Source organism: Amycolatopsis sp. NPDC104819 (assembly GCF_055583145.1).
Genome location: NZ_JBVJON010000006.1, coordinates 392469 through 506717 on the forward strand (window position 1 = coordinate 392469; position 114249 = coordinate 506717).

The 114249-nt window shown below is 71.3% G+C and carries 102 protein-coding genes and 1 pseudogene (2 of these 103 running past the window's edge); 42 read left to right on the forward strand and 61 right to left on the reverse strand.

Annotated elements, in window-relative coordinates; translation table 11 throughout:
* The 3 genes in view from ACZ63E_RS21275 to ACZ63E_RS21285 are tightly spaced (at most 35 nt apart) and all read right to left on the reverse strand, a layout consistent with a single transcriptional unit that may run on beyond the window.
* Positions 1–370, reverse strand: the 5' end (the start) of a protein-coding gene (locus tag ACZ63E_RS21275) for a sensor histidine kinase (protein WP_465337864.1). It extends 755 nt beyond the left edge of the window; the window shows 370 of its 1125 coding nt (coding positions 1–370); the start codon lies at positions 368–370; its stop codon lies off the left edge, out of view.
* Positions 367–1047, reverse strand: a complete 681-nt coding sequence (locus tag ACZ63E_RS21280) for a response regulator transcription factor (RefSeq protein WP_465307335.1) — start codon at positions 1045–1047, stop codon at positions 367–369. Before ACZ63E_RS21280 ends, ACZ63E_RS21275 begins: the two co-directional genes overlap by 4 nt.
* Before the next feature lie 35 nt (positions 1048–1082).
* Positions 1083–2597, reverse strand: a complete 1515-nt coding sequence (locus tag ACZ63E_RS21285) for a PucR family transcriptional regulator (protein WP_465337865.1) — start codon at positions 2595–2597, stop codon at positions 1083–1085.
* Between the two features lie 110 nt (positions 2598–2707).
* Between ACZ63E_RS21285 and ACZ63E_RS21290 the strand changes: the two genes are divergently transcribed.
* From ACZ63E_RS21290 to ACZ63E_RS21310, 5 genes are read left to right on the forward strand one after another with little or no spacing between them, the layout of a single operon-like run.
* On the forward strand, positions 2708–4153 hold the full coding sequence (locus tag ACZ63E_RS21290; RefSeq protein ID WP_465337866.1) for a sodium:solute symporter family protein: 1446 nt from the start codon (positions 2708–2710) through the stop codon (positions 4151–4153).
* Entirely contained in the window at positions 4146–5090 is a 945-nt protein-coding gene (gene speB / locus ACZ63E_RS21295; RefSeq protein ID WP_465337867.1) for an agmatinase, read from the forward strand. Before ACZ63E_RS21290 ends, speB begins: the two co-directional genes overlap by 8 nt.
* Positions 5087–6739 carry a thiamine pyrophosphate-binding protein gene (locus tag ACZ63E_RS21300; protein ID WP_465337868.1) on the forward strand — a complete coding sequence of 551 codons (1653 nt, stop codon included), beginning with the start codon at positions 5087–5089 and terminating at the stop codon, positions 6737–6739. The genes speB and ACZ63E_RS21300 overlap by 4 nt, the downstream gene beginning before the upstream one ends.
* The gene (locus ACZ63E_RS21305) at positions 6736–8088 is read left to right on the forward strand and encodes an aminobutyraldehyde dehydrogenase (protein WP_465337869.1); all 1353 of its coding nucleotides are present in this window, start codon (positions 6736–6738) and stop codon (positions 8086–8088) included. The genes ACZ63E_RS21300 and ACZ63E_RS21305 overlap by 4 nt, the downstream gene beginning before the upstream one ends.
* Positions 8085–9539: a purine-cytosine permease family protein gene (locus ACZ63E_RS21310; protein WP_465337870.1), complete on the forward strand. Its 1455-nt coding sequence runs from the start codon at positions 8085–8087 to the stop codon at positions 9537–9539. The genes ACZ63E_RS21305 and ACZ63E_RS21310 overlap by 4 nt, the downstream gene beginning before the upstream one ends.
* A gap of 214 nt (positions 9540–9753) precedes the next feature.
* Here ACZ63E_RS21310 and dxs read toward each other — a convergent pair whose 3' ends face one another.
* The gene (dxs, locus tag ACZ63E_RS21315; protein WP_465337871.1) at positions 9754–11670 is read right to left on the reverse strand and encodes a 1-deoxy-D-xylulose-5-phosphate synthase; all 1917 of its coding nucleotides are present in this window, start codon (positions 11668–11670) and stop codon (positions 9754–9756) included.
* Between the two features lie 186 nt (positions 11671–11856).
* Between dxs and ACZ63E_RS21320 the strand changes: the two genes are divergently transcribed.
* Positions 11857–13326 (forward strand): aldehyde dehydrogenase family protein, encoded by a 1470-nt coding sequence (locus ACZ63E_RS21320; protein ID WP_465337872.1) that lies wholly within the window; start codon positions 11857–11859, stop codon positions 13324–13326.
* A gap of 86 nt (positions 13327–13412) precedes the next feature.
* Positions 13413–13832, forward strand: coding sequence for a hypothetical protein (locus ACZ63E_RS21325; RefSeq protein WP_465337873.1), 420 nt, complete (start codon positions 13413–13415; stop codon positions 13830–13832).
* A gap of 108 nt (positions 13833–13940) precedes the next feature.
* Here ACZ63E_RS21325 and ACZ63E_RS21330 read toward each other — a convergent pair whose 3' ends face one another.
* Positions 13941–15128, reverse strand: a complete 1188-nt coding sequence (locus ACZ63E_RS21330) for a class I SAM-dependent RNA methyltransferase (protein ID WP_465337874.1) — start codon at positions 15126–15128, stop codon at positions 13941–13943.
* Positions 15125–17158, reverse strand: a complete 2034-nt coding sequence (locus ACZ63E_RS21335; RefSeq protein WP_465337875.1) for an APC family permease — start codon at positions 17156–17158, stop codon at positions 15125–15127. The genes ACZ63E_RS21330 and ACZ63E_RS21335 overlap by 4 nt, the downstream gene beginning before the upstream one ends.
* 147 nt (positions 17159–17305) lie before the next feature.
* On the opposite strand from ACZ63E_RS21335, the gene ACZ63E_RS21340 reads away from it, so the two are divergent.
* Positions 17306–17971, forward strand: coding sequence for a potassium channel family protein (locus ACZ63E_RS21340; RefSeq protein WP_465337876.1), 666 nt, complete (start codon positions 17306–17308; stop codon positions 17969–17971).
* Entirely contained in the window at positions 17971–18627 is a 657-nt protein-coding gene (locus ACZ63E_RS21345) for a potassium channel family protein (protein ID WP_465337877.1), read from the forward strand. Before ACZ63E_RS21340 ends, ACZ63E_RS21345 begins: the two co-directional genes overlap by 1 nt.
* Positions 18628–18786: 159 nt before the next feature.
* Here the strand turns inward: ACZ63E_RS21345 and ACZ63E_RS21350 are convergent, their stop codons facing one another.
* Positions 18787–19509 (reverse strand): DUF3159 domain-containing protein, encoded by a 723-nt coding sequence (locus tag ACZ63E_RS21350; RefSeq protein ID WP_465307363.1) that lies wholly within the window; start codon positions 19507–19509, stop codon positions 18787–18789.
* A 9-nt stretch (positions 19510–19518) separates the two neighbouring features.
* A complete protein-coding gene (locus ACZ63E_RS21355) occupies positions 19519–19899 on the reverse strand; it encodes an OB-fold nucleic acid binding domain-containing protein (protein WP_465337878.1) in 381 nt (126 codons plus the stop codon).
* A 136-nt stretch (positions 19900–20035) separates the two neighbouring features.
* Here ACZ63E_RS21355 and ACZ63E_RS21360 point away from each other — a divergent pair, with 136 nt between their 5' ends.
* The gene (locus tag ACZ63E_RS21360) at positions 20036–20725 is read left to right on the forward strand and encodes an alpha/beta hydrolase (protein ID WP_465338097.1); all 690 of its coding nucleotides are present in this window, start codon (positions 20036–20038) and stop codon (positions 20723–20725) included.
* A 134-nt stretch (positions 20726–20859) separates the two neighbouring features.
* Here ACZ63E_RS21360 and ACZ63E_RS21365 read toward each other — a convergent pair whose 3' ends face one another.
* Entirely contained in the window at positions 20860–21522 is a 663-nt protein-coding gene (locus ACZ63E_RS21365; RefSeq protein ID WP_465337879.1) for a DUF3710 domain-containing protein, read from the reverse strand.
* Positions 21522–22025 carry a dUTP diphosphatase gene (gene dut, locus ACZ63E_RS21370; RefSeq protein WP_465337880.1) on the reverse strand — a complete coding sequence of 168 codons (504 nt, stop codon included), beginning with the start codon at positions 22023–22025 and terminating at the stop codon, positions 21522–21524. The genes ACZ63E_RS21365 and dut overlap by 1 nt, the downstream gene beginning before the upstream one ends.
* A gap of 24 nt (positions 22026–22049) precedes the next feature.
* Between dut and ACZ63E_RS21375 the strand changes: the two genes are divergently transcribed.
* Positions 22050–22532 carry a DUF3093 domain-containing protein gene (locus ACZ63E_RS21375; RefSeq protein ID WP_465307371.1) on the forward strand — a complete coding sequence of 161 codons (483 nt, stop codon included), beginning with the start codon at positions 22050–22052 and terminating at the stop codon, positions 22530–22532.
* Positions 22533–22671: 139 nt separating this feature from the next.
* Here ACZ63E_RS21375 and ACZ63E_RS21380 read toward each other — a convergent pair whose 3' ends face one another.
* Positions 22672–22980 (reverse strand): DUF4193 domain-containing protein, encoded by a 309-nt coding sequence (locus ACZ63E_RS21380; RefSeq protein WP_086676737.1) that lies wholly within the window; start codon positions 22978–22980, stop codon positions 22672–22674.
* A 479-nt stretch (positions 22981–23459) separates the two neighbouring features.
* Between ACZ63E_RS21380 and cei the strand changes: the two genes are divergently transcribed.
* The gene (cei, locus tag ACZ63E_RS21385) at positions 23460–24143 is read left to right on the forward strand and encodes an envelope integrity protein Cei (RefSeq protein WP_465337881.1); all 684 of its coding nucleotides are present in this window, start codon (positions 23460–23462) and stop codon (positions 24141–24143) included.
* A gap of 484 nt (positions 24144–24627) precedes the next feature.
* On the opposite strand, the gene ACZ63E_RS21390 is transcribed toward cei, so the two are convergent.
* Positions 24628–25446, reverse strand: a complete 819-nt coding sequence (locus ACZ63E_RS21390; protein ID WP_465337882.1) for an inositol monophosphatase family protein — start codon at positions 25444–25446, stop codon at positions 24628–24630.
* A gap of 64 nt (positions 25447–25510) precedes the next feature.
* Here ACZ63E_RS21390 and ppgK point away from each other — a divergent pair, with 64 nt between their 5' ends.
* Together ppgK and ACZ63E_RS21400 are read left to right on the forward strand one after the other, a co-directional pair.
* Positions 25511–26278, forward strand: a complete 768-nt coding sequence (ppgK, locus tag ACZ63E_RS21395) for a polyphosphate--glucose phosphotransferase (RefSeq protein ID WP_465338098.1) — start codon at positions 25511–25513, stop codon at positions 26276–26278.
* Between the two features lie 195 nt (positions 26279–26473).
* Entirely contained in the window at positions 26474–27883 is a 1410-nt protein-coding gene (locus tag ACZ63E_RS21400) for an RNA polymerase sigma factor (RefSeq protein WP_465337883.1), read from the forward strand.
* A 60-nt stretch (positions 27884–27943) separates the two neighbouring features.
* Here ACZ63E_RS21400 and ACZ63E_RS21405 read toward each other — a convergent pair whose 3' ends face one another.
* Positions 27944–29137, reverse strand: coding sequence for a hypothetical protein (locus ACZ63E_RS21405; RefSeq protein ID WP_465337884.1), 1194 nt, complete (start codon positions 29135–29137; stop codon positions 27944–27946).
* Between the two features lie 40 nt (positions 29138–29177).
* Positions 29178–29570 carry a hypothetical protein gene (locus ACZ63E_RS21410; RefSeq protein ID WP_465337885.1) on the reverse strand — a complete coding sequence of 131 codons (393 nt, stop codon included), beginning with the start codon at positions 29568–29570 and terminating at the stop codon, positions 29178–29180.
* A 254-nt stretch (positions 29571–29824) separates the two neighbouring features.
* Here ACZ63E_RS21410 and ACZ63E_RS21415 point away from each other — a divergent pair, with 254 nt between their 5' ends.
* Positions 29825–30232: a hypothetical protein gene (locus tag ACZ63E_RS21415; protein ID WP_465337886.1), complete on the forward strand. Its 408-nt coding sequence runs from the start codon at positions 29825–29827 to the stop codon at positions 30230–30232.
* 106 nt (positions 30233–30338) lie between these two features.
* On the opposite strand, the gene glgB is transcribed toward ACZ63E_RS21415, so the two are convergent.
* From glgB to ACZ63E_RS21470, 11 genes are all read right to left on the reverse strand, one after another.
* A complete protein-coding gene (gene glgB, locus ACZ63E_RS21420; RefSeq protein WP_465337887.1) occupies positions 30339–32546 on the reverse strand; it encodes a 1,4-alpha-glucan branching protein GlgB in 2208 nt (735 codons plus the stop codon).
* Between the two features lie 4 nt (positions 32547–32550).
* Complete coding sequence (locus tag ACZ63E_RS21425; RefSeq protein ID WP_465337888.1) at positions 32551–33924, reverse strand: maltokinase N-terminal cap-like domain-containing protein; 1374 nt, start codon at positions 33922–33924, stop codon at positions 32551–32553.
* Positions 33925–33929: 5 nt separating this feature from the next.
* Positions 33930–35738, reverse strand: coding sequence for a maltose alpha-D-glucosyltransferase (gene treS, locus ACZ63E_RS21430; RefSeq protein ID WP_465337889.1), 1809 nt, complete (start codon positions 35736–35738; stop codon positions 33930–33932).
* A gap of 37 nt (positions 35739–35775) precedes the next feature.
* Positions 35776–37758: a maltotransferase domain-containing protein gene (locus tag ACZ63E_RS21435; RefSeq protein ID WP_465307390.1), complete on the reverse strand. Its 1983-nt coding sequence runs from the start codon at positions 37756–37758 to the stop codon at positions 35776–35778.
* 353 nt (positions 37759–38111) lie between these two features.
* The gene (gene glgX, locus ACZ63E_RS21440) at positions 38112–40259 is read right to left on the reverse strand and encodes a glycogen debranching protein GlgX (RefSeq protein WP_465337890.1); all 2148 of its coding nucleotides are present in this window, start codon (positions 40257–40259) and stop codon (positions 38112–38114) included.
* Between the two features lie 51 nt (positions 40260–40310).
* Entirely contained in the window at positions 40311–42032 is a 1722-nt protein-coding gene (gene treZ / locus ACZ63E_RS21445) for a malto-oligosyltrehalose trehalohydrolase (protein ID WP_465337891.1), read from the reverse strand.
* A complete protein-coding gene (gene treY, locus ACZ63E_RS21450; RefSeq protein WP_465337892.1) occupies positions 42029–44302 on the reverse strand; it encodes a malto-oligosyltrehalose synthase in 2274 nt (757 codons plus the stop codon). The genes treZ and treY overlap by 4 nt, the downstream gene beginning before the upstream one ends.
* Positions 44299–46431 (reverse strand): glycogen debranching protein GlgX, encoded by a 2133-nt coding sequence (gene glgX / locus ACZ63E_RS21455; protein WP_465337893.1) that lies wholly within the window; start codon positions 46429–46431, stop codon positions 44299–44301. Before glgX (ACZ63E_RS21455) ends, treY begins: the two co-directional genes overlap by 4 nt.
* A 91-nt stretch (positions 46432–46522) precedes the next feature.
* Entirely contained in the window at positions 46523–48490 is a 1968-nt protein-coding gene (malQ, locus tag ACZ63E_RS21460; RefSeq protein WP_465337894.1) for a 4-alpha-glucanotransferase, read from the reverse strand.
* Positions 48491–49160: 670 nt separating this feature from the next.
* Positions 49161–49361 carry a hypothetical protein gene (locus ACZ63E_RS21465; RefSeq protein WP_465307402.1) on the reverse strand — a complete coding sequence of 67 codons (201 nt, stop codon included), beginning with the start codon at positions 49359–49361 and terminating at the stop codon, positions 49161–49163.
* Positions 49358–49942: a hypothetical protein gene (locus tag ACZ63E_RS21470; protein WP_465307404.1), complete on the reverse strand. Its 585-nt coding sequence runs from the start codon at positions 49940–49942 to the stop codon at positions 49358–49360. The genes ACZ63E_RS21465 and ACZ63E_RS21470 overlap by 4 nt, the downstream gene beginning before the upstream one ends.
* 109 nt (positions 49943–50051) lie before the next feature.
* On the opposite strand from ACZ63E_RS21470, the gene ACZ63E_RS21475 reads away from it, so the two are divergent.
* The 3 genes from ACZ63E_RS21475 (at position 50052) to ACZ63E_RS21485 (ending at position 53425) form a co-directional block, all read left to right on the forward strand.
* Complete coding sequence (locus ACZ63E_RS21475) at positions 50052–51224, forward strand: sensor histidine kinase (RefSeq protein ID WP_465337895.1); 1173 nt, start codon at positions 50052–50054, stop codon at positions 51222–51224.
* A 34-nt stretch (positions 51225–51258) separates the two neighbouring features.
* A complete protein-coding gene (locus ACZ63E_RS21480; RefSeq protein ID WP_465337896.1) occupies positions 51259–51912 on the forward strand; it encodes a response regulator in 654 nt (217 codons plus the stop codon).
* A 70-nt stretch (positions 51913–51982) separates the two neighbouring features.
* The gene (locus ACZ63E_RS21485; protein ID WP_465338099.1) at positions 51983–53425 is read left to right on the forward strand and encodes an amino acid permease; all 1443 of its coding nucleotides are present in this window, start codon (positions 51983–51985) and stop codon (positions 53423–53425) included.
* Here the strand turns inward: ACZ63E_RS21485 and ACZ63E_RS21490 are convergent.
* From ACZ63E_RS21490 to ACZ63E_RS21500, 3 genes are all read right to left on the reverse strand, one after another.
* Positions 53403–54185 (reverse strand): DUF6885 family protein, encoded by a 783-nt coding sequence (locus tag ACZ63E_RS21490; protein ID WP_465337897.1) that lies wholly within the window; start codon positions 54183–54185, stop codon positions 53403–53405. The genes ACZ63E_RS21485 and ACZ63E_RS21490 overlap by 23 nt on opposite strands.
* Positions 54186–54193: 8 nt before the next feature.
* On the reverse strand, positions 54194–55546 hold the full coding sequence (locus ACZ63E_RS21495) for a type I glutamate--ammonia ligase (protein ID WP_465337898.1): 1353 nt from the start codon (positions 55544–55546) through the stop codon (positions 54194–54196).
* Between the two features lie 806 nt (positions 55547–56352).
* A complete protein-coding gene (locus ACZ63E_RS21500) occupies positions 56353–57159 on the reverse strand; it encodes an EamA family transporter (protein ID WP_465338100.1) in 807 nt (268 codons plus the stop codon).
* Between the two features lie 342 nt (positions 57160–57501).
* On the opposite strand from ACZ63E_RS21500, the gene ACZ63E_RS21505 reads away from it, so the two are divergent.
* Positions 57502–57678: a DUF7455 domain-containing protein gene (locus ACZ63E_RS21505; protein ID WP_247011850.1), complete on the forward strand. Its 177-nt coding sequence runs from the start codon at positions 57502–57504 to the stop codon at positions 57676–57678.
* A gap of 155 nt (positions 57679–57833) precedes the next feature.
* On the opposite strand, the gene ACZ63E_RS21510 is transcribed toward ACZ63E_RS21505, so the two are convergent.
* From ACZ63E_RS21510 to ACZ63E_RS21535, 6 genes are all read right to left on the reverse strand, one after another.
* Positions 57834–59015, reverse strand: coding sequence for an ROK family protein (locus tag ACZ63E_RS21510; protein ID WP_465337899.1), 1182 nt, complete (start codon positions 59013–59015; stop codon positions 57834–57836).
* An 11-nt stretch (positions 59016–59026) separates the two neighbouring features.
* Positions 59027–60493, reverse strand: coding sequence for a sugar ABC transporter permease (locus tag ACZ63E_RS21515; protein WP_465337900.1), 1467 nt, complete (start codon positions 60491–60493; stop codon positions 59027–59029).
* Between the two features lie 20 nt (positions 60494–60513).
* A complete protein-coding gene (locus ACZ63E_RS21520) occupies positions 60514–61287 on the reverse strand; it encodes an ATP-binding cassette domain-containing protein (RefSeq protein WP_247063508.1) in 774 nt (257 codons plus the stop codon).
* Between the two features lie 90 nt (positions 61288–61377).
* Entirely contained in the window at positions 61378–62517 is a 1140-nt protein-coding gene (locus tag ACZ63E_RS21525) for a sugar ABC transporter substrate-binding protein (protein ID WP_465337901.1), read from the reverse strand.
* Positions 62518–63161: 644 nt separating this feature from the next.
* Entirely contained in the window at positions 63162–63395 is a 234-nt protein-coding gene (locus tag ACZ63E_RS21530) for a hypothetical protein (protein WP_465337902.1), read from the reverse strand.
* 169 nt (positions 63396–63564) lie between these two features.
* Positions 63565–65301 (reverse strand): DEAD/DEAH box helicase, encoded by a 1737-nt coding sequence (locus ACZ63E_RS21535; RefSeq protein WP_465307421.1) that lies wholly within the window; start codon positions 65299–65301, stop codon positions 63565–63567.
* A 224-nt stretch (positions 65302–65525) separates the two neighbouring features.
* On the opposite strand from ACZ63E_RS21535, the gene ACZ63E_RS21540 reads away from it, so the two are divergent.
* Positions 65526–66674, forward strand: coding sequence for a YihY/virulence factor BrkB family protein (locus ACZ63E_RS21540; RefSeq protein WP_465337903.1), 1149 nt, complete (start codon positions 65526–65528; stop codon positions 66672–66674).
* An 88-nt stretch (positions 66675–66762) separates the two neighbouring features.
* The gene (locus ACZ63E_RS21545; RefSeq protein ID WP_465337904.1) at positions 66763–69915 is read left to right on the forward strand and encodes an efflux RND transporter permease subunit; all 3153 of its coding nucleotides are present in this window, start codon (positions 66763–66765) and stop codon (positions 69913–69915) included.
* 54 nt (positions 69916–69969) lie between these two features.
* On the opposite strand, the gene ACZ63E_RS21550 is transcribed toward ACZ63E_RS21545, so the two are convergent.
* On the reverse strand, positions 69970–70806 hold the full coding sequence (locus ACZ63E_RS21550) for a hypothetical protein (protein ID WP_465337905.1): 837 nt from the start codon (positions 70804–70806) through the stop codon (positions 69970–69972).
* Positions 70807–70970: 164 nt separating this feature from the next.
* Positions 70971–71213, reverse strand: coding sequence for a DUF3039 domain-containing protein (locus ACZ63E_RS21555; RefSeq protein ID WP_167379801.1), 243 nt, complete (start codon positions 71211–71213; stop codon positions 70971–70973).
* Positions 71214–71280: 67 nt separating this feature from the next.
* Between ACZ63E_RS21555 and ACZ63E_RS21560 the strand changes: the two genes are divergently transcribed.
* From ACZ63E_RS21560 to ACZ63E_RS21575, 4 genes are read left to right on the forward strand one after another with little or no spacing between them, the layout of a single operon-like run.
* Entirely contained in the window at positions 71281–72069 is a 789-nt protein-coding gene (locus ACZ63E_RS21560) for a sporulation protein (protein ID WP_465337906.1), read from the forward strand.
* Positions 72069–72686 (forward strand): HD domain-containing protein, encoded by a 618-nt coding sequence (locus ACZ63E_RS21565; RefSeq protein WP_465337907.1) that lies wholly within the window; start codon positions 72069–72071, stop codon positions 72684–72686. The genes ACZ63E_RS21560 and ACZ63E_RS21565 overlap by 1 nt, the downstream gene beginning before the upstream one ends.
* Positions 72687–72695: 9 nt before the next feature.
* Positions 72696–73601 (forward strand): pseudouridine-5'-phosphate glycosidase, encoded by a 906-nt coding sequence (locus tag ACZ63E_RS21570; RefSeq protein ID WP_465337908.1) that lies wholly within the window; start codon positions 72696–72698, stop codon positions 73599–73601.
* Positions 73598–74470 (forward strand): carbohydrate kinase family protein, encoded by an 873-nt coding sequence (locus ACZ63E_RS21575; protein WP_465337909.1) that lies wholly within the window; start codon positions 73598–73600, stop codon positions 74468–74470. Before ACZ63E_RS21570 ends, ACZ63E_RS21575 begins: the two co-directional genes overlap by 4 nt.
* 3 nt (positions 74471–74473) lie before the next feature.
* Here the strand turns inward: ACZ63E_RS21575 and ACZ63E_RS21580 are convergent, their stop codons facing one another.
* Complete coding sequence (locus ACZ63E_RS21580; RefSeq protein WP_465337910.1) at positions 74474–74809, reverse strand: DUF3099 domain-containing protein; 336 nt, start codon at positions 74807–74809, stop codon at positions 74474–74476.
* Positions 74810–74826: 17 nt separating this feature from the next.
* Positions 74827–76092, reverse strand: coding sequence for an amidohydrolase (locus ACZ63E_RS21585; protein ID WP_465338101.1), 1266 nt, complete (start codon positions 76090–76092; stop codon positions 74827–74829).
* A gap of 28 nt (positions 76093–76120) precedes the next feature.
* Between ACZ63E_RS21585 and ACZ63E_RS21590 the strand changes: the two genes are divergently transcribed.
* The 4 genes from ACZ63E_RS21590 (at position 76121) to ACZ63E_RS21605 (ending at position 81896) form a co-directional block, all read left to right on the forward strand.
* Positions 76121–77623, forward strand: a complete 1503-nt coding sequence (locus ACZ63E_RS21590) for a DUF7782 domain-containing protein (protein ID WP_465337911.1) — start codon at positions 76121–76123, stop codon at positions 77621–77623.
* Positions 77620–78045, forward strand: coding sequence for a D-aminoacyl-tRNA deacylase (gene dtd / locus ACZ63E_RS21595; protein ID WP_465307441.1), 426 nt, complete (start codon positions 77620–77622; stop codon positions 78043–78045). The genes ACZ63E_RS21590 and dtd overlap by 4 nt, the downstream gene beginning before the upstream one ends.
* A gap of 286 nt (positions 78046–78331) precedes the next feature.
* Positions 78332–79366, forward strand: a complete 1035-nt coding sequence (locus ACZ63E_RS21600; protein ID WP_465307443.1) for a sigma-70 family RNA polymerase sigma factor — start codon at positions 78332–78334, stop codon at positions 79364–79366.
* An 874-nt stretch (positions 79367–80240) separates the two neighbouring features.
* A complete protein-coding gene (locus ACZ63E_RS21605; RefSeq protein WP_465337912.1) occupies positions 80241–81896 on the forward strand; it encodes a fumarate hydratase in 1656 nt (551 codons plus the stop codon).
* A gap of 58 nt (positions 81897–81954) precedes the next feature.
* On the opposite strand, the gene ACZ63E_RS21610 is transcribed toward ACZ63E_RS21605, so the two are convergent.
* The 4 genes from ACZ63E_RS21610 to ACZ63E_RS21625 form a co-directional block, all read right to left on the reverse strand.
* Positions 81955–82638 carry a hypothetical protein gene (locus ACZ63E_RS21610; protein ID WP_465337913.1) on the reverse strand — a complete coding sequence of 228 codons (684 nt, stop codon included), beginning with the start codon at positions 82636–82638 and terminating at the stop codon, positions 81955–81957.
* Positions 82639–82738: 100 nt separating this feature from the next.
* Positions 82739–84106, reverse strand: a complete 1368-nt coding sequence (locus ACZ63E_RS21615; RefSeq protein WP_465337914.1) for an MFS transporter — start codon at positions 84104–84106, stop codon at positions 82739–82741.
* Positions 84107–84216: 110 nt separating this feature from the next.
* Positions 84217–84654, reverse strand: a complete 438-nt coding sequence (locus tag ACZ63E_RS21620; RefSeq protein WP_465307451.1) for an SRPBCC family protein — start codon at positions 84652–84654, stop codon at positions 84217–84219.
* A gap of 14 nt (positions 84655–84668) precedes the next feature.
* Entirely contained in the window at positions 84669–85154 is a 486-nt protein-coding gene (locus tag ACZ63E_RS21625) for a hypothetical protein (protein WP_465338102.1), read from the reverse strand.
* Positions 85155–85310: 156 nt separating this feature from the next.
* On the opposite strand from ACZ63E_RS21625, the gene ACZ63E_RS21630 reads away from it, so the two are divergent.
* Positions 85311–85445 carry a hypothetical protein gene (locus ACZ63E_RS21630; RefSeq protein WP_465338103.1) on the forward strand — a complete coding sequence of 45 codons (135 nt, stop codon included), beginning with the start codon at positions 85311–85313 and terminating at the stop codon, positions 85443–85445.
* Positions 85446–85595: 150 nt separating this feature from the next.
* Here ACZ63E_RS21630 and ACZ63E_RS21635 read toward each other — a convergent pair whose 3' ends face one another.
* From ACZ63E_RS21635 to ACZ63E_RS21670, 8 genes and pseudogenes are all read right to left on the reverse strand, one after another.
* Positions 85596–86093, reverse strand: a complete 498-nt coding sequence (locus ACZ63E_RS21635; protein WP_465337915.1) for a hypothetical protein — start codon at positions 86091–86093, stop codon at positions 85596–85598.
* Between the two features lie 40 nt (positions 86094–86133).
* Entirely contained in the window at positions 86134–86931 is a 798-nt protein-coding gene (locus ACZ63E_RS21640) for an ABC transporter permease (protein ID WP_465337916.1), read from the reverse strand.
* Positions 86909–87766 (reverse strand): 2-aminoethylphosphonate ABC transporter permease subunit, encoded by an 858-nt coding sequence (locus ACZ63E_RS21645; RefSeq protein ID WP_465337917.1) that lies wholly within the window; start codon positions 87764–87766, stop codon positions 86909–86911. The genes ACZ63E_RS21640 and ACZ63E_RS21645 overlap by 23 nt, the downstream gene beginning before the upstream one ends.
* The gene (locus ACZ63E_RS21650) at positions 87763–88812 is read right to left on the reverse strand and encodes an ABC transporter ATP-binding protein (RefSeq protein WP_465337918.1); all 1050 of its coding nucleotides are present in this window, start codon (positions 88810–88812) and stop codon (positions 87763–87765) included. Before ACZ63E_RS21650 ends, ACZ63E_RS21645 begins: the two co-directional genes overlap by 4 nt.
* Positions 88809–89816, reverse strand: coding sequence for a 2-aminoethylphosphonate ABC transporter substrate-binding protein (locus tag ACZ63E_RS21655; RefSeq protein WP_465337919.1), 1008 nt, complete (start codon positions 89814–89816; stop codon positions 88809–88811). Before ACZ63E_RS21655 ends, ACZ63E_RS21650 begins: the two co-directional genes overlap by 4 nt.
* Entirely contained in the window at positions 89813–90487 is a 675-nt protein-coding gene (locus ACZ63E_RS21660; RefSeq protein WP_465337920.1) for a phosphonatase-like hydrolase, read from the reverse strand. The genes ACZ63E_RS21655 and ACZ63E_RS21660 overlap by 4 nt, the downstream gene beginning before the upstream one ends.
* Positions 90484–91602, reverse strand: a complete 1119-nt coding sequence (locus tag ACZ63E_RS21665) for a TIGR03364 family FAD-dependent oxidoreductase (RefSeq protein WP_465337921.1) — start codon at positions 91600–91602, stop codon at positions 90484–90486. Before ACZ63E_RS21665 ends, ACZ63E_RS21660 begins: the two co-directional genes overlap by 4 nt.
* A 498-nt stretch (positions 91603–92100) precedes the next feature.
* A pseudogene (locus ACZ63E_RS21670) lies at positions 92101–92541 on the reverse strand (IS1634 family transposase); the annotation flags it as partial.
* A 123-nt stretch (positions 92542–92664) separates the two neighbouring features.
* Here ACZ63E_RS21670 and ACZ63E_RS21675 point away from each other — a divergent pair.
* Entirely contained in the window at positions 92665–93012 is a 348-nt protein-coding gene (locus ACZ63E_RS21675; protein WP_465337922.1) for a bleomycin resistance protein, read from the forward strand.
* A gap of 158 nt (positions 93013–93170) precedes the next feature.
* On the opposite strand, the gene ACZ63E_RS21680 is transcribed toward ACZ63E_RS21675, so the two are convergent.
* Positions 93171–93947 (reverse strand): GntR family transcriptional regulator, encoded by a 777-nt coding sequence (locus ACZ63E_RS21680; RefSeq protein WP_465337923.1) that lies wholly within the window; start codon positions 93945–93947, stop codon positions 93171–93173.
* Between the two features lie 320 nt (positions 93948–94267).
* On the opposite strand from ACZ63E_RS21680, the gene ACZ63E_RS21685 reads away from it, so the two are divergent.
* On the forward strand, positions 94268–95068 hold the full coding sequence (locus ACZ63E_RS21685; RefSeq protein WP_465337924.1) for a S1 family peptidase: 801 nt from the start codon (positions 94268–94270) through the stop codon (positions 95066–95068).
* A gap of 40 nt (positions 95069–95108) precedes the next feature.
* Here ACZ63E_RS21685 and ACZ63E_RS21690 read toward each other — a convergent pair whose 3' ends face one another.
* Complete coding sequence (locus ACZ63E_RS21690) at positions 95109–96209, reverse strand: NAD(P)H-dependent flavin oxidoreductase (RefSeq protein ID WP_465337925.1); 1101 nt, start codon at positions 96207–96209, stop codon at positions 95109–95111.
* Between the two features lie 14 nt (positions 96210–96223).
* Positions 96224–97840 (reverse strand): acyl-CoA synthetase, encoded by a 1617-nt coding sequence (locus ACZ63E_RS21695; protein ID WP_465337926.1) that lies wholly within the window; start codon positions 97838–97840, stop codon positions 96224–96226.
* A 61-nt stretch (positions 97841–97901) separates the two neighbouring features.
* Here ACZ63E_RS21695 and ACZ63E_RS21700 point away from each other — a divergent pair, with 61 nt between their 5' ends.
* From ACZ63E_RS21700 to ACZ63E_RS21720, 5 genes are all read left to right on the forward strand, one after another.
* The gene (locus ACZ63E_RS21700; RefSeq protein WP_465337927.1) at positions 97902–98690 is read left to right on the forward strand and encodes a crotonase/enoyl-CoA hydratase family protein; all 789 of its coding nucleotides are present in this window, start codon (positions 97902–97904) and stop codon (positions 98688–98690) included.
* A gap of 184 nt (positions 98691–98874) precedes the next feature.
* Positions 98875–99858: a Zn-ribbon domain-containing OB-fold protein gene (locus ACZ63E_RS21705; protein WP_465307477.1), complete on the forward strand. Its 984-nt coding sequence runs from the start codon at positions 98875–98877 to the stop codon at positions 99856–99858.
* A 7-nt stretch (positions 99859–99865) separates the two neighbouring features.
* Complete coding sequence (locus ACZ63E_RS21710; protein WP_465337928.1) at positions 99866–100879, forward strand: thiolase domain-containing protein; 1014 nt, start codon at positions 99866–99868, stop codon at positions 100877–100879.
* Entirely contained in the window at positions 100876–102039 is a 1164-nt protein-coding gene (locus ACZ63E_RS21715; protein WP_465337929.1) for a thiolase domain-containing protein, read from the forward strand. The genes ACZ63E_RS21710 and ACZ63E_RS21715 overlap by 4 nt, the downstream gene beginning before the upstream one ends.
* A 15-nt stretch (positions 102040–102054) precedes the next feature.
* Positions 102055–102711: a TetR/AcrR family transcriptional regulator gene (locus ACZ63E_RS21720; protein ID WP_465337930.1), complete on the forward strand. Its 657-nt coding sequence runs from the start codon at positions 102055–102057 to the stop codon at positions 102709–102711.
* Positions 102712–102741: 30 nt separating this feature from the next.
* Here the strand turns inward: ACZ63E_RS21720 and ACZ63E_RS21725 are convergent, their stop codons facing one another.
* Positions 102742–103761, reverse strand: coding sequence for a YhjD/YihY/BrkB family envelope integrity protein (locus tag ACZ63E_RS21725; RefSeq protein ID WP_465337931.1), 1020 nt, complete (start codon positions 103759–103761; stop codon positions 102742–102744).
* A gap of 67 nt (positions 103762–103828) precedes the next feature.
* The gene (locus tag ACZ63E_RS21730) at positions 103829–104620 is read right to left on the reverse strand and encodes a transglutaminase-like domain-containing protein (RefSeq protein WP_465337932.1); all 792 of its coding nucleotides are present in this window, start codon (positions 104618–104620) and stop codon (positions 103829–103831) included.
* A 22-nt stretch (positions 104621–104642) separates the two neighbouring features.
* On the opposite strand from ACZ63E_RS21730, the gene ACZ63E_RS21735 reads away from it, so the two are divergent.
* Complete coding sequence (locus tag ACZ63E_RS21735) at positions 104643–105224, forward strand: dienelactone hydrolase family protein (RefSeq protein ID WP_465337933.1); 582 nt, start codon at positions 104643–104645, stop codon at positions 105222–105224.
* On the opposite strand, the gene ACZ63E_RS21740 is transcribed toward ACZ63E_RS21735, so the two are convergent.
* Positions 105196–106422 (reverse strand): cytochrome P450, encoded by a 1227-nt coding sequence (locus ACZ63E_RS21740; RefSeq protein ID WP_465337934.1) that lies wholly within the window; start codon positions 106420–106422, stop codon positions 105196–105198. The genes ACZ63E_RS21735 and ACZ63E_RS21740 overlap by 29 nt on opposite strands.
* 232 nt (positions 106423–106654) lie before the next feature.
* Here ACZ63E_RS21740 and ACZ63E_RS21745 point away from each other — a divergent pair, with 232 nt between their 5' ends.
* Complete coding sequence (locus tag ACZ63E_RS21745; RefSeq protein ID WP_465337935.1) at positions 106655–107812, forward strand: steroid 3-ketoacyl-CoA thiolase; 1158 nt, start codon at positions 106655–106657, stop codon at positions 107810–107812.
* Here the strand turns inward: ACZ63E_RS21745 and ACZ63E_RS21750 are convergent.
* Complete coding sequence (locus ACZ63E_RS21750; protein ID WP_465337936.1) at positions 107809–108195, reverse strand: RidA family protein; 387 nt, start codon at positions 108193–108195, stop codon at positions 107809–107811. The genes ACZ63E_RS21745 and ACZ63E_RS21750 overlap by 4 nt on opposite strands.
* Positions 108196–108238: 43 nt before the next feature.
* Between ACZ63E_RS21750 and ACZ63E_RS21755 the strand changes: the two genes are divergently transcribed.
* Positions 108239–109039, forward strand: coding sequence for an alpha/beta fold hydrolase (locus tag ACZ63E_RS21755; RefSeq protein ID WP_465337937.1), 801 nt, complete (start codon positions 108239–108241; stop codon positions 109037–109039).
* Entirely contained in the window at positions 109036–109404 is a 369-nt protein-coding gene (locus ACZ63E_RS21760) for a DUF2255 family protein (RefSeq protein WP_465337938.1), read from the forward strand. Before ACZ63E_RS21755 ends, ACZ63E_RS21760 begins: the two co-directional genes overlap by 4 nt.
* On the opposite strand, the gene ACZ63E_RS21765 is transcribed toward ACZ63E_RS21760, so the two are convergent.
* The 4 genes from ACZ63E_RS21765 to ACZ63E_RS21780 are packed head-to-tail and all read right to left on the reverse strand — an operon-like array spanning position 109401 to position 113411.
* Positions 109401–110603: a metal-dependent hydrolase family protein gene (locus ACZ63E_RS21765; RefSeq protein ID WP_465337939.1), complete on the reverse strand. Its 1203-nt coding sequence runs from the start codon at positions 110601–110603 to the stop codon at positions 109401–109403. The two genes, ACZ63E_RS21760 and ACZ63E_RS21765, sit on opposite strands and share 4 nt — an antisense overlap.
* Complete coding sequence (locus ACZ63E_RS21770) at positions 110600–112015, reverse strand: sodium:solute symporter family protein (protein WP_465337940.1); 1416 nt, start codon at positions 112013–112015, stop codon at positions 110600–110602. Before ACZ63E_RS21770 ends, ACZ63E_RS21765 begins: the two co-directional genes overlap by 4 nt.
* The gene (locus ACZ63E_RS21775) at positions 112012–112221 is read right to left on the reverse strand and encodes a hypothetical protein (protein WP_465337941.1); all 210 of its coding nucleotides are present in this window, start codon (positions 112219–112221) and stop codon (positions 112012–112014) included. Before ACZ63E_RS21775 ends, ACZ63E_RS21770 begins: the two co-directional genes overlap by 4 nt.
* Positions 112218–113411, reverse strand: a complete 1194-nt coding sequence (locus ACZ63E_RS21780) for a M20 metallopeptidase family protein (RefSeq protein WP_465337942.1) — start codon at positions 113409–113411, stop codon at positions 112218–112220. Before ACZ63E_RS21780 ends, ACZ63E_RS21775 begins: the two co-directional genes overlap by 4 nt.
* A 68-nt stretch (positions 113412–113479) precedes the next feature.
* Between ACZ63E_RS21780 and ACZ63E_RS21785 the strand changes: the two genes are divergently transcribed.
* Positions 113480–114249: the 5' portion of an Lrp/AsnC family transcriptional regulator gene (locus ACZ63E_RS21785; RefSeq protein ID WP_465337943.1), read on the forward strand. 295 nt of this gene lie beyond the right edge of the window; 770 of the gene's 1065 nt are visible here — the first part of the coding sequence; the start codon lies at positions 113480–113482; its stop codon lies beyond the right edge, outside the window.

Consider the following 114249-nt stretch of genomic DNA (forward strand, 5'->3'; position numbering starts at 1 on the left):
GCTCCCCCATCGACTCGACCGAGAGCCGCCGGGCCGTGCCGGTGATCTCGCGCAGCGGCAGCAGCACGCGCGAGGTGAACGTCCAGGCGAGGATCGCCGCGGCCGCGACCACCAGCAGGAACGCGATCGAGCCGAACAGCAGCATCCGGTTGCGGGCGTGCACACGCAGGTGTTCGGCGAGCGTGGACGCGTCGACCTGGACGCCGTCGACGACCACCGTGCTGCCCGGCGGCATCTGCGGGACGGCGTCGAGCGAGTCCCGCACCAGCGTCCAGGCCAGCCAGAGCAGCAGCAGGCTGACGGCGGCAACCAGCACGGTCGCCAGCAGGGTGATCCGGGCGCGGAGGCTGCGGGTGCCCGGCAGGTTCACGCGCGCTGCGGCGCGCCGGGCTCCGGCACCCGGTACCCGGAGCCGACCACGGTCTCGATGATCCCCGGCTCGCCGAGCTTCTTGCGCAGTGTCATGACGGTGACCCGGACGGTCGTGGTGAACGGGTCGGCGTTTTCGTCCCACACCCGCTCGAGCAGCTCCTCGCTGCTGACCACCGAACCGGCGGCCGAGAGCAGCACCTCGAGCACGCCGAACTCCTTGCGCGTCAGCTCGACCGGCCCGCTGGCGCGGCGCACGGTGCGCTTCGCCGGGTCGAGCTCGACGTCCCCGGCCGTCAGCAGCGGCGGCGCGGCCGGCGTGGCCCGCCGGCCCAGCGCCCGCACCCGCGCGACCAGCTCGGGAAAGGCGAACGGCTTCGCGAGGTAGTCGTCGGCGCCGAGCGACAGCCCCTCGACCCGGTCCGAGACCGAGCTGCTGGCGGTCAGCATCAGCACCCGGGTCAGCTCCCCGGACGCGACGATCTCCCGGCACAGCTCGTCCCCGGACATCCCGGGCAGGTCTCGGTCCAGCAACACGACGTCGTACCGCGTGACGGCCGCCTTCTCGTGGCCGTCGTCCCCGGTGAGCGCGACGTCCACCGCCATCCCTTCGCGGCGCAGGCCACGGGCGATCGCGTCGGCCAGGGGTTCTTCGTCCTCGACTACCAAAACTCGCACCGCACCACAATCCCATATTTTCCTGAGAGTGCCCTTTAAGGACTGTGTGCGTCAGGTGTGGTCCACCGCAGGGCGAACCACAGCCGCATCCGGACCTCCGGATCCGCCAGATCCACCGCCAGCGCCCGTTCCACCTGCGCGATCCGGTGCCGGACGCTGTTGCGGTGCACGCCCAGCTCGGCCGCCGCCGGTTCCCAGCCGCCGTGGTGGGCCAGCCACGTCCGCAGCGTGCGGACCAGCTCGCGGTCGCCCGCGCGGTCCAGCGCCACCAGCGGTTCCAGCGCCTTCGCCGCGAACTCGCGGGAGGCGTCCGGGGGCACCACCGCGTCGAAGTCCAGGGCCCCGCCGCCGGCGACCACCGGGCGGCCCAGCACCCGGGCCCGCGAAAGCAGCAGCTCCACCTCGGCCAGGCCGTCGGCCAGCCGCTCGGCCTCGACCGGCGAGCCCACCGCCGTCAGCCAGCCGGCCGCGCGCAGGTCCTCCAGCAGCTCGGGGGACGGCGGCGCCCCCGCGATCGCGACGAACGACGGCCCCGGACGGACGTCCACCAGCGGCGTGTCCAGGCGGGCGCGCAGCCAGTCCGGGCGTTGCGCGACCTCGCCGGGACCGCGGCGGTGCGGCGTCCCGGCGACCAGCCGGCCGACCCCCGAGCCGAGCAGGGCCCGGGCCACCCCGCGCGCCGACGTCCGGCCGAGCAGCAGGCCGGTCGCCGCCGCGCCGAGCTCGGCCGTGTCGGAGCCCGCACGGCCGACCAGGCCGAGCAGCGCCGCGCCGACCGCGAGGATCGACCGGTCGGCGCCGTCGAACCGCCGGGCGCGGCCGACCACCACCAGGTGCGACGCCGTCGCCTGCGGATACACCGGCTGCACGACGACGAACCCGCCGTCGACCTCGGTGGTCGCGCTCCGGATCCCGCTGCCCGCGCGGACGGTCGCCACCAGCTCACGCACTTCGGGCGGCAACGGCGACGGCGCGTCGTGCGCCGACGCCAGCACGTCCCCGGCGCCGACGAGCGCGACCCACGACCGCAGCTGGTCCGCCAGTGACGAGGTCAGCGAACCCAGCCCGCCACCGGCCGCGCGGGTCAGCGCCTCGCGCGCCGCGGTGATCCGCCGCTGCTCCCGCTGGCCCGCCTCGGTCAGCGCGACCGACACCGCCCGGTTGACGGCGAGGAACGGCGTCCGCGACGGCACCACCAGCAGCGGCAGCCCGTGCCGCACACACGCCTCGCGCAGGCCGTCCGGCAGCGTCTCGAACACCGTCGGGGTGAGGCCGAACCCCAGCGCCGTCACCCCGGCGTCCCGCAGCCCGCGGACGTAGGTGTCGACCTCGGCCGGCAGGTTCACCCCGGCGGTGAGGATCAGCTCGGCGCCGACCAGGTACGGCGCGGGGTCGCGCAGCTCGCTGACGTGCGCCCAGCGCACCGGCGTGTCCAGCGCGCCCGGCCGCAGGGTTTCGCGGACGACGTCCAGCGCCAGCTCCCGGTTGCCGACGACGGCCCGTAACGGGACAGTCACCTCACTGGCCGGTGGATCCAAGGTCTGGGTCATTTCATCCTCACGAGCCTTGACAATGGGATGCATTGTCCCATCCACACCGGCCCGCGCGCGAACCTACGGTGGCCCGAACACCACCAGCACACAGCAAGAGGAGGTAAGCCGTGACCGGGGACTACACCGTGATCGCGCTCTACATCGCGGGCATGCTCGGGGTCGGCTGGTACGGCCTCCGGCTCGCCAAGACGAAGTCCGACTACCTCGTCGCCGGGCGGCGGCTGGGCTGGTTCATGTACTCCGGCACCATGTCGGCCGTCGTCCTCGGCGGCGCGTCCACGGTCGGCGGCGTGAAGCTCGGCTACACCTACGGCCTCTCCGGGATGTGGCTGGTCGTCAGCATCGGCGTCGGCATCCTGGTGCTGCACGCGCTGTTCGCGCGCCGGCTGGTGAAGCTGAAGGTCTACACCGTCGGCGAGATGCTCGACCTGCGCTACGGCGGCCGCACCAGCGCGGTGTCCGGCGTGGTCATGTGGGGCTACACCCTGATGCTGACGGTGACCTCGACATTGGCGTTCGCGTCGATCTTCAAGGTGCTCTTCAACCTGCCTAACTGGGCCGGGATCGCGATCGGCGGCTCGATCGTGGTGCTCTACTCGGTGCTCGGCGGCATGTGGTCGATCACGCTGACCGACATCGCCCAGTTCGTCATCAAGACCATCGGCATCCTGGCGATCCTGCTGCCGGTCGCGATCAGCTCCGCGGGCGGCTTCGAGGGCATGAGCGAAAAGCTCGACGCGAGCTTCTTCAGCTTCACCTCGATCGGCACCGACACGATCATCACCTACTTCGTCATCTACACCTTCGGCCTGCTGATCGGCCAGGACATCTGGCAGCGCGTGTTCACCGCCCGCACCCCCGCGATCGCGACGTCCGGCGGCATCACCTCCGGCGTCTACTGCCTGGTCTACGGCCTGGCCGGCGCGCTGATCGGCACCGCGGCGCACACGCTGTACCCGGACCTCGCCAGCGCGCAGGACGCGTTCGCGACGATCGTCGAACGCCTGCTGCCGACCGGTGTCCGCGGCCTGGTGCTGGCCGCCGCGCTGTCGGCGATGATGTCGACGGCGAGCGGCGCGCTGATCGCGTGCTCGACGACCACGACGTCGGACCTGCTGACGAAGGTGGGCCTCAAGAAGGGCGGCGAAGTCAGCCGGAACCGCATTGCCACGCTGGTCCTCGGGCTGCTCGCGATCGGCATCGCGATGATCGTCGACGACGTCGTCAACGCGCTCACCATCGCCTACGACATCCTGGTCGGCGGCCTGCTGGTGGCGATCGTCGGCGCGCTGTTCTGGAAGCGCGGCACCCGGCAGGGCGCGTACGCGTCGATGGTCGCCGGCACCGTGTTCGTGGTCGCCTTCATGATCATCGACGGCGTCGACGCCAACACGCCGATCTACTGGGGCCTGGGCGCGAGCCTGGTGGTCTACCTGGCCGTCAGCTTCGCCACGCCCCGCACGGCCGACTCGATCCTCGGTGTCTGGACCCGCCGCCTGGCCGGCGAAGACACCCCGACCCCGACCCGGGAACAGGAGCCCACCAGTGCCTAACATCGGACCCCTCGATTCGTCGCGGGTTCCCCGCTTCGCCGGCTTCGCGACCTTCGCGCGGCTGCCTCGCCTCGACCAGGTCGAGCACGCCGACGTCGCCGTGGTCGGGGTGCCCTTCGACTCCGGGGTCTCCTACCGGCCCGGCGCGCGGTTCGGCCCGGCCGCGGTCCGCGAGGCGAGCCGGCTGCTGCGGCCGTACCACCCCGAGCTGGACGTCTCGCCGTTCGCCGAACGCCAGGTGGTCGACGCCGGCGACGTCGCGGTCAACCCGTTCAACATCGGCGAGGCGATCGAGACGCTCCAGCAGGAAGCCGAAGCGCTGCAGGCGAACGGGACGCGGCTGGTGACCGTCGGCGGGGACCACACGATCGCGCTGCCGCTGCTGCGGGCCGTGGCGAAGCGGCACGGACCCGTTGCCCTGCTGCACTTCGACGCGCACCTCGACACCTGGGACACCTACTTCGGCGAGCCGTACACCCACGGCACCCCGTTCCGGCGCGCGTCGGAGGAAGGGATCCTCGACACGAGCGCGCTTTCGCACGTCGGGACGCGCGGGCCGCTGTACGGCAAGCGGGACCTCGAAGAGGACCGCCGACTCGGCTTCGGCATCGTCACCTCCGGCGACGTCATGCGCCGCGGCGTCACCGAGACCGTCGACGCGCTGCGGCAGCGGATCGGCGACCGGCCGCTGTACGTCTCGGTCGACATCGACGTCCTCGACCCGGCCCACGCGCCGGGCACCGGCACCCCGGAAGCCGGCGGGATGACCAGCCGCGAGCTGCTGGAGATCCTGCGCGGCCTGCGCGACCTGAACCTCGTCGGGGCCGACGTCGTCGAGCTGGCGCCCGCTTACGACCACGCCGAGATCACCGCCATCGCGGCCTCCCACGTCGCCTACGACCTGGTGAGCCTGCTGACCTTGGGGAAGAGCGCATGACGGACACCGAACGCATCGGCGGCGACGTCGTCGTCGAAACCCTGCGCGCCCTGGGCGCCGACACGGTCTTCGGCCTGCCGGGCCAGCACGCGCTGGGTCTGTTCGAGGCGCTGCGGCGCGCCGACGACGTGCGCGTGGTCAGCTCGCGCGTCGAGAACAACCTGGCTTTCGCCGCCGACGGGCACACCCGGGCGCGGCTCGCGGCCAACCCGGACGGACCGGTGCCGGTGACGCCGCTGATCGTCTCCACCGGCCCGGGCGCGCTGCTGACGCTGGCTTCCCTGCAGGAGTCCCGCGCGGCGTCGGTGCCGGTGCTCGGGATCTCGAGCCAGATCCCGGTCGCCGGGCTCGGCGGCGGCCGGCACGGGTACCTGCACGAGCTGCCCGACCAGCAGGCGAGCTTCCGCGACATCGTGAAGTCCGTGCACGTTGTGCGCCGCGCGAGCCAGATCCCTTCCGCGCTGCGCGAAGCGTGGACGTCGGCCGCGACCGCGCCGTACGGCCCGGTGTGGGTCGAGATCCCCCAGGACGTCCTGCTCGGCCCGGCCGGGCTCCCGCCGATCACGTCGGTGTCGGCCGCTCCCCCGGTCTTGGAGCCGCTGCCGGAGCTGGTCACCGAGGCGGCTCAGCTGCTGGGCGCGGCGGCGAACCCGGTCATCCTGGCCGGCGGTGGCGCGCTGCGGTCCGGCGCGCACGCCGAGCTGAAGGCGCTGGCCGAGGCCCTGCGCGCGCCGGTGGTCTCGACCTTCGGCGGCAAGGGTGTCTTCGGCTGGGACCACGAGCTGTCCGGGCGGTCGTGGCTGGAGGACTGGCACACCACGGAGTTCCTGGCGAACGCCGACGTCCTGCTGGTGCTGGGGTCCGGGCTCGGTGAGCTCTCCAGCAACTACCGCGAGTTCGCCCCGCGCGGTCGCGTGATCCAGGTCGAGGCCGACCTCGGCAAGCTGGAGTCGAACTACCCCGGCCTGGGCGTCCACGCCGACGTCCGGCTCACGCTGCAGGCGCTGCTGGAATGGGTGCCGATGCGCCCGTCCGACGGCCGCGCGGAAGCCGCCGTCGCCGGGCTTCTGGACCGGGTCGAGTCGCGGTTGGACGGCCAGGACCTGGCCGTGGAGCGGAAGTTCGTCGACGACGTCCGCGCGGCGGTCCCGCCGGGCACGCACACGTACTGGGACATGACGATCGCCGCGTACTGGGCCTGGTCGGCCTGGAACCCCGAGGGCGCGCCGATCCACACCGCGCAGGGCGCGGGCGGCCTCGGGTACGGCCTGCCCGGCGCGCTCGGCGGCGCGGCGGCCGGCGGCCCGACACTCGCCGTGTCCGGCGACGGCGGCGCGATGTACGGCGTCGCCGAGCTGGCCACCGCGGTGCAGCACAACCTGGACGTCACGTGGCTGATCGTCGACGACGGCGGTTACGGCATCCTGCGCGAGTACCTCACCGACACGTTCGGCCAGTCGACGGCGACCGAGCTGGCGCGCCCCGACTTCGTCGCGCTGGCCGGTTCGTTCGGGGTTCCGGCCACGCTGTCCACTTTGGACACGGTCGGCGCCGACGTCGCCGCCGCGCTGCGCACGCCGGGGCCGTCCGTCGTGGTCCTGCCCGCCCTGCTGAAGATGTTCGCGCCGACCCACCTGGAGAAGGCATGACGCTCGACCTGACCAACCCGGCGACCGGCGAGGTGTTCGGCACCCGCGCGATCGCCTCGCAGTCCGATGTGGACGCGGCGATGCAGGCAGCCGAGAAGGCGTTCCGCGCATGGCGTCGCAGCACTCCGGCCCAGCGGCAGCTCGCGCTGCTGAAGATCGCCGACGCGCTCGAGGCGCGCGCCGGGGAGTTCGCCGACCTGGAAGTCCGCGAGACCGGCAAGATCCGGTCCGTGGTCCTGGACGAGGAGATCCCGGAGTGCGTCAGCGCGCTGCGGTTCTTCGCGGGGGCGGCGCGGCAGCTGGAGGGCACCGCGGCCGGGGAGTACCTGCCCGGCCACACGTCGGTGATCCGCCGCGAGCCGGTCGGCGTCTGCGCGCAGATCGCGCCGTGGAACTACCCGCTGATGATGGCGGTCTGGAAGATCGCGCCGGCCCTGGCCGCGGGGAACACGGTGGTGCTCAAGCCCGCCGAGACCACCCCGTCGACGGCCGTGCTGCTGGCCGAGGTCGCCGCGGAGTTCCTGCCGGCGGGCGCGTTCACGGTCCTGTGCGGCGACCGCGACACCGGCCGCGCCCTGGTCCGCCACCCGATCACCGAGCTCGTCTCGATCACGGGGTCGACCCGCGCGGGCATCGACGTCGCAACGGTCGCGGCGGCCGACCTCAAGCGCACCCACCTGGAACTGGGCGGCAACGCACCACTGCTGGTCTTCCCCGACGTCGACCTGGCGTCGACGGCGGAGGGCATCGTGGGCGCGGCGTTCTACAACGCCGGCCAGGACTGCACGGCGGGCAGCCGGGTCCTGGTCCACCGGTCGATCCACGACGACTTCGTCCGCGAGCTGACCAAGGTGGCGGCGGCCCGGACACCGGCCGTCGACTTCGGCTCGCTCAACAGCGCGGCGCAGTTTTCGCGTGTCCAGGGCCTGATCGAGCGCCTCCCGGCCCACGCGCGCATCGAGACGGGCGGAACCCGGCACGGCGACGCCGGGTTCTACTTCGCCCCCACCGTGGTTTCGGGCCTGCGCCAGGACGACGAGATCGTCCAGGAGGAGATCTTCGGCCCGGTGATCACGGTCCAGTCCTTTTCGGACGAAGACGAAGGTGTCGAGCTGGCCAACGGCGTCCCGTACGGACTGGCGTCGTCGATCTGGACCCGGGACCTCGCGATCGCCGCCCGCGTGTCGGCGGAGCTGGACTTCGGCTGCGTGTGGATCAACACACACGGGCCCCTGGCCGCCGAGATGCCCCACGGCGGCTTCGGCCACTCCGGCCACGGAAAGGACCTTTCGGCGTACGCCTTCGCCGAGTACACGCGTGTCAAGCACGTGATGACGAGGTTCGCATGACCGATCGTGTGACGAAGGTCGAGCACCACGGAATAGCACCGATTCCCCCAGCCGACCAGACCTCCCGCCCCCGCGACCTGTTCCGGCTCGCATTCGGCGGAGCGAACACGTTCGCCACGATCATCCTGGGAACACTCCCGATCGCCTACGGCCTGAGCTTCCGCGACGCGCTCCTGGCAACGGCCCTGGGCGTGGTCGTAGGCGGCCTGGTCCTGGCCCCGATGGCCCTGTTCGGCCCCCGCACAAGGACGAACAACGCGGTCTCGTCCGGCGCGCACTTCGGGGTGGTCGGCCGCTGCGTCGGCTCGTTCCTCTCGCTCCTGACGGCAATAACGTTCTTCGCGATCTCGGTCTGGGTAAGCGGCGACGCGGTGGCAGGAGCAGCCCAGCGCCTGTTCGGCTTCGACGGCGGCGCGGCACTGCGAGCGGTCGCGTACGGCCTGATCGCGCTGGCGACATTGGTGGTCTGCATCTACGGCTACCGTTTCATGCTGCTGGTGAACCGAATAGCGGTGGTCCTCGGCACGGCGATAATGGTGCTGGGAATCCTCGCATACGGCGGCTCGTTCGACCCGGGCTACGCGGGCACGGGCACGTACGCACTGGGCACGTTCTGGCCAACGTTCACATTGGCGGCCCTGACGGCGTTGGCCAACCCGATCTCGTTCGGAGCCTTCCTCGGCGACTGGTCCCGCTACATCCCGAACAGCTACCGAAAGCGCGCCCTGCTGACGGCGCCATTCCTGGCCCAGGTGGCAACGCTCCTCCCGTTCGGCTTCGGCATCGCAACGGCAACCCTGGTAGCCGACCCGGCGGACTACATCACGGGCCTGACGGCGATTTCCCCGCTCTGGTACGCAATCCCCTTGATAGTGGTAGCCCTGATCGGCGGCCTGTCCACGGGAACAACATCGTTGTACGGAACGGGCCTCGACTTCAGCTCGATCTTCCCCCGGCTATCACGGGTACAGGCGACGCTGGTGATCGGCACGCTGAGCGTGGTATTCATCTTCGTCGGCAACTTCGCCCTGGACATGGTGTCGAGCATCAACACGTTCGCAACACTGATCGTGCTGTGCACGTCGCCGTGGATGGTGATCATGATGATCGGCTTCGTCCAGCGCCGGGGATTCTACGACGTAGCGGACTTGCAGGTGTTCAACGAGGGCCGCCAAGGCGGCCGCTACTGGTTCACCCGAGGAGTGAACTGGCGAGCAATGGCAGCCTGGATCCCAGCAACAACACTGGGATTGTTGTGCGCAAACACCCCGATGATCGCAGGACCACTACGAGACATAGCCGGAGGAGTGGACATCAGCCTGCTGGTCACGTTGATAACAGCAGCAGTGGCCTACCCAGCACTGGTAAAGCTGTTCCCAGAACCACCAGAGGTCTTCGCCGAGACACCACGAACAGCCACGGAAGCAGAGGCCCTACCCACCAAGGCCTGAGCTGATGGTCATCCCGTCGCCTGAGGCCCAAGAATCACTTTGAGCCAGGCCCGCAACCCACAACAAAAGGCGAGAGAACAACCCAAGCTTGCGGGCCTGGCTCAAAGTGATAGGCCTCAATCAGGCGACGGGATGACCACCAGCGAGAAGAGAAGGTCATCCCAGAGCCTGCCCGTCCGGCGAGGACAGTCTTTAAAACCACGGCAGAAGCAACTCAGCTACGATTGGAATCCTTTTCCACCGAAGCATTCTCCGAGACAGATCCCAACCGAGAAGCCCACTCCGTAACCCGCCGAGCAACATCCTGAGCCGTCAGCCCAATACGCCCCAAGACCTCGTCCCGGCTCCCCAGATCATGAAAAGCCTGCGGCACAGCCAAATCCCGCAAAGGCACATCACATTCGGCATCCCGGAACATCGCGGCCAGAGCGGAACCGAACCCCCCGTGCCGGCCACTGTCCTCCACAGTCACGACAAGCTTGTGCTGCGAAGCGAGCGCAACCAGTTCGGCCGGCACCGGCAGCACCCACCGCGGGTCGACGACGGTAACCCCGATCCCCTGGTCGGCGAGCCGATCGGCGGCAGCCAGCCCGAGCGTCGCGAACGGGCCCACCGTCACCAGCAGCACATCGGCGCCGTCGACCGGGCGGCGCAGCACATCGACCGTGCCCAGCCGCTCGACAGCGGCGACGTCCGTCCCGACCTTCCCCTTGGAGAACCGCAGCGCAGAAGGCCCATCCGAGATGGCCACAGCCTCCCGCAGCTCCTCCCGCAACGAAGCAGGATCTCGCGGAGCAGCAACCCGCATCCCCGGCACCATGCCCAGCAGCGACAGGTCCCACATTCCGTGGTGGCTCGGCCCGTCCGGCCCGGTAATCCCAGCCCGGTCCAGCACCAACGTCACGGGCAAACGATGCAACGCGACATCCATCAGCACCTGATCAAAAGCCCGGTTGAGAAAGGTCGAATAGATCGCCACAACCGGATGCAACCCACCCATGGCCAACCCGGCAGCCGAAGTCACCGCATGCTGCTCGGCAATACCGACGTCATACCACCGCTCAGGAAAAGCCTCGGCGAACTTGTCCAACCCGGTGGACCGCAACATCGCCGCGGTGATCGCGACGACGTCCTCCCGCTCGGAACCGATCTTCGCCAGCTCGTCACCGAACACCCCGGTCCAGCTCGGCCCCTTCACCGGCGGCAGCCCGGTCTCCGGGTCGATCGGGTCGGTCTGGTGCATCTGGTCGTGCTCGTTGTTGACCGCGGGCGCGTACCCGTGGCCCTTCTCGGTGACGACGTGCACGATCACCGCGCCGCCGAACGTCTTCGCGCTCAGCAGGGCCTTCTCCAGCGCGACCTGGTCGTGGCCGTCGACCGGGCCGAGGTACTTCAGGCCGAGGTCGGAGAACATCGCCTGCGGGCTCAGGGCGTCCTTCAGCCCGGCCTTCGCGGCGTGCAGCGCGGCGTAGATCGGCCGGCCGACGACCGGGGTGTGCCGGAGGATCTCGCGGCCGCCGTCGAGCAGCCGCTCGTACCCGGGCTGCAGGCGCAGCGCCGCGAGGTGGTCGGCCAGGCCGCCGATGGTCGGCGAGTAGGAGCGGCCGTTGTCGTTGATGACGATGACGACCGGGCGGTCACGGTGCGCGGCGATGTTGTTGAGCGCCTCCCAGCACATGCCGCCGGTGAGCGCGCCGTCCCCGACGACGGCGACCGCGTGCCGCTCGCCACCGTCCAGCGCGAACGCCTTCGCCAGACCGTCCACATAGGACAGCGCGGACGAGGCGTGGCTGCTCTCGACCCAGTCGTGCTCGCTTTCGGCGCGCGACGGGTACCCGGTGACCCCGCCGGTCTGGCGCAGCAGGGTGAAGCCGTCGGCGCGGCCGGTGACGATCTTGTGCACGTAGGCCTGGTGCCCGACGTCCCAGACGATCGCGTCGCGTGGCGAGTCGAACACGCGGTGCAGGGCCAGCGTCAGCTCGACCACACCGAGGTTCGGCCCCAGGTGCCCGCCGGCGCGGCGGACCTTGTCGACGAGGAAGTCCCGGATCTCGGCGGCCAGTTCGCCGAGGTCCTCGACACTCATGCGCTTCAGATCCGCCGGTCCGGCGACGGACTTCAGCATCGTCACTCGTCTCCACCTCACTCGTTCGGGCCCGCCCACGTTCCGGCCAGTCTACGGAGACCCGCCAGGGTGGTTCCGCCCGCCGCGTCCGGCGTCACAGGCGGAGCGCGACCACCCGTCATCACGCGGGGTGAACTCCGTCTCCCCGCCGTGGTGTGGCGGTCACGCGGCGTGGCCACGAGAATGGGGCGCATGGCCGACTTCTGCATCGGTGGCGAATGGGTGGACGCACTCGGCGGCGGGCGCCGCGAGATCCGCTGCCCGGCCGACGGCTCCCTGGTCGCGACGGTCGCCGAGGGCACCGCGAAGGACACCGAGGCCGCCATCGCGGCCGCGCGGCGGGCGTTCGACACCGGCCCGTGGCCCGGCACACCCGCGCACCTGCGCGGTGACCTGCTGCTGCGCACCGCGGACCTGCTCGACCGCGACGCGGAGGCGTTCGCCCGCGCCGAGTCGCTCGACACCGGCAAGCGCCTGGTCGAGAGCCGCTACGACATGGCCGACATCGCGGCCTGCCTGCGCTACTTCGGCAAGCTCGCGGCGCAGGACGCCGGCCGCGTCGTCGACACCGGCAACGCGGACGCCTTCAGCCGGATCGTGCACGAGCCGGTCGGCGTCTGCGGGCTGATCACGCCGTGGAACTACCCGCTGTTGCAGACCGTGTGGAAGATCGCACCGGCGCTGGCCGCGGGCAACACGTTCGTGCTCAAGCCGAGCGAGCTGACCCCGCACACGGCGATCCTGTTCCTGAAACTGCTCACCGAGGCGGGCCTGCCGCCGGGCGTCGCGAACCTGGTGCTCGGCGCGGGCGCCGAGGCCGGGGCGCCGCTGGCCGCGCACCCGGACGTCGACCTCGTGTCGTTCACCGGCGGGCTGGCGACCGGGAAGGTGATCGCCGCCTCGGCGGCCGCGACGGTCAAAAAAGTGGCCCTGGAGCTGGGCGGGAAGAACCCGAACGTGGTCTTCGCCGACGCCGACTTCGAGACGGCGGTCGACTACGCGCTGACGGCGGTGTTCCTGCACTCGGGCCAGGTGTGCTCGGCGGGCACGCGGCTGATCGTGCAGCGCGAGTGGCACGACGAGTTCGTCGCCGAGCTGGTGCGCCGGGCCGAGCGGATCCGGCTGGGCGGGCCGTTCGACGAGCGCGCCGAGACCGGGCCGCTGATCTCGGCGGCGCACCGGGCGAAGGTCGAGGACTACGTGGCCACGGCCCTGGCCGAGGGCGCGGTGCTCCGGACGGGCGGCCGCCGCCCGGACGACCCGGCGCTGGCCGACGGTTTCTACTACCTGCCGACCATCCTGGACCAGGTGGAACAGGGGTCGTCGGCGGTGCGCGAGGAGTCGTTCGGGCCGGTCCTGACGGTCGAGACGTTCACCGACGAGGACGACGCCGTCCGCATCGCCAACGACACCCACTACGGCCTGGCCGGAGCGGTGTTCACGAACGACGCTTCTCGTGCGCAGCGGGTGGCCGGCCGGCTGCGCCACGGCACGGTGTGGATCAACGACTTCCACCCGTACCTGCCGCAGGCTGAGTGGGGCGGGTACAAGCAGTCCGGGTTCGGCCGCGAGCTGGGGCCGTCGGGGCTGGCCGAGTACACCGAGACGAAGCACGTCTACCAGAACCTGCGCCCGGGGCCGCAGCACTGGTTCGCCGGCTGAGCGTGTCCCCCGATCGGGATCGACCGAACGGCCCAACGCGGAAAAGGTGATCGGAAAGCCGTTTCCGGCGTCCTATGCTGCCTGGCGTGACGCAGTTTCGGGGGCCGCGGGCGGTGGTGGTGGGTGCGGCCGCGCTCGGGGTGATCGCGGGCCTCACGCTGCGCACGGCCGAGTACCCGGGCGTGCTGCCCCCGGGCACCCCGGACCCGGAGCTGGCGCTGGGCCTGCGCCTGGTCTGCGCGGCGGCGGTCCTGATCGCGGCAACGCTGGCTTACCTGACGTTCGCCCGCCATCAGGACGAGCCGCTGGCGCTGGCGTGTCTGCCGGGCCTGGTGGTGACGGGCGTGGTGCTGCGCCACCTGGTGGTGACGCTCCCAGGGGTGACCCGCCTCCAGCCGGCGGCCCGCATCGTCCCGGGCGCGGGCGCGTGGGTGCTGCTGGTGTCGGGGGTGGCGATGACGGCCACGGGCCTGGCGGCCGCCTTCGCGGCGAAACGGGCCACCTGACGCGGGGCGGGTTGCGGCAGTGCGCGGCGGTCAGGCCTGCGCGAGCACGCCAGCAAGGCATGCTCTGCCGAGGTGCGCAGCAGTCCGACGCACCACCAACAACAAAACTCAGGACAGCAGCGCCACGCACTCCACGTGATGGGTCATCGGGAAGGCGTCGAACGCGCGGAGGTCGGTCAGCGCGTACCCGTGCGCGCCGAAGAACGCCACGTCGCGAGCCAAAGCCGCCGGGTCGCAGGCCACGTACACGATCCGGTCCGGCTGGCCGGCCACGATGGACTCCACCACCGCCTTGCCCGCGCCCTTGCGCGGCGGGTCCAGCACCACGACGTCCACCGGCTTCGCCGCCGACGCCAGCACGTGCTCGACGCGCCCGGCCTGCCACGACACCTGCGGCAGATCCGCCAGGTTCCGCTCGCCGTCGGCGACCGCGCGGCGGCCGGACTCCACCGCCAGGACCCGGCCCGACGGGCCGACCTGCCCGGCCAGCACCGACGCGAACAGCCCGACCCCGGCGTAGAGGTCCCAGGCCGAGCCGCCGGAAGGCGCCTCCGCCCACTTCGCCACGACGGAGGCCAGCGTCGACGCCGCCGCCGGGTGGACCTGCCAGAAGCCGTGTGCGTCGAGGCGCCAGTCGCGGCCCGCCGCGTGCTGCACGGCCACGCCGCCGGCCAGCTGGCGGGCGCGGACCTTGCCGCGCACCGTCGACAGCTCCCGCACGTGGACCCCGCCGTCACCGTCGCTGGTGACCTCCAGCTCGCTGCCCGGTCGCCAGCGCCGCGCGAGGACGTCGTCGAGCTCGCCCGGCACCGCGATCGGGCAGTCCTCCAGCGCCACCACGCGGTGGCTGTGGTGCGCGCGCAGTCCCGCGCGCCCGTCGCCGTCGGCGACCAGGCGGACGCGGCTGCGCCAGTCCAGCGGGCCGCCGTCCAGCTCCTCCACGACGACGTCACGCTCGATGCCGGCCAGCCGCTGGAGCTGCTCCGCCACCACCGACGCCTTCAGCGAACGCTGGTGCGCCGGGGCCGCGTGCTGCCAGTCGCAGCCGCCGCAGCCGCCCGGCACGGCGAGCGGGCACGGCGGCTCCACCCGGAACTCCGAGGCCGACAGCACCTCGATCGCGTCGCCGCGGCAGAACGAACCACCGTTGTCCTCGGTCACCTCGACGCGGACCTGCTCCCCCGGCAGCGCGTGCCGGACGAACACGACCCGGCCCTCGGCGCGGGCCACGCAGTGGCCGCCGTGTGCCACCGCGCCGACCTCCACCTCGAGGACGCGTCCCAGCCAGCTGGTCATTCGGCCGGCTCCTTGGGCTTGGGGGCGGCCACGGACTTCCCGTTGGGCGAGAAGCCCCGGCGGACGTCGCCCGCCGCGGGCCGTTCGTTGCGCACGCGCGCGGCCGCCTTGGCCGAGGACTCCAGCTGCCACGGCACGCTCGCCACGATGACACCCGGCTGGAACAGCAGGCGGCCCTTGAGCCGCAGCGCGCTCTGGTTGTGCAGCACCTGCTCCCACCAGTGCCCGACCACGTACTCCGGGATGAACACCGTCACGACGTTGCGCGGGTTGTCACCACGCACGCGCTTCACGTAGTCCAGGACCGGCTTCGTGATTTCGCGGTAGGGCGACTCGACGACCTTCAGCGGCACCTTGAACTTGTGCGCCTCCCACTCGGCGGTGAGCCGGCGGGTGTCCGCGTCGTCCACATTGACCGTCACGGCCTCGAGGACGTCCGGGCGCATCGCCTTGGCGTAGGCCAGCGCGCGCAGGGTCGGCCGGTGCAGTTTGGACACCAGCACGATCGCGTGGTTGCGCGACGGCAGCACGGTCGGGGTGTCGCCCAGGTCCTTCAGCTCGTCGGCGACGCGGTCGTAGTGCCGCCGGATCGCCGTCATCAGCACGAAGATCGCCACCATCGCCGCGATCGCGATCCACGCGCCGAGCAGGAACTTGGTGATCAGCACGATCACCAGCACGGTGCCGGTCATCGTCAGGCCGATCGCGTTCACCGTCTGGGAGCGCCGCATCCGGCGCCGCACACCGGGGTCGGTTTCCTTGGCCAGCAACCGGTTCCAGTGCCGGATCATGCCGGCCTGGCTCACCGTGAACGACACGAACACACCCACGATGTACAGCTGGATCAGCCGCGTCACCTCGGCGTCGAACGCGAAGATCAGCACCAGCGCGAACGCCGAGAGGAACAGGATCCCGTTGGAGAACGCGAGCCGGTCGCCGCGGGTGTGCAGCTGCCGCGGGAGGTAGCGGTCCTGCGCCAGGATCGAGCCCAGCACCGGGAAGCCGTTGAACGCGGTGTTCGCGGCCAGCAGCAGGATGATGCCGGTGGAGAAGGAGATGTAGTAGAACGCCGGCGGGAAGTCGGCGAACACCGCGTGCGCGATCTGCGCGACGATCGTCTTCTGCTCGTAGCCGGCCGGCGCGCCGACGAGCTGCTTCGCCGGGTCCTCGGCGAACTTCACGTCGGTGATCGTGGCGAGGGTGATGATGCCGACGAGCATGACCACCGCGAGCAGGCCCATCATCAGCAGCGTGGTCGCCGCGTTCTTCGACTTCGGCTTGCGGAACGCCGGGACGCCGTTGCTGATCGCCTCGACCCCGGTCAGCGCCGCGGCGCCGGAGGAGAACGCGCGGAGGATGAGGAACACGAACGCGACGCCGGCGAAGCTGCCCTCGGCGTTGAGCGTGAACCCGGCGCTTTCGGCGCGCAGCTCGGTGCCGGTCGCGGCTTCGAACAGCCCCCAGACGACCATGACCAGAATGCCGATGATGAACCCGTATGTCGGGATCGCGAAGGCCTTCCCCGACTCCCGGATGCCCCGCAGGTTCAACGCGGTCAGCACCGCGACGATCACGATCGCCGCCAGCACCTTGTGCTGGGCCACCCACGGGACCGCGGAGCCGATGTTGGCCACACCGGACGAAGTGGACACCGCGACGGTCAGCACGTAGTCCACGAGCAGCGCGCTGGCCACGGTCAGGCCGAACTTGCCGCCCAGGTTCGTGTTGGCGACTTCGTAGTCACCGCCGCCGCTCGGGTACGCGTGCACGTTCTGCCGGTAGGAAGCGACGACGACCAGCATCACGAGGGCGACGGCGACGCCGATCCACGGCGCCAGTGCGTACGCCGACAGTCCCGCCACGCTCAGCGTCAGGAAGATCTCTTCCGGCGCGTACGCCACGCTCGAGAGCGCGTCGGACGCGAAGATGGGCAGCGCGATGCGCTTCGGCAGGAGCGTGTGAGCGAGCCTGTCACTGCGGAACGGACGTCCGAGGACCAGGCGTTTCAGCACGGTCGGGAACTTCGACACCTCCGGAGGGTACTGCGGAGCGAAGCTTCTCCGTTGAGGGCGGTGGCGGGGAGGACGGTGGAGGTAACCGCCGGGGTGCACGGTAGGTTCGGCGCTGGCATGTCGGGGTAGCAACGGACGGGTAACCGCCGAACGAGGAGGCAGGGCGTGCACGTGGTGATCATGGGGTGCGGCCGGGTAGGCGCGTCCCTGGCCGCTGCGCTGGAGCGGCTCGGCCACGAGGTGGCCGTCATCGACAAGAGCCAGCAGGCGTTCCGCCGGCTCGGCAGCGACTTCCACGGCCAGCAGGTCGTCGGGGTCGGGTTCGACCGCCAGGTGCTCATCGAAGCGGGCATCGAGCGGGCGGGCGCGTTCGCGGCGGTGTCCAGCGGGGACAACTCGAACATCATCTCGGCGCGGGTCGCCCGCGAGAACTTCGGGATCGAGCACGTCGTCGCGCGCATCTACGACCACAAGCGGGCGGCCGTGTACGAGCGGCTGGGCATCCCGACGGTGGCGACCGTGCCGTGGACGACCGACCGGTTCCTGCGGACGCTCCTGCCGGACGGCGTGGCGTCGGCGTGGCGCGACCCGTCGGGCAACGTCGCGCTGCTGCAGCTGCCGCTGCACGAGGGCTGGGTCGGGCACTCCGTGCGGTCCCTGCAGGAGGCCAGCGGCGCGCGGGTGGCGTTCATCATGCGCTTCGGCACGGCAGTGCTGCCCGACACCAAGACCGTGCTCCAGGCCGACGACGGCGTGTGGGTCGCCGCGCGCTCGGGCACCGTCAGCGACGTCACGAGCGTGGCGCAGCGCGAACCGGAGGACGAGGACTGATGCGGGTCGCGATTGCCGGGGCGGGCGCCGTCGGCCGTTCCATCGCCAACGAGCTGATCGACGGGCGGCACCAGGTGATGCTCATCGAGCGGGAGGCCGACCAGTTCGAGCCGCACACCGTCGAGCAGGCCGACTGGGTGCTGGGCGACGCCTGCGAGGTGTCGATCCTGGAGGAGTCCGGGATCGAGCAGTGCGACGTCGTCATCGCCGCCACCGGCGATGACAAGGCGAACCTGGTGGTCTCGCTGCTGGCCAAGACGGAGTTCGCGGTCCGGCGCGTGGTGGCACGGGTGAACAACCCGGCCAACGAGTGGCTGTTCACCGACGCCTGGGGCGTCGACGTCGCCGTCTCGACACCGCGGATGCTCGCGGCGATGGTCGAGGAGGCGGTCAGCGTCGGCGACCTGGTGCGGCTGATGACGTTCCGGCAGAGCAACGCCAACCTCGTCGAGCTGACGCTGCCGGCCGAGACCCCGCTGGCCGGCAAGCCGGTGAGCGCGGTGTCCCTGCCGCGCGACGCCGCACTGGTGACCATCCTGCGCGGCGACCGCGTGATCGTGCCGCAGCCGGAGGACCCCCTGGAGCCGGGCGACGAGTTGCTGTTCGTGGCCACCGCGGACGTCGAGCCGGAGATCCGGACGGCCCTGGGTTACTGAGGTCGCCCGGCTTTCTCGCTTTATCGTGTAGTGAATGACTCATTCATGTCGCCAGACGACATGAATGAGTCATTGACTACGTTCGGGCGACGCTCGGCGAGCGGAACTGTCGGTGCCGTCCGGTAGCGTGGAAAACGGGGGGCGCCCCCGCGCGGGGCCTCAGGCTTCGGGCGCGGCGTACTTCTGGCGCAGCCGGGCTTCGACCTCGGCGTCGGTCTCCGGTTCCGGCTCGTCCTCGGCCATCGCCTTGAGGCGCTTGTCCGACCGGCGCACCGCCCAGACGACCACCAGCAGGCCCAGCGCGTAGAGCGGGTAGCCCATCGCGATCTTCGCGAAGGCCAGCCAGCCGGTGTAGTCCTCCTGGTAGAGCCACCGCTGCACGACGAACCGGGCGGCGAAGATCAGCGCCATCGCCAGCGTGGCGATGTCGTAGCCGTAGCGGGACGGCTTGTCCTTGCGCCACGCCTGGCCGGTGCCGTTGAGCATGTTCCAGACGACACCCGCGATCGGCCAGCGGACCACCACCGACAGCACGAAGACGCCGCAGTAGACCAGGCTGGCGTAGATCCCGAAGAGGAAGAACCCCTTCGCCGACCCCGTGCGGTAGGCGATGAACGCCGCGATCGCGACGCCGAAGAACCCGGAGATCGCCGGCTGCAGCGGCTCCTTGCGGACCACGCGCAGCACGGTGATCGCCACCGCGCTGCCGATCGAGGTCCAGATGGCCGCGGTCAGCCCGAAGAACGAGTTGGCCAGCACGAACACGATCACCGGCAGCGACGAGTAGACCAGGCCGGACACGCCGCCCATCTGCTCCAGCAGGGTCGGCTGCGGCCCTTCTTCGTCGTCGGTCTTCTTCTCGCTCGGGGCGGGATCAGTCACGATAGGTGATCAACTCACTGGGCTCTGGAGCTCGTAATAGGGGTTGTACAGCACCTTCTGGCCGTCACGCTCGGCCATCCGGCCGCGCACCTTGATCGTCCGGCCAGGCTCGATGCCCGGGATCCGGCGGCGGCCGAGCCAGATTAGCGTCACGCCCTGCGTCCCGTCGAACAGCTCCGCCTCCAGGGTGGCGGCCTCGTCGGTCGGGCACAGCTCCACGCTGCGGAGTCTCCCCATCACGGTGACCTCTTCGCCGGACCGGCAGTCACAGGCCCGCTGCGCGCCCTCGGCGCCGGACCTCATCGACATCTCGTCGGCGTCGAGATCCTCGACGTCGCTGGTCAGCTTGCGAACCAACCGGCTGAAGTAGCCGCCGTCTTTGGCGGACATAGGTGCTCCTGTGCTCCGGGGCCCCCGACGTGGTGTTTGCGGCCCGAACGTTTCCAGCGTAGCTGCGGTCCCCGCCAGGAGAACGCCTTTGCGCAAAGATCGCAACGTGACGTCCGCAATCCGAGTTCCCGCCGCGGTGCTGCTGCCCGGCACCGGCTCCGACGAGGTGTTCGTCCGCGCGGTCTTCGGCGGCCCGCTGCGCGCCCTCGGCGTCCCGCTCATCGCGCCGGCGCCACCCCCGGGCGCCGCGCTCGCCGAGGGCTACCTGGCGACCCTGGACGCGCTGGCGGACGAACACGGCGAACTGCTCGTCGGCGGCATTTCGTTCGGGGCGCACCTGGCCGCGGAGTGGGCCGTGCGCAACCGGGGCCGTTGCGGGGGCCTGCTGGCCGCGCTCCCGGCCTGGAACGGCGATCCCGGCTCAGCACCCGCGTCGCTGGCCGCGACGCTGTCCGCGGATCTGGTGGCCGGTTCCGGGGTCGAGGGGGCGCTGGCGCAGACGGCCGGGTCGCCGGACTGGCTGCGGGCCGAGCTGGCCCGGGCCTGGCGCCGCCACGGCACCGGGCTGGCCGACGGCCTGCGCGTCGCGGCCGGCCGTCCGGCGCCGACGCTCGCCGAGCTCGCGGCGCTGGCCGTCCCGGCGGGGGTCGGCACGTGCACCGACGACCCGATCCACCCGACGAAAGTCGCATCGGAGTGGGCCACGGCACTCCCCCGCGCGGCCCTCGGGGAGACGACGCTCACGGCGCTCGGCGCCGATCGCGAGTCCCTCGGCCGGGCGACCGTGCTCGCCTTCCTGAGGGCCCGCCACCGGTGTCGCGAATGACCCATTGGGGACGTCCGGCGTCCGCAATGGGTCATTCGCGGCACATCCTCGGCCGCCGCGCGACCCGGCAGGGCCCCCGCAAAGCCGTGAAGGCCGCCTCGAGGGACTCGAGATGGCCTTCACGAACCCGGGCGTCAGCCCTGCTGCTGCTGGGCGATGTGCTCGGCGACGGCGTCGGGCAGCGTGATGGTCAGCGGCGTGCGGACCGGCATCGGCGCGTCCCCGCGGTCGACGATCGTGCGGCGGACGATCTCCCGCAGCACCTCCACCGCGGCCGCGGCCTCCGACTGCGGCCCGGCGATGACCCCGCGCAGCATCCAGCGCGGCCGGTCGATGCCGACGAAGCGCAGCGAGACGTCCCCGACGATGGCCGAGATCTCCAGGCCCCACACACCGCGGCCGATGTTCACCTTCGCGCCGTCGGCCCGCAGCTGGTCGGCCAGCTCGGTGCTGACCTCCCGCCACAGCCCGCCCGTGCGCGGCGCGGCGTAGGCGCTGACCGTGATCTGACCCTGCTCGGTGACGACGTGCACGGCGCGCACGCCCCCGGTCTCCGGGTCCATCTCGACCTGCACCTGGGAACCGTCCGGCACCGGCACCTTCACCGAGCCGAGGTCGATCCGCGGGACGCCGTCGTCCTCGAAGTCCGCGACGTCGAACGGGCCGTCGGAGACGTCCGACAGCTCGCCGTCCTCGTCCTCGTACGCCTCGCCCTCGATCGTGTCGTCGGTCTCGGGCGCGGTGTGCCGTCCGGCGGGCCCGCCCTCGGTCCGCCGCTTGCGTCCGAAAATCCCCACTACTTCTCCGTTCCTTCCCCAGCCCCGGCGCTCGCGGCGAGCGCGTCTGCTCCCAGTGTGGCGTGTCCGCCCGTGGAGCCGTAGCCGCCGGCGCCCCGTTCGGTGGCGTCGAGCTCGGCGACCTCGACGAACTCGGCGTGCTCGACCCGCTGCACGACCAGCTGGGCGATGCGGTCGCCGCGCACGAGCTTCACCGGGTGCACCGGATCGTGGTTGATCAGGCAGACCTTGATCTCCCCGCGGTACCCCGCGTCGATCGTGCCCGGCGTGTTCACCACCGAGAGGCCGGCCCGGGCCGCGAGGCCCGACCGCGGGTGGACGAACCCCGCGTAGCCCGGGGGGAGCGCGATCGCGACACCGGTGCCGACCACCGCGCGTTTCCCGGGTTCGAGGACGATATCCGAGGTCGTGACGAGATCGGCGCCCGCGTCGCCCGGTCGGGCGTAGGCGGGCAGCGGGACATCCGGGTCGAGCCGGGAGAGGAGTACCTGAACGCTGGACACGGGCGGCGAGATTACTCTCTACCCGTGGGTGAATCAGCGAAGACGGCCGCGAGTGCCGCGGTCCGGCACTCCGAGCGGCTCTACGTCCCCTGGTGGGGCTGGCCGCTGCCGGTGCTGGGCGCGATCCTGCTGGCGGCCGAGATCGACCTCGGGTACCCGGGGATCCGGGCGTGGCTGCCGTACGTGATCGCGTTGCCGGTCGTGGTGGCGCTGCTGCTGTCACTCGGCCGGGCGAAGGTCCGCGTCACCGGCGGTGACGAGCCGGAGCTGTGGGTCGGCGACGCGCACCTGCCGCTGCGTTACGCAGGCGAGGTGGAGATCTTCGACAAGGACGCCAAGCGCAAGGCGCTCGGCCGGGACGGCGACCCCGCCGCCTACGTGCTGCACCGCGGCTGGGTCGGCCCGGTCGTGCGGGTCCGCGTGGCCGACGCGGCCGACCCGACGCCGTACTGGCTGTTCAGCACCCGCCACCCCGAGCGGATCGCCGAGCTGCTCAAGGGCGCCTGAACACCTCAGGACATGTGGAAGGGGGCCGGCCTGCCGGCCGGCCCCCTTGTCCCCAGCGCGCTTCGAGCCCTCCCCTGTCCCTCAGGGCTCTCCGTCGCGTCTGTTCGTCCCCTGAACCCCGGTCCGAGATCCCGCGCGGTCAGGCGCAGTCGCGGCAGATCAGGCGTCCGCCGCTCTCCTCGGCCAGCCGGCTGCGGTGGTGCACCAGGAAGCACACGGAGCAGGTGAACTCGTCAGCCTGCTTCGGCACCACCTTCACGGTCATGTCCTCACCGGAAAGCCCGGAGAGGTCGGCACCCGGCAGCTCGAAGTTCTCGGCGGTCGCGTCCTCGTCGACGTCGACGACGCCGGACTGGTTCTCGTTCCGCCGGGCCTTGAGCTCCTCCAACGAGTCTTCGGCCAGCTCGTCGGCTTCGCTGCGGCGCGGAGCGTCGTAGTCGGTAGCCATGTGTCCCTCACCCCTGCGATCAGCTTGTGTAGTCGTTTTCCCGGACCCCCGGGTGCGCCCGTGAGTCCGCCGTGCCGCTGGTCAACGTTCCAGGGCCGCTGTTTGTGCCCGACGGCCGGAGTGACCGAGGTCTCTCTCGTTTTGGGCCTCGTCCTGCGGCCGGAGCCCGGGAAGGGTAGCTCACGCCCGCGACGGTTCTGCAACGAGTCAGACATTGCCCGGCAATCGTCACCCGACAGGGGGAACCCGCAGGTAAGACGCGTTGTCGTCCATTCGGGTTGCCCCCGGGTGGAGAACTTCACGCGCGGCCCGTGTCCGCTTGCTCCGGCGGTCCCCGCCGTGGTGCGATCGCCGCACGGGGCCACGGGCGGGCACGGGGGTGACCCGGAAGGCCGCGCGGCGGTCGCAGCGCCTAGGCTCATCGGCCACGACGGTGCCGTGCGCACCGGTCGGTTTCGGGTTCGGGAAGGGACGGGCAGGTGGCGTCGGGGAACGGCATCGGGGACCGTGGGGCGCGGCCGTATCGCAAGCACAAGCCGCTGCCGGCGCTGATCGTGATCGGCGTGCTGGCCCTCGGCGCGATCGTCGTGTGGATCAACGCGGCGGTCGGCAAGGGCGACGTCGACGAGGCCGTCCGCTGCGACCCGCCGGCCAGCCCGCCGCCGGGCGTCACGCTGAACACCCTCCCCCACACCGCGCTCGACGACCGTGCCCCGGTGCCGCCGGACAAGGTCGCGGTGAAGGTCCTCAACGCGTCCGGCAGCCGCGGCCAGGGCGGCATCGCCACGACGGCGCTCAAGGAGCTCGGCTTCACGGGCGCGGGCGAACCGGCCAACGACCCGGCGTACGAGGGCCGCGAGGCCAAGTGCCGCGGCCAGATCCGTTTCGGCGAGAACGGCGTCACGGCGGCCCGGACGATCAGCCTGGTGGTGCCGTGCGCCGAGCTGGTCCAGGACAACCGCAAGGACGCGAGCGTCGACCTGGTGACGGGCACGCTCTTCGGCGACCTGCGGCCCCGTGCGGAAGCCCGCCAGATCCTCACCCAGCTCGCCGACTGGTCGAAGGCCCACCAGGGCGGCGGCAGCAACGAGCAGTCGGCCGGCGGGCAGGCCCCGGTGATCGACCAGACCCTGCTGGCCTCGGCCCGCGACGTCGCCTGCTGACCCTAGGTCGCTCGCTGCGCCTTCGGTGACCCGCGGTCGCCTCACTGACCCGCGCTGCTCGCCGACCTGGCGCGTTCTTCTGAACTGCGGTCGCTCACATGGCCCGCGCGGCTCGCCGACCCGCCGTCGCTCGCTGACCCCGTGCTTTCTGCCAACCCGCGGTCGCTCGCCAGCCCGCGCCGACCTGCAGTCGCCCGTTGACCTGGTCTGCTCGCCGCCCCGGCGCCTTCTGCCAGCCCTCAGTCGCTTACCGATCCGCGCCGCTCGCCAACCCGGCGCTGTCCGCCGACCAGCGGTCACTCGCAGACCCGCGCTTTCTGCCAACCCAGTCGCTCGCAGACCCGCGCCACTCGCCGCCCCCGCATCCCCTGCTGACCCACCCGGCCGCGGGGGCGCCCCCGTTTTCCACGCTACCGGCGGGCACCGACAGTCCCGGCCGCCGAGCGTCGCGAATGACCCATTCGCGACCGCCCAGCCGAGCCGCTCAAACCTCCGCAGCCCCGCAGTCGGCCAGCACCTTCCGCAGCGGGTCCGCGATCGCCGGAGACGCCGCATACGTCGCATCCGCACCGAGCTCCGGCGCCGAGCCCGGCAGCCACACCCGCGCGCCCGCCTCCGCCGCGATCAGCGCTCCCGCGGCCCAGTCCCAGCGGTGCAGCCCGTGCTCGACGTACGCGTCCAGCCAGCCCGCCGCCACCGCGCACAGGTCGAGCGACGCCGCCCCGTTGCGGCGGATGTCCCGGACGCGCCCGAGCAGCTCCGCCGCGAACCGTGACTGCCGCCTCCGCCGCTCGGCCGAGTACGCGAACCCCGTCCCGACCAGCGTCAGCTCGAGCCGCGAAGGCGCCGACACCGCCAGCCGGCGGCCGTCCAGGAACGCGCCGTGGCCGCGCGCCGCCGACCACACCCGGCCGCTCGCCGGCTCGACCACCGCGCCGGCCACGGACTCGCCGGCGACCTGGGCCGCCACCGACACCGCGAACCAGGGCAGGCCGTAGAGGAAGTTCACCGTGCCGTCGATCGGGTCGACGACCCAGGTGACGCCGTCGCCGGCCGCGCCGCCGCCCTCCTCGCCCAGCACCGGCTCCCCCGGCCGCAGCTCGGCCAGCCTCGCCCGCACGAGCCGTTCCGACTCGTGGTCCACCGCGGTCACCACGTCGGTGGCCGCGGACTTGGTGTCCACGGCGACCGCGCGACCGCCCGCCATCCCCTCCCAGGCCTCGCGGACCAGCTCGGCGGCTTCCGTCGCGACCTGCTCCGCGACGCTTTTCAGCAACGACTCGTCAACTCCCACGTCCGCCATGTCACCACATCCGGTTAAAGTCTCCGAGGCAGGCTTCTGAATCGTGCGAGAAGGGACCACGTCCGTGGTGGAGGCGACCCGCCGAGGTTTCGGCATCGACATCGGCGGCAGCGGGATCAAGGGCGCCTTGGTCGACCTGGAAAAGGGCCGGCTCATCGGCGACCGGATCCGGATCGAGACGCCGAAGCCGTCCACCCCGTCGGCGGTGGCCGACGTCGTGCACGACATAGTCACGCAGGCGGCGTGGGACGGCCCGGTCGGCGTGACGCTGCCGGCCGTCGTGAAGAAGGGCGTCGCGCACACCGCGGCCAACATCGACAAGCAGTGGATCGGCACCGACGCCGACGCGCTGTTCGCCAAGCGGATCGGCCGGGGCGTCGACCAGATCGCGATGCTGAACGACGCCGACGCGGCCGGCATGGCCGAGATCCGCTTCGGCGACCCGGTCGCGCGCAAGGGCGTCACCGCGCTGCTGACCTTCGGCACCGGGATCGGCAGCGCGGTGTTCCAGGACGGCAAGCTCGTCCCGAACACCGAGTTCGGCCACCTGGAGATCGACGGGCACGACGCGGAGAAGCGCGCGGCCGCCTCGGTGAAGGACAACGAGGGCCTGTCCTACCCCGATTGGGCCAAGCGGGTGCACCGTTATCTGACCGTGCTCGAAAACCTCATCTGGCCCGATCTGTTCATCGTCGGCGGCGGGGTCAGCAAGAAGGCCGAGAAATGGGTGCCGCTGCTGGACATCCGCACTCCGGTGCTGGTCGCGACGCTGCAGAACAACGCCGGGATCGTCGGCGCGGCGGCCGCCGCGGCCGAGGGCATCGAGCACTAGAACGGCCGCCGCCGGCCCGCCCCGGCGGGCCGGAAGGTGATCGCTTCGCGACGCATGCGCGTACCGTCGTTACAATGGAACACGGCCCACGGCTGCGGAGGCCAAAACCGCAGGCCGAGGCGTGATCCCCGAATGTGAGGCAGCAGTGGCCCCGTGCCGTTGCTCGTCATGATCGACCGCTGCGAAAGGGCGTAAGTGGCAGCCGCAAGAACCGCAACCCGAGGCGGGACGAAGACAGCGACCGCAGCCGGCGAGCCGGCCGAAGAGGCAGCCACCGGGACGGCGAAGCCAGCGGCGCGCAAGACCACCACCGCGAAGAAGGCTCCGGCCAAGAAGGCTCCGGCGAAGAAGCCTGCGACCAAGGGCGCCAAGACCGAAGACGGCGAGCCCGACGGTCCGGCCGAGATCGACGAGGCCGAGCTCGACTCGCCCGACCTGTCGGACCTGGAAGAGGTCGAGGTCGACGTCGTCGACGAGACCGTCAACGACGAGCCGGACGCCGGCTCGGCGGATGACGACGACGATGACGACGACGAGTCGGACGAGGAGACCCCGGCGCAGCGCCGTCGCGGCGCGGCCGCGGACAAGGCGGCCGCCGCCAAGAGCTCCGACAACCCGGACTTCGTCTGGGACGAGGAGGAGTCGGAGGCCCTGCGCCAGGCGCGCAAGGACGCCGAGCTCACCGCGTCGGCCGACTCCGTGCGGGCCTACCTCAAGCAGATCGGCAAGGTCGCGCTGCTGAACGCGGAGGAGGAGGTGGAGCTGGCCAAGCGGATCGAGGCCGGGCTCTACGCCGCCGAGCGCGTGCGCACCGCCGAGGAGGAGGGCGAGAAGCTCGTCACCCAGATGCGCCGCGATCTCAAGTGGATCGTGCGCGACGGCGAGCGCGCCAAGAACCACCTGCTCGAGGCGAACCTCCGGCTCGTCGTTTCGCTGGCCAAGCGCTACACCGGCCGCGGCATGGCGTTCCTGGACCTCATCCAGGAGGGCAACCTCGGCCTGATCCGCGCGGTGGAGAAGTTCGACTACACCAAGGGCTACAAGTTCTCGACGTACGCCACGTGGTGGATCCGCCAGGCGATCACCCGCGCGATGGCCGACCAGGCCCGCACCATCCGCATCCCGGTGCACATGGTCGAGGTCATCAACAAGCTCGGCCGTATACAGCGCGAACTCCTGCAGGACCTCGGCCGCGAGCCGACGCCCGAGGAGCTCGCCAAGGAGATGGACATCTCCCCGGAGAAGGTCCTCGAGATCCAGCAGTACGCGCGTGAGCCGATCTCGCTCGACCAGACGATCGGCGACGAGGGCGACTCGCAGCTCGGTGACTTCATCGAGGACTCCGAAGCGGTCGTCGCGGTCGACGCGGTGTCGTTCACGCTGCTGCAGGACCAGCTCCAGTCGGTGCTGCAGACGCTGTCCGAGCGCGAGGCGGGCGTGGTCCGGCTGCGCTTCGGCCTCACCGACGGCCAGCCGCGCACGCTCGACGAGATCGGCCAGGTGTACGGGGTGACCCGTGAGCGCATCCGGCAGATCGAGTCGAAGACGATGTCGAAGCTGCGTCACCCGTCGCGGTCGCAGGTGCTGCGGGACTACCTGGACTGATTTTTTCCTTACGGGACAACGGAGAACCCCGCCACCTCGGGTGGCGGGGTTCTTCCGCGTTCAGGCCCGGCCGGTGAGCGTCGTCCACGGGACGTGCACCGTGACGCGTTCGCGCAGCTGCTCGTTCAGCAGCCACAGCTCACCCGTCGCCGGCCAGTACGAGAGGTTCTGGCTGTTCACCGGCGCCTGCCCGGTCAGCCGCGACGTCGACACGCCGCCGACTCCGCCGTGCAGGCATGACGGGTGGTCGCCCGCCACTCCGGCGTACTCCGGGCAGACGCCGGTCAGCACGAAGTAGCCGTTGCGCGCCACCGCGCCCTGCATCCCCCAGACCGGTGACGAAAACCCTTCCATCGCGTGCACCAGCCCGTCGGACGACGTCACGAGCCGGCCCGAAGCGGCGTCGAACGGCCAGTGCAGGATCCGGCCACCAGCCGCGGCCGGGACGTGCTCGGCCGTCACGAACGTGGAATCGGTGTGGTCGAAGGAAAGGGTCGACAGGCAGGGCCGCGCACCGGTCGCCGTGGTACACGCGCCGCCGCCGGGGTACCAGTAGGCGCCCACCTGCGGCATCGCGTAGTCGTAGTACGCGGCGTGGTACTTGCCGTCGGTGCCGAGGCCGACGGTCGCCGCGCTCGCGTCGACCTTCCAGAAGTGCGTCGTGTCGAAGACGCGGATCAGGCCGCCGGTGGTGGCGACGTAGAGCAGGTTCCCGGACCACGTGATGCCGTGCCCGTGGCCGGCCACCACCGCGAAATCGGTGTCGGAAGTGGGTTCCACGAGCAGGACGTGCCGGTAGCCGAGCCCGTTGGCGTCCACAAAGGACAGCCGGACCATCGTGTCGCCCGGGTTGTGCCACGACGTCACGACGACGCGCTTGCCGCCGGCCGTCCCCGTCGACTGGGCGGCGTCGCCGGAGCCGGTGAGGCCCTGCGGGACCCAGTCGTTGGTCTTGTCGTCGTTCGCGTCCTCCCAGCAGAACCCGGCGGGCTTCAGCGCGGCGGCGAGGTACGTGCCGTGGCACAGCGGGCGGGCCTTGCGGTTGGTGTCACCGAGCAGCGCCGGGAGCGCACGCGGCGGCAGCTTCTTGTCCAGCGCGGTGATCCGGCTGCCGTAGGTGGCGAAAGTGTCCCCCGCGGTGAGCCGATAGCTGTCGACGGCCGCCGCGTCGAGGCGGGGGAAGTTCGCGGCCGCCTGGGCCGTCGACGGCAGCGCGAGCAGCATCAGCACCACAAAACCGAGCACGAATCGCATGCCCGCAGCGTGACCGAGCCGCGTACACGTCCCGTACAACTCAAGGGACGGCCAGGCCGCGCTCCCGCAGCGACTGCTCGACGCGCAGCCGTTCGATCTCGCGGTCCATCCCCTCGGGCAGCTCCTCGAGCCGGTGCGGGACGCCGACCTGGCGGCAGGCCTGGGTGAGGAGCTCGTCGTACGCCTGCCGCGTGCCGAAGCGGCGCGCGGCCGGGGTGCCGGAGGGGTAGCCGGCGAGGAGGCGGTGCACGCGGCGCAGGTCCGCGGCGACCCGTTCGATCGGCGGGCCCTGGGTCTGGGGCTTCACGCGCTTCTCGCGGATCCACCGCAGGATCGCGGGGAACCGCAGCGCGCACCAGAAGAGCACCGTGGGAGCGATGCAGACCACGGCGAACAGGATCAGGTTCGCGAGGACGCCGCCGGCGCCGGCCATGACCTCATGGTAAGGCCGCGAGGCCCGGTTCGGGACCCCTCCCGGGCGGTCGACGGTAGAACCGTTCCACCACGACCGCGGGGAGGGACCGGCTTTGCCGTGCGCGGTGGCGCTCGCCCTCGGCCTGGGCGCGGCGGCCCTGGCCTGGGCCATCTCCGTCCTGGGTGACGGCGCCTGGCTGTTGGGTGTCGCCGCCGCGGTGGCGCTTGTGGCGGGGACGGCCCACGGCCCGGGCCCGCGGAGTGCTACCGCGGGTGCGGCTGGCGCGGGTGCGCCGCCGGCTCCACGCGGCCGGACGTCACCCGGAGCACGTCTACGCCGGGCACGACCGGGGCCGGACCCGGGCGAAGCACCTCGTGTTCCTGGTGCACGAGCCGCGCACCCGCTCGCTCGAGCTGCTGGCCTGGGCGCGCGGCGGGCTCGAGCCACGCTGGCGGGCCCGGCTCGCCGAGATCACCGAGGCCAAGGTCGCCCTCGGCGGCACGAGCGGCCGGTGGACCGACCAGCCCGCCGAGCTGACCCTCCGCCTCGGCGAAGGCGACCCGGTGGTGCTGTGGATCCCGGGTGACCCAGCCAGGCCTCCTGCTCTTCGCCTGGTTCCTCGACGCCCCGGCCCGCCGCCGACGCCGCCGCGCGGCCCGCCGAGCCCGCGAAGCCCGTGATCAGAGCGCCGACTCGCGTGATTGAAGGGTCGACACGATGTCAGCCGCCGTGTCGACCTTCTGATCACGCGTGTCGACCTTCTGATCACGCGTGTCGGCCCTCCGATCACGCGAGTTCGGGGGTCTCCGGGGGTTCTTCGGTGAGCCAGAGGACTCCGGCCGGGGGGAGCTGGAGGACGGCCGAGGCCGGCTGGCCGTGCCACGGGGACTCCACCGCCTCGACCTCGCCCAGGTTGCCGACGCCGGAGCCGCCGTAGGCCTCGGCGTCGGTGTTGACGACCTCGCGCCAGCGGCCCGCGGACGGCAGGCCGACGCGGTAGTCGTGGTGCGGGACCCCGGCGAAGTTGGCCACGCAGGCCAGCTTCGAGCCGTCGACGCCGATGCGCAGGAAGCTCAGCACGTTGCCGCTGGAGTCGTTCGCGTCGATCCAGCGGAAGCCGTCCGGGGAGGTGTCCTGGCTGAACAACGCCGGTGTCGACTTGTACACCGAGTTCAGCGACCGCAGCAGGTCCTGGACGCCGCGGTGCAGCGGCTCCTCCAGCAGGTGCCAGTCCAGCGACCGCTGCTCCGACCACTCGGCCGGCTGCCCGAACTCGCCGCCCATGAACAGCAGCTGCTTGCCCGGGTGCGCCCACATGAACGCCAGCAGCGAGCGCAGCCCGGCCGCCTTGTTCCACGCGTCGCCCGGCATGCGGCCCCACAGGGATCCCTTGCCGTGCACCACTTCGTCGTGCGACAGCGGCAGCACGAAGTTCTCGCTCCACGCGTACACGAGTGAGAACGTCATCTCGTTGTGGTGGTAGGCCCGGTGGATCGGCTCGTGCGACAGGTACCGGAGCGTGTCGTGCATCCAGCCCATGTTCCACTTGAAGCCGAACCCGAGCCCGCCCAGGTGCGTCGGGCGCGTGACACCCGGCCACGCCGTCGACTCCTCGGCCACCATCACGATGCCCGGGTGTCGCTTGTAGACGGTCGCGTTCAGCTCCTGCAGGAACTTCACCGCGTCCAGGTTTTCGCGGCCGCCGTACTGGTTCGGCAGCCACTCCCCCTCGTTGCGGGAGTAATCCAAATACAACATCGACGCGACGGCGTCCACGCGCAGGCCGTCGAGGTGGAACTCCTCGATCCAGTACAGCGCGTTGGCGACCAGGAAGTTGCGGACCTCGTTGCGGCCGAAGTCGAACACGAGCGTGCCCCAGTCGGGCTGCTCGCCGCGGCGCGGGTCCGCGTGCTCGTACAGCGCGGTGCCGTCGAACTTGGCCAGCGCCCAGCTGTCCTTCGGGAAGTGCGCGGGCACCCAGTCGACGAGCACGCCGATCCCCCGCTGGTGCAGGCGGTCCACGAAGTACCGGAAGTCGTCCGGGGAGCCGAAGCGGGACGTCGGCGCGTAGTACGACGTCACCTGGTAGCCCCACGAGCCGCCGAACGGGTGCTCCGACACCGGCAGCAGCTCGACGTGGGTGAAGCCGGTCTCGAGCACGTAGTCGCCGAGCTGGTCGGCCAGCTCGCGGTAGTCCAGGCCGGGCCGCCACGAGCCGAGGTGGACCTCGTAGACGCTCATCGGCGCCGCGGCCCACTGGGTCGCCTCGCGCTGGGCCACCCACTCGTCGTCTTCCCACGCGTGCCCGGAAGTGGTGACGACCGACGCCGTCGCCGGCGGCTGCTCGGTGCCGAACGCCATCGGGTCGGCCTTCTCGCGCCAGTTGCCGTCGGCGCCGAGGATGCGGAACTTGTAACAGGTCCCGGCACCGACGCCGGGGACGAACAGCTCCCAGATCCCGGACGAGCCGAGCGAGCGCATCGCGTGCCCGCGCCCGTCCCAGCCGTTGAAGTCGCCGATCACGCGGATGCCGCGGGCGTTCGGCGCCCACACCGCGAACGACGTGCCCTCGACGTCGCCGTTCGGCGTCTCGTACGACCGGACGTGCGCGCCGAGCGCCTCCCAGAGCCGCTCGTGCCGGCCCTCGCCGATCAGGTGCAGGTCCAGCTCGCCGACCGTGGGCAGCCAGCGGTACGGGTCGTCGGCGGTGACGGTGTGCCCGTCGTACTCGACCTCCAGCCGGTAGTCACCGGGGTGCTCGGGCACGGCGGCGGCGAACAGCGCGTCGATCACCGGCTCCATCGGGTACCGGCGCTCCCCCGCGCGCAGCGTCACGGCCTTGGCGCCGGGCAGCAGCGCGCGAGCCGAGAAGCCCGTGCCGACGGCGTGCACGCCCAGCACCGAGTGCGGGTCGTGGTGGGACCCGGCAAGCAGCCGGTCGATGTCCGCGGCCGGCGGGGCCGCGGCCGGGAAGCCTTCCGGAACCGCGTTCACGGTGTCATCCCTCTCCGCTAGTGATCCGGGCGATCGAAGCGAGCGGCACACCCAGCCAGTCCGGCCGGTTGGCGTGCTCGTAACCCACTTCGTAGACCGCCTTGTCCAGTTCGAAGGCGCGCAGCAGCTCGCCCTGGTCGCGCGGGTCGGCCGCGACCGCGGCGTAGCCCTCGCAGAACGCGGCCCGGTTGCGGTCGGACCACTCCTGGGCCCGTGCGGCCAGCGCCGGCTCGTCCGGCTGCCCGACCAGCAGCTGCTGGGCCGCGTAGTCGAACGACCTCAGCATGCCCGCCACGTCGCGCAACGGCGACCGCAGCGCGTGCCGCTCCTCCACCGGCGCCGCCGGCTCGCCCTCGAAGTCGATCAGCAGCCAGCCGCCGACCGTCCGCAGCACCTGGCCGAGGTGCAGGTCGCCGTGGATGTACTGCATGGTCACCGAGTCCGCGGGCAGGGTGCGCAGCGTCTCGAACGCCGCCCGCAGCCCCGGGGCGTGCTCCGCCAGCTCCGGCACGCGCGCGGCGAGGGTGTCCAGCCGGGCGACCATCGCCTTCATCGTGCGTTCCAGCTCGTCGGCGTCGACCGCCTCGGTGCCGAGCGCCTCGGCCAGGTCCGCGTGCACCTCGGCGACCGCGCGCCCGAGCCGCTCGGCCTCGCCGGCGAAGTCGCCGCCGACCTCTTCGGCGTGCAGCTCCGGCGCGGCCATCAGGTCGCGGACGCTGGTGGTGGCCATCGCCCAGCCGTCGACGGCGTCCGGGACGAACTGCTGCAGCATGCCGACCGTGGTCGGCTCGCCGCCGAGGTCGCCGGTGACCGAGCCGAGCACCTGCGCGATGTGCTTGCTGCCGACGCCCTGCAGCGCCCGGTGCAGCAGCAGGTCCTTGTTCTTGCCCGGGGTGAGCTTGCGGAACAGCTTGAGGATGTACTGGCCGCCGTAGACCAGCGACGTGTTGCTCTGCTCCGACGTGATCGGCCGCGCCCGCAGGCCGGTCTCCAGCTCGACGCCCGGCTCGTGCTCGAACACGAGCGAGCCCACGCGGCCCTCCCGCGCCATCAGGTCCAGCAGGACACCGGTGACGTCGAGGTCGCCGGACGCCTCGTAGGCGTTGAGGTCGCCGCCGGCGCCGATCCAGCTGCCCGAGGAGATCTCCGGCGGGTGCGTCCGCCGGCCCAGGAGCAGCTGGTAGGGCTCCCGCCGGTCGTCCTGGGCGACCTCGATCACCACGTGCAGCAGCTGGGGGTCGCCGGCGACCAGCTCGGTCACGCCGAGCGGCCGGACGGCGGTCACCGGCCGGTCCTTCCCGGCGAACCAGCGCTGCTCGGGCAGCCAGCGCTTCAGGTCACCGGTCAGTTCGTCGACCAGCTCGCGCGGGTCGGACAAGGGACTCACCTCGTTTCGCCTTCGTCTCCCGGGCTCGTCAGCTGGAACCAGTAGAAGCCGTGCCCCGGCAGCGTCAGCAGGTACGACAGGTCCCCGATGCTGGGGAACCGCACGCCACCGGTGAGCTCCACCGGCGTGCACCCGCGGTGCGCGGACAGGTCCAGCTCCACCGGCTGCGGGAACCGGGAGAGGTTGTTCACGCAGAGCACGACGTCTTCGCCGCCGTCCGGGCGCCGCCACTGCCGTTTGTAGGCCAGCACGCTCGGGTTCGACCCGCCGAGGTCGACGAACTCGCCTTCGGCGAACGCGTGGTGCTCCTTGCGCACCTCGATCATCCGCCGGGTCCAGTTCAGCAGCGAGGACGCGTTGTTCGACTGCGCCTCGACGTTCAGGCCCTGGTAGCCGTAGACCGGGTCCATGATCACGGGCAGGTAGATCCGGCCCGGGTCGCACGCCGAGAACCCGGCGTTGCGGTCCGGGGTCCACTGCATGGGGGTGCGCACCGCGTCGCGGTCGCCGAGCCAGATGTTGTCTCCCATGCCGATCTCGTCACCGTAGTACAGAACGGGCGAGCCCGGCAGGGACAACAGCATCGCGGTGAAGAGCTCCTGCTGGTTGCGGTCGTTGTCCAGCAGCGGGGCGAGGCGACGGCGGATGCCGATGTTGGCCTTCATGCGCGGGTCCTTGGCGTACTCCGCGTACATGTAGTCGCGCTCTTCGTCGGTGACCATCTCGAGGGTCAGCTCGTCGTGGTTGCGCAGGAAGATGCCCCACTGGCTGCCGCTGGGGATCTCCGGGGTCTGGGTGAGGATCTCCGAGATCGGGAACCGCGACTCCCGGCGCACCGCCATGAAGATCCGCGGCATCAGCGGGAAGTGGAACGCCATGTGGCACTCGTCGCCGCCGACCGCCGGGTCGCCGAAGTACTCGACGACGTCCGAGGGCCACTGGTTCGCCTCGGCGAGGAGAATGCGTCCCGGGTACTCGTCGTCGACGACCTTGCGGCAGCGCTTGAGGAACTCGTGCGTGCGCGGCAGGTTCTCGCAGTTGGTGCCCTCCTGCTCGAACAGGTATGGCACGGCGTCGAGGCGGAACCCGTCGATGCCCAGGTCGAGCCAGAACCGCAGGGTGTCGATCATCGCGTTCTGGACGTCGACGTTCTCGAAGTTCAGGTCGGGCTGGTGGGAGAAGAACCGGTGCCAGTAGAACTGGCCGCGCACCGGGTCGTAGGTCCAGTTCGACGTCTCGGTGTCGACGAAGATGATCCGCGCGTCGGCGTAGCGGGAGTCGTCGTCGCTCCACACGTAGTAGTCGCCGTACGGGCCGTCCGGGTCCTGGCGGGACTGCTGGAACCACGGGTGCGCGTCGGAGGTGTGGTTCAGCACCAGGTCCGTGATGACGCGGATGCCGCGCCGGTGCGCCTCGTTCAGCAGGAACACGAAGTCCTCGACACTGCCGAACTCCGGCAGCACCGCCCGGAAGTCGCTGATGTCGTACCCGCCGTCGCGCAACGGCGACGCGTAGAACGGCGGCAGCCACAGGCAGTCGATGCCGAGCCACGCCAGGTAGTCCAGCCGGCCGGCCAGGCCGCGCAGGTCGCCGGTGCCGTCGCCGTTCGAGTCGGCGAACGCGCGCACCAGCACTTCGTAGAACACCGCGCCCTTGAACCACTCCGGGTTGCTGGGCGCCTGTTGCGCCGAGCGGAAGTCCCCGGCCTGGGGTTCCACCAGCATGCCATCGGCGGTCATCGCCTCACCGGTGTGCGGGACACCGTCGAGCCCGAGCGCCGCGTCGGGGCGGGCCTCCTCCGCCATGTGCTCCACCTCAGTCCTTCGATCCGTTCCTTCCCTGCTAACCGGCCAGCCGCCGGCGGAGCGACACCACGTGCGCCACGGCCCGCCAGGGCTCGAGCCGCACGAAGTTCGCCGGGCCCCAGTCCCACGTGTCACCGGTGACCTCGTCGTGCGCGATCAGCCGCTCGTGCGCCTCGAACCCGAGCGCGGCCGTGTCGAGCCACAACGTGCCCTCCTGCGGCGCGTACGGGTCGAGGGTGACGACGGTGACCACCGTGTCCCCGGTGGCCGGGTCCTGTTTGGAGTAGGCCAGCAGCGCGTCGTTGTCGACGTGGTGGAAGTGCAGGGTGCGCATCTGCTGCAGCGCGGGGTGCGCGCGGCGGACGGCGTTCAGCTTCGTCAGCCACGGCTCGAGCGAGCGGCCCTCGGCGAGCGCGCGCTCGAAGTCGCGCGGTCGCAGCTGGTACTTCTCGGAGTCGAGGTACTCCTCGCTGCCCTCGCGGACCGGGACGTGCTCGAACAGCTCGTAGCCGGAGTAGACGCCCCACGTCGGCGAGATCGTCGCGGCCAGCGCGGCCCGCAGCGCGAACATGCCGGGCCCGCCGCGCTGCAGCGACTCGTGGAGGATGTCCGGGGTGTTGACGAACAGGTTCGGCCGGCCCTCGTGCCAGTGCTCCCGCAGGTCGATCGCGAAGTCGATCAGCTCCTGCTTGCCGGTGCGCCAGGTGAAGTAGGTGTAGCTCTGCGTGAAGCCGAGCCGCGCGAGCCCCCACAGCCGCGCCGGGCGGGTGAACGCCTCGGCGAGGAAGACGACGTCCGGGTGGGCGTCCTTCACCGACTGGATCAGCCAGGCCCAGAAGTCCGGCGGCTTCGTGTGCGGGTTGTCGACCCGGAAGATCTTGACCCCGTGGTCGACCCAGACCGTGATGACCCGCAGCATCTCTTCGTAGACGCCCTTGGGGTCGTTGTCGAAGTTGATCGGGTAGATGTCCTGGTACTTCTTCGGCGGGTTCTCCGCGTAGGCGATCGAGCCGTCCGGGCGGGTCGTGAAGAACTCCTGGTTCTTCAGCACCCACGGGTGGTCGGGCGCGGCCTGCAGCGCGAAGTCGAGCGCCACCTCCATGCCCAGCTCGGCGGACCGCGCGACGAACGCGTCGAAGTCGTCGAAGGTGCCGAGGTCCGGGTGGATGGCGTCGTGGCCGCCCTCGTCGGAGCCGATGGCCCACGGCGAGCCGACGTCGTCCGGGGACGCGTCGAGCGTGTTGTTGGGGCCCTTGCGGTTGACCCGGCCGATCGGGTGGACCGGCGGCAGGTAGACGACGTCGAAGCCCATCTTGGCGACGCGGTCGAGCGCGGCCGCGGCAGTGGTGAACGTGCCGTGCACCGCCTTGCCCTCGGCGTCGAGCCCGCCGGTGGACCGGGGGAACAGCTCGTACCAGGAACCGTAGGCGGCGCGCGTGCGGTCGACCCACACCTTGTGCGGCTTGCCCTTGGTGATCAGCTCGCGCACCGGGAACTCGCGCATGAGCTGGCGGATCTCGGGCGAGAGCGCGGGCCCGACCCGCTCGGCGAGGCCGCGTTCTTCGTCGCGCAACGCGGTCAGCGCGCCGACGAGGAGCGCTTTCTCCGCGCGGCGGTCCGGGCGGCGGGAGACGCGCTCCAGCAGCCGGGCGCCGTTCTCGAGGTCGTTGGCGAGATCTTCGGGACCCTGCCCGGCGGCGACCTTCACCTCGACGGCGTGCTCCCACGTCGCCCAGGGGTCGCCCCACGCGTCGATGCGGTAGGTCCACATCCCCGTGGTGTCCGGGACGATCACCGCGGCGAACTCGTCCGGATGGTCGGCGCCGCGGGGCGCCATCCGGGTCTGGCGGGTCAGCCGGTCGCCCGGACCGCGCCAGGCGACGGTCGCCGCGACGGCGTCGTGGCCCTCTCGCCAGACGGTCGCGGTGACCGGGATGTGTTCCCCCACAACGGCTTTGGCCGGATACCGGCCGCAGCTCACGCTGGGGGAGACGTCGTCGATGCCGAGCCGGCCGGTCATGGGCAACGCCCCTCGGTGTGTCGGTTGGACGCAGGCGACGCCAGTCTGCCCGACTCGATCAAGCGCCCAGGAGGCAGGGTTCTTTAGTCGAGTACCCAGGCCGGTGCGGCCGAAACGCTTCCGCCGCAACGAATTTCCGGCGCATGTCCGGGAGGTTACGTCCGTGCCGCGCCCCGGCGACGCACCGCGACGACCGACACGCGCACCCGAACGGCCAACACCCGTACCCGAATGGACGACACGCGTACCCCGGCGGACGACACGCGTACGCCGATGGACGACACGGCGAGGACGCCCGCCCGGCCGCCGTGTCGTCCCGCTGGGTACGCGAGTCGTCCGGCTGGGTGCGGGGGTCAGGGGCCTTCCGTCGGGTGGTCGGCGGCCAGGCGGGGGGCGCGGAGCAGGAGGAGGGAGCGGGACTGGAGGGTGACCCGGCTCTTGGGCTCCAGCGCGCCCGGGGTGGCCGGGCTGCCGTCGGCGGTGCTGGTGTCGAGCGTCGGCTTGAACGTCTCGCCGTACTCGCGGCCCGGCAGCACCACCTCGGCCGGCGCGTCGCCGGCGTGCAGCCACAGCAGCCACGAGTGGTCGGGCACCAGCGCGCCCTCGCGGTTGCGGGCCTGGCTGTTCGACCCGTCGATCCACATGCCGAGCGTACGGCGGTCCTCGAACCAGTCGTTCTCGCCGAACTCCTCGCCGTCCGGACGGAACCAGACCAGGTCCGGCTGGCCGGTCGGCGTCGTCCGGCCTTCGAAGAACTCCGGCTGCCGCAGCGCGGGGCTGTTCGCGCGCAGCCGCACGACCCGGCGGGCGAAGGCGAGCATGGCCTCGGCCTCGGGGTCGTCCGGGGTCCAGTCGAACCACGACGTCTCGTCGTCGAGGCAGTACGCGTTGTTGTTGCCGCGCTGGGTCCGCCAGAACTCGTCACCCGCGGTGAGCATCGGGGTGCCGGTCGAGAGCAGCAGGGTGGCGAAGAGGTTGCGCGCCTGCCGCGTCCGCAGCGCCCGGATCGCCGGGTCGGTGGTGTCGCCCTCGGCGCCGTGGTTCCACGAGCGGTTGTCGTTGGTGCCGTCGCGGTTGTCCTCGCCGTTGCCCTCGTTGTGCTTTTCGTTGTAGGACACCAGGTCCCGCAGCGTGAAGCCGTCGTGGGCGGTGACGAAGTTGATCGACTGCCACGGCCGGCGCAGGTTGTGGTCGTAGAGGTCCGACGAACCGGACAGCCGGTAGGCGAGGTCACGCACGCCGGTCGCGCCGCGCCAGAAGTCGCGGATCGTGTCGCGGTAGCGGCCGTTCCACTCCGCCCACTGGGCGCCGAAGCCGCCGACGCGGTACCCCTCGCCGGTCGCGTCCCACGGCTCGGCGATCAGCTTGCAGCGCGAGAGCACCGGGTCGGTGGTGATCGCGGTGAGCAACGTCGAGGCGTCGTCGAACGCGCCGCCGCGCGGCCGGCCGAGCGTGCTGGCCAGGTCGAACCGGAAGCCGTCGACGCCCAGCTCCTGCGTCCAGTAGCGCAGCGAGTCGGTGACCAGCCGCACCACGGTCGGCGAGCCGGCCTCGAGGGTGTTGCCGCAGCCGGTGATGTCGGCCATGTGGCCGCGCTCGGTGTGCAGGTAGTACACCGGCGCGTTCAGCCCGCGGAAGCTCAGCGTCGGCCCGTCCGGCCCGCCCTCGCAGGTGTGGTTGAACACGACGTCGACGATCACTTCGATGCCGGCCGCGTGCAGCGCCGCCACCATCAGCCGGAACTCCTCGACCTCGTGGCCGGGCTCGCTGGCGTAGGCGGCGTGCGGCGCGAAGAAGCCGAGCGGCGAGTACCCCCAGTAGTTGTGCCGCCCCTCCCGGACCAGCGACGGCTCGTCGAGGAAGGAGTGCACCGGCAGCAGCTCCACCGACGTGACGCCGAGCCGGGTCAGGTACTCGATGGCCACCGGGTGGGCCAGGCCGAGGTAGGTGCCGCGCAGCGCCTCGGGGATGAACGGGTGCTGCTTCGTGAAGCCCTTGACGTGCAGCTCGTAGACGACCGCCTCTTCGAACGGCACCTCGGGCTTGGTCCCGGTGTCCGGGCCGCCGGGCGAGGTGACGACCGAGAGCGGCACGCTGCCCAGGGAGTCCACTGTGGACATCGGGCCGCGGTCCGGGTCGCCGGTGAAGCCCTGCGCCGCGCGCAGGTCGGTGAGCCCGCCGGTGATCTGCCGGGCGTAGGGGTCCAGCAGCAGCTTGTTCGGGTTGCAGCGCAGGCCGCGGGCCGGGTCGTACGGGCCGTGCACCCGGTAGCCGTACCGCTGCCCCGGCGTCACCCCGGGCACCAGGCCGTGCCAGACGCCGAAGGTGCGCTCGGTGAGCGCGATCCGGCGTTCGGACCCGTCGGCGTCGATCAGGCACAGCTCGACGGCGTCCGCGACGGCGGACGTGATCGCGAACCGCACGCCGCCGGCCTCCGGGTGGGCGCCGAGCGGAAAGGGGCGGCCGGCGAGGACGTGGTCGGCGGAGGGTCGTGTGGCCATTCCTGAATCGTCCCAGATCGGACGCGGTCCGCGCGCGCTGTGCCTTGCGTGTTACCCGGCTGTCTCCGTTTCGACCAGCACGAAGGTCTCCGGCGGCAGGTGCGCGGCGCCGCCGTGCGCGGTGGCCTCGCCCCAGGACAGGAGCGGCTTCGTGGCGCCGAGCGGGAGCGTCACCTCGCCGGGGCCGAAGTTGCACGCCAGCCGCAGGCCGCCGCGGTGCAGCACGAGCCAGGAGGCGTCCGGGGCGGAGTCGACCCGCAGGTCCGGGAGCCACGGGTCGGCCAGCTCGGGGTGCTCGCGGCGCAGCCGGATCAACGCGCGGTACAGCTCCAGCGTCTCCCGGTGACCGGGCCGCTCGGCCTCCGCCCAGTCGAGCCGCGAACGCTCCACAGTGGCCGGGTCCATCGGGTCGGGGACGTCGGCCTCGCCCCAGCCGTGCCGGGCGAACTCGCGACGGCGGCCCGTGCGCACGGCCTCGGCCAGCTCCGGGTCCGGGAAGGACGCGAAGAACTGCCACGGCGTGCTCGCCGCCCACTCCTCCCCCATGAACACCATCGGCGTGAACGGCGAGCAGAACAGGATCGCCGCGCCGCAGGCCAGCCGGCCCGGCGAGACGGTCGCCGACAGCCGGTCGCCCGTCGCGCGGTTGCCGATCTGGTCGTGGTCCTGCAGGTAGGCGAGGAACCGGTGCCCCGGCACGGTCCGCGTGTCGACCGGGCGGCCGTGGGTCCGCTCCCGGAACGACGACCAGGTCCCGGCGTGGAAGAACACGCCGCGCAGCACCCGTTCGACGGCGTCCTGCGCGGCGAAGTCGGTGTAGTAGCCCGTGTCCTCGCCGGTGAGCTTGACGTGCAGCGCGTGGTGGAAGTCGTCCGACCACTGCGCGTGCAGGCCGTAACCGCCGCGCTCGCGCGGAGTCACCAGCCGGGGGTCGTTGAGGTCGGACTCGGCGATCAGCGTCAGCGGCCGGTTCAGCGCGGTCGAAAGCGTCCCGACCTCGACGGCGAGCTGTTCGAGCAGGTGGACGGCCCGCCGGTCGAGCAGCGCGTGCACCGCGTCCAGGCGCAGCGCGTCGACGTGGAAGTCGCGGAACCAGCCGAGCGCGTTGTCCACGACGTACCGGCGGACCTCGTCCGAGCCGGCGCCGTCGAGGTTGAGGCCCGGCCCCCAGTCGTTCTGCCCGGCGAAGTACGGCCCGAACCGGTCGAGGTAGGCGCCGGAGGGCCCGAGGTGGTTGTAGACGACGTCGAGCACGACGGCCAGGCCGCGCGCGTGGGCCGCGTCGACGAACCGCTTGAAGCCGTCCGGCCCGCCGTAGGGCTCGTGGACCGCGCCCCAGAGGACCCCGTCGTAGCCCCAGCCGGCGGTGCCGTCGAAGGAGTTGACCGGCAGCAGCTCGACGTGCGTGATGCCGAGCTCGACGAGGTGGTCGAGCCGGTCGATGGCCGCGTCGAACGTGCCGCCTTCGGTGAACGTGCCGACGTGCAGCTCGTAGACGACACCGCCGGGCAGCTGACGCCCGTGCCAGGCGTCGTCGGTCCATTCGAACTCCGCGTGGTCGTAAACCCGCGACAGCTGGTGAACGCCGTGCGGCTGCCACCGCGACCTCGGGTCGGGCAGGGCCGCGGTGGCGTCGTCGAGCAGGAAGCCGTAGTTGATGCCCTCGGCCTCGGCGTGCCACCAGCCGCCCGCCCCCGCGGTCATCTCGTGCACACCGGCGTCGACCTCGACGCGGACCCGCTCGGCCGACGGGGCCCACACGCTGAACCTCATGCGTCTCCTCGCACCAGCAACGCGACGGGGTAACGGTCGAACAGGGCGGCCAGCTCCGGAGCCGAGCCGACCTCCCGGCCGGTCAGGACGTCGGTCCAGACGCCCTCGGCCAGCGGGAGCACGGTGTCGCGCCAGCCGCCGGCGGCTTCCAGGCCGACCGGCAGCCGGGTCACCACGACGGCGAGGTCCGCGCTGCGCGTGTATGCGAGAGCGTGCTCGGCCGCGGCCCCTTCGGCCCGCAGCGGCCGGTAGCCGTGGAAGAGCCTGGGGTGCTCCTGACGCAGCTTCAACGCCTTGTGCACCACGAGAAGCTTCGCCGCGCCCGAAGCGTCGAGGTCCGGCAGCTCGCCGTCGGTGACGCGCGCCAGGATCTCGCGCCGGGCCGCGTAGTCGACCGGACGGCGGTTGTCCGGGTCGACCAGGGAGAAGTCCCACAGCTCGGTGCCCTGGTAGACGTCCGGGACGCCGGGCGCGGTCAGCTGCACCAGCTTCTGGCCGAGCGAGTTGCTCCAGCCCGGCCGCTCGATCCGCGTGACGAACTCCGCGACGTCGGCGTCGTTCACGACCGCGTCGGGCCAGGCGGCGACGGCGGCCTCGAATGCCTCGTCGTGCTCGGTCCAGCTGGTGCGGAGCTTGGCTTCCTTCGCTGCCTTGTCGAGGTAGTCCCGCAGCCGGGGTGGCTCGATCGGCCAGGTCGACACCAGCGTCTGCCAGGCCAGGAGGTTCAGCGACGGCTCGTCGATCCCGTGCTTCGCGGACCACCGGCGAACGGCGTCGGCGAACTCGCCGGGCAGCTCCGCGAGCACCGCCATCCGGGCGCGGGTGTCCTCCGAGCGTTTCGTGTCGTGCGTGGTCAGCGTGGTCATCGCGGCCGGGTGCCCGGCTTCGCGCCCGGCGGCCAGCCGGTGGAACTCCTCGACGTCCAGGCCGAAGCGGTCCGGGTTGCCGCCGACCTCGTTCAGCGCGGCGAAGCGGGTGTAGCGGTAGAAGGTCGTGTCCTCGGTGCCCTTGGCCACGACCATGCCGGACGTCTGCTGGAGCCGGGTGGCCAGCTCACCGTCCGGCTCGGCGCGGACCTGCGCGTCGAGGGTGTCCAGCGCGGCGGCCAAATCCGGCCGAGACTGCTTCGCCCCGGCGATCGCGGCGGCCCAGTGCGCCGCGCCTTCGGGCAGGTAGGAGCGGTAGACCGGGAAGGCGACCATCGTCTCGGCCACCGCCTGCCGGGCCTGCTCCGGGTCGACGTCGGGCAGGAGCGCCGCGATCCGGCGGACCTCGGCGACCAGGATGCGGTCGGTGACCAGGCGCCGGGCTTCGGCCTCGACGCGGTGGTAGCCGGTCTTCACGCCCAGCTCGGTCGCCAGCTCCGTGAAGCCGGGCTCGCCCGCCGGGTCGACGAAGACACCGGCGATCTCGCGCAGGGCGTCGTAACCGGTGGTGCCGTCGACCGGCCAGCTCTGCGGCAGCGGCTCCCCCGGGTGCAGGATCTTCTCCGCGACGATCCACGCGCCGGGCGCGTTCTCCCGCAGCCGCCGGAAGTAGCCGCCCGGGTCGGCCAGGCCGTCCGGGTGGTCGACGCGCAGGCCCGTGACGTCACCGTCGGCGACCCAGCGCAGGACCTCCCCGTGCGTCTCGGCGAACACGACCGGGTCTTCGACGCGGACCGCGGCGAGGTTCGTGATGTCGAAGAACCGGCGGTAGGTCAGCTCCGCGTTGCCGCGGCGCCAGCCGACCAGGCGGTAGTGCTGGCGCTCGTGGACCTCCTGCGGCGTCCCGTCTTCCGTGCCGGGGGCGAGCGGGAAGCGGTGGTCGTAGTAGACGAGCTCGTCACCCTCGACGGTCAGCTCGGCGACGGCGTCATCGTCGTCACCGAGGACCGGCAGCAGGATCGGGCCGCGGGCCCAGTCGACGTCGAAGAACGCCGCCGACTCCGCGTCGCGGCCGTGCTTGAGGACGTCCCACCACCAGCGGTTCGCCTTCGGCACCTCGACCGACATGTGGTTCGGCACGATGTCGACGACCAGGCCGAGCCCGGCCTCCTTCAGCTTCTTCACCAGCTCCTGACGGGCGGCCTCGCCCCCCAGCTCGGGACGCGCGCGGGTCGGGTCGACCACGTCGTAACCGTGGGTCGAGCCCGGCGTCGCGTCGAGCACCGGCGACGCGTAGAGCGCGCCGATGCCCAGCTCCCGCAGGTAACCGGCGATCTCCGCCGCGTCGCTGAAGGTGAACTCCGGGCGCAGCTGCACCCGGTAGGTCGACCCCGGCACCGTCATTCGGACTCCGTTTCCGTTCGCTGCAGCACGACCAGGGACCGGGCGGGCAGGGTGAACTGGCCGCCGCCCTCGATCGCCGCCGCGCCGTCCGGTTCGAGCTGGACCTCGCCGGTCGCGGTGTCGACGACGACGGTCCAGGCCTGCCCGTAGCCGTTGCCCGGCAGCTTGGCGTCGATGTCTTCGTAGTGGGCGTTGAAGGCGAGCAGGAACGAGTCGTCCTCGACCGGCATGCCGCGCGCGTCGAGGTCCGGGATCGCCTGCCCGTTGAGGAAGACGACGACCGCCTTGCCGAAGCCGTCGTCCCAGTTCTGCTCGGTCATCTCCTCGCCGGCCGGGGTGAACCAGGCGATGTCACCGAGCTTGTCGCCCTTGCCGACCGGGCCGCCCTGGAAGAACCGGCGACGGCGGAACACCGGGTGCTGGTGCCGGAACGCGCCCAGCCCACCGGTGAACTTGACCAGGTCCGCGTGCGCCTTGGCCAGCTCCCAGTCCATCCAGGACAGTTCGGAGTCCTGGCAGTAGACGTTGTTGTTGCCCTGCTGGGTCCGGCCGAACTCGTCGCCGTGCGCGATCATCGGCACACCCTGCGACAGCAGCATCGTCGCCAGCATGTTGCGCTGCTGGCGGATGCGCAGCTCGTTCACCTCGGGGTCGTCGGTGTCTCCTTCGACCCCGCAGTTCCACGAGCGGTTGTCGTCGGCGCCGTCGCGGCCGTCCTCGCCGTTGGCCTCGTTGTGCTTTTCGTTGTAGGACACCAGGTCCCGCAGCGTGAAGCCGTCGTGCGCGGTGACGAAGTTGATCGACGCGAACGGGCGGCGGCCGTCGTCCTGGTAGAGGTCGGAGGAGCCGGTGACCCGCGAGGCGAACTCCCCCAGCGTCGAGGGCTCGCCGCGCCAGAAGTCGCGGACGGTGTCGCGGTACTGCCCGTTCCACTCCGTCCACAACGGCGGGAAGTTGCCGACCTGGTACCCGCCGGGGCCGACGTCCCACGGCTCGGCGATCAGCTTCACCTGGCTGACGATCGGGTCCTGCTGCACCAGGTCGAAGAACGTGGACAGCCGGTCGACGTCGTAGAACTCCCGGGCCAGCGCCGAAGCGAGGTCGAAGCGGAAGCCGTCGACGTGCATTTCGGTCACCCAGTACCGCAGCGAGTCCATGATCAGCTGCAGCGTGTGCGGGTTGCGCACGTTGAGGGAGTTCCCGGTGCCGGTGTAGTCCATGTAGTACTCCGGCTCCCCCTCGACCAGGCGGTAGTAGGCCTCGTTGTCGATGCCGCGCATCGACAGGGTCGGCCCGAGGTGGTTGCCCTCCGCGGTGTGGTTGTAAACCACGTCGAGGATCACTTCGATGCCGGCCTCGTGGAAGGCCTTGACCATGCCCTTGAACTCCTGGACCTGGCCACCCTCGCCCGGCATCGCGGCGTACGCGTCGTGCGGCGCGAAGTAGCCGATGGTGTTGTAACCCCAGTAGTTCGTCAGCCCCTTCTCTTCCAGGCCGTGGTCGGAGACGAACTGGTGCACCGGCAGCAGCTCCACCGCCGTCACACCGAGCTTCTGGAGGTGCTCGACGACGGCGGGGTGCGCCATCCCGGCGTAGGTGCCCCGCAGCGGCTCGGGCACGAACGGGTGGTTCACCGTCATGCCCTTGACGTGAGCCTCGTAGATGACCGTCTCGTTGTACGGCCGCTTCGGCTGGCGGTCGTTGCCCCAGTCGAAGAACGGGTTCGCCACCAGCGAGTACGGCACGCGCCCGGCGGAGTCGTCGTCGTTGCGCTCCTCCGGGCTGTCGAACTTGTACCCGAAGAGCGACTCGTCCCACTTCACGCCGTGCGAAACAGCCTTCGCGTACGGGTCGATGAGCAGCTTGTTCGGGTTGCAGCGCAGGCCGCGGGCCGGGTCGTACGGGCCGTGCACCCGGAAGCCGTACCGCTGGCCCGGCCCGACGTTGAGCAGGTAACCGTGGTGGACGAAGCCGTCCACCTCTTCGAGCGCGTAGCGGGTCTCGTTGCCGTCGACGTCGAACAGGCACAGTTCGACCCGCTCCGCCACCTCGGAGAACAGGGCGAAGTTCGTCCCGACTCCGTCGTAGGTGGCGCCGAGCGGGTAGGGCGTTCCGGGCCAGGGCCGCACTGGGGTCTCCTCGAGCTTTCACAGGTTGTGCCGGGCGCGTCCGCGCTCGCGGACACGCTTCGCTGGGGGGTCGTGCGCGACCGGGTACCCGTTATCCGGGCAGGGGACGCGCCGCTGCGAGCGGCGCGACCGCGGCGCGCACTCCCTTCGCGGTGAAGAAGCCGTCGACGCTGACGGGAAGGGGAATCCGCCAGTTAGGGTACTGGTCGACCGTCCCGGGCAGATTCGGCTGCCGCACCTGGCCCGCGACGTCGGCCGGCGAGGTCAGCACCAGGCGTGACGCGGCTTTCGCGAGCAGGGTGTGCAGCGCGACGACCGGGTCGCCGGCCGGGATCCCTTCGCGCGCAACGAGTTCGAACAAAGCTTCACGTTCCGCGGCGGCCGCTTCTTCTTCGGCTTCGACGCCGCGGTCGAGCAGGCCCAGCTCGGCGCGGACCCGGACGTGCTCACCCTCGAGCCAGCCGGAGACGGTCGGCAGGTCGTGCGTCGAGATGCTGGCCATGGCCTCGGGGTCCCAGTCGGCCGGGCGGGTGAACGGGTGGCCCTCGGTGTCCCAGTCCCGCTCGAACCACAGCACGGCCGAGCTGAGCATGCCGCGCTCGTGCATGGTCTCGGTGACGACGTCCTCGACGGTGCCGAGGTCCTCCCCCACGACGACCGCGCCGGCCCGGTGCGCTTCGAGCGCGAGCACGCCGACCATCGCTTCGGCGTCGTAGTGGACGTACGTGCCGCGGTGCGCGGGCTCGCCCGGCGGGATCCACCAGAGCCGCCAGAGCCCGGCGATGTGGTCGACGCGAATGCCGTCGGCGTAGCGGAGGACACCCCGGATGACGTCCCGGAACGGCGCGTACCCGGCCTCGGCGAGCTTGTCCGGCCGCCACGGCGGCAGGTTCCAGTCCTGCCCCTGCTGGTTGAAGGCGTCCGGCGGCGCGCCGACCCGCACATCGGCGGCGAAGACGTCCCGGACGGCCCAGGTGTCGGCCCCGCCGGGGTGCACGCCGACCGGCAGGTCGTGCACGATCCCGACGGTCATCCCGGCGTCGCGGGCGTCTTTCCGGGCCGCTTCCAGCTGCGTCCGGCAGAGGTGCTGCAGCCACGCATGGAAGCCGACGCGCTCCTTCAGCTCTTCGCGCGCCTTCTCGACCTCGGGTCCGGCGGGGTCGCGAAGGGCTTCCGGCCACTCTCGCCAGTCCGCGCCGTGCTGCTCGGCGACGGCGCAGAAGAGGGCGAAGCCGTCGAGGTCGGTGTCGTCTCCGGGGAGCTCCTCGACGCGGTGCGGCCAGAGCAGTTCGAGCGCGGCGCGTTTCGCGGTCCAGACGGCGTCGTAGTCGATCAGCTCACCGTCGCGGTCCGGGGCCAGCGAGGTGACGGCCTCCTGCGTGGCGGCGTCGGCGCTCGCGAAGGTCTCGGTCGCGGTGACACGCAGGTAGATCGGGTTGGCGAACCGGCGGCTGGCCGGTGAGTAGGGCGAGCGTTCGACGGGGTGGGCCGGGCTGAAGGCCTGGACGGGGTTGACCAGCAGCACCCCTGCGTCGAGCTCCGAGGCCGAGCGGGCGGCGAAGGTCGCCAGGTCGGCGTAGTCGCCGATGCCCCAGGAGCCGGGTGAGTGCAGGGCGTAGAGCTGGAGCATCCAGCCCCAGGCGGGCGGCACGTCCGGCAGCTTCGCCGGGACGACGGCGAGGGTGACGTCCTGGTCCGCGGTGATCAAGCGGTGCCAGCCGAGCGGCAGGTCCGCGGGCAGCTCCCCCTCGACGTGCCGCCGGGTCCCGTCCTCGAGGAGGACGTCGGCGGCCCCGGGGAGCGCGCGGGTGGCGCCTTCCTTGACGACGATGGTCGGCGGCAGGGCGGCCGGGGCGGCCCGTTCGGCGAGCGCGGCGGCGATGGCGTCATCGCTGGTGGCGTCGACGCCGAACTGCCCCAGGACGGCGACGACCACGTCGTCTTCGACGTCGACCCAGACCTGGTCGGAGTTCTCGTACCGGGTGGCCACGCCGTAGCGGTCGGCGAGCTGGTGCAGGGGGCTGCGGGCGGGGATCTCGTCGGGCACGGGCACCAGCATTCCGGTGCCCGGCCGTTCGCGCCATCCGCGCGGGGTGACGTCACCCGGAGCTTCTCCGGGCGGCGGGGTGAACAGTGTGGCGGCGAGCCGGGGTGCTCCCAGCCTGGCCGCGGTTCGTGCCGGGCCGACCGGCGAGCACGCTGGCACAGCCGCCCCCGGGCCGGACCGAGCCAACCACCGACCACCCCGCCCGGCCGCGGTTCGTGCCGTACCGACCGCGAGCACACTGGCGCAGCCTCCCCGGGCCGGACCGAGCCGACCTCCGACCACCCGGCCCGGCCTCGGCTCACGCCCGGCCGACCAGCGGGCACCCGGCGCGGCCACCCGGCCAGACCAACCCGACCACCCGACCGGCCCGGCCCGGCTTCGGCTCAGGCCCGGCCGACCAGCGGGCACCCGGGCGCAACCACCCCGCCCACCGCCAACCACGCCTCACATCGAGCCGACCAGCGGGCGTCCGATGCAGCAGCCGGGCCGGGCCCGACCACCCCGGACCGGCCCTCGCCTCACACCGAGCACCAGCGCGGCCAACCGCAAGCCGAGCCAACCTCCGGCACCGACCCAGCCTCGGCTCACCGCGCCGACCCCGAGCACCCTGCGCAACCACCGCGGCACCAGACCGAACCAACCCCAACCAACCGGCCCAGCCCGCCCGCCATCCAGCGCAGCATCACCTCGTGCTCTTGCGCGCCCGTCCCGCGAACAGCACCGCCGCCCCGGCGAGCACCATCACCACGCTCGCCGCGATGTGCAACGACGGCGGCAGCACGTGCAGCTGGACGAACCAGCTCGGCGAGTTCGCGCCGAGCAGCCGGTTGAGCAGCCCGCCGCCGCCCTGGACGACCAGCAGGATGCCGAGCAGCTCGGTCATCGGCGCACCTCGCGGGCGGGCTCGCGCTTGCCGAACAGCTCTTCCCAGATCGGCCCGGTCGCCAGCCAGATCGCCGACAGCACCCCCAGCCGCGGGAACCAGTCCCACAGCGGCGCGACCTGCTCCGGCGTGCCGATCGCGTAGATCGCCGCCAGCAGCGCCGCCGCGGCCAGCGCGCAGGCCAGCACGCACTTGCCGAACTCGCGCCACTCGTGGCGCAGCTTCTCGCGCCCGTACCGCTTGGGCGGCGGGGGCGGCCCGCCGGCGAACCGGTGCGCGAACCGCGCGTCGGCCCAGCGCACCATGCTCGGCCCGAACACGACGCTGAAGCCGAGGTAGACGGCGGCGAGACCGTGCGTGAAGTTGGCCTTCGCCCCGCTCGCCAGGTCGATCACAGTCGCCACCAGCACCACGACGTCGACCAGCGGCACCATGGCGAGCAGCACCACCGACGCCCGCCGGGCGTGCAGCGCGTAGCGCACCGCCAGCCCGGCCACGATGAACACCCAGAACCCGATCTCCCCGGCCGCGATGATGGCGGCCATGGGGTTCTCGGAGAGGAACTTCCCGATCTCGTTCACCGTGCCAGCTTCGCCCGGGCGGGCGCCCGGGCGCGTCGTCGGAGAGCACGACGGGCCGTCATCACTTCGTAGGACGCGGACCGGCCACGCGATGTGATCAGATGCTCCTGTGCACTTCCCACGCCTGCGCTCGCTCCCGGTGTGGCAGCAGGACGGCCTGATCGCGCTGACGACGTGGCTGATCGGGTTCCTGGTCTACGCGGCCGGGATCCACCGGCTGCTCGCCGGGTTCGACCACGCCCCGTTGTGGGTGCGGCTGCTGGAGCTGACGGCGCTGTGCGGCCTCGAGCTGCTCCGCCGGTGGGTGCCCGGCGCGCTGCTGCTGGCGACGGTGGTGCTGGCGGTGGACATCGCGCTGAGCCCGTCGCTGCCGGTGATGATCGTCTTCACCGACTTCCTCTACGCGGCCACGCTGTACGGCTCCCAGCGCACCAGCCGGGTGATGATCGGCGTCGCCGCGGTGTCGGTGCTCGTCGTGCTGGCCGCGGTGCTGGTGCTCGCGCAGCAGTGGCGCACGGCGGTGCTGGCCGCCCTGGGTGTGCTGCCGTTCGTGCTGACGCCGGTGTGGTGGGCGGCGAACGTCCGGCAGCAGCGCGACATCGCCGAGACCGAGCGCGCGAACGCCGGGCAGCTGGCCAAGATCGCGCAGCTGGACAGGCGGGCCGCGGTGGCCGCCGAGCGCGGGCGGATGGCGCGCGACCTGCACGACGTCATCGCCGGGCACCTGTCGGCGATCGCGATCCAGTCGGAGGCGGCGCTGTCGATGCCGGATTCGAAGCTGGCGAAGACGGTGCTGGAGTCGGTGCGGGAAAACAGCGTCAGCGCGCTGGAGGAGATGCGGGCGATGATCGGCCTGCTCAAGGCCGAGGGCGGCGACGCGGAGACGACCGCGCCGGCGCGGCTGGCGGACCTGTCCAAGCTGGTGGAGTCGGCGCGGGCGAGCGGGCTGGAGGTGCGCGTCGGGTCCACAGTGGACGAGGTGCCGCTGCCGACGGCGGTCGACCTGACGGCGTACCGGATCGCGCAGGAGGCGCTGACCAACGCGGTGAAACACGCGCCGGGCGGCCGGGTCGACGTCGACGTCCGCTACCTCGACGGCGTCCTGGCGGTGGAGGTCCGCAACGACGTCCACCACCGCCACGCGCCCCCGGCCGAAGGCTCCGGCACGGGGCTGCTGAACATGCGCGAACGCGCGGACGCGGTCGGCGGCACGCTGACCGCGGGCCCGGCCGACAGTGGCTGGCTGGTCCGCGCGGAGCTGCCGGTAGGAGGCACGACGTGAGGGAGACGACGCCGTCTCCGGCGAGGGAGACCCCATGACCGTCAAAGTCCTGGTCGCCGACGACCACAGCGCCATCCGGTCCGGCCTGATCATGATCCTGAACAACGCCGACGGCATCCAGGTGGTCGGCGAGGCCGCCGACGGCGCCGCGGCCGTGCGCCAGGCCCGCGTGCTGCGGCCGGACGTCACGCTGATGGACGTCCGGATGCCGGGCACCGACGGCATCGCCGCCACCCGCGAGCTGGTCGCCGAAGGGCTGACCGAGGTGCTGGTGCTGACGACCTTCGACCTCGACGAGTACGTCCACGCCGCCCTGCGCGCGGGCGCCGCGGGCTTCCTGCTCAAGTCCGTCGCGGCGCCCCGGCTGATCGAAGCGGTGAAGCTCGTCGCGGCCGGCGAGGGCGTGCTGGCCCCGCAGGTCACGCGCCGCCTGATCACGGCGTTCGCGGCGAGCACCCGCGACCCGGCGCCGGCCCCGAGCGGCCTCGACGACCTGACCGAGCGCGAGCGCGAGGTCCTGGGATGCCTGGGCGCGGGCCTGTCGAACGCCCAGATCGGCACCCGCCTGCACATCGGCGAGACCACGGTGAAGACGCACGTCTCGCGGGTGCTGACCAAGCTGGACCTGCGCTCCCGGGTCCAGGCGGCGATCCTCGCCCAGGAGACCGGCCTGGCCGAGGAAAACTGAGCCGGGCCGTTCTGCGAAAACGCTCGTGACCTTCTAACTTCTCCTCATGGGTGTGCGGAGAACGTTGAACGTGGACGAGGTCCTGAAGCGCCAGGACTCCGGCGAGCTCAAGCGGCGGCTGCGCGGGCGCGACCTGGTCGGGTTCGGCGTCGGGATCATCATCGGCACCGGCATCTTCACCCTCGCGGGTGTCGAGGCGAAGACACACGCCGGGCCCGCCGTGACGCTGTCGTTCGTGCTCGGCGCGGTGGTCGCCGGCCTAGCGGCGCTCTGTTACGCGGAGCTGGCCTCCAGCGTGCCGACAGCGGGAAGCGCTTACACCTACGCCTTCGCGACCCTCGGCGAGATCTTCGCCTGGATCATCGGCTGGGACCTGCTGCTGGAGTTCGCGCTCGGCGCCGCCGTGGTGTCGCGCGGCTGGTCCGGCTACCTGGCGAACCTGCTCGGCCTGTCGCCGGAGTGGTTCGGCGAAGACGCGAAGGTCAACGTCGGCGCCGTGCTGATCATCGCCGTGCTGACCGTGGTCGCCGTGCTGGGGATCAAGGAGTCGGCCTGGCTGACCAACCTGCTCGTGTGCGTGAAGGTCGCCGTCTGCGTGCTCGTGCTCGCCGTCGGCCTGTTCTTCGTCAAGGGCGCGAACCTCACGCCGTTCATCCCGCCCGCGAAGGCGCCCGACGGCGGCTCGACCGTGCTGGAGCAGCCGATCGTGCAGGCCGCGCTCGGTCTCGAGCAGTCGGTCTACGGCATCGCCGGGATGATCACCGCCGCGGCCGTGGTCTTCTTCGCCTACACCGGTTTCGAAGCGCTCGCGAACCTCGGCGAGGAGACGCTCAACCCGCGCAAGGACCTCCGCGTCGGCATCCTCGGCGCGCTGGGCGTCTGCGCGCTGCTCTACATCGGCGTGTCGATCGTGCTGACCGGCATGATCCCGTTCACCGACATCGACACGGGCGCGCCGCTGGCGGACGCGTTCGACCGGGTCGGCCAACACTGGGTGGGCGCGCTGATCTCGCTCGGCGCGGTGACCGGGCTGACGTCGGTGATGATGGTCGAGCTGGTGACGATCGGGCGGATCGGCTTCGCGATGGGCCGCGACGGCCTGCTGCCGAAGGCGCTCGGCCGCACCCACCCGAAGTGGGGCACCCCGCACCGGATGACCATCGGCGGCGCCGCGCTGATCGCCGTGCTGGCCGCGTTCATCCCGATCGCCGAGCTGGCCGACATGGTGAGCATCGGCGCGCTGTCGGCCATGATCATCGTGGCGGTGGCGGTCCCGGTGCTGCGCCGCCGCCGTCCCGACCTGGACCGGCCGTTCAAGGTGCCGTTCTCGCCGGTCGTCCCGGTCCTCGCCGCGCTGGCGTGCCTGTACCTGATGCTCAACCTGAACGTGCTGACCTGGATCCGGTTCGCCGCGTGGCTGGTGATCGGCCTGGTGATCTACTTCGCCTACGGCCGCCGCCACTCCCGCTTCGCGCCGGAAAACGCCGAAGTCAGTCCCAAAAAGACGGAGTGAACCCGGCGACGCGGACCGCTTCGCGCGTCACGGCGGCGTGGTCCGCGTCGACGACCACCAGCACCCCGAGCCCGGCGAGCGCCGCCGTCACCCATTCGACCGGCTGGTCGTGGATCCCGTTGTCCCCCAAGGACGCATAGGTGTCCACAACGGACAGCAGGGTGCCTTCGGCGCCGATGCGGACACCCGCCAGGAGCACGAAGTGGCCGCCGGGCGGGCGCCAGCGGGACGTCCACAGTGGCGGGACGCCGGTGTCGAGGTAGTCGAGCAGCGCGCGCTCCGGGGTGTCGGTGGCGCCCAGCTCGGCGCCGTCGATCCGGGCGATCACCGCGACGCGCGGCACGTCCCAGAGCCCGGCCAGGAGGTCGAAGAGCGCTTCGGTGGTCCACTCCCCGGTCGCCGGCACCGCCGTGAGGGCGCCGCGCGAGAGCGACGAGAGGGCCACCGCGAGCCCGGAAACCCGCGTGCCTGCAGCGGCGGGGTCGTCGACCACCGGGACGGGCAGCCGGAAGCCGGCCCGGCCCACCTCCCCCGCCGGGCGCACGACCGGCCCGCGAACGGTGCCGGCGGCCACCGCGACGGCGTCCTGGTCGGGCACGTCGAGCCCGGCCGCCCGCAGCGCCGCGAGCCCGCAGAACGCGGCGGCCAGACCGTCTTTCTGCGGCAGCTCCGCCTGGGCGGTGGCGGCCAGCCGGGCCCCGCCCGGCAGCCACCGCACCCCGGACAGGTCGAGCTGCCCGCCGTCGATCCCCGAAGACATCGGTCCCCTCAGTAGCGCCACAGGTGTGCGGTGACGATTTCCTCGACACTCCGTTCGGCCGCCCACGCCGCGTCGGACGCCCGGACGGCGCGGAAGGCGCCGAGCAGCTCGTCCCCGAGCGCGCCGGCGATCCGGGGCGAGGCCAGCAGCGCGGCGTCCTGCTCGGCGGTGTCCGCGGGCAACCGGCGCACACCGCGCGTCTCCCGCTCCCCCGCCGTCCAGCCGCCCGGGTCCTCGCCGATCGGCTCGGGCAGCGCGGGCGAGTCCTCGATGCCGGCCATCCCGGCGGCGAGCACGACGCCCAGCGCGAGGTACGGGTTGGCCGAGGCGTCGGAGGTCTTGAGCTCGACGTTCGCGTGGTCGGCGCCCAGCAGCGGCGAGCCGGGGACGTACCGCAGCGGCGCTTCCCGGTTCTCGACGCCCCAGAAGGCGTACGCGCCGGCGAAGTAGCCGGGACGCAGCCGCAGGGTCGACGGGACGCTCGGCGCGGTGACGGCGGTCAGCGCCGGCAGGTCGCGCAACAGCCCGGCCAGGTACCCGGCGCCGTCGCCCCCGGGCCGGCCGTCGCCGTCGAGCAGGTTGCGGCCCTTGCGGCGGACGGAGGTGTGCAGGTGCCAGCCGTTCCCGGCCGAGCCGAGCCCGATCAGCGGCGCGAAGCTGACAACGAGGCCATGCGCGTGCGCGGCGGCGTGGATGGTCTGCCGGGCCAGCAGCTGGTCGTCGGCAGCGGAGACGGGATCGGTGGCGGCCAGCGAAAGCTCGAGCTGCGCCAGGCCGTACTCGGCGTGCAGCTGCCCGATCCGGAGACCGTTGGCGGCAAAGTCGTGCAGGAGGGCAGCGACGAAGCCGTCGAGCCCGACCAGCGCGTGCGGGCTGTAGGCGGGCCCGGGATGCCCGGGTTCGCTGACGATGTCGGCGCTGCCCGCGGGCGCGACGGCGAACTCGAGCTCATAACCGGCCCGGAACTCCAGCCCGCGCCGGGCGCCTTCGGCAACCTGCGCCTCGAGGACGGCGCGCTGGCAGTAGGGCCAGGGGTCACCGTTTTGGGTGAGCTGCCGCACGGGCGCCCAGGCGAGGGCGGGCTGCCCGGCAAGCCGCCGCAGCCGATCGAGGACGGGCACGAGCCGAATGTCCCCGGACGGCGTGGCGAGCCCGGCGTGGCCGTAGGTGATGGCGTCATGGCTGTCGAAGACGGCGAAGAGCGAGGTGGCCCCGACGCCCCGGGTGGCGGCATCGGCAAGCCCGCCGACGGGAACGATGCGCGAGCGCGGAATGCCGTTGTTGTCGGCCCAGGCAAGGTGAACCCCACTCACCCCACCGGCAGCGAGATCCTTCGCCGCAGCCGACGCCGCTTTGGTCATGCCCACCACCTCCTCCGCCCCGCAACAGACCCCACCCATCCCGGGGGACGAGCCCCGCTCCAGCGTATCGGGCGGGTCCGACGAACAGGCCGGGAAGAGCGGCCGTCGAGCCGGATTGTCCACATCACGGTGAGGCTGTGGGTAACTCGGTCCTGGTGGGCTGGAGCTGGTCCGGGGAGGCCGCTGTGTTCAGGGAAGAGGCGGAACCGCCCTGCTCGGTGCCTCGCCGCTCCCCGGGTGGCGTGCCGCACACGCCTGGCTTCACCAGGAGGACTGGAGCTGGCCTGCTCGGTGCCTTGCCGCTCCGAAGCCGGCGCCGCACCTCGCCTCGCCGCACCTCGCCTCGCCTCGCCAGGAGGACTGGACTCCGGCCTGGGGCAGCCGGAGGGGCCTGGCCGCCCGCAGCGGGCCGGTGCGCCCGGAGGGTCGGAACCACCAGGGCCGGGGCCTCGCCGCATCACTGAGGCCGGAGCGCGCGCTGTACGTTGCCGCGCCCAGAGGATCGGAGCCATACCGCGGCGTTGGCCGCGCCCGGCGCCTGAGCCCGCCTTGGGTGCGCCACCGGCGCGGCTGCAGGTCAGGGGCCTTCCGCGACCGGTTCGTGCCCGGAGGGTCGGACCCGCCCTGGGGTGGGCCCCAGCGCGCCCGGCTCAGCGCTCATCCGGCTTTGAGCCCGTCGCGGAGGGCGGAACCACGCAGGACATGTCCCGAATGAACCCATTCGGGACATCTGGCGTCCCCAATGGGCCATTCGCGACACTCAAGCCAGCCTGGCAACCGAGACCGGCAACGACTCGTCGAAAACCTCAGCCGGGCGGCTCGGCCACCGGAGCCACCGCATCATCCCGCCCCCGCAACGCCACCCCACCCACAACAGCCAACGTCCCCAAAGCCTCAACCACCGACGGCACCTGCCCCAGCACCACGAACCCCATCACCCCAGCCGTCACCGGCAGCAACGCCAGCAACACCGCAAACCGCCCCTGCCCCACCCGCCGCAGCACAACCTGGTCCAGCGCATAAGGCACCACCGTCGACAGCACCCCGACACCCACCCCCAACAGCAGCATCCGCGGCGAAGACCAAGCCTCCCCCGCCCCGAGAGCCAACGGGGACAGCACCACCGTCGCCGCAGCGAAGCCGATGGCCAGGCTGTCCAGTCCCGATCCCGAGGCCGACGCCACGCGCTTACCCAGCAAGATGTAACCCGCCCAAGCCGCCGCCGCGGCCAAAGCGAACAAAACACCCAAAGCGGACCCCGACAGCTGCACATCCGCGATCGCCACCACGCCGCAGGCCACCAGCAGCACCGCCAGCACGTGGCGCACCGACCGTGAGCCGAACGCCGCCACCACCACCGGGCCGGCGAACTCCAGCGCCACCACCGTGCCCAGCGGGAGCCGCGCGATCGCCTCGTAGAAGAGCACGTTCATGCCCGCCGTCACCACGCCGAAGATGATCGCCAGCACCAGCCGGCGGCCACGCCAGGCCGCCTTTCCGGGGCGGCGCCAGGCCAGCAGGACCAGCGCCGCGCCGAGGCAGCGCAGCCAGGCCACCCCCGCCGGTGTCGCGTGGCCGAAAAGGCCGATCGCGACCGCCGCTCCGGCGTACATCGAAATTCCGCTGAGAACGAACAAGAGCGGAGCGGGTACCGCGGAAAGCCGCCGCGACGCAGTCATCGTGCTCACCTCTCCATGGTGCCTGACCACGGAAAACGTAACTCTCCGGGTATTCGTCTCCTGCATTGCGGGACTCGGCTACGACATCCGGGGTAAATCGACGTGACTCAGGTCCCACCGGCGCGGGAACACTTGCGGGCCGCGAAACGTCTGGAAGAGTGGAAGCACGAACACCGCGGAGCCGGAGGCGATCGCCGCCCCCGGCGTCAGTCCCGAAGTGGGCGTAGCTGGATCGATGGCACTGGGCAACCGGTGCCGGGACGGAGGGAGACCCCCATGACAACGCCGACGCTCACCCGCCCCGAACTGACCGCCGCCGACCGCTGTGACCGGTGCGGGGCCGCAGCTCAGGTACGCGCCGTCCTCAAGGGCGGCGAGCTTCTCTTCTGCGGGCACCACGCCCGCGAGCACGAGGCCAAGCTCAAGGAACTGTCCGCCGACATCCAGCGGTAACGAACCCCGAAACGCCCGAAGGCGGCCGGTGCGCACAGGCACCGGCCGCCTTCGTATTTCCGAACCTTGCACAGTCTGCAACTTGCAAAGTGCGGGGTTAAATCACGGCCCGGCCGCGGAATGCCGTGATTCCGGACACGGGACAAGACAGAAAATCAGACAGAATCCAGCACGACTTCGAACGCGACTTCCGCGGCGCCCAGCAGCTTCACGTCGGCCCCCAGCGCCGAGCTGACGATCCGGGTGCCGCCGACCGCCCGGCTCACCAGGCTGCGCCGCCGCACTTCGGCGCCGACGTGCCGCAGCACCGCCTCGGGCAGCACCGTCAGCAGGTCGCCGAGGATCACCAGCTGCGGCCCCAGCAGGTTGACGACGTTGATCAGCCCCAGCGTCAGCCACTCCGCGAACTCCGCCAGCCTCGACAGCGCCGCGTCCGGGTCCCGGCCGAGCTCACGCAGCTCGAACAGGATCGCCCCGCGCGGGGTGTCCTCGGGCAGCCCGAGGGCCCGGCACAGCGCCGCTTCGCCGACCTCGGTCTCCCAGCAGCCGCTGCTGCCGCAGTAGCAGGGCCTGCCGTCCGGGCGGATGACCATGTGCCCGATCTCGCCGACGTACCCGGCGCCGCCGCGCAGCGCCGAGCCCTCGGCGATGACCCCGCCGCCGACCCCGACGTCCGCCGAGATGTACACCACGTCGGACGCCCCGCGGGCCGCGCCGCGCAGGTGCTCGGCGACCGCGCCGAACTCGGCGTCGTTGCCGACCAGGATCGGGATCTGCAGCACCGCGCCGAGCCGCTCGCCGAGCGCGACGTCGGTCCAGCGCAGGTTCGGGGCCTCGTGCACGTGCCCGTCCGCGCGCCGGACGACGCCGGGCACCGACACCCCGGCCGCCACCGGCGTCACGTCGAGGTCGCCGGCCAGCACGGTCGTCGACTCGATGACGTGGGTGATGACCTCGTCGGGCTGGCCCATCCGGCCCCGCAGGTTCCAGCTGTTGCGGCCCAGGATCTGGCCGCCCAGCCCGACGAGCGCGATCGCGACGTGCTCGACCTGCAGGTCGACCGCGAGCACGACCGCCGCGTGCGGCTGGGGCAGGACCAGGAGCGAGGGGCGGCCCGCCCCTCGTCCCGGCCTCGGCACCTTCTCCTCGACGACACCAGCTTCGGCGAGCCCGTCGACGAGGGTCTTGATCGTGCTCCGGTTGAGCCCCAGCTCGGAAGCCAGGGTCGCCCGGGTGCTCGGCCCGCCGACGTGCAGCAGGCGGAGCAGGGTCGTGCGGTTGTGCCGACGCACCTCGTCCGGTCGTGCGACGGGTGAGCTGGACACGGGCTTGATCATCCCATGCTGGTTCAGCGCGTCGACGCAGCCGCGCGGCGCCGCGACAGCGCGTCCACCGTGGCCGCGAGCAACAGGACCAGGCCGGTGACGATGTTGACCACCGCGGCCGGCTGCTTGAGCAGGCCCAGGCCGTTGATGACCACGGCGATCACCAGGCCACCGACCACGGCGTCGGCCACGCGGCCCTTGCCGCCGAACAGCGACGTGCCACCGATGACGGCCGCGCCGACCGAGTACAGCAGCGTGTTGAGGCCACCGGACTGCGGGCTGACCGAGCCGACCTTCGACGCGGCGACGATGCCGCCGATGGCCGCGACCGCCGAGCCGATGACGAACACGCTCGCCCGGATCTTCGGCACGTCGATACCGGCGCGGCGGGCGGCTTCCTTGTTGCCGCCGACCGCGTAGACGTACCGGCCGTACCTGGTCCGGTTGAGCACGTAGGTCCCGGCCACCAGCAGCACCAGCATGATCGGGATGACGTACGGGATGCCCTCGATCGTGACGACCGCCTTGTTCGGCGAGCGGTTGATCGTCAGCAGCCAGGTGCCCAGCGCCGAGAGCACCACGAGCGCGGTGACCTTGGCGACGACCAGCGCCGTCGGCTGGACGACCAGGCCGCGCTGCAGCCGCCGGAAGTGGCTGAGCAGCGTGATCACCGCGAACCCGCCGGCGGCGACGAGGAAGAAGATCCAGCTGCCGACGACGTTCAGGTTGCCGTTGGCGATCTTGTACAGGACGTCGGAGTTGGTGATGCCGATCGTGCCGCCCTCACCGATGAACTGCAGCAGGACGCCCTGCCACACGATGAACAGCGCCAGCGTCACGACGAAGGACGGCATGCCGATCTTCGAGACCAGGAAGCCGGTGATGCAGCCGATCGCGGTGCCGACGCAGATGGCCAGCAGGATCTCCAGCCAGGCGTTGGCGGGAACGCCGATCGCGACGAGCAGCAGGCCGACCAGCGACAGCGCGGCGCCGGCCCAGATCCGCTGATAGGCCGACAGCAGCATGGCCGCGGCGAGGACCGCGATGAACGTGATGAACACGCCGGAACCCATTGAGCCCAGCAGGTTGCCTGCGTGGACGTAGTGCAGGGCCATCACCGACGCGGCGGTGCCGGAGGCGACACCGGCGGCGAGGTCGATCTCGCCGAGCAGCAGCACGAAGACGATGCCCATCGCGATGATGATCACGCCCGCGCCCTGCGGGAAGACGTTGGCGATGTTGGCCAGCGTGAAGAAGTTGTCCGACAGCGCGCTGAACAGGATGACCAGCACGAGCAGGCCGAACAGCGACGGCAGCGAGCCGAGCTCGCCGGCCCGAAGGCGGGCTACGTAGTCGCGGATGGCTTCACCGGGTGACATCGATGTCGTGTCGATGCCGAAGTCGGTGATGGCCGCGGTGGGGTTCTGGGTCTGCGCGAGCGCTTCCGCGGCCGGCGTGCCGACCTCGGGCTTGGCAGGGGTTTCAGTCATTTCCGGTTCTTTCTTCCCGCTCACAGGACCACGGCTTCGGGCCGGGCCAGGCCGAGGTCACCGGAGCGACCGGCGGTGATCAGCTCCACGATCTGGCCGTGGGAGACGTCCTTCGTGTGCACCTCGGCGACGAGGCGGCCGAGGTAGAGCACCGAGATGCGGTCGGCGACCTCGAACACGTCGGCCATGTTGTGGCTGATCAGCACGACCCCCAGGCCCTGCTCGGCGAGCCGGCGGACCAGGTCGAGCACCTGCCGGGTCTGCGCCACACCGAGGGCGGCGGTCGGCTCGTCGAGGACGACGACCTTGCTGTTCCACAGCACCGACTTGGCGATGGCCACGGTCTGGCGCTGACCACCGGACAGCGAAGAGACCGGGGTGCGGACGGACTTGACCGTCCGGACCGAGAGGGAAGCCAGCGTCTCGCGGGCGGCCTTCTCCATGCTGGCTTCGTCCAGCTTCCACGAGTTGCCGCGTTCACGGCCGAGGAACATGTTCTGGACGATGTCGAGGTTGTCGGCGAGCGCCAGGTCCTGGTACACGACCTCGATGCCGAGGTCGGCCGCGTCCTTGGGACCGCGGATGTGGGCGTCCTGACCGTTGAACCGCACGGCCCCCGAGTCGTACGGGTGGATGCCGGCGATGCACTTGACGAGGGTCGACTTGCCGGCGCCGTTGTCGCCGACGAGTGCGGTCACTTCGCCCGCACGCACGTCGAAGTCCACGTCGTGGAGGACGTGGACGGGGCCGAAGCTCTTGTTCAGGCCCTTGATCTCGAGAATGGGCTCACTCATGGATGGCATTTCTCCTGGGTGGGGACCGGGCCGGGACGCGCCGTCGGGGTGCGCGTCCCGGCCCGGCTGTTCATGGGTACTGCGGAGTGCTCAGGAGATGCCGAGCGAGCTGCACTTGGCGGCGAGGTCGCCACCACAGATCTCGGCGGCCTTCACGTAGCCCTGGGTGACGACGGTCTTGACGTCCTTCTCCAGGATCGTGGTCGGCGTGAGCAGCACCGACTTGATGTCGCGGTTGTTCTTCGGGTCGTGGAGCTTGCCCGTCGCGATCGCGTCGGCGCCCGCGGTGTCACCCTTGGCCAGGGCGGCGGCCAGCTTGGCGGTCGACTCGGCCTCTTCCTTGATCGGCTTGAAGACCGTCATGTACTGCTCGCCGCGCATGACCGCCATCAGGCCGTCGGCGGTGGCGTCCTGGCCGGTGACCGGGACCTTCCCGGCGAGGCCGTTCTTCTTGAGGATGGTGATGACCGCGCCGGCCAGACCGTCGTTCGCCGCGACGACGCCGTCGACCTTGCCGCCGTTGGCGGTGAAGATCTGCTCGAACGTCGTGCCGCCGAGCTGGTTGTCCCAGTCGTTGATCGGCTGCTTCTGGATCCGCTTGAGCGTGCCCGCCGAGAACAGCGGCTCGAGCACGGAGTCCTGGCCCTTGGTGAACAGCGTGGCGTTGTTGTCGGTCGGGGCGCCCTCGATCTGGACGACACCCGCGCCGGCCTTGCTCTTCAGCGCGTCGGCCATGGCCTGGCCCTGCAGCTGGCCGACCTTCTCGTTGTCGAACGAGACGTAGTAGTCGGCGGAGCCGCCGAGGCTCGGGCGGTCGTAGTCGATGACCGGGATGCCCGCGGCCTTCGCCTTGGTCTCGACCGCGGAACCGACGGCCGGGTCACCGGGGGCGATGATCAGGACCTTGACACCGGAGCTGATGAAGCCGTCGGCGAGGGTGGCGAACTTCTGGTTGTCACCCTGGGCGTTCTGGACGTCGACCTCGAAGCCCTGGGCCGACAGCGCGGCCTGCAGCATCGGCTTGTCGAACGCTTCCCAGCGCGCCGAGGTGGCGGTCTCCGGGAGGATGACGCCGACCTTGCCGCTGGCGCCGCCGGCGGCGGCGGGCGCGGACGAGGACGCGGAGCTGCTCCCCGTGCCCCCGCTGTCTGAACTGTTGGCACCACAAGCGGACAGCACCAGGCCGGTGCTCACCGTCGCGGCGAGGAGGGTAAGGGTTCTGCTGCGCATCCTCGTTCCTTCCGGATCCAAGCATTGGTGACGAGCGGCCCTCGGCTTCGCTTCGGGCCTAGCGGGGCGGCGATCCGGAGGGTCCCGGCGCACCGACGCGCATATGTTGTGGGCGACAACATATGCCGCTGAGCGGCTGCGGGGAAGATAGCTGGATCGATTAAATGACACCAATTGGACACGGTTCGGCAACACGAGCTGAACCTCGCCCGGAAAGAGTAGATCCGCTGACGATGTGATCGCCAGCACTCACCCTGTGTTACATCCAGGTTTCTTGACGCCTTGAAGGTACTCCGCCGGTGTACACCGAGTGCGATCCACCGCGAAGTGGTGGTGAACCCACGGCAAACACGCGGGACTGGTCGCCCACTTGCGAACTTCGGACCCGGGATGCCCGAACCGCCACCGGCTGGGGGACGCACGGGCAGCCGGGAGAAGACCGATCGGGCACGCAACGTCACGGAGTTGTGGAAGGTCCGTGGAGGTGGTGGTGGAACGGACGGTGACCGGCGGGTTCAGCCTCCTGGGCGACACCGGTGGCTGGGACAGGCCGGGGAGGTGGGCTCGGCTGGAGTTGGCGGCTAGCCGGGTTGGACGGATCGGCGAGCAAACCGCGCGGACCGGGCAGCGCCGGTGGAGCGGACTCACCGGAACTCGTAGGCCCCAGGTGAGCGGTCGGCGCCGGACCGCGATCCCGCGCCGAGCCGCACGCCCAGGTCAAGGTCAAGGTCAAGGTCAACGGCAACGGCAACGGCAACGGCAACGGCAACGGCAACGGCAACGGCAACGGCAACGGCAACGGCAACGGCAACGGCAACGGCAACGGTGCCACAGTCCAGGTCGGCAGTGCCGAGATCGGACAGCGGTACCGAGGTCAAGGGCGGCCGACCTGACCGGCGCGCGACCACCGTCCTCGGACCGCCCCCGCCGGCTCGACAGCCAGGCCCGATGAAGTGAGTGACTCATTCATGTCACCAGACGCCATGAATGAGTCATTCATGGCGCTTCGGCCCGGCGCTGGGCCAAAGCCGGACCACCGGGCGCAGGTCACCAGGACCGCAGGGTGACGATCCGCTCCTCCAGCTGCTCCACGGTCGCCATCGCGGTAGGCGGCCCACCACACACCCGCCGCAGCTCGTTGTGGATCGCGCCGTGGGGCTTCTTCGTGCGGTGGTGGTACATGCCCACCAGCGCGTTCAGCTCCTTGCGCAACGTTCCCAGCCGCTCGCTCACCGACGCCGGGCGGGCCGCCGGTGGGGGCGCCTCCTCCTTCGCGGGCTTGCGGCGCTTCTCGTCCGCGATCTGCTCTTCCTGCCGCTTGCGCAGCAGCGCGCGGACCTGGTCCGGCTCCAGCAGGCCCGGCAGCCCCAGGTACTCCTGCTCTTCGTCCGAGCCCGAGAACACCGCCGTGCCGAACGAGTTGCCGTCGTAGATGACCTGGTCGAGCTCGGCCGAGGCGCCCAGCGACGTGAACGCCTTCTCCTCCTCGCCCGGCTCGTCCTCGGTGCGGTTGGCCTGGGCGAGGAGCTCGTCCTCCCAGCCCTCCTGCTCGCGGTGCGGCTTGCCCAGCACGTGGTCGCGCTGCGCCTCCAGCTCGCTGGCCAGCTCCAGCAGCACCGGCACCGACGGCAGGAACACGCTCGCCGTCTCGCCCTTCTTGCGGGCTCGCACGTAGCGGCCGATCGCCTGGGCGAAGAACAGCGGGGTCGACGCGCTCGTGGCGTACACCCCCACCGCCAGCCGCGGGACGTCGACGCCTTCCGAGACCATCCGGACCGCCACTATCCAGCGTTCCTTCGTCTCGGAGAACTCCTTGATCCGCCCGGACGCCTTCGGGTCGTCCGAGAGCACCAGCGTCGGCGCCTCCCCCGAGAGGCGCTCCAGGATCTTCGCGTACGCGCGCGCCGTCTCCTGGTCGGTCGCGATGACCAGGCCACCGGCGTCCGGGACGTGCTGGCGGACCTGCGACAACCGCGTGTCGGCCGCCTGCAGCACCGCCGGGATCCACTCGCCCGCCGGGTCGAGGGCGGTGCGCCACGCGCGGGCGTTCTGCTCCGCGGTCAGCGGCTCGCCGAGCCGGGCGGTGAACTCCTCGCCCGCGCTCGTGCGCCAGGAGGCCTCGCCCGAGTACGCGAGGAAGACGACCGGCCGGACCACGCCGTCGGCCAGCGCGTCCGCGTAGCCGTACGAGTGGTCGGCCTTGCTGCGCTGGAAGCCGCCCGCGTCCGGCTCGTAGGTGACGAACGGGATGGCCGAGTCGTCGGACCGGAACGGCGTCCCGGTCAGCGACAGCCGCCGGACGGCCGGGGTGAAGGCCTCGCGGATCGCGTCACCCCAGGACTTCGCGTCGCCGCCGTGGTGGATCTCGTCGAGGATGACCAGCGTCTTGCGGTTCTCGGTGCGCACGCGGTGCAGCGTCGGGTGGGCCGCGACCTGCGCGTACGTCAGCGCGACGCCGTTGTAGTCCGACGACGTCACGCCCGTGGTGTTGCGGAAGTTCGAGTCGATCTGGATGCCGGCCAGCGCCGCCGACGCGGCCCACTGGTGCTTCAGGTGCTCGGTCGGCGTCACGATGGTGACCGCCTCGATCGTGCGGTCGCTCAGCAGCTCCGCCGCGATCCGCAGGCCGAACACCGTCTTGCCGGCCCCGGGCGTCGCCACCGCGAGGAAGTCCTTGGGCCGCGTCGTCAGGTACTTGGTCAGTGCCCGCCGCTGCCACGCCCGCAGCGGGCGCGCGGTCGAGTCCTTCTCCGCGGGAGGCGCCCCGAGCTGCGTCTCCGTCATGCCGGTCCCCCCTCGCTCAAGTGCCTTGACGTGCGCTGTGACGTGCAAAAACCCTCACTGTGGCACCGACTTCGGCGTCGATGGCTGCGGTGAGGGCACTGGAGCGAGTCTACCGGCCGGGTCCGACAGTTCCGGGCACCGGCACGGGTGATGTCACCCGACACGCCCGGCCGCAGGGGGTGTGACGAGCCAAATCCGCACGGATGGACCATGCTGGACACGTCATGGGTGAGGTGCAGCCGTCCGCAGCGACGAAGGTGGCCCGAAGGGGGCCGTGGCGGCTGCTCACGCGCACGCTCGCCAAGGCCTGGGAAGGCAACATCTTCTCCGAGGCCGCCGAGGCCGCCTTCTGGCAGACGCTCTCGCTGCCCCCGCTGCTGCTCGGCCTGCTCGGCAGCCTGGGCTTCATCGGCGAATGGTTCGGCCAGAACGTCGTCTCGGCCGTGCACGACAAGATCATCGGCTTCTGCCGGACCGTGTTCAGCCAGAACGCCGTCCACGACATCATCGAACCCACGGTCAACAGCATCCTCACCGTCGGCAAGGGCGAAATCGTCTCGGTCGGCTTCCTGATCTCGCTGTGGGCGGGTTCGTCGGCGATGTCGTCGTTCGTCGACGCGATCACGGTCGCGCACGACCAGTACGGCGTCCGCAACGACGTCTGGCAGCGGATCTTCGCGCTGCTGCTGTACCTGGGCGGCCTGGTGATCCTGGTGGTCGGCCTGCCGCTGCTGGCGATCGGCCCCGACCTGCTGCCCGAGTTCTTCCCCACGGACTGGCGTCCGACGGTGGCGTCGTGGGTGAACGCGCTCTACTTCCCGACCCTCGCGGTGATGATCACCCTCGCGCTGACCACGCTGTACAAGCTCGCCCTGCCGCGGAAGCTGCCGTGGCACCGCGGGCTGCCGGGCGCGGTGCTCGCCATGGTCGTGTTCCTGCTCTCCTCGGTCGGCCTGCGCATCTACCTGAACTGGATCACCAAGACGGGGTACACCTACGGCGCGCTGGCCGCGCCGATCGCGTTCCTGCTGCTGACGTTCTTCGTCGGGCTCGCCGTGGTCGGCGGGGCGTACTTCAACAGCGCGATCCAGGAGCTGTGGCCGGCGAAGGCGACCCGGCGCCAGCGCCGGAAGTGGCGGCGGCTGGAGATGGAACGCGCCTCCGAGCGGCTGCGCACGGAGGAAGGGCGCAAGCTGTGGGAGCGCACGACCACGCCGCTGCGGCGCCCGCGCGCCGAAGACGTCTCCGCAAACGGCGACGGTGAAGCGTCCGAAGAGGACGAACCGTCACCCAGCGCACCGGAACCGGCACCCAGCGCGGCTCAGGGTCGCGATTCATCCCCGCGGACGACACAAAATCAACCCGCAGACTGAGTCGCTCCTCAGCATCGCCGTGAAAAGCTGCCCCGGTCACTGACGCAGGCGTCGGTCGCCGCGTCGTTCCCGAGGGGGTTCCCAAGTCATGTCCGTGCTGGCCGGATTGAGCCTGCGCAACCGAAGCCTGATCGGCCTGCTCGCGCTCGTCGTCGTCGGTTTCGGGGCTTTCGCGCTGCCGCAGATCAAGCAGCAGCTGTTCCCGTCCCTGCAGTTCCCGCAGGCCCAGATCGTCACCGCGTACACGGGCGCGTCGCCGGACGCGGTCGACAAGCAGGTCACCGAGCCGCTGGAAGGCGCCCTGCAGGGGCTGAAGGGCCTGGAGGACATCAACTCGACGTCCTCGGACGGCGTTTCGCGCGTGGTGACGCAGTTCGCGTTCGGCACCGACCTCGACGCGGCCGTGCAGCAGATCCAGCAGATCGTGAACCAGGTCCAGCCGCGGCTGCCGCAGAACTCCGAGCCGTCGGTGTCCGCGGGCAGCACCGACGACCTGCCGGTCGTGCTGGTCGCCGCGGGCACGGCCGGGGACCCGCAGCAGCTCGCGCCCGCGCTGACCGACCAGGTCGCGCCCGAGCTGCGGAAGATCGACGGCGTCCGCACGGTCACCGTCACCGGCGTGCAGCAGCCGCGCGTCACGATCACCCTCGACTACGCGAAGCTGGCCGCGGCGGGCGTCGACCCGACGTCGGTCGCCACCACGCTGCAGACCGCCGGCGCCGCGGTGCCGGCAGGCACCCTGACCGAGGGTGACAAGACGCTGTCGGTCCAGGTCGGCGGCGGCCAGACCACTGTGGACACGATCCGCAACCTCTACCTGACCCCGGGCGCCGCTTCCGGCGCCACTCGGGGCACGCCGCCGCGCGGGCCGGTGAAGCTCGGTGACGTCGCCGACGTGCAGACCGGGTTCGCGCCGCCGACGTCGATCACGCGCACCAACGGCAAGCCGAGCCTCGGCCTCTCGATCACCATGGTGGACAACGGGAACGCCGTCGCGATCTCCGACGCCGTGCGCGACAAGCTGCCGGAGCTGTCGAAGAAGACCGGCGCCGAGATGAACATCGTGTTCGACCAGGGCACGCCGGTGAAGGACGCGATCAGCGGCCTGACCACCGAAGGCCTGCTGGGCCTGGCGTTCGCGGTCGTCGTCATCCTGCTGTTCCTGCTGTCGGTGCGCTCGACCCTGGTGACGGCGGTGTCGATCCCGCTGTCGGTGGTGGTCGCGCTGCTGGCGCTGTGGACCGGCGACCTGTCGCTCAACCTGCTCACCCTCGGCGCGCTGACGATCGCGATCGGCCGGGTGGTGGACGACTCCATTGTCGTGCTGGAGAACATCAAGCGACATCTGGCTTACGGCGAGGCGAAGGAACGGGCGGTGCTCGACGGCGTCCGCGAGGTGGCCGGCGCGGTGACGTCGTCCACGCTGACGACCGTCGCGGTGTTCCTGCCGATCGCGTTCGTCGGCGGGTTCGTCGGCCAGCTGTTCTCGCCGTTCGCGATCACCGTGACGGTGGCGCTGCTGGCGTCGCTGCTCGTCTCGCTGACCGTGGTTCCCGTACTGGCGTACTGGTTCCTGAAGCAGCCGAAGGTGCCCACGGACGCCATCGAGGCCGAGCGGGCGCGCGAAGCCGCCGTCGAGAAGGAGCGCCGCGGCCTCCTGCAGCGGGCCTACCTGCCGGTGATCCGGTTCGCGACCAAGCGGCGGCTCACCGTCGTCCTGCTGGCGCTGCTGATCTTCGCCGGCACGGTCGGCCTCGCGACGCGGCTGAACACGAACTTCCTCGACCAGTCCGGCGGCACCACGCTGAACATGACGCAGAAGCTGCCCGCCGGCACGAGCGTCGAGGCGAAGGAGAAGGCCGCGACGGCGGTCGAGCAGGCCCTGGCCGCCGAGAGCGCGGTGCAGACGTACCAGGTGAGCGTCGGCGGAGGTGGCGCGTTCGGCGGGTTCGGGGGCGGCGGCACGTCGACGAGCATCTCGGTCACCGTCGCGAAGGACACCGACCTCGACGCGCTGTCGGACCGGCTGCGCGCGAAGCTGACGTCGCGGCCCGAGCTGGGTGAGATCAAGATCGGCGCGGACGCCTCCGGCTTCAACTCCGACCAGGTGTCGGTGACGGTGACCGCGCCGTCGGAGGCCGCGCTGAAGCCCGCGTCCGACCAGGTCGTGCAGGCGCTGGGCGGGGTGTCCGGGCTGACCGAGGTGACCAGCGACCTGGCCGTCGGCTCGCCGCGGGTGCAGGTCGAGGTGGACGACGCCGCGGCCGCCGCGCACGGGCTGTCGGCGAGCACCATCGGCCAGGTCGCCAACCAGGCGATCGCCGGCCGCACGGTGACGCAGCTGCCGGTCGGCGGCCAGCGCACGGACGTCGTGCTGCGCGCGGGCGCCGCGCCGGTGACGGTCGACCAGGTCAAGGGCCTGCCGATCCCGGGCCCGGCCGGTGTCGTCCGGCTCGACGAGGTCGCGAAGGTGTCCACTGTGGACGGACCGGCGTCGGTGCACCGCACCGGCGGCGACCTCTCGACCACGGTCACCGCCAAGAACACCGGTGACAACCTGAGCAAGACCACGGCGGACATCCAGTCCAAGCTGGACGGACTGACGTTCACCGGCGGCGCGTCGTACTCCCTCGGCGGCGTGAGCCAGGACCAGCAGGAGGCGTTCTCCAACCTGTTCCTGGCGCTGCTGGCGGCGATCGCGATCGTGTTCCTGATCATGGTGGCGACGTTCCGCAGCCTGATCCAGCCGCTGATCCTGCTGGTGTCGATCCCGTTCGCGGCGACCGGCGCGATCGGGCTGCTGCTGGCGACGGGCACCGCGCTCGGGCTGCCGGCGCTGATCGGCATGCTGATGCTGGTGGGCATCGTGGTGACGAACGCGATCGTCCTGATCGACCTGATCAACCAGTACCGAGCGGAGGGCATGAGCGTCTCGGACGCGGTCACCGAGGGCGGCCGGCGGCGGCTGCGCCCGATCCTGATGACCGCGGCGGCGACGATCTTCGCGCTGGTCCCGATGGCGCTGGGCATCACCGGCCAGGGCGGGTTCATCGGCCAGCCGCTGGCGATCGTGGTGATCGGCGGCCTGGTCAGCTCGACGCTGCTGACGCTGGTGCTGGTCCCGACGCTGTACACGATGGTCGAGACCCGGAAGGAGCGTCGCCGCGCGCGTCGCGAGGCTCGCCGTCACCCGGCGAAGGCGCCGGAGTCGGAGTCCCTGGACCCGACGCCCGCTGCCTGACCGCAGAACGAAGGCCCGTAGCTTTCACGTGAAAGCTACGGGCCTTCGACGTGTTCACTGCTTGAAGCGGTAGGTCATGCTGTCGAAGAGGATGCAGATGCTCGGCGACATCACGATCACGCGCAGGGTGTTGTCCCGCTCGTCGAAGTCGATGCCCTCGACCTCGAAGTTGCCGCTGCAGCCGCTGCGCAAAGGCAGCTGGCCCAGCGAAGTCACGTGCCCCGCGACGTCCGAACCGTTGAGCGGGACCGCGAGGTCGACCTGCAGCAACGGCTTCGTGGCGCCGAAGAGGCTGCCGTCCGGGTCGTCGGACGCGCAGAGCAGGCGGGTCGCGGTCTGGAAGTCGCAGCCCTGGACGTCGCGGACCGGGTGGTCGAGGCGGACGGTGCCGGCGAGGGGCAGGTTCTGCGCCGGGTCGGTGGCCGCGACGCCGGGCATCGGGTGGACCAGGAGGCGGTCCATCGTGCCCCACTCCCCCGCCACCATCCACCGGGCGTCCGGCGACACCGCGGCGAAGGAGTTGTTGTTGGCTTCCCACGACTCGAGGGTGTGCTTGAAGTTCTGCCACGAGCCGTCCGGGGCCTGGACGCGGAAGAGCTTCGCGCCCCGGTCGTCACGCTGGTAGGGCTCGACGTACCAGCCCTGGGCCGAACCCGGGTCGCCGACGTGGTTCCAGCCCTGGGAGTTCAGGTCCGCCGGGATGGTGGCGATCCCGGTGTAGCGGATGGTGGTGCCCGACGGCCGCACGATCGTGGCGAGCCCCTGGCTCTCGTCGAGGGCACGGGCCTGGTCGCGGCCGACCTCGGTCCAGCCGGTGACGGCCTGCGCCAGCCCGGGCGAGACGACCGCGAGCAGGGCGACGAGGGTGAGGACGATCCCGGTTTTGCGCATGTGCGACTCCGGTGGGTGAGGGAACCTGGCGTCGAAGGACTACCAGGCGTCCCGTACCGGGCGCACCCGACTAATGAATGGTTTTCACGTTTGTTCGGGGATCCGTGCGCTTCCGGACACGCCGAAGACCCGGCGGGGTCACCCGCCGGGGTGGGCTCAGGACGTCACTCGCCGGGGCGCAGCCCGTCGAAGATCTCCTTGCAGGCCGGGCAGACCGGCGAACCGGGCTTCGGCGACTTCGTCACCGGGAAGACCTCGCCGCAGAGCGCCACCACGTGATTGCCCATGACCGCGCTTTCGGCGATCTTGTTCTTCTTCACGTAGTGGAACATCTTCGGGGTGTCGTCGTCGGTGGTGTCCGTGCCCTCGGGCGTGGTCTCCGGCTTCGTCAGCGTCTCGGTGCTCACCCGGCCATTGTGCCCGAGTCCCGCCGAACCTCGTACGAAAGCCCCCCGGCCTGGCAGGATCTGCGGCATGTTCCAGAAGGTGCTCGCGACGTTCGGCTCGGGCGGGGCGAAGATCGACGCCCGGCTGCTCGACCGGACCGCTTCCCCCGGCCGTCCCCTGCACGGCGAGGTCCTGCTGGCCGGCGGCGAGGTCGACCAGGAGATCAAGGGCCTCGACGTGACGCTGCTGGCCCGCGTCCAGGTGCCCGGCGCGGACAAGACCGAAGACCTCCCCTTCGGCTCGCAGCACCTGGTGGGCGCCGAGACCATCCGCGCCGGCCAGCAGGTCCGGCTGCCGTTCGAGCTGCCGCTGCCCTGGGAGACGCCGATCACCAGCGTCTTCGGCAAGCCGCTCACCGGCATGGCGGTCGGGGTGCGGGCCGAGCTCGACCTGGCGGCCGCGGTGTCGGACCCGTTCGACGCCGACGCCGTCGCGATCGAGCCGCTCCCGGCGCAGAAGCGGGTCCTCGACGCGCTGAGCCGGATCGGCTTCGTCTTCCGCGAGGCGATCCTCGAGCAGGGCCGGATCAACGGCGCTCAGCAGCAGCTGCCGTTCTTCCAGGAGGTCCGCTTCACGCCTTCGCCGCGCTTCGCGAGCGTGTTCTCCCAGCTCGCGGTGACGTTCCTGGCGTCGTCGAGCCGGACGGACGTCGTCCTGGAGGTCACCAAGAACGTCCGGGTGAGCAAGAGCGGCGGCTTCGGCGGCCGCGGGCAGGACTTCCTCGGGATGTTCACCATGAAGCCGGACGTCAACTGGGAGAAGCAGCTCGAAGACTGGCTCGACCAGGTGGCGCGGCCGCGGGGCATCTTCGACTGATGGAGTGGCGCGCCGCGACCGGGGTGCTGGGCGGCCGGCCCGATGCATGGCCACTCCTCGAAGCGCGCTACGGCGAACCTCACCGCCGCTATCACACGCTCGACCACGCGGCCGCCGTCGCGCGGGACTCCGCCTGGCTGGCCGCAGACCTCGACGCCACCGAGCGCGCAATCGTCGCCGTCGCGGCCTGGACGCACGACGTCGTCTACGACGCGAAGCCCGGCGAAGACGAACGCGCCAGTGCCGCATGGGCCCGCGAAGCCCTGGAAGGCGTCCGAGAAGAGCACATCAGCCGTGTCGAAGGCCTGATCCTCGCCACGATCAAGCACGACGCCCCGGCCGACGACGCCCTCGCCACCGCCCTCCTCGACGCCGATCTCGCCATCCTCGGCGCGCCGGAAGCGAACTACGCCGCGTACGCCAAGGCGGTGCGCGAGGAGTACGCGAAGTACTCCGACGACGTCTGGCGCGAAGGCCGCATCGCCGTCCTCGAAAGCATGCTTTCCCGGACGCTCTACCGCAGCGAAGCCGCGCGGACACGCTGGGCGACCACCGCGGTGAAGAACCTGACGGCCGAGCTGACCCACTGGCGCGGCGAGCGAGCCGATCACCGATGATGGTTCCTCGTGACCACCCCACTCAACCTGCACGAAGAGGTCGCTTCCGCGCTGCGTGACGGGCACCCCGTCGTCGCGCTGGAGAGCACCATCCTGTCCCACGGCCTGCCGCCGGGCCGCAACCTCGACGTCGCCCGCCGCCTCGAGCGGGTCGTGCGCGACGGCGGCGCCGTCCCGGCCACCATCGCCGTGCTCGACGGCAAGGTTGTCGTCGGCCTCTCCCCCGCCGAGCTCGAGCGCGTCTGCGCGCCGGACGCCGGGCTGGACAAGCTGTCGCTGCGCGACCTCGGCCCGGCCGTCGGCCTCGGCCGCTCGGGCGCGACGACCGTGGCGAGCACGTCGGCGCTGGCCGCCGCGGCCGGCATCGGGATGTTCGCCACCGGCGGGCTCGGCGGGGTGCACGTCGGCGCCGCGCAGTCGTGGGACGTCTCGGCGGACCTCGGCGTGCTCGCGAAGGTGCCGACCGTGGTCGTCTGCTCCGGCGTGAAGTCGGTCCTCGACATCCCGGCGACCCTCGAAGTGCTGGAGACGAACTCGGTGCCGGTGCTGGGCTACCGCACCGACGACTTCCCGGCGTTCTACCTCCGCTCGTCGGGCCACGCGGTCGGCTGGCGGGTCGACGACCCGAAGCAGACCGCCGCCGTGGTCGCCGCGCACCGTGCGTACGCGCATTCCGGTGTCCTGCTGGCGAACCCGATCCCCGAAGCGTCCGAAATGGACAAAGAGCTGCACGATCGGCTGCTCGCCGAGGGCCTGGCGCTGGTCGCCGAGCGGGGCGTGCACGGCGCGGAAGTCACGCCGGTGCTGCTGGAGCACTTCCACACCGCGAGCGGCGGCGTGAGCATCGACGCGAACGAAGCCTTGGTGCTCAACAACGCGAAGCTGGCGACCGAAGTGGCGGTGGCGCTGGCATGAGCGGGATCGTGGTGGTCGGCGACGCCGCCCTGGACGTGATCGCCCGGCACGAGAAGCCGTTGCCGCACGGGGGTGACGCCCGCGCGAGGATCCGGTTCACCGGCGGCGGCTCGGGCGCCAACACGGCGCTGTGGCTGCGTTCCCTCGGCGCGGAGACGACGCTGCTCGCCCGGATCGGCAACGACCCGGGCGGCCGGCTGATCCGCGCGGAGCTGGAGGCCGCGGGGGTGCGGTGCGCGTTCGCGGTCGACGACGAGGCGCCGACGTGCTGCGTCGTGGTGATGGTCGACGGCTCCGGGCAGCGCAGCATGCTCGCCGACCGCGGCGCGAACCAGCGCTTCTCCCCCGAGGACGTCACGCCGGAGGTGCTGGCGGGCGCGAGCCACCTGCACCTGTCCGGGTACGTGCTGCTGGACCCGCCCTCGCGCGCGGCCGGGCTCGCGGCGCTGGCCGCGGCGAAGGAAGCGGGGTTGACGACGTCGGTCGACCCGCAGGCGGCCGCGCACATCACCGACCCGGCGGCCTTCCTCGACGACGTGCGCGGGGCCGACCTGCTGATGCCGAACACCGAAGAGCTGGTCGCGCTGACCGGTTCGGCGGACCCGGCGTCGGCGAAGGAGCTGCTCGGCACGGTCGGCGCGGTGGTGGTGACCGCTGGGCTGGACGGCGCCAGCTGGGTCGACGCGGGTGGCGTCACGAGCGTGCCCGCGGTCGAGGCCGAATGCCTCGACTCGACGGGCGCCGGGGACGCGTTCGACGCGGGCGTGCTCACCGGCTGGCTGGCCGGTGAGTCCACTGTGGACGTCCTGCGGCACGGGACGCGCCTGGGCGCGCTGGCCGTCGGGAAGGTGGGCCCGCAGCCGGGGTGACCGCTAGCCGTCGATGACGCGGTGGCTGGTGCCTTCGATCGCCGTCGCCTCGGCCCGGTAGGTGTTGACCTTCTCGGACTTGCGCGGCGGGCGGTCGTTGGCGATCAGCACCGCGATCCACGGCAGCGGGACCGAGATCGCGAGGAACCCCAGCGCCAGCCACCAGGTGTGGTAGGTCAGCCCGGCCAGGATCAGGCACGGGATGCGGCAGCCCATCATGATCACGTACTTGCGCTTGCGAGCCTTGAACTGCTCTTCGTACGACGGGGCCGCCGCGGTGATCAGCACCGGGTCCGAGTCGTTGGCGGGCATGGTCACTGCACCACCTCCGCTCTCCATCGTCCCACCCGCGCGGCTCATCCGACACCGGGGTGGCTCAACCGGCTCAACGCGGCGGCGACGAGCGTCTCGATGCCGGTGCGCAGGGTCGGGTGCAGCACCGGGGCGAACCGTGGCGAGTGGTTCGACGGGATGTCGCGTTCGAAGCGGCCTTCGGTCATCGCCGTGATGACGGTCTCCGGGTCGAAGCCGCCGACCAGCCAGAACACCGACGGCGCGCCGGCAGCGCGGCCGAACTCGCTGAAGTCCTCGCTGCCGGTGACCAGCGGCGCCGGCAGCACGACGTCGGCGCCGAAGCGGGCGCGGAAGACCTCGGTGAGCGCGTTGTTGGCGGCTTCGTCGTTCTCCGTGATCGGGTAGGAGCCGGACCGGACGATCTCGGGCGGCCTCGGCGCGCCGGCCGTCGCGGACTCGCCGTTCGCGATCCGCTCGACCGCGGCCAGCACCCGCTCCCGGACCGCCTGGTCGAACGACCGGACGTTGACCTCGAGCACGGCCTCGTCGGCGATCACGTTGCTCGCGGTGCCGACGTGCAGCGAGCCGACGGTGACCACGGCCGACTCGGTGGCCGCGATCTCCCGCGACACGATCGTCTGCAGCTTGAGCACCACGGACGCGGCCAGCACGGCCGGGTCGACGGTCGTCTCGGGGCGCGAGCCGTGCCCGCCGCGGCCGTGCAGCGTGATGCGCAGGGTGTCGGTCGCGGCCATGATCACGCCGGGCCGGGTGAGCACCCAGCCGGCCGGGCCGGGCACCAGGTGCTGGCCGAAGACGACGTCCGGTTTCCCGGCGATCTCGAAGAGGCCGTCGCGGACCATCGCCGACGCCCCGCCCGCGCTCTCCTCGCCGGGCTGGAACACCACCAGCAGCGTGCCTGACCACGTGTCACGGCCCTTCGCGAGCAGCGCGGCGGCGCCGGAGAGCCAGGTCGCGTGCATGTCGTGCCCGCAGGCGTGCATGACCGGGACGTCCTTGCCGTGCTCGTCCGTGCCGCGCTCGGTGCTCGCGTACGACAGCCCGGTCTTCTCCTCGACCGGCAGCGCGTCGATGTCGGCGCGCAGCAGGACCGTCGGGCCCTCGCCGTTGCGCAGGACGCCCAGTATCCCGGTGCCGGCGATGCCGGTGTGCACCTCGTAGCCGTCGCGCTCCAGCCGCCGGGCCAGCTCGGCCGCGGTCCGGGTCTCGGCGAACGAGAGCTCGGGGTGGCGGTGGAGGTCGATGTACAGCGCTTCGAGCTCGGGCAGCGCCGCGGCGAGCGGGGTGAGGACGTCTTCGAGGGTCACAGGGGCCATCGTGGCAGCATTACCCACCGTGAGCACGCGAAGCGTACTGCCCGACCTGTCCGACGACGTCTGCGCGAGGCTGCGCGAAGCCTTCCGCCGCACCGGCTACGACGCCGACGGCGTGGTGGGCGCCCTCGGCGGCGCCGCCCACGCGGCGCTGGGCCGCGGCGAGCCGGTGCCGGCCGAGCGCGCGAGCCGCGACGCGGGTGAGCTCGGCACGCTGATCCGACTGTTCCTGCTGGGCGGCACCGAGCCGGAGACGCAGGTCAAGGCCGCGTTCGCGCCGCTGACGCCGGAGGACGCGGTCTCGGCGGGCCTGCTCACCCTGGCCGCCGACGGCTACCGCGCCGCGCTCGACGTCCGCCCGCACGGCGACGAAGAAGGCTCCTGGTGGGTGGTCTCCGACCTCGACGCCGACGTGCTCGGCGCCGCGGTGCCCGAGGACCACGTGCTCGGCGTCGGCCACGCGTCGCTGTCGCTGATCCGCGCGACCGGCCGCCGCCCGGTCGGCACCCTGCTCGACCTGGGCACCGGCAACGGCGTGCAGGCGCTGCACGCGACCCGGCACGCACAGCGCGTGACCGCCACCGACGTCTCGGAGCGGGCACTGGCGCTGGCCGCGGCGACGTTCCGGCTCAACGAGCTGGACGTCGAGCTCGCGCGCGGCGAGTGGTTCGCGCCGGTCGCGCGGCGGAAGTTCGACCAGGTCGTCTGCAACCCGCCGTTCGTGGTCGGCCCGGCACGGGTCGACTACACCTACCGCGACTCCGGGCTGGCCGGCGACGACGCGAGCGCGCTGGTCGTCCGGCAGCTCCCGGGTTTCCTGAACGACGGCGGGGTCGGGCAGCTGCTGGCGTCCTGGCTGCACACCGGCCGCGAGGACTGGGCCGACCGGGTGAGCCGCTGGCTGCCCGCCGAGACCGACGCCTGGTTCGTCCAGCGGGACGTCGCCGACCCGGCGCTGTACGTCGGCACGTGGCTGCGGGACGCGGGCATCGAGCCGCGCTCGCCCGAGGGGCGGGTGAAGGCGGCGGCGTGGCTCGACTGGTTCGCGGCGAACGACGTCCGCGGCATCGGCTTCGGGTTCGTCACCCTGCGGCGCGCGGCGGGGCGGACCCCGACGGTCGTCTGCGAAGACCTGCGGCAGGCCTACGACGACCCGCTCGGCCCGGAAGCGGCGGGCTGGCTCGACCGGGTGGAATGGCTGCGCGAATCGGGTGATTCGCTCCTCAATGTCCGTTTTGTGGTGCCCGACACGGTTTTGCTGGAAAGCGTCGAGGAACCCGGGGACGAGGGCTGGGAAACGACCATCCGGCGGTTGCATCGCACCGACGGGCCCGGCTGGCAGCACGAGGTCGACGAGCTGGCCGCGCGGCTGCTCGCGGGCTGCCGCGGCGCGTTGCCCCTGGAAGACCTGATCGAGCTTCTCGCGGCCGCGCAGGGCCTGGAAGCTTCGGAGCTGGCGGCCGCCGCGCTGCCGGTCGTGCGTGAGCTCGTCCGCCACGGGATGCTCGTCCCGGCGGGCAAGTGAGGGCCGTCGCCGCCCGCGTCACCCGGGCGGACGTCACCGTCGCGGGTGAGGTCGTCGGCGCCATCGACGAGCCGGGTTTGCTGGTGCTGCTGGGAATCCACGCCGACGACGACCCGCCGAAGGCCGTCACGATGGCGCGGAAACTGCACGAACTGCGCGTGCTCCGCGACGAAGAATCATGCGCCACGGCGAATGCGCCACTGCTCGTGGTGAGCCAGTTCACGCTCTACGGCGACACGAAGAAAGGCCGGCGGCCGTCGTGGACGCAGGCCGCGCGGCCGGAGGTCGCCGAACCGTTGGTGGACGCCGTGGTGGCCGAGCTGCGCGGACGCGGTGCCACCGTGGCAACGGGACGGTTCGGGGCGATGATGGCGGTGTCGAGCGTCAACGACGGCCCGTTCACCGTTCTCGTAGAGGTCTAGACCACCTCGGGAGGGTTCAGTTCCCGGCCCGATTCACACGGGATTCTCAGGTTTCCCGTCGGTCGCGCGTTCTCAGCAAAAGCTCAGCAATGGTGGAGCAACCGGAGGGCGCCCGGAGTCGTCTCCTTTTCAGCGAGCCGGGAACGTTTCGGGAACCCGGAGCGTTGTGCCAGATGTCCAGCCAAGCCGGCCGGACCGGCGTACCGGGCTCCACAGGCCCCGGGCCGCGGGTGCGCACCGGCGGACCACCGCAGCAGCACGTTCAGCCCGTGACCGGGGAGGCAGAATGTCAGTCCAGACTCTCGAACGCGAGTCGCGCGGGATTCGCGAGCGCATCCCGGCTCAGGCGTCCGAGGAACCGTCGTCGCTGAGCGTGGGGGCGCTCACCGACGCCGACCTCGACGCCCAGAGCCCCGCCGCCGACCTCGTGCGCGTCTACCTCAACGGCATCGGCAAGACGGCCCTCCTGTCCGCGGCCGACGAGGTCGAGCTCGCGAAGCGCATCGAAGCCGGCGTGTTCGCCCAGCACATGCTGGACACCGGCGAGAACCTCACCACCAAGCGCCGCACCGAGCTCGCCGCCCTGGTGCGCGACGGGCACGTGGCGAAGAACCACCTGCTCGAGGCCAACCTGCGCCTCGTCGTGTCGCTGGCCAAGCGGTACACCGGCCGGGGGATGCCGCTGCTGGACCTGATCCAGGAGGGGAACCTGGGCCTGATCCGCGCGGTGGAGAAGTTCGACTACTCCAAGGGGTTCAAGTTCTCGACCTACGCCACGTGGTGGATCCGGCAGGCCATCACCAGGGGCATGGCCGACCAGGGCCGCACCATCCGGCTCCCGGTCCACCTGGTGGAACAGGTGAACAAGCTGGCCCGCATCAAGCGCGACCTGCACCAGCAGCTCGGCCGCGACGCGACGAACGACGAGCTGGCGGCCGAGTCCGGCATCCCGGCGCACAAGATCTCCGACCTGCTCGACCACTCGCGTGACCCGGTAAGCCTGGACATGCCGGTCGGCACGGAGGAGGACGCCCCCCTCGGCGACTTCATCGAGGACTCCGAGGCGACCGACGCCGAGAGTGCGGTGATCTCGGGCCTGCTGCAGGACGACCTGCGCCGGGTCCTGGCGACCCTGGACGACCGCGAGCAGCACGTGATCCGCCTGCGCTACGGCCTCGACGACGGCCAGCCCCGCACGCTCGACCAGATCGGCAAGCACTTCGGGCTCTCCCGCGAGCGCGTCCGCCAGATCGAGCGCGAGGTCATGTCCAAGCTCCGCCAGGGCGAGCGCGCAGACCGGCTCCGCGCGTACGCCAGCTGATCGACCCTGCTCAAAGGGGCGGGCACCTACAGGTGCCCGCCCCTTTTGCGTGTCGATGACCAGCAGGTCCGGGTTTCACGGCGCCAGACTGGAAAATTTTCCACGAAAAAGAGGTTTTGCCCCCACGAAACGGGGGTAGCAACCCTTCGCCGACACCCGTTCGGCCGCGTTGACTTATGACGTGCATCACGCCACATTCGTCTAGCGGCTTCCACCGGCACCGGCGCAGACCACGCGCCCGGATGTGCACGCATCCGGTCGCTCTCCCCGGGAGGTCGGGTCCGTCGGGGTGGACCCGGCCTCCCGACCAGCTCACCGCCGCAAAGGCGCGCCCGCCGAGCGGTTCAAGCGCCGATGACAGGGGCTCTCCAGCGCCCCAAGGCGGCCTTCGGTGCGTTCAACGCCGAAGGCACCCCCCAGGCAGGTAGGCAACCAGCCGGGCGGGCAGCCCGGGCAGGTAGGCAGCCAGACCCCCTGCAACCCCGATCCGAAGCCAGAACACGGCCGGCGGTGCCGGGTCAAGGCATCTTTCCCGCCTTGACGCGGTACTGCCGGCCGTAGTCACAATCGGGCGTCGGGGTGGCGAGAACACAAAACCCGGACTTCGGGGTGGTGGGCTACGAATCCCGAGCACCGGGGCGGTGGGGACACGAAGCCCAAGTATCGCGGTGGTCGGGACACGAAGCCGCGGCCGAACGAAGAACCGCGGGATGGCCCACAGCAACACCCGCGCAGGACAGCCCATAACGCCCCACACCCCTCCCCCACACCAACCCCAAGTGGGGTCCCCCACACCGACCCAGGTGCGCCCATCCCACCCCCGGCCATCCTGCGTAAGGTGGACCGATCCCGGAGCTGGCAAAGGAGCCTGGCAGTGCCGTCCACCACCACGTTTCAGCACACCGAAGTCCTCCCCCTCGGCAAGGACACCAAGACCGAGTACCGGCTGGTCACCGACGAGGGCGTCGAGACCGTCGAAGCCGCCGGGCGGACCTTCCTGAAGATCGAGCCAAAAGCGCTGACCACCCTCGCGCGCACCGCGATCAAAGACATCCAGCACCTGTTGCGCACGTCACACCTCGAGCAGCTCCGCGCCATCGTCGACGACCCCGAAGCCAGCGGCAACGACCGCTTCGTCGCGATGGACCTCCTCCGCAACGCAGCCATCTCCGCCGGCGGCGTCCTCCCGATGTGCCAGGACACCGGCACCGCGATCGTCATCGGCAAGCGCGGCGAAGGCGTGCTCACCGGCGGGGACGACGAGCGCGCGCTCTCGCAGGGCATCTTCGACGCCTACCAGCAGCTGAACCTGCGCTACTCGCAGATGGCGCCGGTCAACTTCTGGGACGAGCGCAACACCGGCACCAACCTCCCCGCGCAGATCGAGCTCTACCACAAAGAGGGCGACCCGTCCTACGAGTTCCTCTTCATGGCCAAGGGCGGCGGCAGCGCCAACAAGACTTTCCTCTACCAGGAAACAAAAGCCGTCCTGAACCCGAAGCGGCTCGCGCGCTTCCTCGACGAGAAGCTGCGCAGCCTCGGCACCGCGGCCTGCCCGCCGTACCACCTCGCCATCGTCGTCGGCGGCATGTCCGCCGAGTTCAACTTGAAGGTCGCAAAGCTCGCTTCGGCGCGTTATCTCGACAACTTGCCGCAGGAGGGTTCCGAGCTGGGACACGCCTTCCGCGACCGCGACCTCGAACAGCAGGTCCTCGAGATGACCCGCCAGTTCGGCATCGGCGCGCAGTTCGGCGGCAAGTACTTCTGCCACGATGTCCGCGTCATCCGGCTCCCCCGCCACGGCGCCAGCTGCCCGGTCGGCGTCGCCGTCAGCTGCTCGGCCGACCGTCAGGCCAAGGCCAAGATCACCGCCGACGGCGTCTTCATCGAACAGCTCGAGCGCGACCCCGCCCGCTTCCTCCCCGAGATCACCGAAGAGGACCTCTCGGACGACGTCGTGAGCGTCGACCTCAACCGGCCGATGGCCGAGATCCGCGCGCAGCTCTCGCAGCTGCCGGTCAAGACGCGGCTTTCGCTCACCGGGCCGCTGGTCGTCGCGCGTGACATCGCGCACGCGAAGATCGCCGAGCGCCTCGACGCCGGCGAGGAGATGCCGGACTACCTGAAGAACCACCCGGTCTACTACGCGGGCCCGGCCAAGACGCCGGAGGGCTACGCGTCCGGCTCGTTCGGGCCCACGACGGCCGGGCGGATGGACTCCTACGTCGAGCAGTTCCAGGCCGCCGGCGGCTCACTCGTCATGCTGGCCAAGGGAAACCGCTCGAAGCAGGTGACCTCCGCGTGCCAGACGCACGGCGGCTTCTACCTCGGCTCGATCGGCGGCCCGGCCGCGCGGCTCGCGCAGGACTGCATCAAGAAGGTCGACGTCCTCGAGTACGCCGAGCTCGGCATGGAAGCCGTCTGGAAGATCGAGGTCGAGGACTTCCCCGCGTTCATCGTCATCGACGACAAGGGCAACGACTTCTTCGCCAGCACCGGCGACCCGGTGCTGCAGATCAGCTTCCGTTAGGACACAGGGGAAGGGGACACCGGCCCGCCGCCGATGCCCCCTTTCCTTCCCTGCTCCCTCAGCCGACGCGCTCGATCCGCGCGCGCCGGATGAGGAACTTTCCGGGTTCCCGCACCTGTTCGAAGGCCGCGTTGTTGAGCAGCGTGCAGCTGCCCGACACCGAGGTCACCTCGACCGTCGTGGACTTCGAGTTGTCCAGGTTGGTCACCTTCAGCTTCGTCCCCGCCGGGAACTGGTTGCTCGACGCGGCCGGCGCGCCCCCTTCGCCCGAGAGCGTCACGGTGGAGCCGGCGCACACGACGTCGCCGGTCGCGCCCTGGTTCCCGGTGTTCGCCCCGGCCTGGTTCTGGTTCTGCTGCGCGGGCGCCTGCTGCGCCGGGGCCTGCGCGGCCGGCGCTTGCTGGGCCGGAGCCTGCTGGGCCGGCGCGCCGTTGTTCGCCGCGACGTTCGCCGTGCAGCCCGCGACCTGCCGCCGCTGCTGGATCAGGTCCACGACCGCCTGCCGGTTGGCGATCCTCGCGGCCGACTGCGCGTCTGGGTTCGCCTGCTGTCCCGCGATGAAGTTCAAGTTGTTCTGCAGGGCGGTGTCGAGCCCGCCACAGTTCTCCTTCGGCGCTTCGGCCGCGTTGCCCGCGGGACTGCTCAGCGCGATCGCGGCCGCGGTGACGCCGGAAACACCCAGCAACGCGGCCAGACCGACGGTCGCCTGTTTGCGGTGCCGACCACTGCTCAACCGGGGCATGTGCCCCTCCTCTCTGATCACCACCTCAACCATGGATACGGCTCGGTAACAGCGTCGGTTCACCGGATTTGCGAAGAGTTTTCGACGGCTTCGAAGAAGCTCAGCCGACCGGCGCCACGTCGTGGTCCGGACCATTGACCCGGGCCGCGGTGGCCAGCGCCCAGCGGCCCGTCGTCGCCAGGCCGAGGGCGAACACCAGCACTCCGCAGCCCGCGACGATCCCCCACGCGAGGTGTCCCGTCCCCGGCGCGACCGTCGGCTCCCCGGCCGCGACGACCGCGCCGATGACCGCGACCCCGAGCGAGATCCCCACCTGACGGCTGGTCGAGGCCACCGCCGCCGCGAGACCCGCGCGCTCGCGGGGCATGCCGGACACCGCCGCGTTCGTGATCGGCGCGTTGAGCATGCCGAAGCCGGCGCCGAAGACCGCGTAACCCAGCACCAGCACCGGAACCGGCGTGGCCGGGCCGATCCCGGCGAGCACGAACCCGGCGATCGTGATCCCCGCGCCCGCGACCAGCAGCGGCAGCCGCGGCCCGCGCGCGCCGACCACCCGGCCCGACAGCGGCGCGCACACCGCCGTCACCGCCGCCATCGGCAGGGTCAGCAATCCCGCGTGCAGCGCGGAAAACCCGCGGTTCTCCTGCAGGTACAGCGTGTTGAGGAAGAGGAAGCCCGCGAGCGCGGAGAACCCGGTGACCGCGGTGAGCGTCGCACCGGAGAACGGGACGCTGCGGAAGAACCTGAGCTCCAGCAACGGATCCCGCCGTCGGCGTTCGTAGGGCAGCAGCACCGCCAACGCGACCGCGGCGACCACAAAACAGGCGACGATCGGCGGCGAGCCCCAGCCGGTGCCGCGGCCTTCGATGATCCCGTAGGTGACCGACGCCAGCAGGACCATCACCAGCAGCTGGCCCACCGGGTCGAGCCGCCGCGGGCGCGGAGAACGCGACTCGGGGACGAACAGCGCCGTGAGCACGATCGCGGCCACGCCGACCGGGACGTTGATCCAGAAGATCGAGCGCCAGCCGGCCCAGCCGACGAGCGCGCCGCCGACCACCGGCCCGACCGCCATGCTCAGCCCGACCACCCCGGCCCAGACGCCGATCGCGCGGGCGCGCTCGCGGGGCTCGGTGAAGATGTTGGTGACGATGGAAAGCGCGACCGGGTTGAGCATCGACCCGCCGATCGCCTGCAGCGCGCGGAAGGCGACCAGCAGCCCGACGTTCGGCGCGACCCCGCACAGCAGCGAGCCGAGGCTGAACAGCGCGAGACCGGTCTGGAAGGTCCTGCGGCGGCCGACGCGGTCGGCGGTCGAGCCGGACAGCATGAGCAGGCTCGCCAGGACGAGCGTGTACGCGTCGATCGTCCACTGCAGACTCGACACCGACGCGCCCAGATCGTCCCGGATCGCCGGGAGCGCGAGGTTCACGATCGTGTTGTCGAGCCCGACGATGAAGAGGCTCATGCAGCAGACGGCGAGGACCACTCGCCGCCGGACCGGCTGTGGCACCGACTACCCCACTTTAGTTGCACGGACAATATTAAGCATCGTACAACTAATGTGCGTGGCCCTCGTCAGGCCGGGAACAGCTCCGTGAGCCGGGCCAGCGTCTTCTCGATGCCTTCGGCGTTCTTGCGCGGGAACGGGCTGAGGCTGATGGCGAGCGGGAACTTCGCCGTCGACCAGTCGAAGGTCTCGGTGACCTCGGTGCGGCCGCCGTCGACGGGTTCGAGCCGCCAGCGCCAGCGGTGGCCGTTGAAGTGCCGCCAGGCGATCAGCCGGCCCTCTTCGAACTCGACCACGGTGTTGAGGATCTTGTAGGACGCGCCCATCTTCATGTCCATGCCGAACTTCGCGCCGAGCGCGAGCCGGTCCGGGCCGCCGGACTGGGCGGCCCGGACCGTGCCGGACCCGTCGATGAGCGGGTGCTGGGCCGGATCGGCCAGGAGCCCGAAGATCTTCTCCGGGGTCGTGGCGACGATCGCGGTGCGTGAGACCTGACGGCTACCCATCACCCGAGCCTAGATCATTTGGTCGTCTTCAACACGACGGTGCGCTGGTCCAGCGGCGCCGCCAGGGCGACGGAGATCACCGGGTACCGGATGTCCATCGTGCACATCTGGCCGGTCTGCGCCTTGGTCTCGCTCAGGTTGACGACCACGCGGTCGCCCGCCTGCTCGGTCGCCTCGCCGAGGGCGTGGCCGCAGCCGCCCTCCTGGGCGCGGATGTTGAGGATCGTGCCGCCGTTCGCCGTCCACACCTCGTGCGGGTAGTTGGCGGGCAGCGCGGCGGCGTCGACCTTGTTCGGCGGCACCGGGGTGCTGCCCTCGGGCACCTCGAGCCGGGGTTTGCCCGGCTGGTTCGGCGGCGCCGGCAGGACCGACTCGCTCGGCGAGGTCGAAACGCTGCCGGTGGGGGCGACCGAGCTGCCGCCGGCCGCGGGTTGACTGGTGGGCAGGTCCTGGCCGGCACAGGCCGTGGCCGTCAAGAGGATCGCGCCTGTTCCGACCACCTTCGCTAAGTACCTCATGTCCCGAAGACGGAACGGGGCGGGCGGCGGGTTGCACCGGTGGCCGATCCGGTGAATTTCTGTCGAAAAGGGTGCTGACGTGGTCTGGGAGGGCATCCCGGGGCGGCCCTCCCACCGTTCGCGGCGATCCGGACGGACCTGGCCGCTGCCGCCGGGGTCAGTTCGCGGAACGTGACCGGCCTGGTCGACACGCTCGAGCGGGGCGAGCTCGCGATCCGCGTGCCCGCCCCGGCGGACCGGCGTTCCGTGCTCGCCCGGACCAGCACCACCTGACCCGCCACCTGGACCGCGACGCCGGTGGGAACCCAGCGCACGGCCGAGCACTTCCGCCTGCGGGACGACCGGATCGAGGCGATCACCCTGATCTTCGACGCCACCCGCCGGCACCCGGTCATGGCCGCGGCGGCCGCCGGCTGAAGGCCGTCAGCCCTGGCGGAGGACGACCGTGCGGGTGCCGAGGGGCGCGGCCAGGGTCAGCGGGATGCTGATCTCCCGGATGTAGTCCGGGCACATCTGCCCCTTCTTCGCGGCGGAGACGGCGATCAGCACGACCACCTGCTGCGGTGTCTGGTCGCCGAGGCGGGCCGAGACGCGGCGGCAGCCGCCCTCCTCGGCGCCGAGGATCACCTGCTTGCCGTCGATGCTGCGGGTCAGCGTGCGCGGGTAGCCCTCCGGCAGCCCGCGCGCGTCGACCTGGCTCTCGGCGATGACGTCGTCCCCGGGCGCGATGCCCTGCGTCGGGCGCCCGACCGTCTGCGACGGCGGCGGGGCCACCGGCGGCGACGACGGGTCCAGGGTCGGCGTGACCGTGCCCGGCACCGACGTCGCCGGGGCGGGACTGCCCGCCGGAGCGCCGCCGGTGCCGGCTCCGCACGCCGTCACGGTGAACAGCAGCAGGCTCGCTCCCAGCAGTTTGCGCATACCTGCCAGACGGAGCGGACGCCCGCCGGGTTGCATCCCCTCAGCGATGGGCCGCCCGGCCGCGGACCAGGCCGAGCAGGACCACCCCCGCGAGGGTCACCCCGAGCAGCACCACCGTCGCCGCGGAGGCGAGGAACACCTGGCCGCGGTCGGTGAGGGCGAAGATGCTCGCCGGGAGCGTGCGCCAGTCCGGCGGGTACAGCATCATCGTCACGCCCAGCTCCCCCATCGACATCGCGAGCGCGAGGCTCGCCGACGCCGTCATCGCCGGCAGCAGCACCGGGACGCGCACCCGCAGGAGCACCCGGGCCGGGGACGCCCCCAGCGACGCCGCGGCCTGCGCGAGCAGCGGGTCGACGCGGGCGAGCGCGGCCGACACCGTGCTGTAGGCGAAGGGCAGCAGGATCAGCAGGTGCCCGAGCAGCACGATCCAGCGGGTGCCGTTGAACGCCAGCGGCGGCCGGCTGAACGCCACCAGCAGCGCCAGCCCCAGCACCACCGACGGCACCGCGATCGGCAGGTGGAACGCCGTGTCGGCGAACTGCCGCAGCCGCCGCGATGCGGTTTCCGCGGCGAGCGCGGCCCACGTCCCGAGCAGCACGGCCGCCGCGCCCGCGATGACCCCGGTCTGGATGCTCACCGACAGGCTCGCGAACGTCTCCCCCGACAACGCCCCGGCGTAGTGCCCGAGGGTGAACCCGCCGGGCAGCACGCCGGTCCAGTGCCCGGCGAACGACGCGAGCACGAGCATCACCAGCGGCGCGGCCACCACGAGGGTGAACACCACGCCGAACACCAGCCACAGCAGCAGCTTGCTACGCCGCGTCCACAGCAGCACGGCTCCCCCTTCCGGACAGGACCCGGTAACTCCCGTACAGCAGCAGCGAAATCGCGACGTCGACCAGCGCGGCGACGCTCGCCGCCGGGAAGTCGAACGTGACGATCCCCTTGCCGTAGACCAGCATCGGCAACGTCGTGACACCCTTGGCGCCGAGGAAGAGCACGATGCCGAACTCGTTGAGCGCGAGCAGCAGCGTCAGGCAGGCGCCCGAGGCCAGCGACGGCAGCGCCGCCGGGAGCACGACCTGCCGCAGCACCCGCCCGGGCCGCGCGCCCAGCGACGCCGCGACGTCCAGGTGCACGCCCGGGACCTGCCCGAACGCCGCGAGCGCGGGCCGCATCACGAACGGCGTGTAGAAGGTGATCTCGGCGAGCAGCACGCCCCAGGGCGAGTACAGGAAGCCGCCCGCGCCGAACACACCAGCGCTGCCGTAGAGGAACGTGAACGCCAGCGCGATGAGGAACGACGGGAACGCGAGCACGGTGTCGACCAGCCGTGACAGCGTCCGCGCGCCCGGGAACGGGACGAACGCGATCACCAGGGCGAGGAACGTGCCGAGCAGCACACAGCCGGTGGTCGCGCCCAGCGCCAGCAACACGGTCTGCCACGCCGCGTCCCGGAACTCCGCCGAGCCGAGCACCTCACCCCACACCGCCAGGCCGAGCCCGCTGCCGGTGGTCAGGGACTGCCCGGCCACCAGGACCAGCGGGTACCCGAAGAAGACCGCGACGACCACCAGCGGCGGCAGCAGCCAGACCCCACCTCGTCGTGAGTGGTAAGTAGGGTTAGAACCCGAATTATCACTCACGAGGGGCATCGCGACGCCGGTCATGCGCCGACCCCCACCAGCGGGCAGCCGTCCGGGATCGACACCCCGACCGCCGACCCGACGGTGAACGCGTCGGCCACCTCGGCCCGGATGACCGCGCCCCCGGCCAGCTCCAGGTCCAGGCGGTAGCCGGTGCCGCGCCACTGCACCGCCCGGACCAGCGCCGGGAGGGTGTCCGCGCCGGGCTCGCCGACCCCGACGCGGTGCGGGCGCACGCCGAGCGCGACCGGTCCGGCGCCGAGCGCGCCGGTCGGCTCGGCGGTCAGCACGCGCTCGCCGAGCCGGACGGTCGCGGGCCGCCCGTCGCTGACCAGGTCGACCGGGATGAGGTTGGCCGCGCCGAGGAAGCTCGCGGTGAACTCGGTGGCCGGGCGCCGGTAGAGCTGCTCGCACGGGCCGGTCTCGACCAGCCGCGAGTCGCGCATGACGGCGATGCGGTCGGCGAGCGCGAGGGCCTCGCCCTGGTCGTGGGTCACGTAGACGAGCGTGGTGTCCGGCAGCTCGGCGCGCAGCCGCAGCAGCTCCGCGATCATGTCCTCGCGCAGCGCGGCGTCCAAAGCGGACAGTGGCTCGTCGAGCAGCAGCACGTCCGGCCGGATGGCCAGCGCCCGGGCGAGCGCGACCCGCTGCTGCTGGCCCCCGGACAGCTCACGCGGGAACCGGCGGGCGTAGGCACCCATGCCGACCAGGTCGAGGACCTCGGCGACCCGCGCCGCCACCTCGGCGCGCGGCGCCCGCCGGGCCTTGAGCCCGAACGCGACGTTGGCGTCGACGCGCAGGTGCGGGAACAGCGCGTAGCTCTGCACCACCACGCCGAGCCCGCGCCGGTGCGGCGGCAGGTCGGTGACGTCCTCGCCGGCCAGGAAGACCCGGCCCGCGCTGGGCCGCACGAACCCCGCGAGGGCCTTGAGCGCCGTGGACTTGCCGGAGCCGGACGGCCCGAGCAGGGCGAGGGTCTCCCCACGGGCCACGGTCAGGTCGAGCGTGTCCAACGCCGTCGTCTGTCCGAAGTGGACGGAGACACCGCGGAACTCGACCGCCGGCGTCATCGGCCGACGGCCTTCTTGTAGGCGGCCAGGTCGGCGTCCAGCTTGCCGAGCACGGCGGTCCAGTCCGGCTGCCAGATGTCGACGCCCTCGAGCGCGGCCTTGATCTTCCCGGCGTTCGGGCCGCTCGCGGTGACGTCGGACCGGGCCGGGATGCCGAACGCGTCGGCGGTCTTGGCCTGGACTCCGGGCGAGAACAGGAAGTCGAGCAGCTTCTTCGCGTCGTCCGGGTGCGGCGCGTTCGTCACCAGCCCGGCGTAGTAGGGCAGCGCGAACGTCGAGCGCGTGCCCTGGGCGTCGGCCGGGAAGAACACGTCGAAGCCGCCGCTCTTGGCGATCTCGGCGAGGTTCATCTGGACGTCGCCGTTGGCGACCAGCAGCTCGCCCTTGGCGACCTTGGGCTGCAGCTTGCCGGTGGACGACGACGGGCCGGCGTTGTTCGCTTCGAGTCTGCCGAGGTAGTCGAGCGCGCCCTGCTCGCCGAGGATGTGCTGGAGCTGCAGGAGCACGGCGGTGCCGTCGCCGGCCTCACCGGGCGTGGAGTACTGCACCTTGCCCTTGAGCTTCGGGTCGAGGAGGTCGTCCCAGGTCTTCGGCGCGACCTGCGGGTTGCGGATGAAGCTGAGGTAGTTGTTCATCATCGCGGCGAAGCGGCCCTGCGGGTCCTTGTCCGGCACCTTGTCCGCACCCTGCGGGGTGTACGGCTGCAGCAGCCCGGCGACCCGCTGGATGAACGGCGGGAGCGTGACGAGGACGTCGGCCTGGGTGTTGGCCTTCTCCTTCTCGACGCGGGAGGCGACCTCGCCGGACCCCGCCGTCACGGCCTGGACGGTGATGCCGGTCTGCTCCTTGAACTCGGCGAACCGGGCGGTGTACCAGTCTTCGAGACCGTCCACTGTGTACATGGTGACGGTCTTGCCGCCGGCGGAGGCGGCGCCGGTGCCGCCGCAGGCGGCGAGCAGCGCGGTCAGCGCCACCGCGAGGACGGCGGCCAGGGTCTTCTTCATCGGGGTTCTCCTTCGAGCACGGCGGGGAGTTCGGAGACGGAGGCGAGGACGTGGGTGGCGCCGGCCGCGGCGAGGTCTTCGCGGCGGCCGGCGCCGGTCAGGACGCCCGCGACGACGGAGGCGCCGGAACGGAGTCCGGTGAGGACGTCGGACGGGGTGTCCCCGGCGACGGCGATGTGCCGCACGTCGGTGACTTCCAGCCGCAGCGCCGCGGCGAGGACGAGGTCGGGGAACGGGCGCCCGCGGACGCCGTCGCCCGGGGCGAGCACGAGGTCGGCGAGGCCCTGCCAGCCCAGCGCGTCGAGGATGGCGTGCTGGGTGGCCGGGGCGAACCCGGTGGTGAAGGCGACCTTGACGCCGTCTTCGCGCAGGCCGCGGATGACGTCTTCGGCGCCGGGGATCGGGGCGCACGCGCCGTCGGCGACGAGCTTTCCATAGGCGGCCTCGAAGGCCGAGTTCGCTTGCTGTGCTTGGGTTTCGCCGTCCATCAGGGCGCGGAAGACGGTGATCTTCGACTGGCCCATCGTGTCGACGACGTAGCGCAGCATGTCGGGGTGCCGTGCCTCGGGCACCCCGAGGGTTTCGATCGCGGCGGTGAAGGCGCGCACGACGAGGCCGTCGTCGGCGACGGTCGTGCCGGCCATGTCGAGGACGACGAGTTCGGTGGTCACAGTCCCAGCTCCTCGGCGGTGTCTTCGGCGATGGCGGGCGCGCAGGTCATGCCGCGCCCGCCCGGTCCGGTGATCAGGAAGGCGTTGTCCGCGACGCGCGCGCGGTGCACGATCCGGCCGGTGTCGGTGGTCTGCGCGTACACCCCGGCCCAGCGGCGCCGCAGCCGCGGCAGCGGGCGGCCGAGGAGCGTCGAGGCGACGTCAGCGAGGTGCTCGTACGGGTCTTCGGTGACGTCGAAGGAGAACGGCTGGTCGTACTCGTGGGTGTCGCCGATGGTCAGCGAGCCGTCGAGCCGCTGGACGAGCAGCAGCTGCATGCGGTGCGCCGCGGCGACGTCACCCTGGGGCTGGGTTTCGGCGAGGGCGTCGAGCGCCGGGCCGCGGTAGGCGGGGTAGTAGCGGAAGCTGTCACCGTCGGCGACACTCGTGGTCAGCTCCTCGCCGAGCGGCTCGGTCTGCGCCATCTGCAGCCGGACCTTCCGCACCGGCGGGTCGCCGGCCAGCTCGCGGACGAGGCCGCCGGTCCACGCGCCGGTGCAGAAGAGGACGACGTCCCCTTCGTGCCGCTCACCGCGGTCGTCGACGACGCCGGTGGCGGTGAGGTGCCGCACCTCCCGGCCCGGCCACCAGGTGTGCCGGCCGGTCTTGGCCAGCTCGGCGCGCAGCGCGGGCTGGGCGGTGCGCGGCTCGACGGCACCGTCCCGCTCGCACCACAGCGCACCCAGGAAGTCCCCCCGCAGAGCGGGGTTCAGCTCACGGGTCTCGGCGGCGTCGAGGAGCTTGTAGCCGCGTTCGGCGGCTTCGGGCCCTTCGGCGACTTCGCGCGCGACGGCGAGTTCGGCGTCGGTCCGGACGACGGTCAGCGAGCCGTTGGCGCGGAAGCCGAGCGCCGGGACGCGCTCGCCGATCCGCTCCCACAGCAGCCGGGCGCGCCCCGCGGTCGCCAGCTCGGCGCCCGAGGCCCGGCCACCCACCCAGACCAGGCCGAAGTTCCGCACGGAAGCGCCGCGGGCCTCGGGTTCGCGTTCGAGCTGGACGACGTCGTGGCCGCGTTCGACGGCCTGCCAGGCGTGCAGTGTGCCGAGCACACCACCGCCCACGATGAGGATTCGCACGCCGCACACGCTCGCCGGAGCGCGCCAACGGGCGCTGTCCCCATGGCGAACACGGCGTGAAGCACCAGGGAATATTGGACCGGATGAGTTATCGTTCCGTTATCTTCGCAGTCGGCCCGCCGCGACGAACACGCAGACGGCGAGGATCAGGGCGTTGACCCCGACGTTGCGCCATTCGGCCGGTTTGTGCTCCACGACGGCCAGCCGGCTGTGCATCCAAGGAGAACGGGAAGAATCAGCCCGACAACGGCGAAGAGTTCACAGACGGCGGTGAACCTGACCACGGGCAGCGGATACCTGACTTGGCTCAAATCAGTGCGCACCGCGGTCGTGGATGCGGGTGAGGGCATCGCGGAGGTCGTCGGGTAGCGGGTCGACGGCGGTGAGGGCGTGCTCGCCGGCCTGGATGTTGATGGTGCGGTGGCGGCGGGTGGTGCGCACGAACTTCTTGATCGACCAGCCGGTGGCCTGCTCGACCCACCTGCCGACGGCCAGGGCGGCGAACACGACCGTCAGGTGCGTAGTTGTCTCGCCCCGGTTGCCCTCGAACGCGTTGACCATCAACGGAAACCCGCTTGCGTCGGTGAGCAGCCCGATCGTGATCTGCGGCTCCAGGCGGCGTTCTTCGGAGAACCCGGGCTCACGGAACCCGTCCCCGGCATCCGTCTCGAAGTACAAGGTGGACACATCGTGGAGAACCAGTGACGCCGGCCCCGGATCAGCGGTGCGGGCGCACGCTGGGGCCAGCTTCTGCCGCCAGGACTCTTTCGCGAACGCGGGCAGACGCCACTTGAGACCCGCCGGCGGGTCGGAACCTGCCTCCTCGACCACCCGCGGACTGTCCAGCTTGCTGGTCGGCTCGACGATCCGTGCCGGCACCAGTAATCGGAACACCTCGTCACCACCAGCGGCCTCCTCGAACCCCAACAGCTGGTAGGCGTGGCCGGGAACCGGCCGCTCAGTGCGCAGATTTTCGCCGTTCACACGACGAAACCGCAGCTCGACAGCCAGCACCCTGCCCAAGATCAGCGATCTTGAGCCAAAGTCGGGTAAGGTGACAAAATGGTCATGCGAGTGGCGATTCCCGTGCTGCCGTGCCGAGATGTGCAGGCAGCGCGGTCGTACTTCACGGACACGCTCGGATTCGACACCATATTCACCTGGGAGACCCCACCCAGCTACGCGGCCGTGATCCGCGACACCGCCGAGTTCCACCTGTACGCCGAAAGCAGCGTCGGCCCGGCCAGGGTGACGGTTATCGTCGACGACGTCGATTCCTGCCACGACGAGCTGCGCGCCCGCGGCGCCGACATCGTCGAGCCACTGGCTGACCGGCCCTACGGGATGCGCGACTTCACCGTACGGACACCCGATGGGCACTTGGTGATTTTTAGCCAGCCGCTTACCTAGTACGGGTGACTGTCGGCGGACCAGCCGGAAGTGGCCACCCTTGCCGGGCTCGTTCCCGTACCGGATGTTCGGGAACCGGCGCTCCGCCCACCGCCGAGACGGGCGCTGCAGCTCCTTGAGGAAGCCCGAACAGCCGGAGGCGCCGGAGAACGTGACAGTCAGTCAGCCCGGCCCAGGCGGGTCATGAAACTGAGCCGGTCACCACGATAAAGCGACCGGACCCGCTCGAACGGCGCACCATCCGGCCCCCACGAGATGCGGTGCATGAGCAACATCGGCAGCGCCGGGTTCGTCCCGATCAAGAGAGCTTCCCGCGGCGTCGCGAGCACCGTCTCGACCCGCTCCTCGGCGCCGTCGAACACCACGCCCAGCTTCTCGCTCAAGCACGCGTACAGCGACTGCTCCGGGTTGAAGACCTCCATCAACGTCGGGAACCGCTCGGCCAGGAGATAAGTCGACTCCAACCCGACGCGCTCCTCGTCGGCGAGCAGGACGCGCTCGATGTGGATCACTTCGGCGTCCGATGTCACCTGCAGGTCGGCGGCCAGCGCGCTGCCGGCCAGGCGCCGCTCCAGCGTGATCACGTTGCGGCCCGGCCGGATGCCCTGGCGCCGCAGCCCCTCGGTGTAGCTGACCAGGGCCAGCGGCTGGACCAGCTTCGGGCCGGCGACGTAGGTGCCGCTCCCCTGGCGGCGGCTGAGCTTGCCCTCGAGCACCAGCTCCCCCACCGCCTGCCGCACGGTCGCCCTCGACACCTCGAAGCGCTCGCACAGCTCCCGTTCCGTCGGCAGGACCGCGCCTTCGCCGAGCTCCGCGATCACCGCCAGCAGTTCGACCTTGACCGCGTAGTAACGCGGGACGCGGCCGTGCTCGGGAATCCCGTCGAGGACGGGACCGTCGGCGGACAGGCGGGAATGGCGTGGAGGGGCGGGCACGGAATCGACCCTATTCGTTTCCCGCGACGCCGTGGTTCGCTGTGGCGCGTAACACGGCTGTCACCCGAAGATCACCCGGATGCGCCGACCCCGTTTCCCGGCTCGATGATTTCCGGCCGGGAAAGGCCGGGTGAATTTCCGGGGACGCGGTCACTGGGCGCTTCGGCCTACGGCGTTCGTCGGATCCGGGGGTCGGAAATCACCCAACCGCCCGAAAGATCCGAAGAAAGTCGGTTGTCCCGGTCTGTGACCACCTGGTGTAGTCATGGGGCCGCTGACGGCAACGGCTTCCACTGTGGACACTGGAAGGACTGATCCCCTTGGCTCCCAAGCGCTGGTTCACCCTGCTCAGAAACGTCACCACCGCCGTGGCCGCGGTCGCCGCGGCCGCCTCGTTCGCCACCCCGGCGATCGCCGCCCAGCCGCCCTCCACCGACGTCGTCGGCGGGACGCGGGCCGCCCAGGGCGAGTTCCCGTTCATGGTGCGGCTGTCGATGGGCTGCGGCGGCGCGCTCTACACGAACCAGATCGTCCTGACCGCCGCGCACTGCGTCAGCCGGACCGGGGCCAACACCTCGATCACCGCGACCGTCGGCGTCGTCGACCTGCAGAGCACGAGCGCCAAGAAGATCAAGTCGACCTACGTCTACCAGTCCCCCACCTACGGCACCTCGACCGGCGGCGACTGGGCGCTGATCAAGCTCGCGAGCCCGGTCACCGGCCTCTCGACGCTGCCGATCGCGACGACGTCGACCTACAACACCGGCACGTTCACCGTGGCCGGCTGGGGCGCGGCGACCGAGGGTGGCGCGCAGCAGCGGTACCTGCTGAAGGCGACTGTCCCGTTCGTGTCCGACAGCACCTGCCAGGCCCAGGGCGGCAGCTACCCCGACCTGATCCCGAGCGCCGAGATCTGCGCCGGCAACCTGAGCGCGGGCGGCGTCGACACCTGCCAGGGCGACTCCGGCGGCCCGATGTTCCGCCGGGACAACAACAACGCCTGGATCCAGGTCGGCATCGTCTCCTGGGGTGACGGCTGCGCCCGGCCGCACGCCCCCGGTGTCTACACCGAGGTGAGCACGTTCGCGTCGAAGATCGCCGCGGCCGCCGGCTCGCTGTAACCGCTTCCGCGAAGAGGGGGCCCGCCACGGCGGGCCCCCTTCAGCGTGTCTTGTCCAAACGCGACAGTGCCTCTTCGTAGCCGGCGACGAGCTCCGCGACGACGTCGGCGACCGGGCGGACCGCGTTCATCCGCCCGACGATCTGCCCGACCGGCATCGACACCACGCTCGGGTCGTTCGCCGCGTGGATCCGGTTGTGGGCGTGGGAAACCAGCAGGTTCTGCAGCGGCATCGGCAACGGCTCGGGCGCGTCTTCCGCGGCCCAGGCCTCCGTCCACCGCGTTTTGAGCAGCCGCGCGGGCTTGCCGGTGTAGATCCGAGTCCGCACGGTGTCCGACGACGTCGCGCCGACCAGCGCCTGCTGCATCGCCACGGACTCGCCCATGGTCTGCAGGTACTCCTCGGTGGCGAGCCACATCGAGCCCATCCAGACGCCGGACGCGCCGAGCGCGAGCGCCGCGGCCATCTGGCGGCCGGACCCGATCCCGCCCGCGGCGAGCACCGGGACGTCGACGGCGTCGACGATCTCCGGCACCAGCACCATGGACGCGATCTCGCCGGTGTGCCCGCCGGCCTCGTAGCCCTGCGCGACGACGAAGTCGACGCCGTTCTCGACGTGCCGGACCGCGTGCTCGGCCTTCCCGGCGAGCGCCGCGACCGGGACGCCCCGGTCGTGGCACTGGCCGATGACGTCCGCCGGCGGCGAGCCGAGGGCGTTGGCGATCAGCTTGATCGGGTGGTTGAGCGCCACCTCGACGTGCGACCGGGCCACCGAGTGCAGCCAGCCGAGCACACCCGCGCGCTCGTCGGTGTCGTCCGGCAGCGGCGGCACCGAAAGGTCCTTCAAGACGCGATCGACGAACGCGCGGTGGCCCTCCGGGATGTGCTTCGAGAGGTCGACCTGGGTGCCCTCGGCCGGGATCTTCGCCGGCATCACGATGTCGACGCCGTAGGGCCGGCCGCCGGTGTTCTCGTCCATCCAGGTGAGCACCCGGTCGAGCTCGGCCGCGTCGTTGAACCGGACGCAGCCGAGCACCCCGAGCCCGCCGGCGCGGCTGAGCGCCGCGGCGACGTGCTCGGACGGCGTGAACCCGATGATCGGCAGGTCGATGCCGAGCCGGTCGCAGAGCGGTGTCCGCACTTGGGGTGTCCTCCTCAGACGGGCTGGGCCGTGGCCGGTTCGTGCTCGGCGGCGTAGCGCTGGGCCCACGGGTAGTCCGGCTTGCCGCTGGGCGACCGGCCGATCTCGCCGGCCAGCCAGATCGTCCGCGGCACCTTGTACCCGGCGATCTCGCCGCGGACGTGCTCCTCGATCGTGGCGAGATCCGGCGAAGCGCCTTCGCGGAGCTGGACGACGGCGGCGACACGCTGGCCGAGCCGCTCGTCCGGCACGCCGATGACCAGCGCGTCGAAGACGTCCGGGTGCGATTTCAGCGCCCCTTCGACCTCTTCGGGGTACACCTTCTCGCCACCGGTGTTGACACACTGGGAGCCGCGGCCGAGCAGCGTGACCGTGCCGTCCTCTTCGTAGCGGGCGTAGTCACCCGGCACGACGTAGCGGACGCCGTCGAGGTCGACGAAGATCTTCTTGCTCTTCTCCGGATCCCCGTAGTACCCGAGCGGGACGTGCCCGCGGCGGCCGATCAGCCCGACCGCGCCCGCCTTCGGCTCCACCAGGTGACCGTCGTCGTCGAGCAGGATGGCGTCCTTGCCGAAGCTGACCCGCGGGCCGGCGCTGTGGTCGGAGCCCTTGGCGACCATGCCGATCCCGGTGAAGCCACTTTCGGACGCGCCGATCGCGTCGGTGATCACGGCGTTCGGCACGAGCTCGACGAACTCCTGCTTCACCGACTGGGAGAACAGCGCGGCGTGGCTCGACACCGCGACGAGCGACGAAGCGTCGTAATCGCCTTCGCGGAAGGCCTCGATGAGCGGGCGCGCCATCGCGTCGCCGACGATCGTGAGCACCTGGACCTTGTTCTCCTGCACGGCTTTCCACACCTCGTGCGCGTCGAACCGCGGCACGAAGACGACCGGGCTGCCGGTGAACAGCGCGCCGAACGCGGCCCACTGCGCGGCGCCGTGGATCAGCGGCGCGGCGGGCAGCCGGACGAGGCTGCCGGCCTTGCCCTGCTCGGCGAGCGTCCACTCGTCGGGGACGTACTCGCCGGTGACGAAGTTGATCCCGCCGCCGAGCGCGCGCCAGATGTCCTCGTGGCGCCAGAGCACGCCCTTCGGGTAGCCCGTGGTGCCGCCGGTGTAGAGGATGTAGAGGTCGTCGTTGCTGCGCTCGGCGAAGTCGCGGTCCGGGGACTCGCTTTCGAGGGCGGTTTCGTAGTCGATTCCGCCGTAGGCCGCGTAATCACCGCCGCTGCCGTCTTCGATGACGACAACGTGTTTCAGTTTCGGCGCCTCGGGCAGGGCGTTCGCGACTTTGTCGGCGTAACTTCTCTCGTGCACGAGGGCGACCAGGTCGGCGTCGTTGAAGAGGTAGACGAGCTCGCCGTGCACGTAGCGGTAGTTGACGTTGACGGCGATCGCGCGCAGCTTGTACGCCGCGATCATCGCCTCCAGGGCCTCGATCGAGTTGCGGGAGTAGACCCCGATGTGGGACCCGCGTCCCACGCCGTGCGCGGCGAGGTGGTGGGCGAGCCGGTTGGCCCGCGCCTCCAGTTCGGCGAAGGTGACCCGCCGCTCGCCGCACACGACCGCGACGCGCTCCGGCACGGCGTCGACGGCGTGCTCCAGAAGATCCGCGATGTTGAGTGCCACGCCCTCAAAGTAGAACATGTTATCGTTCTGGGCAATGGCACTGCTCCTTCAGGAGGTTTCCGTGGGTGAACCGCACGCGCTGGTCTCACAGGAGGGCCAGACCCTCGTCGTCACGATGAACCGGCCCGAGGCGCGCAACGCGATCACCGGCGAGATGATGGCGATCATGGTCGACGCGTGGGACCGGGTCGACGCCGACGACGGGATCCGCAGCTGCATCCTGACCGGCGCGGGCGGCGCGTTCTGCGCGGGCGCGGACCTGAAGTCGATGTCGCGGAACTCGCCCGCCGCCGCTTTCGACGAAGGCCGGTTCGACCCTTCGCGCATCCCGGGTCTCCTAAAGGGACGCCGCCTGACGAAACCCCTGATCGCGGCGGTCGAGGGGCCGGCGATCGCGGGCGGCACGGAGATCCTCCAGGGGACGGACATCCGCGTCGCGGGCGCCGGCGCGCGCTTCGGGGTGTCGGAGGCGCGGTGGGGACTGTTCCCGATGGGCGGGTCGGCGGTGCGGTTGCCGCGGCAGATCTCGTACACGGTGGCCGCGGACATCCTGCTGACCGGCCGCCACCTGACCGCCGACGAGGCACTGGCCATCGGCCTGATCGGCCACGTGGTCCCGGACGGCCAGGCGCTCGCGAAGGCGCTGGAGCTGGCTTCGCTGGTGAACGCCAACGGGCCGGTCGCGGTCCGGGCGATCCTCCGGACGATCCGGGACACCGAAGGGCTCCACGAAGAGGAGGCCTTCAAGCTCGACTCGCAGTACGGGATCGAGGTCTTCGCTTCGGAGGACGCGAAGGAAGGGCCGAAGGCGTTCAGCGAGAAGCGGAAGCCCGAGTTCAAGGGCCGCTGACGGGCATCACCCGTGATCAGAGAGGCATCACGCGTGACTGAAGGGGCATCAGCGCGATGCCCCGCCAATCACGCGTGATGCCCGCCCAATCACGCGTGATGCCTCTTTGGGCACCGGAAATCTAGAACGCGTTCCATGCGTCGAAGCCTGGATCTTGCCGCCAGAACGAGAACGTGTTTCACTCATGGATGTGACCGAGACACCACTGGCGGCACCTCTCAACGTCGGCTTCGACTACACGCGCTCCACCGGGCCCGTCCTCGGCCGGTTCGTGAACGCGCTGCGGGAACGCCGCATCGAAGGCATCCGGGGCAGCGACGGGCGGGTGCACGTGCCGCCGGTCGAGTACGACCCCGTCACCGCCGACCAGCTCAGCGAGTTCGTCCCGGTGGCCGAAGAGGGCACCGTCGTCTCCTGGTCCTGGTGCGCCGAGCCGCTCGACGGCCAGCCGCTGTCCCGGCCCTTCGCCTGGGCCCTGGTCAAGCTCGACGGCGCCGACACCGCGATGCTCCACGCCGTGGACGCCGGCGAGCCCGGGAAGATCCACAGTGGACAGCGGGTCCGGGTCAAGTGGGCCGCGGACACCGTCGGGCACATCCGGGACATCGCCTACTTCCTGCCGGTGGACGCCGAGGACACCACGCCGACCGAGGCCGCTCCCCCGGTCGCCGACCGTGAAGAAGGCGCGCCGGTCAGTGTCGTCATCACGCCCGTGCACCTGAAGTACATGCACTCCGCCTCGCCCGAGGAAAGCCGCTACCTGCGCGGGCTCGCCGAAGGCAAGCTCATCGGCCAGCGGTGCCCGAAGTGCGAGAAGGTCTACATCCCGCCGCGCGGCTCCTGCCCGACCGACGGCGTCCCCACGACCGACGAGGTCGAGCTGCCCGACACCGGCATCGTGACGACGTTCTGCATCGTCAACGTGCCCTTCCTCGGGCAGCGGCTCAAGCCGCCGTACGTCGCCGCGTACATCCTGCTCGACGGCGCCGACATCGCCTTCCTCCACCTCGTCCTCGGCTGCGACGCACAGGACGTCAAGATGGGCATGCGCGTGCGCGCGGCCTGGAAGCCCCGCGACGAGTGGTGGACGTCGCTGGAGAACATCAGCCACTTCGAGCCGACCGGGGAACCGGACGCGGCCTACGAAACCTTCGCCCACCACCTGTGAGGTCCTGATGCCAGACGTCGCGATCGCCGGGTTCGCGCAGGCCCCGAACGTCCGCGAGACCCCGGGCACCACCAACGGCGTGGAGATGCTCGTCCCGATCTTCGCCGAGGTCTTCGAGAAGACCGGGTTGTCCAAACAGGACATCGGCTTCTGGTGCTCCGGCTCGTCGGACTACCTCGCCGGGCGCGCGTTCTCCTTCATCGCCGCCGTCGACGCGATCGGCGCGTTCCCGCCGATCCACGAGTCGCACGTCGAGATGGACGCCGCCTGGGCGCTCTACGAAGCCTGGCTGAAGATCAAGATGGGCGAGGTCGAAACCGCGCTCGTCTACGGCTTCGGCAAGTCCAGCGCCGGGCAGCTGCGCCGGGTGCTCGCCCTGCAGCTCGACCCGTACGTCGTGACGCCGTTGTGGCCGGACTCGGTCTCGATCGCCGGGATCCAGGCACGGATGGGCCTGGAAGCCGGGCTCTGGTCCGAAAAAGATCTTGCCGAGGTCGCCGCCCGCGGCACCGACAAGGACGTCAGCGAACTGCTCGACACCCCGTATTTCGCGGATCCGTTGCGCCGGCACGACATCGCGCCGATCACCGACGGCGCCGCCGTGGTCGTCCTGTCCACTGTGGAACGCGCTCGTGACATCGTCGAGCACCCCGCCGTGATCCAGGGCATCCAGCACCGGGTCGACTCTCCCGTGCTCGGCGCCCGCGACCTGACGCGGTCGCCGTCCACCGAGATCGCGGCGGAGGCCCTCGACCTCGATGGCGCCGACCTCGCCGAGCTGCACGCGCCGTTCACGCACCAGGAGATCATCCTGCGGAACGCCCTCAAGCTCGACGACAGCGTCAAGATCAACCCCTCGGGCGGCGCGCTCGCCGCGAACCCGATGTTCTCCGCCGGGCTCGCCCGCATCGGCGAGGCGGCCGCGCGGATCCACCGCGGCGAGTCCCGCAAGGCCGTGGCGCACGCGACGAGCGGGCCGGCCCTGCAACAGAACCTGGTGACCGTGCTGGAGGCCCGATGACCAAGCAGCTCACCGCCGTGCTCGGCACCGGCCAGACGCACCACCGCGCCAAGCGCCAGGACGTCTCGATGCCGGGCCTGCTGCGTGAGGCGATCGACCGCGCGATGGCCGACGCCCAGGTCGGCTGGTCCGACATCGACGCCGTCGTCCTCGGCAAGGCGCCGGACCTGTTCGAGGGCGTGATGATGCCCGAACTGTTCCTCGCCGACTCCCTGGGCGCGAACGGGAAACCGTTGCTGCGTGTGCACACCGCCGGCTCGGTCGGCGGCTCGACGGCGCTGGTCGCGGCGTCGCTCATCCAGGCGGGTGTCCACCGGCGCGTGCTGACCGTGGCGTACGAGAAGCAGTCCGAGTCGAACGCGATGTGGGGCCTGTCGATCCTGCCGCCGTTCCAGATGCCGGTCGGCGCCGGCGCGGGCGGCTACTTCGCGCCGCACGTGCGTTCCTACATCCGCCGCTCGGGCGCGCCCGAGCACGTCGGGGCGATCGTCGCGGCGAAGGACCGGCGCAACGGCGCCCTGAACCCGTACGCGCACCTGCGACAGGCCGACATCACCGTCGAGTCGGTCCAGGCGTCGCAGATGCTCTGGGACCCGATCCGCTACGACGAGACGTGCCCGTCGTCCGACGGCGCGTGCGCGATGGTGCTCGGCGACGAAGCCGCCGGGGACGCCGTCGAGGGCGGGGCCGCCTGGATCCACGCGACGGCGATGCGCACCGAGCCGACCACGTTCGCCGGCCGGGACCAGGTCAACCCCCAGGCCGGCCGCGACGCCGCGGCCGCGCTCTGGGCCGAGGCGGGGATCAAGGACCCGATGTCCGAAGTGGACGTCGCCGAGATCTACGTGCCGTTCTCGTGGTTCGAGCCGATGTGGCTGGAGAACCTCGGGTTCGCGCCCGAAGGCGAGGGCTGGAAGGTCACCGAGGCGGGTGAGACGGCGATCGGCGGGCAGCTGCCGGTGAACCCGTCGGGCGGGGTGCTTTCGTCCAACCCGATCGGCGCGTCCGGCATGCTTCGCTTCTCCGAAGCGGCGAAGCAGGTCATGGGCCGGGCCGGGGACTACCAGGTCGACGGCGCGCGCGTCGCGCTTGGGCACGCCTACGGCGGCGGGTCGCAGTACTTCTCGATGTGGGTGGTCGGCGCCGACAAGCCGCGTTGATACGCTCGACCCACCATGCCGAGACTCGCCGACCACGAGCAGCGCCGCCGCCAGATCGCCGAAGCCGTCTGGCGGATCGCCAGCGCGCGCGGACTGGAAGACGTGTCCCTGCGCAAGGTCGCGGCCGAGGCCGGGGTCTCGCTGCGGCTGGTCCAGTACTACTTCGGCACGCGGGACGACCTGCTGCTGGGCGCGCTCGAGATCCTCAACGCCGACGCCGGCGAGAGCATCCGCGCCGGGCTCGGCCCGGAGGAGGACGCGACCCCGCGGGAGATCCTGCACGCGCTGCTCGTCGGGATGCTGCCGATCGACGACGAGCGCCGCACGCGTTACCTCGTGCACCTCGCCTACTTCGTCCGGTCGCTGTCCGACCCGGGCCTGGCCTCGGCGTTCAGCGGCGCGCCGCCCGAGCTGGAACGGCTGACCGCGGACCTGCTGTCCTGGGGCCGCGACCGCGGCGAGGTGGCGCCGGACCTCGAGCTGATGCCGGAGGCCGAGCTGCTCCTGTCGAGCGTCGACGGCCTGCAGACCAGCATCATCCTGGGCCAGCGGACGCCGGAAGCGGCGATCGCGCTGATCGACCACCAGCTGGACCGGCTGTTCCCCATCCGGCCGAAAGCAGGCGGACACGGCCCGCGGCCGGTCAGCGCGAGCCGCCCGTTTCCGCCGTGACTGCGGCCGGATGGGGAACCAGCAGCACAGTCAGCCTCGCGAACGTCGCCACTTGAGCGCGAGCAGCGTCCCGATCACCCCGGTCACCACGCCGACCGTGGCCGGCACCGCGACCGGCGGGTCCACCACGATCACCGGCTCGAACACGACCGGCGCGGGCGGCTGGATCGGCTTCGGGGGCGCGTCCGATGCGGTCGCGGTCCACGCCGTGACGTAGACGAGCAGCCGCGCGACCAGCGAGATGAAGAAGATCAGGCCGATGATCGAGCCGAACGCGATGCCGGTCGGCGAGTCGCCGATCAGCCGGAGGTAGAACCCGCCGGCCAGCTTGAGCGCCTCGAACCCGAGGGCCAGCGCGATCGCGCCGCGCACCGCGCTGCGCACGCCGACCTTCTGGCGCGGCAGCCTGGTGAGCACCCAGAGGAACACCAGCCAGTCGGCGGCCAGCGACAGCGGCACCGAGGACGCCGAGACCAGCTGGTGCCCCCAGCTCGTGTCGTCGAGCCCGGCCAGGCGCAGCAGATAGCTGCCGAGCGCCGTGCCGGAGAGGGTGAGCGTGAACGACACCAGCAGCGCCGCGCTCAGGCCGAGCAGCGCGAGCAGGTCGACGGCGATGAGCCGCGGCAACGACTGGTCCGACCGGTTCTGCCCCCACAACGCCGTGAGCGAGTCCCGCAGCGCGTTCATCCAGTTCCAGCCCGAGTAGAGGCCGATGACCAGGCCGAACAGCCCCACGCTGGTCCGTTGTTCGACGAACCGCGTGAGCAGGCCGGTCGCCTTGTCCCCGAGCCCGCCGGGCAGGGTGGACACGATCGCGTGGACCATCGTGTCCAGCAGGTGCGGCTGGCTGGCCAGCACGAACCCGGCGACCGACGACGTCACCATCAGCAGCGGCACCAGCGACAGCAGGCTGAAGTAGGTGATCGAGGCGATGTAGTGGTAGCCGCCGGCGTCGATGTAGCGGTCGGCGGCGCGGGCGATGTGGTCCAGCCAGCGGTACCGGGCGCGGGCCCGGGCCCAGGGGCTCGGGGCCTTGGGGGAACTCTTCACGCACACTGTCTACCCAGCGGAAGGCCTCTTCGCGCGGGCAACACGCGGTTGGCCCCTCCGATCGGCGTCAGCCGAGCACGACCAGCTCGGTCCAGTCGTCCTGGGGCAGCGCGGTGTCCGTCGTCGCGAAGACCGTGCTGCCCAGGAAGTCGAGCTCGCAGCCGAGGGTCGCGAGGAACGCCGTGTCGGCGGCGTCGCGGCCGGTCGAGATCCGGAGCATCGTCTGCCGCGGCGCGAGGTGGGTGGCGTCGAAGACGTACCAGTGGCCGTCGACGGCGGCCTCGAAGACGGCGTGGAAGTCCATCGGGGACAGTCCGGGCGCGTAGACGCCGACGTACCGCGCGGGGATGTCGAGCGAGCGGCAGAGCGTGATGCAGACGTGCGCGAAGTCGCGGCAGACGCCTTCGCCGGCCAGGAGCGTGTCGATCGCGTCGTCGGTCCCGCGGCTGGATCCGGCCACATAGGACAGTCGCTCGTGGACATGCCGGACGATCCGGTCGACCTTGTCCTTGGTGCTCGGCACGGAGAACAGCTCGGGCGGCACCAGCCCGGCGATCCGGTCGGACGGGCAGTACCGGCTGGGCCGGGTGAACACGGCGATCTCGGCGAGGGTGACGGGCTCGGGTTCGGGCTCGGTCAGCGCGTGCTCGGCGTGGTAGGTGACGCGGTGCTCCCCGGCGGGCAGCTCGAAGACCTCGGCGCGTGTCCCGTGCTCGAACTCGGCGAGCTCGCTCTCCCCGTGCCAGGACACGGTGAGCTCGTCGGTGTCGGCCCGCGCGGCGGCGACGGAGACCGCCGCGCGCCCGGGTTCGGTGACACGGACGGAGAACTCGACGTCGACGGTCGCTCGCGGGGCCATCGCGTCATGATGTCATGGTCGGGTGACCACCATCGTGCTCTTCCACTCCGTCCTGGGACTGCGGCCCGTCGAGCTCGGCCTCGCCGACCGGCTGCGGGCCGCCGGGCACCGCGTCGCCACCCCGGACCTCTACGCCGGCTCGACCGCCGCGACGATCGAGGAAGGTTTTGCACTGAAGGACACCGTCGGCTGGGCGGCCGTCGTCGGGCGGGCCCGGGAAGCCGTGCGGGACCTGCCCGCGGAAACCGTGCTCCTGGGCGTGTCGATGGGAGCGGGAGTCGTCCAGGAGGTGCTGCCGGAGCGCCCGCACACGGCCGGCGTCGTGCTGCTGCACGCGGTGGGAGCGCTGCCCGCGTCGGTCCGCCCGGGCCTGCCGGCGCAGGCGCACGTCGCCGATCCCGACCCGATCGCGCCCCCGGCACAGGTCGCGGCCTGGCAGGCGGCCGCGACCGGCGCGGGCGCCGACGCCCAAGTGTTCACCTACCCGGGCGTCGGCCACTTCTACACGGACGCGGCGGGCCCCGACCACGACGAACCCGCCGCCGACCTCACCCGGCGGCGGGTCCTCGAGTTCCTCAGGCGTACCGAACCGGGTAGTGCTTGATCCCGTTCAACCAGCTCGACCGCAGCCGGACCGGCGCCGCCGCTTCGGTGATGCCCGGCATCACGTCGGCGATCGCGTTGAAGATCAGGTCGATCTCCAGCCGGGCCAGGTTCGCGCCGATGCAGTAGTGCGAGCCGGTGCCGCCGAACCCGACGTGCGGGTTGTCCTCGCGCAGGACGTCGAACTTCTCAGCGTTGTCGAAGACCTCCGGGTCGAAGTTGGCGGAGCTGTAGAACATGCCGACGCGGTCGCCCTTGCGGATCTGCGCGCCGCCCAGCTCGGTGTCGCGGGTGGCGGTGCGCTGGAAGGCGACCACCGGGGTGGCCCAGCGGACGATCTCGTCGGGCGCGGTCTTCGGCCGCTGGTCCTTGTAGAGCTCCCACTGGTCCGGGTGGTCGAGGAACGCCTTCATGCCGTGCGTGATCGCGTTGCGCGTCGTCTCGTTGCCCGCGACGGCGAGCAGGATGACGAAGAACCCGAACTCGTCGGAGCCCAGCGCCTCGCCGTCGACGTCGGCCTGGATCAGCTTCGTGACGATGTCGTCCATCGGGCACTTGCGCCGGTCCTCGGCCATGTTCCACGCGTACCCGATGAGCTGCGCGGACGCCTCCAGGGGCTCGACCTCGTACTCCGGGTCGTCGTAGGCGACCATCTGGTTGGACCAGTCGAAGATCTTGAGCCGGTCCTCCTGCGGGACCCCGATCAGCTCGGCGATCGCCTGCAGCGGCAGCTCGCACGCGACGTCGGTGACGAAGTCGCCGGTGCCCTTCTTGCGCGCCTCGTGGACGATCTTTTCGGCGCGCTCGCGCAGCGTGTCCTCGAGCTTCGCGATCGAGCGCGGGGTGAAGCCCTTCGACACGATCCGCCGCAGCTTGGTGTGCTGCGGGGCGTCCATGTTGAGCAGCACCAACCGGTTCGCGTTGAGGCGGTCCTCGGTCATGCTCTCGTCGAAGCGGATGATCGCGGTCTTCTCGCTCGACGAGTAGAGCGTGCTGTCGCGGGAGACCTCCTTGACGTCTTCGTGCCGGGAGACGACCCAATAGCCGTCGTCGCCGAAGCCGGCGGTGTTCGTCTTCTGGGGGTTCCACCACACCGGGGCGGTCCGCCGGAGCTCGGCGAACTCGGCCAGGGGCAGCCGTTGGGCGTAGAGGTCCGGGTCCGTGAAGTCGAAACCGGCGGGGATGAGCGGAGCGGCCACGTTGCCTCCCACGGTTCGCCGTGAAACACGTTCTAACTCGGATTGAAGCATACGGTGTTAACTAACGGAAGGGCGTTCAGTGAAACCCGTTAACTTGACCGATGACAGCAGGTGAGCGAGCGCTCAGTTGCGGAAGATCAAGATTACGTGGATGCTGCGGCGGCTTGCCTAGAACAATAACTTGTTCTAGTTTTTGAGTCAGTGGACAGTGTTTCCCGACGAAGGGGACGACATGGGCGTGCCGGTCATCGTCGAAGCCGTGCGGACCCCGATCGGCAAGCGGGGTGGGCTGCTGGCCGGCCTGCACGCGGCCGAGCTGCTGGGCGCCGCGCAGCTGGCCCTGCTCGACCGGGCCGGGATCGACCCCGCGCTGGTCGAGCAGCTGATCGGCGGCTGCGTCACGCAGGCCGGCGAGCAGTCCAACAACGTCACGCGCACGGCGTGGCTGCACGCGGGCCTGCCCGAGACGGCGGGCGCGACGACGATCGACGCCCAGTGCGGCTCGGCGCAGCAGGCCACCCACCTCGTCGCCGGCCTGATCGCGGCCGACGCCATCGAGGTCGGCGTCGCGTGCGGGGTCGAGGCGATGAGCCGGGTGCCGCTCGGCGCTAACCGCGCGGGCGCGTCGCCGCGGCCGGCGTCGTGGTCGATCGACCTGCCCAACCAGTACGGCGCGGCGGAGCGCATCGCCGTCCGGCGCGGGCTGACGCGCGACGACGTCGACGCGTTCGGCGCCGCGTCCCAGCAGAAGGCCGCGGCCGCGTGGGAAGCCGGGCACTTCGACCGCGAAGTGGCGCCGGTGAAGGCTCCGGTGCTCGACGCTTCGGGGACTTTGACGGGGGAAACTCGCCTGGTCGGTCGCGACCAGGGCCTGCGCGAGACGACCGTCGAAGGCCTCGCCCGGCTGAAGCCGGTGGTGGAGGACGGCATCCACACGGCGGGAACGTCGTCCCAGATCTCCGACGGCGCGGCGGCGCTGCTGCTGATGGACGCCGACCGGGCCGCTGCCCTGGGCCTGCGGCCGCGCGCCCGGATCGTCGCGCAGGCGCTGGTCGGGGCCGAGCCGTACTACCACCTGGACGGCCCGATCCGCGCGACCGAACGGGTGCTGTCGCGGACCGGCATGACGGTCGGTGACCTGGACCTGTTCGAGGTCAACGAAGCGTTCGCTTCGGTGGCGTTGTCGTGGCAGCGGACGCTTTCGCCCGATCCGTCCCGGGTCAACGTCAACGGCGGCGCGATCGCGCTGGGTCACCCGGTGGGCAGCACCGGGGCCCGGCTGCTGACAACGGCGTTGCACGAGCTGGAACGCCGGGACGCGTCGACGGCGCTGGTGACGATGTGCGCCGGCGGCGCGCTCGCGACGGCGTCGATCATCGAGCGGCTCTAGCCGGGGAGGTGGGCGTCCACCTCGATTTCGATCTTCATGCGCGGGTCCGCCAGGCCGCACTGCAGCATCGTCGCGGCCGGGCGGACGTCCGCGAAAGCCTTGCGCAGCACCGGCCAGCACGGTTCGAAGTCCTCGCGTGACGGCAGCAGGTAGCGCACGCGGACGACGTCCGCCAGGGTGCAACCCGCTTCCGCCAGCGCGGATCCGATGGTGTGCAGGCATTGCGCGGCCTGCTCGACGACGTCTTCGGAGATCGTCATCGTCGAGTAGTCGAAGCCGGTCGTGCCCGAGACGTACACCCGATCGCCGTGCACGACAGCGCGGGCGTACCCGATCTGTTGCTCGAAGGTGGAGCCGCTGAGGATCGCTCGCCGTTCCGTCATACCGCGCACGTTAGCTTGCGGCCGTTGTGCTTCACTTCGATGCATGATCTCGGAAAGCCGTTGCCCGGTGGAGGACGGTGAGCTCCTCGTCCGCCGCGGCGGCGAGGGTCCGGCGCTGCTGCTGATCGCGGGCGGCACCGGGGCGGGTGACTCCTACCGCGCGCTGGCGAAGCAGCTGTACGCGGACTTCACCGTGATCACGTACGACCGGCGCGGCCACTTCGGCAGCACGGACACGACCACGGGCCCGGTCCCGGTGTCCCTGCAGGCCGACGACGCCCGAGCGGTGCTGGAGCACACAACCGACGGCCCGGCGCTGGTGTTCGGCTCGAGCGCGGGCGCGCTGATCGGCCTCGACCTCGTGGCCCGGTTTTCGGACCGGGTGACCACGCTGGTCGCCCACGAGCCCCCGGCGGTCCACCTGATGCCGGACGCGGGCAGCTGGCTCGAGGCGGCGGCCGAGCAGGTCCGGCTGGCCCGTTCGGGTGAGCTGATGGCGGCGGTGACCCGTTTCGCGGACGCGATCGCGGGCGCGGCCCTGCCCAACCTGCCCACGATCCGCCTCCCCCACGAGGCCGACTGGGTCCGCCTGTTCGACCGCGAGCTGACGGAGTTCTTCGACTACCTGCCGGATCTGCGAGCGTTGCGCAGGGCGAGCACGGAGATAGTGCCGGTGGCAGGCGAAGCCAGCCGCGGCCACTACCACTACCAGCCGGCGAAGATCCTGGCGCTGGAGCTGGGGTTGCCGTTCACCGAGCTGCCGGGAGCCCACCTGGCGCCCCAGCGAAACCCGGCAAAGTTCGCGGCGGCGTTGAAGGATCTGCTCACCCCGGAGCCGGCGTGACGGAACCCTGGTCCCCGGACGACTTGCGGTTCTTGACCGCGGCCCAGGAGCTGGAGATCGCGGTCGGCTCGCGCCGGTGGGTGCCGATTTGGGTCGTGTGCGCGGGTGGGCAGGTTTACGTGCGGACGTGGTACCGGCGCGATACCGGGTGGTTCGGTGCCGCGGTGCGGTCGGGTCGGGCTCGCGTTCGGGTGCCGGGTCTGGAAGCCGAAGTTTCCGTCGAAGACGTCGGTTCCGCGTCGGCGGAGGTCACCGCGGCGGTCGACGCCGCTTATCGGGCGAAGTACGCGGGCGGGACGGACGCCATGGTGACGCCCGAGGCCGCGGCGACCACCCTGCGGCTGGACCGGGTCGGCGCGCCCTAAACCACCCGGATGCCGTCCTTCCAGACCTCCCGGATGTTCGATGCCAACGCCGGGAAGTCGTACGGATCCCCCGCCACCACCACAAGATCGGCCCGCAGCCCCGGCTCGATCCGCCCCAGCTCGCCGTCCAACCCCATCAGGCGCGCCGCCGAGGACGTCGTCGCCTCCAGCACGTCCGCCTGGGTCATCCCGCACGCCGCCATCAGCGCGAGCTCCTCCAGATTTGTCCCGTGCGGACCCACCCCGCTGTCCGTCCCCATCGCGATCCGCACGCCCGCCGCGTACGCCCGCCGCACCGAGTCGCGATGCACTTCCACCACCTCGCGCGCCTTCGCCACCACCGAGGCCGGCAGATCCACGCCCGCGTCCGCCGCGCGGACCACGTTGACCGGGGCGATCAGCGTCGGGACCAGCCACGTTCCGTGGCCCAGCATCAGCTCGATCGCCTCGTCGTCGAGGTAGATGCCGTGTTCGATGGACCGGACACCCGCCCGCACCGCGTTCTTGATGCCCGCCGCACCCTGGGCGTGGGCCATCACCGGACGGCCCTGCGCGGACGCCTCGGCGACCAGGACCTCCAGCTCCTCCGGCGTGTACTGCGAATGCCGCGGGTCGTCGCGCGGGGAAAGCACGCCGCCGGTCGTGCACACCTTCAGCACGTCGGCGCCCGCGCGCAGCAGCGTGCGAGCGACGCGGCGCATCTCGTCGGGGCCGTCGGCCGTCGCGTCCGGGCGGCCCGGGTGCGGCACCAGCAGCGGGACGCAGATGCTCGACGGGTTCCAGCTGTCGCCGTGGCCGCCGGTCTGGCTGATCAGCCCGATCGAGATCTGCAGCCGCGGCCCCGGGATCAGCCCGTCGTCCACCGCCTGCTTGATGCCGAGGTCGGCGCCCGAGGCGTCGCGGACCGTCGTGATGCCCAGGCCGAGCGTCGCCCAGAGGTTCCGCGCGGCTTCGTAGAACTGGTAGGAGAACGGCTTCTGCACCCGCGACAGCAGCCCGATCTCCGACACCGTCACGTGCACGTGACAGTCGAACAGGCCCGGCAGCAGCACCGCGCCGGAGCAGTCGACACCCTCGTCGCCGTCCAGGTCGGTGCCGACGTCGACGATCCGGCCGTGCTCGACGACGACGTCCGCCTCCGCCGGCTCCGCGCCGGAACCGTCGAACACCGAACCACCGGTGAAAACCGTGCGCGTCACGCCGCCTCCACGGGAGAAGTCTGCCGCCGCGACACCAGCGCGGCCAGCGCCAGCACGACGACGTTGACGCCGAGCCCGATCAGGCCCACGTTGACGGTGCCGGCGAAATGAGTGTCCACAAAGGTCAGCCAGATGACGACGACCTCGCCGGCGACCAGCCCGGCGAACACCGGGCCCTTGCCCACCGGCACCCGCTTGAGGAAGCCCAGCAGGTTGGCCGGGGCCAGCTGGACCGACCCCGAATACGTGAGCAACAGCAGGTTGGCCAGCAGGTCCGGCCGGAAGATGCCCAGCACGAGGGCAAGGGTACTCGCGAGCACAACCGTGCCGTGGTTGATCCAGAACTGCTTGCGCCCGCCGCGCACGCGGACTATGTTGCGCGCCACCAGCGACGAGATGCCGATCAGGATCCCGGCCGCCGGGACCATCGCGGTGGCCGTCGCGGCGACGACGATGATGCCGGTCACCCAGCCGGGCAGGGCGTCCTTCGACAGCGTCAGCAATACGCCGTTCGGGTCACTGCCCTTGGGCACCACGAGGATCGCCGCGAACCCGACGATCATCGGCAGCAGCAGGCACAGCTCGTACACCGGCATCCAGGCGTAGTTGCGCCGCAGCACCTTCGGGTCGCGCGCCGACATCAGCGCCGGCCACGAGTGCGGCAGCGTCATCAGCCCGACGCCGATGGCGCTGACCAGCATGCTCGTCACGAACCAGACGTGGTCGTTCGCTCCACTGTGGACGATCAGCTTCTCCGGGTGCAGCTGCTCGATCTTGTGGAACACCGCGGGGATCCCGCCGGCGAAGTGCGTCGGCACCGCGACGATCAGCACCACCAGCGCGACGAGCATGATGCCGTCCTTGAAGTACGACGTCGCCGCGACGCCGCGCAGCCCCGCCCACAGCACGAACGCGACCACCAGCACGCTGCCGGCGACCATGCTGAGCGTGCCGGACGCGCTGTCGCCGGTCACCAGCCGGACGATCAGCCCGAGCCCGGTGATCTGCAGCTGCAGGTACGGCAGCACGAAGACCACGCCCAGTACCGCCGACAGCGTCCCGAGCGCCCGGCTGGAGTAACGGTCTTCGAGGAAGTCGCCCTGCGTGAGGTAACCGCGCTCCTTGCCCAGCGTCCACAGGCGCTTCGCGAGGAAGAACAGCACGACGTAGGCGATCGGCACGTACGGCAGCGCGTACATCGCCGCGACCCCGCCGAAGAACGCGAGCCCGGCCATGCCGAGGAAGGTGAAGGTGGTGAACACCTCCCCCGCCTGGAGGAACCACATGGTCATGGCGCCGAAGCGGCGGCCGCCGACCGTCCACTCGGCGAGGTCGGCGACGGGCTTGCGGCGGCCGACAAAACCCAGGACGCCGATCAGGACGATGCCGGCGAGGGTGAAGGTGAGGATCATTCGTCCTCCTCCCCCGCCGCGCGCAGCAGGCGTTCGGACAGCAGCAGCGCCGGGGTGAACATCAGGCACCAGAACGCGCCCCACACGACCATCCGCGGCAGCCCGAGCCACAGCCCGGTCGTGTTGACGAACGGCAGGAACGGCATCAGGACCAGCGCGAGCACCGGGAGCAGCGGGGGCCAGTGATAACTGCGCACGCGCGTCACCCCGCCAGGATCCCGAGCCGGCGGACCGCGAGCTCCGCCAGCAGCGCGGCGCCGTCGCCGAGCACGCTGTCGTCGAACCGGGCGCGGGGTGAGTGGTTGTCCGGCGCAGTCGCCGGGTCCGTCGGGCACGCCCCGAGGAAGAGATAGGCGCCGGGCACGCGTTCGAGCACCCGGGAGAAGTCCTCCGAACCGGTGATCGGATCGGCCATCTCGGTGAACCGCTCCTCGCCGTAGACGTCGCGGATCGTGTCGGCGACGAAGTCGTACGCGCCGGCGTCGTTGACCGTCGCCGGGTACTCCGGCTCGAAGGTGACGTCGATGTCGAGGCCGTGCGCCTGGGCGATGCCCTGGCACACCCGCACCGCGCGCTCGCCGACGCGTTCGGCGACCTCCGGCGAGAACGACCGCAGGGTCGCCTCGAACACCGCGTCGTCCGGGATGATGTTGCGCCGCGTGCCCGCGTGGAACGTGCCGACGGTGACCACCACCGGGTCGAAGACGTCGAAGCCGCGCGTGACCATCGTCTGCAGCGCGGTCACCATCTCGCAGGCCGCCGGGATCGGGTCGCGCGCGTCGTGCGGTGACGAGCCGTGCCCGCCGTCGCCGCGCACCCGCACGAACAGCCCGCCCGACGCCGCCATCAGCGTGCCCGGGCGGGCGGTGAAGTGGCCCTTTTTGTAGGTCGTGGCCGAGACGTGCAGGCCGTAGGCGGCGTCGACGTGCTTGCCGGACGCCGTCAGCACGCCTTCCTCGATCATGCGGCCGGCGCCGTCCCAGCCCTCTTCGCCGGGCTGGAACATGAACACGACGTCGCCGGGCAGGTCGTCCTTGCGCGCGGCGAGCAGCCGGGCCGAGCCGACCAGGCCCGCCGTGTGCAGGTCGTGGCCGCAGGCGTGCATCGCGCCGGGCAGGGTCGAGCTGAAGTCCTCGCCGCTGGCTTCGGTCACCGGGAGCGCGTCCATGTCGCCGCGCAGGAGCACGGTGCCGCCGGGCTTGCCGCCGCGCAGGACGGCGGTGATCGAGGAGAGGTTCTTGCCGAGGGAGATTTCGAGGGGCAGGCCGTCGAGCGCCGCGAGGACCCGCTCCTGGGTGCGCGGCAGGGTCAAGCCGATCTCGGGGATGCGGTGCAGGTCGCGGCGCAGGGCGACCAGGTCGTCGAGGAGGACGGCGGCGTCGGAGCGCAGGGTCATCCGCCGATCATGCGAGAGTCGAGCACAATGGCCGGGGAAAATCCCCGAAACCACCGTTCCGAGGGCCGATGAACGAAGAATCCGCCATGCTGGCCGAGCAGGACCTCAAACTGGTCGACGCACTGCAGGCCGCGCCCCGCGCGTCCTGGTCGACGCTCGGCCGCGCGCTCGGCCTGGGCGCGGTGACCGCCGCCCGGCGCTGGGACGCGCTCGTCGAGCGGGGCGACGCGTGGCTCACCGCGTACGCCGGGGGCGAGCTGACGGCGCAGCTGGCCTTGGCGTTCGTCGAGATCGACTGCGCGCCGGGGGCCGCGCTTTCGGCGGCGTCCGCGCTGGCCGCGGACCCGCGTGTCGTGACTGTCGAATGCGTGGCCGGGCCGGGTGACCTGCTCGCCCACGTCGTCGCGCCGACGTTGCGGGAGCTGGGCGCGCACGTCCTGGACCGCGTGACGGCGGTGCCCGGCGTGACCCGCGTCCGGACGGTGCTGTCGCCGCGGATGTTCACCGAGGGCAGCCGGTGGCGGGTGCGGGCGATCTCGCCGGGTCAGCGGGAGGCTCTTTCGGCGAAGCCGCCGAAGAACCGGGCGCCACTGCGGTTCGACGACGCGGACCGGGCGCTGATCCTCGCACTGGGCGTCGACGCACGGGTGTCGGCGGCGGCGTTGGCGCTCGAACTCGGCGTCGGGGCCACGACGGTGCGCCGCCGGCTGGACGCGCTGCTGGCCCGTGGCGCGATCCGCGTCCGGTGCGAGATCGCGCGGTCCGTGTCACCCGCGCCGGTGACGGTGACGCTCTGGCTGCGGGTCCCGCCGGACAAGCTGGAGACGACGGCGCGGTC

Excerpts from the sequence above, each read along its gene's own strand:
- ACZ63E_RS21310 (WP_465337870.1), top strand. The coding sequence starts at position 8,085 with ATGACCGATCGTGTGACGAAGGTCGAGCACCACGGAATAGCACCGATT.
- ACZ63E_RS21435 (WP_465307390.1), bottom strand. The coding sequence starts at position 37,758 with ATGACCGGCCGGCTCGGCATCGACGACGTCTCCCCCAGCGTGAGCTGC.
- ACZ63E_RS21515 (WP_465337900.1), bottom strand. The coding sequence starts at position 60,493 with ATGACTGAAACCCCTGCCAAGCCCGAGGTCGGCACGCCGGCCGCGGAA.
- ACZ63E_RS21380 (WP_086676737.1), bottom strand. The coding sequence starts at position 22,980 with ATGGCTACCGACTACGACGCTCCGCGCCGCAGCGAAGCCGACGAGCTG.
- ACZ63E_RS21495 (WP_465337898.1), bottom strand. The coding sequence starts at position 55,546 with ATGACCAAAGCGGCGTCGGCTGCGGCGAAGGATCTCGCTGCCGGTGGG.
- ACZ63E_RS21730 (WP_465337932.1), bottom strand. The coding sequence starts at position 104,620 with ATGGCCCCGCGAGCGACCGTCGACGTCGAGTTCTCCGTCCGTGTCACC.
- ACZ63E_RS21705 (WP_465307477.1), top strand. The coding sequence starts at position 98,875 with ATGGATGTGACCGAGACACCACTGGCGGCACCTCTCAACGTCGGCTTC.
- ACZ63E_RS21490 (WP_465337897.1), bottom strand. The coding sequence starts at position 54,185 with ATGTCTTCGGGGATCGACGGCGGGCAGCTCGACCTGTCCGGGGTGCGG.
- ACZ63E_RS21535 (WP_465307421.1), bottom strand. The coding sequence starts at position 65,301 with ATGACGGAGACGCAGCTCGGGGCGCCTCCCGCGGAGAAGGACTCGACC.
- malQ (WP_465337894.1), bottom strand. The coding sequence starts at position 48,490 with ATGCTGGTGCCCGTGCCCGACGAGATCCCCGCCCGCAGCCCCCTGCAC.
- ACZ63E_RS21550 (WP_465337905.1), bottom strand. The coding sequence starts at position 70,806 with ATGCGCAAAACCGGGATCGTCCTCACCCTCGTCGCCCTGCTCGCGGTC.
- ACZ63E_RS21560 (WP_465337906.1), top strand. The coding sequence starts at position 71,281 with ATGTTCCAGAAGGTGCTCGCGACGTTCGGCTCGGGCGGGGCGAAGATC.
- ACZ63E_RS21330 (WP_465337874.1), bottom strand. The coding sequence starts at position 15,128 with ATGACCAGCTGGCTGGGACGCGTCCTCGAGGTGGAGGTCGGCGCGGTG.
- ACZ63E_RS21305 (WP_465337869.1), top strand. The coding sequence starts at position 6,736 with ATGACGCTCGACCTGACCAACCCGGCGACCGGCGAGGTGTTCGGCACC.
- ACZ63E_RS21320 (WP_465337872.1), top strand. The coding sequence starts at position 11,857 with ATGGCCGACTTCTGCATCGGTGGCGAATGGGTGGACGCACTCGGCGGC.
- ACZ63E_RS21480 (WP_465337896.1), top strand. The coding sequence starts at position 51,259 with ATGACCGTCAAAGTCCTGGTCGCCGACGACCACAGCGCCATCCGGTCC.
- ACZ63E_RS21715 (WP_465337929.1), top strand. The coding sequence starts at position 100,876 with ATGACCAAGCAGCTCACCGCCGTGCTCGGCACCGGCCAGACGCACCAC.
- treY (WP_465337892.1), bottom strand. The coding sequence starts at position 44,302 with ATGACGGTGCCGGGGTCGACCTACCGGGTGCAGCTGCGCCCGGAGTTC.
- ACZ63E_RS21510 (WP_465337899.1), bottom strand. The coding sequence starts at position 59,015 with ATGATCAAGCCCGTGTCCAGCTCACCCGTCGCACGACCGGACGAGGTG.
- ACZ63E_RS21300 (WP_465337868.1), top strand. The coding sequence starts at position 5,087 with ATGACGGACACCGAACGCATCGGCGGCGACGTCGTCGTCGAAACCCTG.
- ACZ63E_RS21540 (WP_465337903.1), top strand. The coding sequence starts at position 65,526 with ATGGGTGAGGTGCAGCCGTCCGCAGCGACGAAGGTGGCCCGAAGGGGG.
- ACZ63E_RS21545 (WP_465337904.1), top strand. The coding sequence starts at position 66,763 with ATGTCCGTGCTGGCCGGATTGAGCCTGCGCAACCGAAGCCTGATCGGC.
- ACZ63E_RS21635 (WP_465337915.1), bottom strand. The coding sequence starts at position 86,093 with ATGCGCAAACTGCTGGGAGCGAGCCTGCTGCTGTTCACCGTGACGGCG.
- ACZ63E_RS21410 (WP_465337885.1), bottom strand. The coding sequence starts at position 29,570 with ATGGCCGGCGCCGGCGGCGTCCTCGCGAACCTGATCCTGTTCGCCGTG.
- ACZ63E_RS21745 (WP_465337935.1), top strand. The coding sequence starts at position 106,655 with ATGGGCGTGCCGGTCATCGTCGAAGCCGTGCGGACCCCGATCGGCAAG.
- ACZ63E_RS21720 (WP_465337930.1), top strand. The coding sequence starts at position 102,055 with ATGCCGAGACTCGCCGACCACGAGCAGCGCCGCCGCCAGATCGCCGAA.
- ACZ63E_RS21770 (WP_465337940.1), bottom strand. The coding sequence starts at position 112,015 with ATGATCCTCACCTTCACCCTCGCCGGCATCGTCCTGATCGGCGTCCTG.
- ACZ63E_RS21755 (WP_465337937.1), top strand. The coding sequence starts at position 108,239 with ATGATCTCGGAAAGCCGTTGCCCGGTGGAGGACGGTGAGCTCCTCGTC.
- ACZ63E_RS21355 (WP_465337878.1), bottom strand. The coding sequence starts at position 19,899 with ATGTCCGCCAAAGACGGCGGCTACTTCAGCCGGTTGGTTCGCAAGCTG.
- ACZ63E_RS21525 (WP_465337901.1), bottom strand. The coding sequence starts at position 62,517 with ATGCGCAGCAGAACCCTTACCCTCCTCGCCGCGACGGTGAGCACCGGC.
- ACZ63E_RS21675 (WP_465337922.1), top strand. The coding sequence starts at position 92,665 with ATGGTCATGCGAGTGGCGATTCCCGTGCTGCCGTGCCGAGATGTGCAG.
- ACZ63E_RS21615 (WP_465337914.1), bottom strand. The coding sequence starts at position 84,106 with ATGAGCCTCTTCATCGTCGGGCTCGACAACACGATCGTGAACCTCGCG.
- ACZ63E_RS21500 (WP_465338100.1), bottom strand. The coding sequence starts at position 57,159 with ATGTACGCCGGAGCGGCGGTCGCGATCGGCCTTTTCGGCCACGCGACA.
- glgX (WP_465337890.1), bottom strand. The coding sequence starts at position 40,259 with ATGGCCACACGACCCTCCGCCGACCACGTCCTCGCCGGCCGCCCCTTT.
- ACZ63E_RS21610 (WP_465337913.1), bottom strand. The coding sequence starts at position 82,638 with ATGCCCCGGTTGAGCAGTGGTCGGCACCGCAAACAGGCGACCGTCGGT.
- ACZ63E_RS21655 (WP_465337919.1), bottom strand. The coding sequence starts at position 89,816 with ATGAAGAAGACCCTGGCCGCCGTCCTCGCGGTGGCGCTGACCGCGCTG.
- ACZ63E_RS21650 (WP_465337918.1), bottom strand. The coding sequence starts at position 88,812 with ATGACGCCGGCGGTCGAGTTCCGCGGTGTCTCCGTCCACTTCGGACAG.
- treZ (WP_465337891.1), bottom strand. The coding sequence starts at position 42,032 with ATGAGGTTCAGCGTGTGGGCCCCGTCGGCCGAGCGGGTCCGCGTCGAG.
- ACZ63E_RS21565 (WP_465337907.1), top strand. The coding sequence starts at position 72,069 with ATGGAGTGGCGCGCCGCGACCGGGGTGCTGGGCGGCCGGCCCGATGCA.
- ACZ63E_RS21465 (WP_465307402.1), bottom strand. The coding sequence starts at position 49,361 with ATGACCGAGCTGCTCGGCATCCTGCTGGTCGTCCAGGGCGGCGGCGGG.
- ACZ63E_RS21620 (WP_465307451.1), bottom strand. The coding sequence starts at position 84,654 with ATGGGTAGCCGTCAGGTCTCACGCACCGCGATCGTCGCCACGACCCCG.
- ACZ63E_RS21580 (WP_465337910.1), bottom strand. The coding sequence starts at position 74,809 with ATGGAGAGCGGAGGTGGTGCAGTGACCATGCCCGCCAACGACTCGGAC.
- treS (WP_465337889.1), bottom strand. The coding sequence starts at position 35,738 with ATGGCGGAGGAGGCCCGCCCCGACGCGGCGCTCGGGCTCGACGGTGTC.
- ACZ63E_RS21390 (WP_465337882.1), bottom strand. The coding sequence starts at position 25,446 with ATGGCGGACGTGGGAGTTGACGAGTCGTTGCTGAAAAGCGTCGCGGAG.
- ACZ63E_RS21710 (WP_465337928.1), top strand. The coding sequence starts at position 99,866 with ATGCCAGACGTCGCGATCGCCGGGTTCGCGCAGGCCCCGAACGTCCGC.
- ACZ63E_RS21750 (WP_465337936.1), bottom strand. The coding sequence starts at position 108,195 with ATGACGGAACGGCGAGCGATCCTCAGCGGCTCCACCTTCGAGCAACAG.
- ACZ63E_RS21345 (WP_465337877.1), top strand. The coding sequence starts at position 17,971 with ATGCGGGTCGCGATTGCCGGGGCGGGCGCCGTCGGCCGTTCCATCGCC.
- ACZ63E_RS21600 (WP_465307443.1), top strand. The coding sequence starts at position 78,332 with ATGTCAGTCCAGACTCTCGAACGCGAGTCGCGCGGGATTCGCGAGCGC.
- ACZ63E_RS21575 (WP_465337909.1), top strand. The coding sequence starts at position 73,598 with ATGAGCGGGATCGTGGTGGTCGGCGACGCCGCCCTGGACGTGATCGCC.
- ACZ63E_RS21645 (WP_465337917.1), bottom strand. The coding sequence starts at position 87,766 with ATGACCGGCGTCGCGATGCCCCTCGTGAGTGATAATTCGGGTTCTAAC.
- ACZ63E_RS21780 (WP_465337942.1), bottom strand. The coding sequence starts at position 113,411 with ATGACCCTGCGCTCCGACGCCGCCGTCCTCCTCGACGACCTGGTCGCC.
- ACZ63E_RS21405 (WP_465337884.1), bottom strand. The coding sequence starts at position 29,137 with ATGCGATTCGTGCTCGGTTTTGTGGTGCTGATGCTGCTCGCGCTGCCG.
- ACZ63E_RS21505 (WP_247011850.1), top strand. The coding sequence starts at position 57,502 with ATGACAACGCCGACGCTCACCCGCCCCGAACTGACCGCCGCCGACCGC.
- ACZ63E_RS21520 (WP_247063508.1), bottom strand. The coding sequence starts at position 61,287 with ATGAGTGAGCCCATTCTCGAGATCAAGGGCCTGAACAAGAGCTTCGGC.
- ACZ63E_RS21285 (WP_465337865.1), bottom strand. The coding sequence starts at position 2,597 with ATGACCCAGACCTTGGATCCACCGGCCAGTGAGGTGACTGTCCCGTTA.